The sequence below is a fragment of the Burkholderia sp. BCC1999 genome (assembly GCF_905339975.1).
GTDB lineage: Bacteria > Pseudomonadota > Gammaproteobacteria > Burkholderiales > Burkholderiaceae > Burkholderia.
In genome coordinates, this window is record NZ_CAJPHP010000001.1 from 1 (window position 1) to 115343 (window position 115343).

Genomic DNA, 115343 nt, shown 5'->3' on the forward strand with positions numbered 1-115343 from the left:
GTCGTGAGCCACGGCATCACCGGGCCGCTCGGAATGCCGGTCGGTATCTCGGTGCGCCCGGAGCGCATCCACGTGTCGCGCGAGAAGCCGGGTTCGAAACACAACTGGGCGCGCGGCGTCGTGACCGACATCGCGTACATGGGCAGCTACTCGCTGTACCACGTGCGCCTGCCGAGCGGCAAGACGGTGGTGTCGAACCTGTCGAGCTCGCACCTGATGAGCGACACCGCGCCGGCGTGGAACGACGACGTGTTCGTGTCGTGGTCGCCGGCCAGCGGCGTCGTGCTGACGCAATGAGGGCGACATGACGAAACCTTCCGTTTCCATCTTGTCGCGCTGGCTGCCGTCGGGCCGTGGCGTCGCGATCGGCGTGCCGTACCTGTGGCTCGTGATCTTCTTCGCGCTGCCGTTCGTGCTGGTGCTGAAGATCAGCTTCGCCGACCAGGTGCTCGGCATCCCGCCGTACACGGCGCTCGCGCGGCTGGAGGCCGGCACGGTGCGGTTGGTGCTGTCGCTGAAGCACTACGCGCTGCTGCTGCAGGACGACCTGTACCTGAACACGTACGTCAGTTCGCTGAAGATGGCCGCCGCGTCGACGCTGATGTGCCTGCTGGCCGGCTACCCGATCGCGTACTGCATCGCACGCGCGGCGCCGGCGCGCCGCAACCTGCTGATGATGGCCGTGATGCTGCCGTTCTGGACGTCGTTCCTGATCCGCGTTTATGCATGGGTCGGGATCATGAAGGACGACGGGCTGCTGAATCGCGTGCTGGCGGCGCTCGGCATGATCGCGACACCGCTGCGCCTGTATCACACCGACGCGGGCGTCTACATCGGGATGGTCTATTCGTACCTGCCGTTCATGGTGATGCCGCTGTACGCACACCTCGTGAAGATGGATCTCACGCTGCTCGAGGCCGCGAACGACCTCGGTGCGACGCCGTGGTCCGCGTTCTGGCGCATCACGCTGCCGCTGTCGAAGAACGGCATCGTTGCGGGCAGCCTGCTGGTGTTCATCCCGGCCGTCGGCGAGTACGTGATCCCCGAACTGCTCGGCGGCGCGAACACGCTGATGCTCGGCCGCGTGATGTGGGATGAATTCTTCAACAACATGGACTGGCCGATGGCGTCCGCGGTGACGGTGACGATGGTCCTGGTGCTGCTCGTGCCGATGGCGCTGCTCCATTACAGCCAGACCGAAGCGGAGGCACGACAATGACCCGGGCGAATCGCATCCTGTCCGTGTGCGTGCTGGGCGCGGGCTTCCTGTTCCTGTACGTGCCGATCGTCAGTCTGGTCGTCTATTCGTTCAACGCGTCGAAGCTCGTGACGGTGTGGGCCGGTTTCTCGCTGAAGTGGTACGGCGCGCTGCTGCACGACGACGAGCTGCTGACGGCCGCATGGCTGTCATTGAAGATCGCGCTGCTGACGGCCACCGCGTCGGTCGCGATCGGCACGTGGGCCGGTTTCGTGCTGGCTCGCATGGGGCGCTTTCGCGGCTTCACGCTGTATGCCGCGATGATCAACGCGCCGCTGGTGATTCCCGAAGTGATCCAGGGCATCTCGCTGCTGCTGCTGTTCGTCGCGATGCAGCAGACCTTCGGCTGGCCGGCCGGGCGCGGCTGGCTGACGATCTGGATCGGCCACGTGATGCTGTGCCTGTCGTTCGTCGCGGTGATCGTGCAGTCGCGCGTGAAGGAGCTCGACCGCTCGATCGAGGAAGCCGCGCTCGACCTCGGCGCACGGCCGGTGAAGGTGTTCTTCGTGATCACGTTGCCGCTGATCGCGCAGGCGCTGGTGTCCGGCTGGCTGCTCGCGTTCACGGTGTCGATCGACGACGTGATCCTGTCCGCGTTCCTGTCGGGCCCAGGCTCGACGACGCTGCCGCTCGTCGTGTTCTCGCGCGTGCGGATGGGGCTGAATCCCGAGATGAATGCGCTCGCGACGGTGTTCATCACGGTCGTGACGATCGGCGTCGTCGTCGTGAACCGCGCGATGCTGACCCGTGAGCGGCGGCAGGCGCGCGATGCGCGAGCGTGGCATGCGGCGTCCTCGCCCGATTCGCCGGCTCCGTCTTCCGCCTTGCCCTTGCCGCCTGCACGCCAGTCGGCCGCGCAGCCTCGGCATGCCCCCGCACCGCATCCCGTGAAGTGAATAACGACCAGGAGACTTTCCGTGAAAAAGAAACTGCTTTGCGCGCTGATCGCCGGCGCGCTGCCGGGGCTCGCCGCCGCGAATTCGAGCGCCGACCAGATCAGGGCGTTGCAACAGCAGCTCGCGGTGCTGCAGCGGCAGATGAGCGCGCTGCAGTCGCAGCTCGCCGCGAAACCGGCGGCCGTGCCGGCTGCGTCGAATGCGGCGTCCGCCGCGGCCGCGGCCGACCCGTCCGCGCCCGGCTACGGGCAGGCGCCGGCCGTGCTGACCAACGACGACGTGACGGAAATCCGCCAGCAGGTCGCGAACCAGCAACTGAAGGTCGATTCGCTGACCGATGCCGCACGCACGGGCCCGATCGCGGGGCTGTCGGTGACCGGCTATCTCGACCCGACCTATGTGTACAACCGCGGCGGCGGCACGTCGTCGTTCCAGTTCGCGAATCATGAGAACGCGTACACCTACTACAACAGCACGTTCGGCGACGTGTTCCTCGACATCAAGAAAACCTTCGGCGTCGGCCCGACCGCGCCGTCCGCGGAAATCACGCTGATGCCGAACCGCGGCGCAGGCCTGTCGATGATGACGGGCAGCGGCGCGAGCGGGCTCGACATCGTGAACACGGCGGTCATCACGGTGCCGCTGTCGGGCACGACGTCGCTCGTCGGCGGGCTCGTGCTGGGCTTCGGCGGCTACGAGTACCAGCAGTCGAACCAGATGCTCACGCTCACGCACAACCTGCTGTACGACTTCTCCGACCCGGGCTCGTCGATCGGCGCGGGCGTCAACTACCAGAGCGCGGACGGCCACTGGGCGTGGAAGTTCTTCGTTGGCAACGAGCAGTTCCGCAGCGCGGGCGCGGTCACGCAGACGGGCGTCAACGCGCTCGGCGACCCGATCACGACCAGCAACAAGGTGCCGACCTTCACCGCGCGCGTCGACTACATGCACGGCAGCGCGCTCGACCTCGGCGGCTCGATCAACATCGGCCGCCAGACGCTGGTGAGCGCGGTCGATCCGGCGACCGGCAACGTGCGTTACGGTGTCGGCGGCAATGCTCCGAGCGCGTACGGCGCGTTCTTCTTCGGCGAGGCCGATGCGACTTACACGGTGGCCGATGCGCAGTACAACGCGGAACTCGACTACGGCCAGCAGCAGCACGGCGCGTTCAACGGCGGGCTCGCGCAGTGGTTCGGGCTATCACTGCTCGCGCACCGCAAGTTCAATGCGCCGGTGGTCGGGCGCATGGGTGCGACGTTGCGCTACGATCTGCTCGTGAACCGGAAGAACGGCGGAGGCGGTTCGTCGATCGGCCTGAACGGCAACGGGATGGATCCATACAACGGCTTCGGCATCGACGCGGATTGCCTCGCGCAGTCGAAGGCGAACGGCGGCGTTGGTTTCGAGTGCAAGGGCGCGACACGGCAGGCGGCGGCGTTCGACCTGCTGTTCTACCCGACCCAGCAGGTGACGGTGAAGGTCGAATACCGGCACGACTGGGCGAGCAACAAGGTTTTCCTGCGTCACGACGGGTCGTATGCGAAGTCGAACGACTTGCTCGCGACCCAACTCATCTACGCGTTCTGACGCGACACCGTTCGCGAGTCTTACCTATGCTCAAGTTCAAGAACCAGCAACATGTTCAGTCCTACTATGCAGCGACAGTCAACAACCGGATGCGTCATCCGGCGCTCGACGGGGCCGTGAACGCCGACGTGTGCGTGATCGGCGGCGGGCTGACGGGCCTGTCCGCGGCGCTCGATCTTGCCGAGCGCGGCCATTCGGTCGTGCTCGTCGAAGCGTCGAAGATCGGCTGGGGCGCAAGCGGGCGCAACGGCGGCCAGCTGATCGCCGGGTACTCGTGCGACATCGATACGTTTTCGGCCCATCTGCCGGAGGACGACGTGCGGCGTATATGGGCAATGGGGCTGGAGTCGGTCGACATCGTCCGGCAGCGGGTCGAACGGCACGGTATCGATTGCGACCTGACCTTCGGCTACCTGACCGCCGCGAACAAGCCGCGCCATCTCGACGCGCTGCGCGCATGGCGCGATGCGGCGGCGAGCCGCTTCGGCTATCGCGGCTACGAGATCGTCGAGCGGGCCGACATGCAGCACTTCGTCGCATCCGATCGTTATGTCGGCGGCCTGCGTCACGAAGGCAGCGGCCACCTGCATCCGCTGAACTACACGCTCGGCCTCGCACGCGCGGCACGTGAAGCCGGCGTGACGATCCACGAGGACACGCCCGCGCTCGCGCTCGATCGCGCCGCGCCGTACCACCGCGTCCGGTGTGCGCGCGGGCACGTGGATGCCCGCTATGTCGTGCTGGCATGCAATGCGTATCTCGGGCAGCTGGCGCCGTCGGTCGCGCGCAAGATCATCCCCGTCGCGACTTACCTGGTTGCCACGGAGCCGCTTGGCGACGCACGCGCGGCGCGGACGATGCCGGCCGATGCGGCGATCAGCGACTGCAATTCGGCGCTCGATTATTTCCGGCTGACGCGCGACCGCCGACTGCTGTGGGGCGGCAAGGCCAGCAGCTCGACGAACACGCCGCGCGACCTTGCGGCCGCGATGCGGCGCGACATGCTGAAGACGTTTCCGCAGCTTGCCGACGTGCGGATCGACTACGCATGGGGCGGCCTGATCGACGCGACGATGAACCGCGCGCCGCATTTCGGCCGGCTCGAGCCGACCGTGTATTTCGCGCAGGGCTTTTCCGGGCACGGCGTCAACGTGACGGGCCTGGCGGGGCGGCTGATCGCGGAAGCGATCGATGCGCAGGCCGCGCGCTTCGACCTGTTCGGCCGGATTCGTCATCGCGACTTCCCGGGCGGACGCGCGCTGCGCGCGCCGATGCTGGCGCTCGCAATGGCGTGGCACCGGATGACGGACCTGCTGTGACCCGCGCGGGCCGGCTCACCCGGCCGCGCGGCGCCGAATCGTTTCGAACCCCTGATGCCCTGGAGGCAACCATGACCAACATCACGAATATCGTCGACCTGATGCGGGCGCCGGCAAAGCTCACGCAGAGCCGCGTGCCGAGCGGGCTGCTGCTCGACGGCAACCCGATGCAGACGCTGTCGCATCACTACATCAGCCCGTGCGGGCAGTTCAGTTGCGGGATCTGGGAATGCACGCCCGGCCGCTGGACGATCGAGTACGACGAGTCGGAGTATTGCGAGATGCTGAGCGGCGTCGCGATCGTGCGCGACGCGGACGGTCGCGAACGCGTGCTGCGCGCCGGCGACCGTTTCGTGATTCCGCTGGGCTTTCGCGGCACGTGGGAAGTCGTCGAAACGTGCCGCAAGATCTACGCGTCGCATGCACCGCAAGCGGCGCGAGCGGGCGTCTGACGCCGCCGAGTCAATCCAACCATCGAGATCAACGAGGAGCAACCCATGACCCAGGAATTGTGGCGTCTCAGCGCGGCGGAGATGGCCGCGCATGTCGCACGGCGAGACGTGTCGGCAACGGAACTCACGCGCAGCTGCCTGCAGCGGCTCGAGCAGGTGAACCCCGTCATCAACGCGATCGTCGACGTGATGGCCGACAGCGCGCTGCAGGCGGCGTCGGACGCCGATGCCGCGATCGCGCGCGGCGCGCCGGTCGGCCCGCTACACGGTGTGCCGGTGACCGTGAAGATCAACGTCGACACGGCCGGACACGCGACGACCAACGGTGTGCGCGCGTTCGCCGAGCTGATCGCGCAGGAAGACAGCCCGGTGACCGCGAACCTGCGCAAGGCCGGCGCGATCGTGATCGGGCGCAGCAACGCGCCGGCGTTTTCGTACCGCTGGTTCACCGACAACGAACTGCACGGCCGCACGTTGAATCCGTGGGATGCATCGCTGACGCCGGGCGGTTCCAGCGGCGGCGCGGCGGCGGCGGTGGCCGCCGGCATCGGCGCGATCGCGCACGGCAACGACCTCGGCGGCTCGATCCGCTACCCGGCCTATGCCTGCGGGGTCGCGGGGCTGCGGCCGAGCACCGGGCGCGTGCCGGCGTACAACCCCACGCAATCGAAGGACCGCACGCTCGCGGTGCAGCTCGCGTCGGTGCAGGGCCCGCTCGCGCGGACGGTGGGCGACTTGCGTCTTGCACTCGGCGCGATGTCGGCCGGCGATGCACGCGACGCGTGGTGGATGCCGGTTGAGCCGGCTGCGCGCGAGGCCGCATTCCCCGCGCGCGTGGCGGTGTGTGCCGAGCTGCCCGGCGTGCCGACCGATCCGGTGGTCGCCGACGCGATCCGGCAGGCTGCGCGCTGGCTCGAAGACGCCGGCTGCATTGCCGAGGAAGCGACACCGCCGCGGTTCGCCGAAGCGTGCGAACTTTGGCTCGACCTCGTGACCAACGAGGCGCGCAGCGGGCTCGGCGACGTGATCATGCAGCACGGCGACGCGGCAATTCGCACCGCGTTCGCGAGCCAGCGTACGCTCGCGGCGCCGCTGGATCTGGCCGGCTACATGAACGGCCTCGCGCGGCGCACGGCGCTGCTGCGAGACTGGCAGCAGTTCTTCGCACGCTATCCGCTGGTGCTGATGCCCGTGTCGTGCGCGCGGCCGTTCGCGATCGACGCGGATTTGCAGGGCGACGCGGCGATGCGCGAGATCGTCGACCGGCAGGGGCCGCTGCTTGCAACCGCGCTGCTCGGGCTGCCGGGTTTGTCGGTGCCGACCGGCATCCGCGACGGCGTGCCGACCGGCGTGCAACTCGTCGCCGGACGCTTCCAGGAAGCGCTGTGTCTCGCCGCGGGCGAAGCGATCGAGGCGCGCGCGGGCCTTTTCACGCCGATCGATCCGGTGCGCGGATCGTGATGCGCGACATGTCACGAGGAAACCCATGAACCAAACGACATTCGAAGACTGGCAGGCCCGCGCGGCCATGCTGCAGGTCGAAGGGCGCGCCTTCATCGATGGCGAGGCGCGCCACGCGCATGCCGGCGCGACCTTTGCCTGTGTGAGCCCGATCGACGGGTGCGTGCTCGCGCACGTGGCCGATTGCGGCACCGATGACGTCGACCGCGCAGTCGCCGCCGCGCGCCGGGCGTTCGATGCGCAGGCGTGGGCCGGTATGAATCCGCGTGCCCGCAAGGCCGTGCTGCAGCGTTGGGCCGCATTGATGCGCGAGCACGCGGACGAGCTCGCGTTGCTCGAGACGCTCGACACCGGCAAGCCGATCGCCGACACCACGGCGATCGACATCCCGGCCGCCGCGCATTGCGTCGACTGGTACGCGGAAGCGGTCGACAAGATCGGCGGCGAGGTCGCGCCGGCCGACCATCATCTCGTCGGCCTGGTGACACGCGAGCCGATCGGCGTCGTCGCGGCCGTCGTACCGTGGAATTTTCCACTGCTGATGGCCGCGTGGAAGTTCGCGCCGGCACTCGCCGCCGGCAACAGCGTGGTGCTCAAGCCGTCGGAGAAATCGCCGCTGACCGCGATCCGCGTCGCGCAGCTCGCGTGCGACGCCGGCATTCCGGCTGGCGTGTTCAACGTCGTGCCGGGCGGCGCGGAGCCGGGCAGGGCGCTGGCGCTGCATCGCGACGTCGACTGCATCGCGTTCACGGGGTCGACACGCACCGGGCAGCAGATCATGGCGTGCGCCGCGCAATCGAACCTGAAACGCGTGTGGCTCGAACTCGGCGGCAAGTCGCCGAATATCGTGCTGCCCGATTGCCCCGATCTCGACCGGGCCGCGCAGGCGGCCGCCGATGCGATCTTCTTCAACATGGGCGAAGTGTGCACGGCCGGCTCGCGCCTGCTCGTGCACCGCGACATCAAGGACGCATTCGTCGCGAAGCTGGTCGATGCGTCGCGGCGCTTCGCGCCCGGGCATCCGCTCGATCCCGCGGTGACGATGGGCGCGATCGTCGATCGCATGCAGCTCGATCGCGTGATGGGCTACATCGATCTCGGGCGTGACGAAGGCCGCCTCGTGACGGGTGGTTCGCGCGTGCGCGAGGAGACGGGCGGGTTCTATGTCGAGCCGACGGTGTTCGAGGTGAAGCCCGATGCGACGATCGCGCGGGAGGAGATCTTCGGGCCCGTGCTGTCGGTAATCGCGTTCGACGATGTCGACGAAGCCGTGCGCATTGCCAACGATACCGAGTACGGGCTCGCGGCGGCCGTCTGGTCGGCCGATCTGTCGACCGCGCATGCCGTCGCGCGGCGCTTGCGCGCGGGCACCGTATGGGTCAATTGCTACGGCGACGGCAGCGACGACATGAACTTTCCGTTTGGCGGCTACCGGCAGTCGGGCAATGGCCGCGACAAGTCGCTGCATGCGCTCGACAAATACACCGAGCTGAAAGCGACGATCGTGCGGCTGTAACGTCGGGTCGCGCGGCACGCCTGCAAGAACGTGCCGCGCGAAACGGCGCACGGGTCAGTGGCGATCGTCGCCCGGCACGAACAGGCGCGGTTGCGCGGCGTTCAGCGCATCGTCGGCTTCCGGCTGCCACGGGAAAACCCCGTCGCGATCGGGCCACAGCAGCTGGACGCACGGGAAGTCGTCGTTGCCGTAGAACCAGCGGTTCCAGCCGAGATGGGCTTCGTAGTGTGCTTTCGCGACCGGCATCAGCAGCGCGTTCGCATTGCTGTAGACGGAATCCGTGACCTCGCCGATCAGTGGTGGCGTGCCGGCCGCGACCATGCGATACACGTCCCACAGTACGTCGTGGACGATGCGCGCCGGCAACGAGAACACGATGATTTCCGGGAAGCCGTAGTTGACCCACAACCCGGTCGTGAACGAGAAGCCCGGTTCGCCGCCTTCCGCAAACACTTCCGTGCGGAACCATCCGTGCTGGCGAATCTGATGCACGAAGCGTTGCTCGTCTTCCTCGAGCGCCGAATCGGGCGCGTTCAGCGCAGTGGCGATATCCGGTCGCGTGGTCATGCGGGCTCCTTGGGTGGGCGTCGGTCAAATCCGCCGACAACCGATGTGCCGCCATGTTGCCATGGCCGCCGTGCTTACTGAACCGCTTCCTCCGTTTCGCCGAGGAATCCGCCGCTCTGGTGCGCCCACAGCGCCGCATAGATGCCGCCCGCGTTCAGCAGCTGCTGGTGCGTGCCTTCCTCGACGATACGCCCTTCGTCGAGCACGATCAGCCGGTCCATTGCCGCGATCGTCGATAGCCGGTGCGCGATCGCGATCACCGTCTTGCCGCTCATCAGCGTGTCGAGGCTGCGCTGGATCGCGACTTCGACCTCGGAATCGAGCGCGCTGGTCGCCTCGTCGAGCACGAGGATCGGCGCGTCCTTGAGCATCACGCGCGCGATCGCGACGCGCTGCCGCTGGCCACCGGACAGCTTCACGCCACGCTCGCCGACCTCGACGTCGTAGCCGCTGCGCCCGTGGCGGTCGCGCAGCCGGTCGATGAACTCGGTCGCTTCGGCCCGCACGGCCGCCTCCTGCATCTCGCGCTCGGTCGCATCGGGCCGCCCGTACAGCAGGTTCTCGCGCATCGTGCGGTGCAGCAGCGACGTATCCTGCGTGACCATCCCGATCGCGCTGCGCAGGCTGTCCTGCGTCACGTGCGCGATGTCTTGCCCGTCGATCCGGATCGCGCCGCCGCCGACGTCGTAGAAGCGCAGCAGCAGGTTCACGAGCGTCGACTTGCCGGCGCCCGAGCGGCCGATCAGGCCGATCCGCTCGCCCGGCCGGATCGTCAGGTTCAGCCCGTCGAACACCGTGCGGTCGTTGTCCTCGTGCGCGAACTGCACGTTGTCGAACACGATCCCGCCGCGCTGCACCGCGAGCGGCTTCGCATCGGGCGCGTCGACCACGCTGCGCACCTTCGTCAGCGTGTTGATGCCGTCCTGGATCGTGCCGACGTTCTCGAACAGCTCGGTCATTTCCCACATGATCCAGTGCGAATAGCTCGACAGGCGCAACGCCATCGCGATCACGGCCGCGACGACGCCCGCGCTCGCCTCGCCGCGCATCCACAGATAGAGCGCGAGGCCGGCCGAGCCGACCAGCAGCAGCGTCGACAGCAGGTGGTTGACGATCTCGAACGCGCTGACGAGCCGCATCTGCGCGTCGCCGGTCGCCTTGAACGCTTCCATCGCGCGCCGGGCATGGTCGGCTTCCCGCCGCGTGTGCGAGAACAGCTTCACGGTCGTGATGTTCGAGTACGCGTCGGTGATGCGGCCCGTCATCAGCGCGCGTGCGTCGGCCTGCCGGCTGCCGACGGCGCCCAGGCGCGGCACGAAATACGCGCACGCGGCGCCGTAGCCGAGCGCCCACAGCAAGAGCGGAATCATCAGCCGCCAGTCGAAGCTGGCCGCCAGCACGAGGATGCCGATCAGGTACGCGGTGACGCCGATCACGACGTCGACCGACATGAACAGCGCGTCGCGCACCGCGAGCGCGGTCTGCATGATCTTGGTCGTCACGCGGCCCGCGAACTCGTTCGCGTAGAACGACAGGCTCTGGTCGAGCATCAGCCGGTGAAACAGCCAGCGCAGCCGCATCGGGAAGTTGATCGCGAGCACCTGGTGCTTGACCATCGTGTGCAGCGCGATCAGGAGCGCGCTGCCGGCGAGGATCGCCGCGAAACCGACGAGCGTGCCGAAGTGGCGGCCGCCGAAATCCGTCGGCGTCGACGTCGACAGCCAGTCGACCACGTGCCCCATCATCGCGAACAGCGCCGCTTCATAGGCGGCCAGCGCGGCCGACGTCAGCGCGATCAGCAGGATCCAGCTGCGCGCGCCTTTCGTGCACGCCCAGACGAACGAGAAGAATCCCTTCGGCGGCGTGACGGGATCTTCGAGCGGGAAAGTCGGCAGGCGACGTTCGAACCACGAATACATTGAGACTTCTCCTTGGTGCGGCCACGCGGGCGGCGCGACCGGTATTGCCTGATGCCTGTTTCATCCACGGCGCCCTCCGTGGCGGCGTCGTGTCGCACACGTGTTCACTGCGACCGGATCCATGCCTCGATCGGGACGAGCGTGCCCGGCGCATACGCGCGGCGCCCGAGCGCCATGTACAGCCAGGTCTTCCATGCCGGCCAGTCGGACTCGAGCTGATAGTCGAACCAGCCGGCACGCAGTAACGCATGCGTGGCGCCGGGCACGACCACGATGCGACGGTCGGGCCGGTTTGCGAACGCACGCGCATAGGTGCCCGCTTCGTCGACCGGATCGACGTTGCGATCCAGCGCGCCCCACACGGCCAGCACGGGCCCCTGCATCGTCGCGAGCGCCTGCGACGAATCTTCCAGGTAGTTGCGCGCGATGAAGCCGAAACGGCGCGGCTCGATGTCGGGGCGCAGGCGCGGATCGGCCGGCGCGCCTGCCTGACCGAAGATGGCATCGTTGCTGCGTCGCTCGGCGGCCAGTGTCGCATCGATTCGATCCGGCTGCAGGCCGGTTGCCTGGAGCTGCTGTCGCGTCAGATAGGTGCCTTGCCGGCGCCAGCTGACCGCACCGCCGACGATCACCGAGAACGCGGGCCGGACCGCATTGGCCACGCGCGGGATGACCCAGCCGCCCTGGGAAAAGCCCAGCAGGCCGACCTTGTGCGCGGGGCCGGCGACGGCGCGCACGCGCGCCATCGCGGCGATCGTTTCGTTGGCGCGATCCTGCATCGATTGTGCGAGCCAGTCGCCGCCGCTGCGGCCGGTGCCCTGCTTGTCCCACGCGAATACGCCGATGCCGGCGTCGAGCAGGCTGTTGACGAGCGGCAGCATGGCATCGTCGGAGAAGCGCGTGCGCGGGCCGTCGCCGTGCACGAGCAGCACGATCGGCGCGTCGGCCGCATGCGCCGGCAGCGCGAGTGTGCCGACGAGGTCGGCGCCGCCCGCGTGGAATGCGAGCGTGGACACGTTCGCGCCCTTCAGCTCGAAGTCGGACAGGCCACGCAGCACGAGCGCACCGGCCGCGACGAGCACGAACAGGACGAGCGCGATGCCGGCAATGACGATGCGTTTCAAGGATTCCTCGTGGTGGTCGTGTGAAGCGAATGCCGCAGGCGGCGCGTGACAGGCCCGGTGCCTTGACGCCCGTGGTGCATCGCAACGATAATAGATCGACTAATCAGTCTAATAAATATTCGAGCCATCGTCGAGCCCGGAGTTCCTGTTGAGAAAGATCGATCCTGAAAGAGTGGAAGCGAAGCGGCGCCAGATCCTGGATGCCGCGATCGACTGTTTTGCACGCGACGGCTTCCATGCGACGTCCACGGCCGCGATCTGCAAGGCGGCCGGGATGAGCCCCGGCAACCTGTTTCATTATTTCCCGACGAAGGCGGCGATCATCGAGGCGATCGCGCAGGACGACCAGCGCGAGATGGCCGAATTGTTCGCGCGGCACGCGGACGCCGACGATGCGCTGGCCGCGATCGAGGAAATCGCATTGGCGTTGATGGAACTGTCGAGCGATCCCGTCTATGCGCGCATCAGCATCGAGACCGCGACCGAGGCGACGCGCAATTCCGATGTCGCCGCGCTGTTCGCGGCGAACGAGGCGCAGGTGAAAGGGCGGATGGTTGCGCTGATCAAGCGCGGGGTTGCTCAGGGGAAGATCGACGGGAGCCTGAAACCGGATCTCGTCGCGACGTGGGTGCTCGCGCTGGCGGAAGGGGCGGTCTGTCGCGTCGTGTTCGAGCCGGGGTTCAAGCCGCGCGCGCATCGCGCGATGCTGCGGACGATCATTCAGCGGATGTTGCGGCCGCAGTGACGATCGCTGCCCCGGTACCGCGCGACACCCTCGTCGTCGCGCGTTTCGGTCTTCGTCTCATTTGCCCTTCGGCGTACCCAGGCAGCGCACGATTGCCGAGCGCAGCTTGTCGCTCGGCACCGGCTTGTGCAGCAGCATGAAGCCGCCGTGCTGCGACCGGCCGGGCCGGCGCGCGGTGGTGTCGCCGGTGATCAGCATCGCGGGAATGGCCGCGTTGAATTCTTCGCGAATCCGTGCGATCGCGCCGATCCCGTTCTCGTCGCCGCGCAGGTGCAAATCGCAGATCAACAACGTCGGGCGTACGTCACACGTCGCCAAAAGCGCGATCGCGTCGTCGACCGACGACGCCACGACGACGCGGTATCCCCAGCGGGTGAGCAGGATCGACATGCCCGCGCGGATGGCCGCTTCGTCGTCGATCACCACGACGAGGTGCGCCGCCGCCGCGGCCTCGTCGAACGCGAACTCGTCGACGGCGGCCGCGGGCGGTTTCACGACCGCGTCCAGTCGCGCCAGGCGCAGTTCGAAGCACGAGCCCTGCCCGGGCGCCGAGCGCAGCGCCAGCGGGCACTCGAGCAGCTCCGCGAGGCGCCGCACGATCGCCAGGCCGAGGCCCACGCCCTGTTCGTGGCCGCGGTTGCGGTGGGGCAACTGGTAGTAGTCGTCGAACACACGGCTTTGCTGATCGGCGGGAATGCCGCGCCCGGTATCGATCACTTGCAGGCGGACATGCGTATGCGTGCGCCGGCAGCCCACCACGATCCGTCCCGCGTCGGTGTAGCGCACCGCGTTCGACAGCAGGTTGCGCGCGATCCGCTCGATCAGCACCGGATCGGAGTCGACGACCACGGTGCTGGGCACGTACGACAGGTGCAGCCCCTTCGCGCGCGCGTCGACGGCCACGTCCCGGCACACCCGCTCCAGCACTGAATCGATCGCGAACGGCCTGCGATGCACGGGCACGACCCCTGCATCGAGCCGCGAGATGTCCAGGATCGCGGTGAACAGCCCGTCCATCGCATTGACGGACTGGTCGATGCGTTCGACGAGCAGCGCGCCATCGTCGGGCATTGGCACGTGCCGCAACGCGCCGACGAACAGGCTCAATGCGTGGACGGGCTGGCGCAGGTCATGGCTCGCCGCCGCGAGAAAGCTCGATTTGACACGCACGGCTTCCGCGGCGAGATCCTTCTGCTGTCGGAAGTTTTCGGCCAGTTGAGCGGCCTGCTGGCGCGCGTGTTCGGCGGTCCGTTGTGCATGGATGAGCTGCAACTGCATCTCGATCTGGTCGCGCAGCTCCTCGACCAGCCGGATGTACCGCTCCGAATAGGCGTTCTCCTTGCAGTCGAGCAAGCAGATCGTGCCGAGCGTCGTCGTGTCCGGCCAGCGGATCGGCAGGCCGAGATACGAGACCATGTTCACGCGCAGGTCCGGATTGTTTCGCCAGCGTTCCGATCGTCGCGCGTTCGGCACGACCAGCGAGCGGCCGCTCTCGATCACCGCTTCGCAATAGAGCCCCGATCCGTGCAGCTCGGCCGATTCGCCCGGATAGAACGGATTGCCTTCGGATCGGCTCGCCACCAGCACGCGGATGTCTTTTCCGACGTTGCGCATGATCAGCGCGGCCGGCACGCCGACGATTTCCGCGATCAGATCGACGAGACGCTGCCAGCGCGCGATCACGTCGGCGGCCAGGTCGAACGGGACGTCGGGGGCTGCCGGCACAACCGGTGGCAGGGCTTCGGGTGGTTCGTCGGTGCGCGTCATGCACGGGCTCCCCGGGCATCACGCGCCGGACCCGGGGCCCGCATGCGGTATCGCGACCCGGCCCGGCGGCCGGCGCCGGTGCCGCGCCCGCCGGTTGCCATTTGAATACGCATGAATATCTGCCTGGTGTCGTTCATTGCGTGCGAAGCGAGTGGCAATCGCGCGCCTCGCACGCGGGTGCACCGGGGAGTCGGCGAGTTGAGGAACGCGCCACGGTTCGCGTATCGGGGCAGGGTTGTCATCAACACCCCCCGTTTGCATCGAGGATGCAGAAAAATTTAGGCGATCCACGCGGGCAACGCAATTCGCGCGTCAGGTCAGATGAGTCCGGCCTTCCTGCCGGCGACTGCCGCCTGCGTGCGGTTGATCACGTTCAACGCCTTGAAGATCGCGGTGATGTGCGCCTTGACGGTCTTTTCCGACAGGCCGAGCTTGTCGGCGATGACCTTGTTCGGCACGCCCTCCGCAAGATAGCGCAGCACCTCGATCTGGCGGGGCGTCAGCAACGCGTCGCGCGAAATCGTCGTCGCCCCGGCACTGTCCGGCTGCGGTGTCCCGTGTTCGTCGAGTACGAGCGGTGGCACGTAACGCTCGCCGCTGAGCGCGATCCGGATGGCAGACAGCAGCGTATGCGGGCTGGCCGATTTCGGCACGTAGCCCATCGCGCCTTGCGTGAACGCGGTGCGCACGGCGCCCGGATCTTCCGACGCCGACAGCACGATGACGGGAAGCGCCGGGCGCATCTTCGCGAATGCGACGAGCGCGTCGATCCCGTCCATGCCCCGCAGCTTCAGGTCGAGCACGACGGCGTCGAGGTCGACGTGCAGGTCGAGCAGGTGCAGCGCGTCATCGGCGCTGCTCGCCTGAACGACGACGGTGTCGGCGTCTTCCTGACGCAGCAGCATCTCGACGCCGTCACGCAGGATCGCGTGATCGTCGACGATCAGTATTTTCATGAGCGCGATCGGCGGTGGGAAAGCCGACGCCTATCCGATATATGAAAGAACTGGATTGTACAAGACGTAAGTCGTAATACTAAGGTCCTGTTTATCCGGTGTTTTCCTTGCGTCGAACGTCGCGTTTACATTCGATTGAAAAAGGCCGAGACTCCATCGCGGTAGTGGGTAATGGCAGGTGATTCGGGAGGTGCGGCACAGGAATCGTCGGCGTACGACTGCCGTTGAATGCCGACTGAAACCCGCATGTATCGCAGTGCGAAGAAAGCGTGTGGCGGAAGGCCGTGGAGAGTCGGTGCACAGGAGCAGTCGAATCGAATATTTCACATGAAATAAAAATGGTGAAACGGCATATTTTTATTTTCCGTGTGTAATTCGATGGCGAGACCATTGATTTCGATTGCGCGTCAATCGATGTGGACGATGAGTGTTGTCAACGGCAATGACGTAATTCAGGAATCGAACATGATGTCTCCATGTCCCGCGCGCGTTGCCGCACCGGTTGTGTCCCGTGGCCGAAGCGGACGGGCGCCATGAGCTTCGACGGCCTCTCGATCCAGCAGCGGATGGGCATCGGCTTTGTACTCGTCGTGATGCTGACGATCGTGGCGTGTGGAACGATCGTCCTGGAAAGCTACCGGCAATACCGCCAGGGCAGCCTCGATTTGCGCGATTTCGGGCGAGTCGAGCGCGTGATGGTCGCGGCGAACCTGATTTCGGCCGAACGCTGGCCGGCCAACAATCTGCTTGCGTTGCAGCGACGCGACCCGGCGGCAGAGGTGCAGGCCGTCAGCGATGCGCGGATGCGTTCGAACCTGGCACTCGACGCGCTTCGAACGGACATCGCGCAGGCGGTGCCCCTCGAGGCACCCGAGCGGCGGACCACGTTGCGTGCGCTCGAGTCGATCCGCGCCGAACTGGACGGCGCCCGCGGCGAAGTCGACGCGCTCGCGGCGCGGCCGCTGGCGGCGCGCGCGGTGTGGCAGGTACAGTCTGCGCAAGACCGGATGTTCGCGGTCGCCGACGATCTCGCGTCACTGGCCAGCGGCGTCATGGCCGGCACGGCAATGCGCAATCCGGAGACGTCGGGTTCGTTGATGCTCGCGCATCTGCTTGGCGACCTGCGCGAATACACCGGCCGGCTCGGCTCGCTGTTCGTCGCGTCGCTGATCAAGCGCGAGCCGATCGGCGAAGAACGGCTCGCGAGCATCATCCAGATGCGCGGACGCATCGTGCAACTGCGCGCGTTGATCGCCGGCGCGATCGCGCCGCTGCTCGCCGACGTGACGCTCGCAAACGACTTCGCACGGCTGAACGACACGCTGGACGGCAGCTTCATGCCGCTCGTCGCGGCGACGATCCGCGCGAGCCGGACGGGCGCGTATACGATGAGCGCCGAGGACTTCGCGCGGCGGATCATGCGCGATCTCGGATCGTCGGAGCAACTGCGCGACCGCGTGATCGAAATGACGAGCACGCGCACCGTCGAGTTGCGCGATGCCGCCCGCGTCAAGATGGCCCTGTCCGTCGCGCAAGCGGCGATGTGCACGTTGATCCTGTTCCTGCTCGTGCGCGGCACGCAGCGGACGCTGTCGAAGCCGCTCGCCGAGCTGAGCCGGCGCATCGTGGCGCTTAGCCAGGGCGATGTGTCGCCGATCGTCCGGGTGCCGGGCGCGAGCCCGGAGATCGGGCGGGTGAACGACGCACTGGACATGCTGCGCGGCGCCCACGTTCGCCGTGCGGTGCTCGAGCGGCAGCGCAGCGACATGCTGACGCTGTTCTCGCATGACATGCGCGCGCCGCTCACGTCGGTCGTCGTGCTCGTGAATGCGCCCGCCGAATGCTCGCCCGGCTGCACGCTGCGCGAGCGCCTGCATGAAATCGGCAGGCTGGCGCGCCATACGCTGGCGATGGCCGACGGTTTCGCGCAGGTCTCGAGGGCGGAGGCGGGCGAGTGCATGTCGGAGCTCGTCAACGTCGCTGACCTGATGAATCAGGCACGGGACGAAATCTGGCCGCGCGCGCAGGAAAAGCGGATTACCGTCGAGGACGTGCCGCGTTGCGACGAAGCGCTCGTGCGCGGCGACCCGGCACTGCTGTCGCGCGCGCTGGCCAACCTGCTCGGCAACGCCGTCGAATACAGTGCACCCGATACCCGCATCGAATGTACGGTCGGGCTGACCACGGATCGCGCGTCGGTGCGCTGCGTGATCCGCGACTACGGCTACGGGATCGCCGCCAGCGAGCAGGCGCATCTGTTCGAGCGTTATCGGCGCTTTCGCCTGCCAGGGCAGCCCGACACGAAGGGCGTCGGGCTCGGAATGGCGTTTGCCAAGGTGGTCGTCGATCGGCATCGCGGCGAGATTCGCGTGGACAGCGCCGCCTGGCAGGGCACGACGGTGGTGCTGAGCCTGCCCGTGGCCGGGGCGGGCGACGCGGCGGAAAGCTTGACCCGCGAGACGCTGGCCGATCTCGTGCCGGGCTGAGGTCCGGCAGCGACGAGCCGGCCGGTGCGTTCGCCGGGCGCCGGGACTCTTCATCATGCCCCCAAAAAAACTTCTTGACTGTCTATCTATGAGTAGATAAAGTTCGATCCATGGAAACGAAACCGACCGTCCGCGAACAGATTCTCGACCACGCGATCACGCTGATGATGCTGCGCGGTTACAACGGCTTCAGCTATCGAGACCTGTCCGACCTGGTGGGCGTGAAGACGTCGAGCATCCACTACTACTTCCCGTCGAAGGACGATCTCGTGCTGGAAGCGGTGGCGGTTTATAGCGACGAGGTTCTTTCGGCCATGCGGGCGATCGATCCGGCGTTGCCGGCCGACGTGAAACTGAGCCTGTACACGAAGATGTTCGGTCGCACGTTGGGCGACGGCAACCTGATCTGCCTGTGCGGGATGCTGGCCTCCGATATCGAAACGCTGCCGGAGACCGTGCGGCAGGCCGTCCAGGCGTTCTTCAAGGCCAACGAGAGCTGGCTGGCGGAATTGCTGACGCAGGGCGCGCAGGAAGGCACGCTGCAGTTCAGCGGCGAGCCCGACACGGCGGCGCGTACGTTGTACGCGGCGTTCCAGGGCAGTGTGCTGGCCAGCCGGCTGTTTCACACACGGGCACGTCTCGAGGATGTCGAGGCCGTCTGGAAAGCGCGGTCCTGACGGACGGCGCAAGCAGAGAGAGGCGGTTCGCCGCCTTTAATTGTGGTTTATTGTCTATCTGTTGATAGATAGATTATTGGCGCAGATGGGGTGACCCTCTGCATTTTTTGGGAGCGTTTATCTATCTATGAGTAGATAAACGAACGTGATGCAGTCAGCAAGGCTGTCGGCACGCGGTCCCCGGTTCGAAGGTTGTTTCTTTCATTTGCTGAAAAGGAGTCTGTCATGTCGATCGAAAAAGTGCTGTACCGCGCCCATGCAAAAGCCACCGGCGGCCGTGACGGCCGTGCGACGGTGCCCGAAAGCGGTCTCGACCTGAAGCTGACCACGCCGCGCGAACTCGGCGGCGCAGGCGGTGCAGGCGCGAACCCTGAGCAACTGTTCGCCGCCGGCTACAGCGCGTGCTTCATCGGCGCGATGAAGTTCGTCGCGGCACGCGACAAGATCGCGATGCCCGCGGACGCTTCCATCGAAGGCAGCGTCGGCATCGGTGCGATCCCGAACGGCTTCGGCATCGAAGTCGAGCTGAAGATCTCGCTGCCGGGCCTCGATCGCGACGTCGCGCAAACGCTGATCGACCGCGCGCACCTCGTGTGCCCGTACTCGAATGCGACGCGCGGCAACATCGACGTCACGCTCACGCTTGCCTGATTCATCGCACTACGAATCATCCATCGCCATTCACTTGCGCACACCAAGGAACACCATCATGAAGATCGTCAAGCCGCTGCTGATCGCCGCCGCCGTTGCAGCCGCGCTGTCCACCGCACCCGCCGCCTTTGCGGCCGGCGCCGACACCGTCCGTCCCGATGCGAAGACGAGCGCGTTTCTTGCCGCGCTGAACGGCCAGAAGGGCCCGGGCCTCGAAACGCTGAGCCCCGCGAAGGCGCGTCAGGTGCTGGTCGACGCGCAGAACGGCGCGAAGGTCGATCTGTCCGGCATCGACGTGTCGAACCGCACGATCGAGCAGGACGGCCTGTCCGTGCCGGTCACGATCGTGCGTCCGCAAGGCGCGACGGGCACGCTTCCGGTCTTCGTGTTCATCCACGGTGGCGGCTGGGTGCTAGGCGACTTCCCGACGCATGAGCGCCTCGTGCGCGATCTCGTCGTGCAGTCGGGCGCCGTCGCGGTGTTCGTGAACTACACGCCGTCGCCGGAAGCGCATTACCCGGTCGCAATCAACCAGGCCTATGCGGCGACGAAGTGGGTGGCCGCGCATGGCGCCGAGATCGGTGTCGACGGCAGCCGCCTCGCGGTGGTCGGCAACAGCGTCGGCGGGAACATGACGGCCGTCGTGGCGCTGATGGCGAAGGACAAGGGCGGCCCCGCGATTCGCTTCCAGGGCCTGATGTGGCCGGTCACGGACCACAACTTCAACACGGGTTCGTACAACGCGTACCAACAGGGCCACTTCCTGACGCGGCCGATGATGAAGTGGTTCTGGGACGCCTATACGAAGGACGACGCGCAACGCAACGAGATCTACGCGTCGCCGCTGCGCGCGAGCATCGCGCAGTTGAAGGGCCTGCCGCCCGCACTGATCCAGGTCGCGCAGTTCGACGTGCTGCGTGACGAGGGCGAAGCATACGGCCGCAAGCTCGACGCGGCCGGTGTCGACGCGACGACCACGCGCTACGACGGCACGATTCACGATTTCGGCCTGCTGAACGTGCTGGCCGACGACGCGCCGACGAAGGCCGCGACGAAGGCGATGGCGAATGAAATCGCGACGCGGTTGAAGTAACGCGGCGGGCTCGCACGCGCGCCGAAAGCGGAGCGGGGCGCGTGCGAACGATGACGAGGCGGGCGCATGCCCGCCTTTTTCGCATGCAGCCGGCGGGCGGGATCGATCATTTCGGCCCGTACGCCGGCGGCTTCGGATCGTCCGCTACTTCCCGTCCCGGTTCAGCGACATGATCCATTTCGCGAACCGCGCCGCATCGTCGGCCGAGATTGCGTTGGGCGGCATCGTTGCGCTGCCCCATTTGCCGGTACTGCCTTCGAGCATGCTTTTCCGGAGCTTCGCGAGCGCATCGGAATCGTCGCGGTAGTGTGCGGCGATCGCGCGGAACGGCGGGCCGACTTTCGTCGTATCGAGCGTGTGGCATGCGCGGCAGGTCTGCTCGCTGGCCGACGTCGCGGCGCGGCCGGGCGTTGCCGCCGTTGCGAGTGCGAGCGCGCACAGCAGCGGTGCGGCGATGGGTTTGAAGATCATCGGGGAAGCGTCCTTGAACGTGAACCCGCCGGTCGCCCGGCGGGGATCGATACGATGCGATGCAACGCGCGCCGGACGGTCATCAGCCCGGCAATTGCATGGCGCGACTCAACGCGGCGGCCATGGCTTCGCCGGCTTGCCGAGCACAGGTTCGCCGAGCAGCGGCGTCGACAGCGCATACGCACCGTTCTCCGTGAAGGCCCAGATGATGTTGCGGTCGTACTCGGTGTAGATCGCGAACACGCCCTTGCCAAGCGTATAGGACGGCAGTTCCTTCTCGTCCGCGAGCGCCGGCACGAAGTAGCCGGCAATCGTCGGCTTCGCCGGGTTCTTCACGTCGTAGATCTGCACGCCCGCGTTGTAGAACGAATACGGGACGATGCCCTGACGCCATGTGCCGGGCTGGCCGATTGCGTTCGCACGCTTCGGCCCGAAGTTGCCGCCGCGCTGGCAGAAGCTCGTGAACGGCGCGCCGGCCGGTACTTCCGGCACCGGCAGCTTGGCCGCGACCTTCAGGTGCGACGGGTCGCGCGCGTCGACGACGAAGATGTCCTTGTACGGCTCGTAGCAGTCGCGGTTCATCGGATAGCCGTTCGTGAGCACGTAGCCGGTACGTGCGTACTGGCTCACGTCCGCGTTGTCGAATTCGGTGCCCGCGAAGCTCGGCGGTGTGTTTACGTTGCCGAGGATCTTCGGCTTCTCCGGGTCGCTCAGGTCGAACGAATAGAAGCCGAGGCCGCCCATTGCGCCGAAGCCGATCTTGCCGCCGTTCTCGAGCGGCTTCGGCAGAAAGATCGGGTTGCGCGACCCCATCCACGACGTCCGGTTGCCGGCGCGCGGATTCATCAGGTACGCCTGCTCGTGTTTCTCGTCGCCGAGGATCTGGCCCGGCACCGCGATCTGCGACACGAACACGGGGTTCGCCGGATCCGACATGTCCCATACCTGGTAACCCGGCGAGTACAGGTAGTTCGGATACTCGGTCAGCGCATAACTGTCGTCCGGCGCGGCCGCCACGATCATGTACTTGCCGCCGTAGTACTCGGGCGCGTCGAGCGAGCCGGAGCCCTGCTGCTGGCCGATCGGCGCGTCGGGGTGACGGTAGTCGGTCGTGCGCGTCGCGATCAGCTTCCACTGGCTCGGCAGCGGGCCGTCCATCTCGTACACGCGGAAGCCTTTCAGCGAGTTGTAGTGACGTTGCGCGGCGACCTTGTCGGGCTGGTCGATCTTCTCGGTCATCAGCCCGTAGCGGCCGATCTCGAACGATGCGACGAGCACCGGCTTGCCGAGCTTGCGGCTCCACGCGACCGTCGCGCCGCCGAGGTAGTCGTGCACGTTGTTCGGATCGAAATGCTCGCTCGAGCCCTTCGGCCCCCATACGCCGCCCTTCGAGAACACGACCTTGCCGTGCGCGGGATCGGTCACGTCCATGATGCGCAGGTAGTCGCGATCGTGGATGTACAGGTAGCGCTTGCCGTCGAAGTCGACGATGTTGTTCCATGCGTGGAAGGGCGAATCGACGCCCGGGTAGAACGCGAGCACCTTCACGTTCTTCGCGTAACTTTTGTTGTCCCACGTCGAAAGCTCACCGGGGAAGCGCTGCCCCTGGTGGACTTCGGGTGCCGCTTTCGGCCATACGAATTGACCGGTGGCCGGGTCCATCCCGTAGTCGACGCCGGGCTTCAGCGGCACGGGCCGGCGCTCGGGCGTGAGGCGCAGCCAGCCGGCGAGATACGGGTCGGCGACGTTTGGCGTACCGGGCGTACCGGATGCGGCAACGCTTGCGCTCGCGGCGGCGGGGGCTTCCGTCGCCGGTTGCGCGGCGCTGGCCAGTGCCGACGCCGCGATCAGGATCGATGCGGCAGCCGGGCCGACGATCCGGGCCTGCGGAGTGCGTCTGTTGCGTGATCGAAGCATGAATGTCTCCTTGTCATGACTGTGTCGTGGCGTCGCGACCGGCAGGCTGGCAGGTGGCGGCGCGCGAATTCGGAAAATCAGAACGCGTGGCGGATCCCGATCTGGAACCCGGACGGGTTCTGGCCGCCGTCCGGATATACCTGGAACGTGACCGGATACGCGACGGGCACGCGATGCTGGCTCTTCACGTGCGCGGCGGTCACATACAGGTCGGTGCGCTTCGACAGCCCGTAGATGTAGCCGATCACGCCGCCGGTCGCGCTCGAGATGCTCGTGTTGTTGTCGTCGTGGCGATGGACGACGCTCAGGTACACGCGGTTGATGCCGTCGATGTTCCAGCGCGCGCCGATCTGCGCGTCCCAGCCCTGCGAGTTGAACGCGACGTACGGCGGATACGCGTAATAGCCGTTGTACGTGTGATAGATCACGGTCGGCTCGAAGCCGCCGAAGCGGTACACGGCCGAGAAGTAGTTGTCGCGCGACGAGTGGATCTGCGACGAACGGAAGATGTCGCGCGTGTACTGCAGCTCGCTGACGGCACCGAGGAACAGCGGCCCGTTGCGGTACTCGATGCCGGTGCTGAAGAAGCGCCCGGCGCGCGTGCCGTCGCCGAGCCCGGTCGTGATCATCACGCGCCCGGTGAAGCCGTGGAAGCTCGGTGTCTTGTACTGCAGCGCGTTGTCGACGCGATAGGTCGCGTAGAAGAACTGCATGTCGTTGACCATGCTGAAGTCGGCCGCCCACGTCGGGTCCGCGTAGCCGGCCAGCCAGTACGACGGCGTGAACTGGCGGCCCATCGTCAACTCGCCCCAGTTGCCCTTGAGGCCGACGAACGACTGCCGGAACTGCGTCGACTGGACGCCCGTGTTCGCGGCAAACATCGGCTCGATCGTGAAGACGGCCTTGTTGCCGCCGCCGAGTTCCTCGACGCCGCTCAGGTTGAAGCGCGAATTGTTCAGACCGCCGCTCGACATCCGCGTGATGTTGCCGCCCGGGCCCGACGAAATCAGGTGCTCGATGTTCAGGTCCATGTAACCCGACAGCCAGATGCGTGACTGCGCATGCGCACCGGCGCAGGCGAGCAGCATGACACTGGACGCGATCAGCTTCTTTTTCATTCGGTCTCCAAATAGTCGTCGTTGTTTTCCGGGGCGCGGCGGCTTGCGCCGGACAGGCATCGTGCGAGGCGATCCCGCGGGCGACGGCCGGTTCGCATGACGCGAGCGGGACGCGGACCGTGCCGGTTCATGAATCGCGTACGTGTATACATGAACTGATAAAAATTATACGCACGGACGTTGTTGAATCCGAAGCACTTCTTTTTTATACAAAACAGCGGTTTGGTTATAGCGGGTAGACCCGGATACGCGGCGCGGCGCCCGTCAGAACAGGTGCCGGATGCCGAGCGCCCAGGTCGCCGCGACGCCACTGCCGCCGAGCCGGTCGTACACGGCGAGCGCATAGACGTCGGTGCGCCGCGACAGCGTGTAGTCGAGCCCGGCCGCGCCGGTGTTGCGCGACACGGCCGTCCGTAATGCGGTGCGGCGCGTGTACGCCCATTCGGCGAGTGCGGCCAGCCGCGATGTGACGGGTACCGACATGCCGGCCTCGAACGTGTGCGAACCCGTGTCGGTCGCGGAAGTCCGCGTGCCCTGTATCGCGCCGTACAGCGTGACGCGTGAAAATGCGTACGCGAAGCCGGCGAGGTACGCGCTCTGCGTCGGCGCGGCCGTACCTGCGACGATCCGGGTTCGTTGTGCGGTAGCGACCGCCGTGAGCGGACCGCTCGCGTAGCGCAGCGACAGGCCCGCGTTGGCCGCGCCGCTGGCACCCGCCAGACCGCCCGGCGCGTAGACGGCGCTCGCGGTCAGCCCGCCGACGGTCGGGCTCGTGTACTGGATCGCGTTGTTCCAGACCGTGTCGCCGGCGGTCGTGCCGCCATACGACGCGACGAAGGTCTGCATCACCAGCGGCGAGAACAGGATCGAGGCGCGAAACGGATTGACGGCCTGTTCGGCGAGATAGAGCAGGTTGGTCTGCCGGCCCAGCGTCACGGTGCCGAACGGGCCTTCGATGCCCGCGTACGCGTTGCGCCCCCAGTATGGGTCGGCCGACGTGCGGCCAATACCGCCGTTGACGGGCTGGAAGAAGCTTTCGAGCACGGCGAGCGCGCGGTAGCCGTCACCGAGATCCTCGGCTACCCGCAGCCCCCAGTACGGCGCGGTGAGCCCGGGGCTCTGCATCGCGATCGCGGCCGGCGGGCCGCCGCTGCGCTTCGAGCTGGCGACGTCGAGCCCGATCAGGCCGTACAGCGTCGCGGACGATTGTGCGTGGGAGGAGCGGCCGGCCAGCAGGCCGGCGGCCGCGCAGGACAGCGCGGCGATGCACAACGATCGGACCTTCATGATGGCGATCTCCGGGGCGGCGCGCAGCCGCGCGGCGAACGAAGCGGCGCGGGGATGCGCCGCTCGCGCCTACGCGGCGCGTACCGCGAATTCGACGGGCAGACGGGAGAAGTGCTGCGCGAGGCTGGCGAGCAGCGCGTCGCGCTGGGCGAGCCAGGCGGCGGGCGAGCGGCCGGCGACATGCGGCGTGACGAGCACGTCGGGATGGTCGAACAGTGCGGCCGGCACGTCGGGTTCGTGCTCGATGACATCGAGCCCGGCCCCCGCGAGCTCGCCCGCGTCGAGTGCATTGAGCAGCGCGGCCGTGTCGAGCACCGAGCCGCGCGCGACGTTGACGACGTAGCCGTGCGGTCCGAGCGCGCGCAATGCCGCGCGGTCGACCAGATGCCGTGTGGCCGGGCCGCCGTGGCACGCGATCACGAGAAAGTCGCTGTCGGCCGCAAGCTGCACGAGATCGGCGTAGTAGCGGCCGGGCGCGTCGTCGTGGGCGGCGCGTGCGTGATAACCGAGTGTCATGTCGAAGGCCTGCGCGCGCGCGGCGATCAGCCGGCCGATGCGGCCCATGCCGATCACGCCGAGTGCGGCGCCGGTCAGCGTCGGTCGCGCCGCACGCGACGCGTGCCAGCGGCCGGCCCGTACCGCGCCGGTGAGGGGCGCGTAGCCGCGCGCGAGCGCGAGCAGCATGCCGATCGCGTGGTCGGCGACGGTTGCCGCATTGGTACCCGGCGCATGCGTGACGACGATGCCGCGCCGCGCGGCGGCCGCGAGGTCGACGTTCTCGTAGCCCGCGCCGAATGCGCAGACGATTTCAAGTGCGGGCAGGCGCGCCATGCGCGCGTCGTCGAGCCCGCAGGTGCCGTTGGTCACGACCGCCCGGATCGTGCCGGCTTCGGCCAGTTCGACCGGCATCCCGTTCGGGTGATAGTGCAGCACGTAGTCGCGCCGCAGCGCGTCGAGCGTCGTGTCCGGCAACGGCACCAGCGCGAGCACCGCCAGCCTCGCGGTCACCGCGGTCACGATTGCGTGCCCGCTGCGCCGGCCGGCACGACCTCCTTGACCGCGCCTTTCCAGCCGTTCGACGTGATGTCGAACACGGTGCCGTCGGGCATCCGGTATTTCACTTCATAGAACACGTTCGGATCCTGCTCGTGCCGGCCGGTCAGATAGGTGCCGCCGGCCGCGACGACGCGCTCCGCCGTCGCGTCGACGTCGTCCACCCACATCCCGAAATGAATCAGGCCGCGCACGTCCTTCAGGCCCGCATAGCCGGGCACCGTCTCGTCGTTGAAGTTCAGCAGCGCGACGTTGATCGTGCCGTCCGTCATGTAGATCCCGCGCATCGCGTTGCCCGCGCGGCGCATGCCGAACGCGCGCTCGAAGAATTGCGCGGCCGCTTCCGGATCGTCGACCGAAAGCGCGATGTGGCGAAGCTTGTCCATGGGTGTCCTTGAGGAATGTCGGCGTGCGACGGATGAGTGCATGGGCGTGACTGTCGCGCAAAAATGCCTGAATGCTCATTGGGTATACTACGTAGTGATTGTGTATACACAAAATGGAATTTATATACCAGAATGGTTCCCGTCGCCGTTCGAACGGCGGAACACCGGCACGTGCCGGCCGCTAGCCGTCATGCAGGGAGGCAGGGATGCACGCTTGGCAGGAACCGCTGGGAAATCTGCCGGAAGCGCTGAGGGCGCGCTTCGCGGAGATCGGCGCCGTCTGGGGGCAGGACATCGACGCGCACCGCGACTGGGTGATCGACACGTACACGCCGCTCGTCGCCGCGCGTGCGGCGACGGATCTCGGTTGCGCGATCGAGCGCGACGTTCCGTACGGGCCCGATGCGCGTCAGCGTCTCGACGTGTTCGTGCAGCATGCGACCCGCCAGGGCGCACCGGCCGACGTCGTGCTGTTCGTGCATGGCGGCGCGTTCGTGCGCGGCCGCAAAAGCGTCAACGGGCTGATCTACGACAACGTGCCGCGCTGGTTCGCGCGTCACGGCTACGTCGCGATCAACGTCGAATATCGGCTGGCGCCCGACGCGCCGTATCCGGCCGGCGCGCAGGACATTGCGGCCGCACTCGACTGGACGCGCGCGCACATTGCGTCGTATGGCGGCCATCCGGGGCGGATCTTCATCGTCGGGCATTCGGCGGGCGGCGCGCATGTCGCGACGTATCTCGGCGATCCGCTGCTCGATGCACGGCGCGGCGAACGCGTCGCGGGCGCCGTGCTGATCAGCGCGCGGCTCGCGGCCGATACGCTGCCCGACAATCCGAACGCGGCTGGCGTGCTTGCGTACTTCGGCAGCGACCCGTCGCGCTATGCCGCGCGCTCGCCGCTCGCCTACGCGGAGCGCATCGACGCGCCGCTGATGATCGTCGTCGCCGAATACGAGAACCCGTATCTCGACGCGTACGGCGCGGCATTCTTCGAGCGCGTCGCGCGCGCGCGGCAACGCGAACGCCGCCCGGGGCGCGCACCGCGCTTCATGCAGATGCCGCGCCACAACCATACGTCGGTGGTCGCCCATTTCGATTCGGGCGAAACGCTGCTGGGCGACGCGATGCTGGATTTCTTCAGCGCATGCGCATGACTGCCCGCCGATCGACTCATCCAACCGGAGACTCCCGCATGTCCGTCTTTGCCGCGCCGCGCGTGTTCGCGCCCGTCCTCACGCCGTTCCGCGCCGACCTGTCGATCGATGCGCCGCGCTTCGTCGCGTTCTGCCGCTGGCTCGTCGGGCAGGGTGCCGGGCTCGCGCCGTTCGGCACCAACAGCGAGGCGAACTCGCTGAGTGTCGCGGAGCGCTGCATGCTGCTCGACGAGATCGCGGCTGCCGACATCGATCCCGCGCAGGTGCTGCCGGGCACCGGCGCGTGCGCGCTGCCGGATGCGATTGCGCTGACGCGCCATGCGGTGGCGACCGGGTGCGCAGGCGTGCTGATGCTGCCGCCGTTCTTCTACCAGGGCGTGAGCGATGAAGGATTGTTCGCGTACTACGCGGGCGTGATCGACGCGCTTGGCTCGGAGCGGCTGCGCGTGCTGCTGTATCACATCCCGCAACTGACGGGCGTGCCGATCACGCACACGCTGATCGAGCGGCTGGTGGCCGCGTATCCGCGCACGGTGGTCGGCATCAAGGACAGTTCGGGCGACTGGGCGAACACGGCGATGCTGCTCGAACGCTTTCCGGGCTTCGCGGTGTTCCCGGCGTCGGAGGCGCTGCTCGGTCGTGCGCTGCCGCTCGGTGCGGCCGGCTGTATTTCGGCGACCGCGAACCTGCAGCCGCACGCGATCGTGCAGTTGCTCGCGGCGCCGACGGTCGTCGAACGCGCGACATGGGAAGGGCGCGTGTCGACCGTGCGCACCGCGCTGCAATCGCCGTCGATGATCCCCGCGTTGAAAGCCGTGGTCGCGCATTTCACGCGGCACGGCGACTGGGCGCGCGTGCGCGCGCCGCTTGCATCGTACGCAGCGGCCGACACGCGTGCGCTGCTCGCGCAACTCGACGCGCTCGGCTTCACGATGCCGTCGATCGACGAGGCGCGCGCATGACGCGGCTCAACGCACCGCGCGACCGCGCCGGTTTGCCGTCAGATCGATTCGCGCTCGTTGCGCTGGCGCTTGAGCCGGCCGAGCACGACGATCGACAGGCGCGCGGTGTGGTCGCGCATCGCGTTGTACGCGCGTTCGGGCTCGGCGGCAAGGATCGCATCGACGATCTCGCGGTGCTCGTCGGTGGCTGCCTCGAAGCGCTTCGGCGACGCGGGCTGCGCCGCGCGAAAGCCCGCGAGGCGCTGCCGCTGCACCGCGATGATCGAAGCGAGCGACTTGCTTTGCGCACCCTTGCAGATCAGTTCGTGGAATTCGCGGTTGAGCTGGAAGTAGTCGGCCTCGTCGCCGCGTGCGATCGCTTCGTTCATCTCGATCTGCAACTCCTCGAGCTGCTTCTTCTCGACGACGCTCATCCGCTGCGCGCTGAGCCGGCAGCACAGCGCCTCGAGTTCGCACATCGCTTCGAGCATGTCGGCGAGTTCGTCGAGGCTGAACTGCGCGACGACCACGCCCTTGCGCGGCGTCAGCTCGACCATGCCGCGCGCGGCGAGTTCGCGCAGCGCTTCGCGGATCGGCGTGCGCGACGCGTTGAACCGCTCGGCAAGCGCGATTTCCTCGAGCTTCTGGCCCGGTTCGAGCGTGCCGTCGATGATCTCGTCGAACAGCAGGCGATAGATCTTGGAAGAGAGCGTGGTCATCGTGTCGTGTGTGGTGTGGACATCGCCGGCGGCAACCCCTGCCGGCCGGAAACCGCGCGGGACGTCCCGGCCGACGGGCCGGCCCATTATGCGCCCGCCGCCGGAGCCGCTCAATTTGCGACGCGCGACGCCGGACCGGACCCGCCGCGCAGTGTACGCGGAATTCGTTTCCGACCCGATAGGAGTATACGAGAAATATCAAATGAATACACGAGTGATCTATTGTATACGCGTCACTCGTCCCCTCCTGACGACGACAAAAGAGGACAACCGTGATCTGGTTCGGTATCGCAACGTATGAACTGAATGGCCGCGTCGCGGCGGGGCTCGCGACGGAAGGCGCGCTGTACGACGCGCAGGCCGTGCTGCAACGGGTGGGCGGCGACGACGACGCGTCGCTCGATGTCGACACGCTGGTTGCGGACTGGCCGTTGCGAGGCGCGCGGACCGTCGCGCGCCTCGAGGCGGCCGCGCGCGAGATCGCCGCCGGCCGGCTCGACGTGCAGCCGCTGGCAGGTTACCGGCTGCACGTGCCGTATGCGCCGCGGCGGATTTTCGCGGCCGCGTCGAACTACTACGAGCATGCGCGCGAGATGGGCACCGAGCTCGCGCCGCGCGAGGAAAGCTCGCCGTACATGTTCATGAAGGCCGAGACGAGCGTGGTGCCGACGCTCGCCGATGTCGTGATGCCGCCGCAGGCCGAGCGCGTCGACTGGGAGGTCGAGCTGGCCGTCGTGATCGGCCGGCCGGGACGCCACATCGCGGTGGAAGACGCGTTCGACTACGTCGCGGGCTACACGATCCTGAACGACGTGAGCGCCCGCGACCTGAATCGCCGCACCGACTATCCGTTCAAGCACGACTGGTTTCGCGGCAAGAGTTTCGATACCTTCGGTCCGCTCGGGCCCTGGCTCGTGCCGCGCGCGTGCATCGCCGAACCGCAGAACCTGCGGATGCGGCTGGCCGTAAACGGCGAAACGATGCAGGACGGCAATACCGGCGAGATGATCTTCAGTATTGCGGAGCAGATTCATTACCTGTCGTCGATCCTGACGCTGCAGCCCGGCGACCTGATCGCGACCGGCACGCCGACGGGCGTCGGCATGGGGCGTGGCATCTATCTGCAGCCGGGCGACGTGATGGTCGCATCGATCGACGGCATCGGCTCGATCGAGAACCCGCTGGTGCGCGGGTAGGCCGCGCGTGCCGCGGCGGCCCGAACCCGAACCCGACAAGACAGGAGGAGGACATGTTTGAGCGCATCCAAGCGCTGGCGCGCGGCGCGGTGCTGGCCGCGGGCCTGTGGGCCGCGACCCCGGCTGCCCACGCGGCCGACGCGATACGCGTCAATCTAGCGTGGCTGCCGCAGGGCAGCACCGGTGGGATCCTGGTCGCGCAGGCGAAGGGCTTCTACAAGGATGCCGGCCTCGACGTGACGGTGCAGCGCGGCTACGGCGGCCAGCGGACCGTCAACGAAGTCGACGAAGGGCTGTTTGAGTTCGGCTACGGCGACCCGGTCAGCGTGATCCTGAATCGCGCGCACGGCGGCCACACGGTGCTGGTCGGCGCGATCAACACGCGCTGGCCGGGCGCGATGTGCTATCTCGAGCGGCCCGGCTTCAAGCCGAAGTCGCTGAAGGATCTCGCGGGGCTGTCGCTCGGCGGCGGCAACGCATCGGCGGTGCAGAACATCGTGCCGGCGTGGCTGAAGCAGAACGGGATGGCGCCCGGCGCGATCCGCCTCGTGCGGCTCGATCCGGCCGTGATCAATACCGCGCTGCTGCAGAAACGCATCGACCTGTCGGAATGCTGGGAGGGCGCGAGCCTGCCGGTGCAGGCCGCGTTTGCGCGGCGCGCGGGGCAGACCCTCGGCAAGGTCACGTACCGCGATCTCGGGCTCGACATGCTCGGCAGCGGGATCGTGACCACCGATGCGTACGCTGCACGGCATCCGGACGTCGTGAAGCGCTTCGTCGACGCGACGTATCGCGGTTATGCGCTGATGCGCGACCGGCCGCAGGACGCGGTCGATGCAATCGTGTCGCGCAATCCGCTGCTCGACCGCACGATCCTGCGCGAGCAGATCGACGAGACCAATGCGTTGATTGCCGACGACGCGTCCGGCCACCGGCTGGGCTGGCTGCGGCCCGAACGCATCGACGCGACGCTCGGCTTCGTGTCGCACGCGTTTGCGCTCGGCGCGACGGTCAAGGCCGGCAGTCTGTACACCAATCGCTTCGTCGAGTAACCCGATCGGGATCGCGGCGGCGGCAGCGAGCCGCCGCCGGCGATCCAACCAGGCCCGCGCGGCGCGCGGGCACACAGGAGAACGGTAATGAACAGCTTGCGTCCCAGGCGGCTCGGACACATGGTGCTGATGGTGCGGGATATCCATCGGTCCGCGAAGTTCTATACGGAAGTGATGGGCTTGAAGGTGTCCGACTGGATCGGCGACCAGATGGTGTTCCTGCGCGCGGGTACCGATCACCACGATCTCGCGCTCGCGCAGCTGCCGAAGGATTCGCCCGATTTCGACGATCTGCCGCGCTATTCGCGCCCGGGTCTCGAGCACTTCTCGTACCTGGTCGACAGTGTCGAGGAGATGGAACGCTCGGTGAACGTGCTGCAGTCGCACGGTGTCGAGATCGTGCGAGGGATCGGGCGGCACGGGCCCGGCAACAACCTGTTCCTGGTGTTCAAGGACCCGGACGGCAACAACGTCGAGGTCTACTGCGAGATGGAGCAGATCGGCGAACGCGATCCACGCGAGCCGCAGGTGTGGGAGCGCACGATCGAATCGTTCGACCAGTACCGCTTCGCGCGCTTCGTCGTGCCGCCGCCGCCGCATCTCGTCGCGGAGAAGTCGCGTGGCAATACGCCGGCCGCACCGGCCGTGGCGGCCGGCGACGATGCGCAAGCATCGCGCCGCGCGCCGGAAGGAGACCCGGCATGAAGCGGCTGATCGAAGCGGTCGCGTTCTGGGCGGTCGTCGGCCTCGCATGGGAATTCGGCGTGCGCTGGACCGGTACGCGCGAATACGTCCTGCCGTCGCTGTCGTCGGTGCTCGCGGCCGGCTGGGAGATGCGTGCGCAGTTGCTGGCCGATACGCTGACGACCGCATGGGAAGTGTTCGCGGGCTTCGCGCTGGCGGTGGCCGGCGGCCTCGCGATCGGGCTGCTCGCGAGCACGTCGAACCTCGTGCGGCGCACGGTGCTGCCGTTCGTGACCGCGCTGCAGAGCATGCCGAAGATCGCGCTCGCACCGTTGCTGATCGTCTGGTTCGGCTACGGCTTCGCGTCGAAGCTCGCGGCGGCCGTGCTGTTCGCGTTCTTCCCGATCGTCGTCGCGACGATGGGCGGCCTCGCGGGCGTGCCGCGTCATCTCGACGAGCATTTCCGCGCGCTCGGTGCGTCGGCCGCGCGATCGTTCTGGCATCTGCGCCTGCCCGCGGCGCTGCCGGCGCTGATGGACGGCCTGAAGATCGCGATGCCGCTCGCGGTGATCGGCGCGATCGTCGGCGAATTCATCGGCGCGGAAGCGGGACTCGGGCATCTGATCGTGTTCGCGACGTCGAATGCGCAAACGCCGCTGTGTTTCGCGGCGATCCTGATGGTGACCGCGCTTGCGATGCTGTTCTATGGTGTGGTCGATCTGGTTTCGCGTGCAGTCTGGTGGAGAGGAGTCACGGCCTGATGACGATCGTCAATCTCGCGCGCCCGGTGCGGAGCGCTTCCGTTTCCGACGGCGCGTCAGCGGCGCCCGTCCAGGACGGCGCCCGCGCGGATGCGCTGATCGCAGTCGACCAGGCCGGCAAGCGCTTCGCGGCGCGCGGCGGCGCCGATGCGTTCTGCGCGCTGGAACAGGTCTCGATGCGCGTGCAACCACGCGAGTTCGTGTCGATCCTCGGGCCGAGCGGCTGTGGCAAGAGCACGCTGCTGCGGATGGTCGCGGGGCTCGTGCCGTGCGATGCCGGGTCGATCCGCGTCGGCGGCACGCCGGTGGCCGGCCCGCATCCCGACATCGGTGTCGTGTTCCAGACCAGCAACATGCTGCCGTGGCTGACCGTCGGCGCGAACATCCGGCTCGGCGCGAAGCTGCGCAACCTGCCGCGGGCGCACGTCGACGCACGGCTGCCCGCGCTGCTCGACACGCTCGGCCTCGCGCAGTTCGTCGACCGCTATCCACATGAGCTGTCGGGCGGGATGCGGCAGCGCGCGGCGATCGGCCAGATCCTGCTGCTGGAGCCGCGCGTGATGCTGATGGACGAGCCGTTCGGCGCGCTCGACGCACTGACGCGCGACCGGCTCAACGTCGAGCTGCTGCGCATCTGGCAGCAGAGCACGCTGACGGTGCTGCTCGTCACGCACAGCATTCACGAGGCCGTGTTCCTGTCGGATCGCGTGCTGGTGATGTCCGCGCGCCCGGGCCGCGTGCTGCACGACGTGAAGATCGACCTGCCGCGGCCGCGCCAGCCGGACGAGATCAAGCGCGATCCGCGTTATGGCGAGTATGTGGCGGAGCTGTCCGCGATGATGGGCGTCTACTGATACAGGGGAGAGGCACGGGCCGTGCATCTCCCGATGCACGCCGGGCGTAAAGTTGATAGGGTCCGTCATTCCCCCTTTCGACGACGAAACAGACATGGACGCGAATCCGCTCAGCGAGATCTCCCTGATCCGCCGGCTCAAGCTGAACCAGTTGATGATTTTCGAGCGCGTACTGGAAACGCGCTCGGTCGTGCGCGCGGCCAACGAGATGCGGCTCACGCAGCCGGCCGTGACGAAGGTGATCCACGAACTCGAATCGTGCTTCGACGGCGCACTGTTCTCGCGCTCGAACCGCGGCGTGGTGCCGACCGAGCTCGGCCTGCTGCTCGGGCGGCGCGTGAAGTCGTTGATGGCCGAGCTGCGCTACATGACCGACGAGCTGAACGATTTCCGGCTCGGCACGAGCGGCCACGTGATCGTCGGCACGCTGATCTCGGCGTCCGCGCGGCTGTTGCCGCGCGCGATTGCGATGCTGAAGTCTCGCACGCCGCACGTGCTGGTAACCGTGCGCGAAGGCACGACCGCGCACCTGTTCCCGGCACTCGCCACCGGCGATCTCGACATCGTCGTCGGCCGGCTGCCGGAGCGCGAGCTGCCGATCGCGAGTGCGTTCCCGCTCACGCACGAAGCGCTGTTCGACGAATCGATGTGCGCGGTGGTCGGCAACGGCTACGGCCCCGTGCCCGATCCGGCGCCGTCGCTGCGCGAGCTGGTCGATGCGCCGTGGATCCTGCCGACGCCCGATTCGCCGTCACGGCTCGCGGCCGAGCAGCTGTTTCGCGCGGCGGGGCTGCCGCTGCCGACCGACATCGTCGAATCGCTGTCGCTGCTCACCAACATCGGGCTGCTGCTCGACACGCCGCGCATCGCGCTGATGCCGCGCGTCGCCGCGCGGCAGTTTGCGCAGGCCGGGCTGCTGCGCGTGCTCGACCTGCCCGAAACCGGCGCGTTCGGCACGGTCGGATTCTCGGTACGCTCGAACAAGGAGCAGAGCGCCGCGTGCCGCGCATTCATCGAATGCCTGAAGGAAGCGGTGCAGGAGTGCCCGGAGGGAACCTGAGCGTCGGTCTGAAACCATTGCGGCGCAAGGATCGCACGGGTATTCCCGTTTAGCATAGCCAGCGCCGAATGTTTGATTGTCGCTTCTCGCGCGGCTTCCCTAGACTCCTGCTGACAGTCCATACGAGCAGGAGACGCTGTGAACCGGGAAATGACTGAAGCCGCGCGCCCGCCGCGGCTGTTACGACACTACATCGACGGTGCGTTCGTCGAGACCGCGCAGACCTTTGCGGATACGAGCCCCGTCGACGGCCGCGAAATCGCCCGCGTATGCGAGGCCGACGCGGCGACCGTCGACGCTGCCGTGCACGCGGCGCGTGCCGCGCAGGCGGCCGGTTGGCGCGAGACGACGCCCGCGCAGCGGGCCGACTGGCTGCACCGGATTGCCGACGGCATCCAGGCGCGCTTCGACGATTTCGTCGAGGCCGAAGTGGCCGACACCGGCCGCCCGTTCGCGCAGGCCCGTTCGCTGGACATCGCGCGCGGCATCGCGAACTTCCGTACGTTCGCCGACCTCGTCCGCACGGCCGGCGACGACTGCTTCGAATCGCAGACGGCCGACGGCGCGCAGTATCTCAACTACGTGACGCGCAAGCCGCTCGGCGTGGTCGGGATCATCTCGCCGTGGAACCTGCCGCTGTTGCTGTTCACGTGGAAGGTTGCGCCGGCGCTTGCGTTGGGCAACTGCGTCGTGGCGAAGCCGTCGGAAGAGACGCCCGGTTCCGCGACGCTGCTGGCCGAAGTGATCGACGCAGTCGGCCTGCCGCGCGGCGTGTTCAACCTCGTGCATGGCCACGGGCCGGCCGCCGCTGGCGAATTCCTCACGCGCCACACTGGCATCGACGCGATCACGTTCACCGGCGAATCGCGCACCGGCAGCGCGATCATGAAGGCCGTCGCCGACGGCGTGAAGGACATCTCGTTCGAACTCGGCGGCAAGAACGCAGCCGTCGTGTTTGCCGACGCCGATTTCGACGCGGCGGTGGACGGCATCGTCAAGTCGAGCTTCACCAACGCCGGGCAGGTATGCCTGTGCAGCGAGCGCGTGTACGTCGAGCGGCCGATCTTCGAGCGCTTCGTCGCCGCGCTGAAAGCGCGCACCGAAGCGCTGCGCGTCGGCGCGCCCGACGATCCCGCAACGACGATGGGGCCGCTGATCTCGCGCGGCCATCGCGACAAGGTGCTGTCGTATTTCCGGCTGGCCGTCGACGAAGGCGCGACGGTCGTGACGGGCGGCGGCGTGCCGGCGTTCGGCGATGCGCGCGAAGACGGCGCGTTCGTGCAGCCGACCATCTGGACCGGGTTGCCCGACACCGCGCGCTGCGTGACCGAGGAGATCTTCGGGCCCGTGTGTCACGTCGCGCCGTTCGACAGCGAGGACGAAGTGATCCGTCGCGTGAACGACAGCGCGTACGGCCTGGCGGCGAGCGTGTGGACGACGCACCTCGCGCGCGGCCATCGCGTCGCGAAGCGGATCGAGACGGGCATCGTGTGGCTGAACGCATGGTTCGTGCGCGACCTGCGCACGCCGTTCGGCGGCACCAAGCTGTCGGGCATCGGCCGCGAGGGCGGGCGTCACTCGCTCGATTTCTATTCCGAGACCACCAACGTCTGCGTGAGGGTCGCATGAGCGAATTCGACCGGAATGCGGTGCAGGCGATCGCCGACACGCTGTGGGCGGCCGAGCGCGACGGCATGCCGTGCGCGCCGGTGCGCGACGCGATCGCGGCGCTCGGCGGCGATGCGCTCGACGCCGCGTACGCGGTGCAGCGTGCGAACACGGCACGCAAGCGCGCGGCGGGGCGGCGCCTCGTCGGCCGCAAGATCGGCCTGACGTCGGCGGCCGTGCAGAAGCAGCTCGGCGTCGACCAGCCCGACTTCGGGATGCTGTTCGACGACATGGCGGTGGCAGACGGCGAGGAAATCGCGCTGGCGCGTACGCGGCAGCCGAAAGTCGAGGCCGAGATCGCGCTGGTGCTCGAACGCGACCTGCCGCACGAACGGCACACGATGGCCGACCTGATCGGCGCGACTGCGTATGCGCTGCCCGCGATCGAGATCGTCGGCAGCCGGATCGCGAACTGGGACATCCGGCTGACCGACACGGTTGCGGACAACGCGTCGAGCGGCCTGTTCGTGCTCGGCAGTCGGCCGGTCACGCTCGGCGCGTTCGACGCGATCCAGTGCGGGATGGCGATGGAGCGGCGCGGCGAACCGGTGAGCGTCGGTGCGGGCGCCGCGTGCCTCGGCAATCCGCTGCACGCGGCGCTGTGGCTCGCGAACACGATGGCGCGCGTCGGCGCGCCGCTGCGCGCGGGCGACATCGTGCTGACGGGCGCGCTCGGGCCGATGGTCGGCGTGCAGCCGGGCGACGTGTTCACGGCACGGATCGAAGGGCTTGGCAGCGTGAGCGCGTATTTCTCCACCCAACCGGAGCGTGAATGATGAAAGACCTCGACAAGCTCGCCGTGGCCGTCATCGGCTCCGGCAACATCGGCACCGACCTGATGATCAAGGTGCTGCGCCAGGCGAAGCATCTGGAAGTGGCCGCGATGGTCGGCATCGATCCGGCCTCCGACGGGCTCGCGCGCGCCGCGCGGCTCGGCGTGCCGACCACCGCGGGCGGGATCGACGGTCTCGTCGCGATGCCCGAATTCGCGAACGTGCGGATCGCGTTCGACGCGACGTCGGCCGGCGCGCATGCGCGCCACGCGGAGGTGCTCGGCCGTCACGGCGTGCAGGTGATCGACCTGACGCCGGCCGCGATCGGCCCGTTCGTCGTGCCGGTGGTCAACCTGTTCGCCCATCTCGACGCGCCGAACCTGAACATGGTGACCTGCGGCGGCCAGGCGACGATCCCGATCGTGCATGCGGTGTCGCGCGTCGCGCCCGTGCATTACGCGGAGATCGTCGCGTCGATCTCGAGCCGCTCGGCCGGCCCCGGCACGCGCGCGAACATCGACGAATTCACCGAAACGACGTCGAAGGCGATCGAGACGGTCGGCGGCGCCGCGCGCGGCAAGGCGATCATCGTGCTGAACCCGGCCGAGCCGCCGCTGATGATGCGCGACACCGTGTACTGCCTGACCGACGAAGATGCCGACACCGCCGCGATCGAGCATTCGATCCGCATGATGGTCGATGCGGTCGCGAGCTACGTACCCGGCTACCGGCTCAAGCAGGCCGTCCAGTTCGACCGCTATACGGCCGCGCAACCGCTCGCATTCGATGCGGGCGAGCGCCGCACGGGGCTGAAGGTCGGCGTGTTCCTCGAAGTCGAAGGCGCCGCGCATTACCTGCCGTCGTATGCGGGGAACCTGGACATCATGACGTCGGCCGCGCTCGCGGCCGCCGAACAGATCGCGGCCAGCCGCGTGGCAGCCTGACGGGAGATCGGCGATGACCGACCACACGAAGAAAATCTATCTGTCGGACGTGACGCTGCGCGACGGCATGCACGCGATCCGTCACCAGTATTCTCTCGACGCCGCCGTCGCGATCGCACGCGCGCTCGACGACGCGGGCGTCGACAGCATCGAGGTCGCGCACGGCGACGGGCTGTCGGGGTCGAGCTTCAACTACGGCTTCGGCGCCCACACCGACCTGCAGTGGATCGAGGCGGTGGCCGGCACGGTGAAGCGCGCGCGCGTCGCGACGCTGCTGTTGCCGGGCATCGGCACCGTGCACGACCTGCGTGCCGCGTACGACGCCGGCGCGCGCATCGTGCGGATCGCGACGCACTGCACGGAGGCCGACATCTCGAAGCAGCACATCGCGTATGCGCGCGCACTCGGGATGGATACCGTCGGCTTCCTGATGATGTCGCACATGACGTCGCCGGAAGCGCTCGCGCAACAGGCGAAGCTGATGGAAAGCTATGGCGCGCAGTGCGTGTACGTGGTCGATTCGGGCGGCGCGCTCGGCATGCGCGACGTGGCCGCGCGCTTCGATGCGCTGAAGGCCGTGCTCGACCCGGCCACGCAGACGGGCATGCACGCGCACCACAACCTGTCGCTCGGCGTCGCGAACTCGATCGTCGCGCTGGAGCACGGATGCGACCGCATCGATGCATCGCTGACGGGCATGGGCGCGGGCGCAGGCAATGCGCCGCTTGAAGTGTTCGTCGCGGCGGTCGACCGCCTCGGGCTGCATCACGGCTGCGACGTCAAGCAGCTGATCGACGCGGCGGAAGACATCGTGCGCCCGTTGCAGGAGCGCCCGGTGCGCGTGGACCGTGAAACGCTCGCACTCGGCTATGCGGGCGTGTATTCGAGCTTCCTGCGCCACACCGAAGCGGCGGCCGCGAAATACGGGCTGTCGGCGTTCGACATCATGGTCGAGCTCGGCCGGCGGCGCATGGTCGGCGGGCAGGAGGACATGATCGTCGATGTCGCACTCGACATGCTGAAGGCGCGGGAGGCCGCATGACCGATCTCGACAGGCTCGCCGCTCGCGTCGACGACGCCGCGCGTCACGCGGAGGCGATCGCGCAACTGACGACCGGCGCCGCATTCTCGCTCGACGAAGCGTACGTGATCCAGCGCGCGTCGATCGAGCGCCGCATCGATCGCGGCGAGACGACGGTCGGCGTGAAGCTCGGCTTCACGAGCCGCGCGAAGATGGTCCAGATGGGCGTCGACAGCCTGATCTGGGGCTGGCTCACCGACACGATGCTGGAAGAGGACGGCGGGCACGTCGCGCTCGACCGCTTCATCCATCCGCGCGTCGAGCCGGAAGTGTGCTTCCTCACGCGCCGCGATATCGATCGGCCGCTGACGCTGCTCGAAGCATCCGGCTACCTGGCGGCCGTCGCGCCGGCGATGGAGATCATCGATTCGCGCTACCGCGACTTCCGTTTCACGCTGGAAGACGTGGTGGCCGACAACTGCTCGTCGGCCGGCCTCACGATCGGCCCGTGGAGCACGCGGTTCGACGGGCTGCGCAACGCGGGCGTCGTGATGCGGATCAACGGCCGCGTGGTCCAGACCGGCTCGACCGCCGCGATCCTCGGCGATCCGCTGCGCTCGGTCGTGCAGGCGTCCCGGCTGATCGCGGCGAGCGGGCTCGTGCTGCCGGCTGGCTCGCTGATCATGGCCGGCGCCGCGACGGCCGCCGATGCGTTACCTGCCGGCGCGCACGTGCATTGCACGGTGCACGGGCTCGGCAGCACCGAATTCACCACCACTCGACCATCATGAGCCAAGACCATTCGATTCAGGGCCGTGTCGTGCCCGGCAAGGCCACGCCACGCGGCCGCTTCCCGCACATCACGCGAGCGGGCGATTTCCTGTTCGTGTCGGGCACCAGTTCGCGGCGGCCCGACAACACGATCGCGGGCGCGTCGGCCGACGCGCTCGGCACCGTGCAGCTCGACATCCGCGAGCAGACGCGCACGGTGATCGAGAACATCCGCGACATCCTACGCAGCGAAGGTGCCGACCTGTCGTCGCTCGTCGAGATCTCGTCGTTCCTCGTGAACATGAACGACTTCGGCGGCTACAACGCGGTGTACGGCGAGTATTTCGACGAAACCGGCCCGACGCGCACGACGGTCGCGGTGCACCAGCTGCCGCATCCGCATCTGCTGATCGAGATGAAGGCGATCGCGTACGCGCCGAAGAAATGACATGAGCGGCGAGGTGGCATCCGATGCCGCCCGCCCGGAGGAGACGACCATGCTGAAGTACGGAACCCCGTTCAATTTCTCGCGCTGGATCGACGAGCATGCGCACCTGCTGAAACCGCCGGTCGGCAACCAGCAGGTGTGGCAGGACAGCGATTTCATCGTGACCGTCGTCGGTGGCCCGAACCATCGCACCGACTATCACGACGATCCGCTCGAGGAATTCTTTTATCAATTGCGCGGCAACGCGTACCTGCACCTGTGGATCGACGGCAAGCGCGGACGCGTGGATCTGAAGGAGGGCGACGTGTTCCTGCTGCCGCCGCACGTGCGCCATTCGCCGCAGCGCCCCGAAGCCGGCAGCGCGTGCCTCGTGATCGAGCGCCAGCGTCCGGCGGGTGTCGTCGACGGGTTCGAGTGGTATTGCGACGCGTGCGGGCATCTCGTCCATCGCGTCGAGGTGCAGCTCAAGAGCATCGTCGACGATCTGCCGCCGCTGTTCGACGCGTTCTACGCATCGGACACGCTGCGCCGCTGCGCGCATTGCGGCCACGTGCATCCCGGCAAGGCGGCCTGAGCCGCCGCGCCCCTTCACCGACAGAACGACGATGACACTTCGAATCGACATGCATTCGCACTTCTTTCCGCCGATCTCGCGGGAAGAGGCCGCGCGCCTCGACGCGCAGCGCGCGCCGTGGCTGCGCATCGACGCGGACGGCCAGAACGGGATGATCATGACGGGCGAACGCGCGTTTCGCCCGGTGTACCGCGCGCTGTGGGATCCGGCCGCGCGCGTCGCCGAGATGGACGCGCGCGGCATCGACATCCAGCTGATGTGCGCGACGCCCGTGATGTTCGGCTACGACAGCGCGCCGCACGATGCGCACGACTGGGCGATGCGGATGAACGACCGCGCGCTCGAACTGTGCGCGAGTGCGCCCGACCGGATGTTCGCACTCGCGCAGGTGCCGCTGCAGGACGTCGAGCTCGCGTGTCGCGAAGCGACGCGCGCGCATCGCGCCGGCCATCGCGGCGTGCAGATCGGCAACCATCTCGGGCCGCTCGACCTCGACGACGCACACCTCGTCACGTTCCTCGTGCATTGCGCGAACGACGGCATTCCGGTGCTCGTGCATCCGTGGGACATGATGACCGACGGCCGGATGAAGAAATGGATGCTGCCATGGCTCGTCGCGATGCCGGCCGAGACGCAGCTCGGCATGGTGTCGCTGATCCTTTCCGGCGCGTTCGAGCGGATTCCACGCACGCTGAAGCTATGTTTCGCGCACGGCGGCGGCAGCTTCGCATTCCTGCTCGGCCGCGTGCAGAACGCGTGGGAACAGCGTGACATCGTGCGCGAGGACTGCCCGCATCCGCCCGTCAGCTATCTCGACCGCTTCCACGTGGACAGCGCGGTATTCGATCGCGGCGCACTGCGTCTGCTGGTCGACACGATGGGCGAGGACCGCGTGATGCTCGGCTCCGACTATCCGTTCCCGCTCGGCGAGCAGCGGATCGGCTCGCTCGTCGAGCAGCATCCCGATCTGTCCGACACCGCGAAAGCGAAGATCCTCGGCGGCAACGCGTTGCGCTTCTTCGACCTGCCGCCAGCGGCGGCGTCACGTGCAGCCTGACACCTTCAACGACATACGTCATTCCATAAGGAACACTGATTTCATGACCACACGCGAACACTGCGCCGCGCTCGATGCGATCGACCCGCTCGCCCACTGCCGCGCGCGCTTCGACCTGCCGGCGGACACGATCTATCTCGACGGAAACTCGCTCGGCGCGATGCCGGCGAACGTGCCGGCGCGCATGCAGCGCGCGCTCGAACAGGAGTGGGCGCACGGCCTGATCCGCTCGTGGAACGACGCCGACTGGTATCCGGCGCCGCAGCGCACCGGCGACAAGATCGCGAAGCTGATCGGTGCGGGCGACGGTGAGGTGATCGTCGCCGATTCGACGTCGGTGAACCTCTTCAAGGTGTTGGTAGCAGCCACGCGGATGCGACCGGGGCGCCGCGTGATCGTCGCGGAGCGCACCAACTTCCCGACCGACGTCTATATCGCGGCGAGCGTCGCCGAGATGACGGGTTGCGAGCTGCGCTGCGTCGATCCGGACGACATCGTCGCGGCGATCGACGACAGCGTCGCGGTCGTGTCGCTCACGCACGTGAACTACAAGAGCGGCAAGCGCTACGACATGGCGGCCGTCACGCGCCACGCGCACGAGGCTGGCGCGCTGAGCGTGTGGGACCTGTGCCACTCGGCCGGCGCGATGCCGATCGAGCTGAACGCATGCGAGGCGGACTTTGCGGTGGGCTGCGGCTACAAGTACCTGAACGGCGGGCCCGGCGCACCGGCCTATGTGTTCGTCGCGTCGCGGCATCACGCCGACGTGCGGCAGCCGCTGACGGGTTGGCACGGCCATGCGAAGCCGTTCGACTTCGCGCACGACTACGCGCCGCATCCGGCGATCGACCGGATGCTGACGGGCACCGCGCCGCAACTCGGCGTGATTGCGCTCGAAGCGGCGCTCGACGCGTTCGACGGCGTCGATCTGCATGTGCTGCGGGACAAGAGCGTCGCGCTCGGCGACCTCTTCATTGCGCTCGTCGACCAGGAGCTTGCGGGCCTCGGCTTCACGCTCGCGTCGCCGCGCGACGCCGCGCAGCGCGGCAGCCAGGTGTCGCTCGCGCACGAGCAGGGCTACGCGATCGTGCAGGCGCTGATCGCACGCAACATGATCGGCGACTTCCGCGCGCCCCACATCCTGCGCTTCGGCTTCGCGCCGCTGTACGTACGCTACGTCGACGTGTGGGACACGATCGCCGCATTGAAGGACGTCGTGACGACCGGTGCGTGGAACACCGATGCATTCCTCGCGCGCAAGTCGGTGACCTGACGGCCGGCGCGGTGCGCAACACGACACAACAGATCGAGATCGGACGACGTCCCGCACGACGCGGGGCGCGTTCGACGAAGGAGACAGGGCATGAACCAGCGGCAGGGATTCGACGCGATCGTCGAACGTGAGAAGGGGTTGCATCGCGGTCTGTCGACCGCTCAGTTGTCGATGATCGCGATCGGCGGCGCGATCGGGACGGGGCTGTTCCTCGGCAGCGGTTTCGCGATCGGCTTCGCGGGGCCGAGCGTGCTCGTCAGTTATGCGATCGGTGCGCTGATCGCGCTGCTGCTGATGGGCTGTCTCGCCGAGATGACGGTCGCTCACCCGACGTCGGGCTCGTTCGGCGCGTATGCCGAGCATTACGTGAGCCCGTGGGCCGGCTTCCTGGTGCGCTACGCGTACTGGGCGTCGATCGTGTTCGCCGTCGGCACCGAAGTGACGGCTATCGCCGTGTACATGAAGTACTGGTTTCCGGCCGTGCCGGGCTGGTACTGGATCATCGGCTTCTCGGCCGCACTGATCGGGATCAACCTGGTCAGCGTGAAAGTGTTTGGTGCGGTCGAGTATGTGTTCTCGATGCTGAAGATCGCCGCGATCGTCGCGTTCATCGCGCTCGGTGCGGTGGTCGTGTTCGGTGCGCCGGCCGGTTCCGGCATCGGCTTCGCGAACTATACGGCGCACGGCGGGTTCTTCCCGAAAGGCGTGTGGGGGATGTGGGTCGCGGTGATCGTGTCAATCTTCAGCTACCTGAGCATCGAGATGATCGCCGTGGCGGCCGGCGAGGCACGCGATCCGCACAAGGCGATCACGCGCGCATTCCGCGCGACGATGCTGCGGCTGGTGTTCTTCTACCTGATGACGCTCGCGCTGATGCTCGCGATCGTGCCATGGACGGCAGCCGGTTCCGACGAAAGCCCGTTCGTCAAGGTGATGGCGGCGACGCACGTGCCGGGCGCGGCTGGCGTGATCAATTTCGTGATCCTGGTGGCTGCGCTGTCCGCGATGAACAGTCAGCTCTACATCACGACGCGGATGATGTTCAGCCTGTCGCGCGCGGGCTACGCGCCGAAGGCGCTCGGCCGGCTGACGGGGCACGGCGTGCCGGCTGCCGCGCTCGGGTTGTCGGCGATCGGGATTGCGCTCGCGACCGTGCTGAACGTGTGGTATCCGGACACGTCGTTCGTGATGATGATGTCGGTGTCGATGTTCGGCGCGATGTTCACGTGGTTGATGATCTTCGTCACGCACCTGTTCTTCCGCCGCCACCATCGCGGCCAGGCGCTCGCGTTCCGGATGTGGGGCTTTCCGGTCACGTCGCTCCTCGGCGCGACACTGATGCTCGCGGCGCTGGTCACGACGTACTTCACGCGTGAATTCCGGATGACGCTGTTTTGCGGCGTGCCGTTCATGATCGTGCTGTCGGTCGTCTACGTAGTGTGGTATCGCGGCAAGGGCGATGCGCCGGCGGGCGAACGCGAGGGCGTTCACGCGCCCGGGCAGTGACGGCGCGCGTCAATAGATCGCGTAAACCTTCCGCACCGGCTCGATGATGTCCCATCGGCCGGTCCAGCCTGGCGGCAGGATCACGAGATCTCCTGCGCCGATTTCGACGACTTCGCCGCTCGCATCGTCGGTCAGGTTCGCGCGGCCCGAGAGGATGTACGTGAATTCGGTGTCGGGCCGGTCGACGACCGGCCAGCCGCCCGGCTGGCACTCCCAGATGCCGAGATGACCGACTGCATGATGATAGTGGCTGCGGGCGGGCAACGGCGACCGCGCGGCTCCGCGCCACGGACATTGTTGGTACGATCGCGCGTATGTCCACGCCGGCGCCGCAAGCCGGCGGCTCATCGGCCGCGCGGCTGCACGCAGGCTCGGCCACGTTCGGGAGAAGCGGTTCATGTTGCAGGCGTTCGCGGTCTTGCTGACCTTCCAGTGTCTCGGGGAAGGCGTGTCCTATCTGTTCGGCCTGCCGGTGCCGGGCCCCGTGATCGGCATGCTGCTGCTGTTCGGTTTCGTGATGCTGCGCCCGCAAGTGGCCGATGCGATCGAGCCGACTGCGCTCGAGCTGCTGCGTCACCTGTCGCTGCTGTTCGTGCCGGCCGGCGTCGGCATCATGGTGTCGGCCGACCGCGTGCGCGGCGATGCGGTCGCGGTCGTCGTCGCGCTGGCCGTCAGCACCACGCTGGCGATCGCGGTGACGGCGCTCGTCACGCGCGCGCTGCTGCGGCGCCAGCGCCGCGCGGGCAACAACGCGGAGGGCGTGCAATGACGGCCTTCCCGAAACTCGGCGCGATCTGGGTCTATCTCGCCGCGAGCCCGTTGCTCGGCCTGACCATCACGCTGGTCGCATATCTGTTCGCGCAGGCCGTCTATGCGCGGGCGCGCTTCAACCCGCTCGCGAATCCGGTGCTGATCGCGGTCGCGCTGATCGTCGTGCTGCTGACGATCACGCACACGCCGTATCCGACGTATTTCGAAGGCGCGCAGTTTGTCCACTTCCTGCTCGGCCCCGCGACCGTCGCGCTCGCGCTGCCGCTGTATCGCCAGTGGTCGAAGCTGCGGCGCACCGCGCTGCCGCTGCTCGTCGGCCTGCTGGCGGGCTCGCTGACCGCGATCGTGTCGGCGGTCGGCATCGCCGCGCTGTTTGGTGCGTCGCACCAGACGATCGCGTCGCTCGCGCCGAAATCGGCGACGACGCCGATCGCGATGGCCGTCGCGGCGGAGATCGGCGGCATTCCGTCGCTCACGGCCGTGCTCGTGATCTCGACCGGGATCTTCGGCGCGGTGTGCGCACGCGGGATCCTCAATCTGCTGCGGGTCGACGAGCCGGCCGTGCGCGGTTTCGCGCTCGGCGTCGCGTCGCACGGGATCGGCACCGCGCGCGCCTTCCAGGTCAGCGAGGAGGCCGGTGCGTTCGCGGGGCTCGGGATGGGGCTGAACGGCGTGCTGACGGCATTCGTCGTGCCGATCCTGCTGCCGATGCTGTCGCGCTGGATCTGAGCGGGCGCCGGCCGACGCGGGGTATCGGTTTCCCTGATGGCGCGGAAGATTTGCCGAAAAGACGGTGCACACGGCGCGCATGTATCGTGGCCGTTATCGGGAGAATTCAGGAACGCACACGGACATTTGTGCAGTGATCGGCTAACGTTGCATCGGCCCCGTTGTCGCAAGCCGTTGCGTGCGCGCAGGTGTCCGACCCACAATCAACAATCGACAAGGAGATTCGGCCATGAAGCAGTCTCGCGTGGTTTCGGTGGCAGTAGCAGTAACGGCGTCGTTCGGTCTGTTGTTGACCGCCGTGCCGGCGGCATACGCACAGGATCAGGCGTCCGCGCCGACACAGAAGCAGCTCGACAAGGCGCAGAAGAAGGCGGCGCGCAAGGCGGCCCGCGCGCGCCACGCGTCGGACCTGAAGGCGATCGGCACCGGCAGCGGCTACCGGTTGACCAACGACCAGAGCAACTATCCGCAGAACGCCGCGCAGAAGGCGCCCGCGACGAAGGCGGCGCCGGCCGCGCCGGCTTCGGGCCAGTAACGCCCGCAAGCCTTGCACAGGACGAACGGCGCCGGTTGAACCGGCGCCGTTCGTTCGTGTGCGCGACTGCGGGAGCAGCGAAGCTGCCGCGTTACGACGCGAGCTTGCTCGCGATTTCCGCGACGTGCTTGCCCTGGTAGCGCGCGATGTCGAGCTCGTTCGCGCTCGGCTGACGGCTGCCGTCCGCGCCCGCGAGCGTCGTCGCGCCGTACGGCGTGCCACCGGTGATTTCGCTCATGTTGACGAGCCCGCTGCACGCGTACGGTACGCCCACGATCACCATCCCGTGGTGCAGCAGCGTCGTGTGGAACGAGGTGATCGTCGTTTCCTGGCCGCCGTGCTGCGTGCCGGTCGACGCGAACACGCTGCCGATCTTGCCGACGAGCGCGCCCTTCATCCACAGGCCGCCGGTCTGGTCGAGGAACGTGCGCATCTGGCCGGCCATGTTGCCGAAGCGGGTCGGCGTGCCGAAGATGATCGCATCGTAGTCGGCGAGTTCGTCCACCGTGGCGACCGGCGCTGCCTGGTCGACCTTCACGCCGATCGCACGGGCCTGATCGACGGGAATCGTTTCCGGCACGCGCTTGAGCGCGACCTCGACGCCAGGCACCGATTTCGCGCCTTCCGCGATGTGCTGCGCCATCGTTTCGACGTGCCCGTAGGACGAGTAGTAAAGAACGAGTACCTTGGCCATGTTGCGAATCTCCGATTAAAAGAGCCCCGCGTTCAGCGGGGCCCGGTTTCCCGAACGGGCGTTATGCCCATTCAGCCGTTACTTCGACCGGACGCAGGTCGAACACTAGCACTTCGGCGTCCTTGCCGTCGGCGATCTTCAGCGCCTGTTCGCCGCGGATGCGCGCGCCGTCGCCTTCGCCGAGCGTCACACCGTTGACCGTTACGCTGCCGCGTGCCACATGCACGTAAGCGAAGCGGCTCGGGTCAAGTTCCAGCGTAGTGCTTTCATCGCCGTCGAACAGGCCCGCGTAAATCCGGGTGTCCTGCCGGATCTTCAGCGAACCGGCATCGCCGTTCGGCGACACGACGAGTGCGAGCTTGCCGCGCTTGTCGCCGTCCGCGACATTCGTCTGCTGATAACGCGGCTCGGCACCCTTTTCAGCCGGCCCGACCCAGATCTGCAGGAAGTGCACCGGCGTTTCCGGCGAGTGGTTGAACTCGCTGTGGCGCACGCCCGTGCCCGCGCTCATCAGCTGCACGTCGCCCGGCACGATCACCGAACCGGTGCCCATCGAGTCCTTGTGTTCCAGCGCGCCCTCGAGCACGTACGACAGGATTTCCATGTCGCGGTGCGGGTGCGTACCGAAGCCGCGGGCCGGGGCGACGCGGTCGTCGTTGATCACCAGCAGGTCGGAGAAGCCGACTTGCTTCGGATCGTAGTAATTCGCGAACGAAAACGTATGACGGGAGCTGAGCCAGCCATGCTCCGCACGGCCACGTTGGTTTGCTGCACGGATTTCGATCATGATTTTTTCCTTGAAGTCGCCGGACCTCGGAAGTGGGACCGGCCGTTCGTTGAGATGAATCTTAGGTCAATCGATTTGACAAATAAATGGCTGTAGAGATAATGACTGTCGCTATGGAGTGGACAATATGGAACTCAACGACCTGAGAATCTTCGTCGCGACCGTCGATGCGGGCAGCTTCACGGCGGCGGCCGATCAGCTGATGCTGTCCAAGCAGTTCGTCAGCCGGCGCACGATGGCGCTGGAGGCGTCGCTCGGCGTGCGGCTTCTGCACCGCAATACGCGCAATCTCGCGGTGACCGAATCGGGGCAGGAGTTTTATGCGCGCGCGCAGCGCATCCTCGCGGAGATCGCCGACGCCGAGCAGGCAATGTCGGTGCGTAGCACCGAGCTGCACGGCTCGCTGAAGATCAGCGCGCCGCTGTCGTTCGGGATCACGCACGTGTCGCCGCTGATCGCCGAATTCCTGTCCGCGCACCCGGCCGTGCGGCTGAACCTCGATCTGACCGACCGGCGCGTCGACCTGATCGGCGAAGGCTTCGACCTCGTGCTGCGGATCGGCTCGCTCGAGGATTCGACGCTGATCGCGCGCCCGCTCGGCGCGTGGCGGATGATCGCGTGTGCGAGCCCCGCGTACCTGAAGCGGCAGGGCACGCCGCAGACGCCGGCCGACCTCGCCGGCCACACGTGCTTGCTGTACGGGCGCGAGCGGCGCGTCGGCTGGGAATTCCGCGTCGACGGCGCGTCGCGTACGTTCGACGTGCAGGGGCCGCTCGTCGCGAACAACGGCGAAGTGGTGCGCGACGCGGCGATCGCGGGGCTCGGCATCGCGCTGCTGCCGCACTTTATCGTCGGCGCGGCGCTCGACAGCGGCGCGCTCGTGCCGGTGCTCGACGCGTTCGTGCCGCCGCCGATCACGCTCAATGCGGTGTTTCCGCAGCATCGGGAAGGGTTCGTCACGCTGCGCACGTTCATCGGATTTCTTGCCGAGCGGCTCGGCGACGCGCCGCCAGCCGGTAAACGCGACGCGGGCCGGACGCGGTAGCGGGCCGGCGTGCGGCGAATAGGGTGATTATTCTCCGCAGAATTTGCGGAGAATATTGAGCCATGCGGTGAATCGGTGAGATAATCTCCGCATCATGAGCGGAGATTACACTTTCATCTGGGAGTCGGCCGACTGGCCGACGTGGCGCTTCGACCTCCCGGCACTCGCCACACCACTGGCCGACGTCAGCCGTGCGCAAGGCATGCTGGCCGGGCGGCTGGCGGATCTCGGCCTGGCGCTGCGCGACGAGGCCAGCCTCGCCGCATTGACGGAGGACGTCGTCAAGACCAGCGCCATCGAAGGCGAAACCCTGAACGTCGCATCGGTCCGCTCGTCGATCGCGCGCCGGCTCGGGGTCGACATCGGTGCGCTGGCGCCGGTCGACCGCCACGTCGAGGGCGTCGTCGACATGGTGCTGGACGCCACGACCCATGCGGCGGCGCCGGTCACCGAAGCCCGCCTGTTCGGTTGGCATGCGGCGCTGTTCCCCACCGGCTATTCGGGATTGTCGCGAATCACGGTCGGCGGATGGCGTACGGATGCGAGCGGGCCGATGCAGGTGGTGTCCGGGCCGATCGGCCGGCAGCGCGTGCATTTCGAGGCGCCGCCGGCCGCACGCCTGACGCACGAGATCGCGCGCTTTCTCGCGTGGCTCAATGCCGAGCCGGCCGAGCCGTTGCTGATCCGGGCCGGCCTGGCCCATCTGTGGTTCGTCACGCTCCACCCGTTCGACGACGGCAACGGCCGTATCGCGCGTGCGCTCGGCGATCTGGTGCTGGCGCGCGCCGACCGGAGTCCGCAGCGCTTCTACAGCCTGTCGGCGCAGATCCAGCGCGAGCGCAACGCGTACTACGACGTGCTGGAGCGCACGCAGCGCGGTTCGCTCGACGTCACGGAATGGCTCGCGTGGTTTCTGGATACGCTGGGCAGGGCCATCGATCACGCGCACACGACGCTCGACGCGGTGTTGATCAAGGCGCGCTTCTGGCAGCGATGTGCCGGCTTCGCGATGAACGCTCGCCAGGTGAAGGTGATGAACCGGCTGCTCGACGGCTTCGAAGGGAAGCTGACGACGACCAAGTGGGCGGCCCTCGCGAAGTGTTCGCCGGACACCGCGCTGCGCGACATCACGGAGCTTGTCGAACACGGCGTGCTGCGCCGTTCGTCATCCGGCGGCCGGAGCACGAGTTACGAGCTGGCGCCGTTCGACGGCTGATATCCGTTCGCGCGATCGCCGGCGCGTGCGGCCCGTCGCTGGCCCAAGCGATTGCCTGCGTCTGGCACTATCCCGTGCCTTTTTGTCTTCGAATACTGGATTCGCTGCCGGATGTCGCGCAGGCGCCGCCTGCCGCATCCGTGCGCGCTCATTCCGTACGAACCCGCTTTCGAGGAGACACGCATGCTCAGGTACCTGATCGGCATCGGTATTCCGTATCTCGGCGTGCTGGGCGTGCTGCCCTGGGTGGCCGCGCAGGACCGCTACGTGCTGGGCGTGCCGTTCGTCTTCATGTGGATCTTCGCGTGGTTCGTGCTGACGTCCGGCTGCCTGTTCGCGTGCTGGATGCTGTTCGATCGCCGCGCGGGCGGCACCGCGTAGCGCGCCGTCGCTTCGTTGCGGCGCGCCGGCCGCAAGCGCTTTCCGGCGAATCCCACGCTTTCCGTCCCTTCGCAGAGGTGCGCATGTCAACGGTCGTCTTCGCCGCGCTGATCGCGCTGTCGCTCTATCTTGCCGTTCGATCCGGCCGCGGCCGCGGCAAGCAGAGCGTGCATGACTTCTTCGTCGCGTCGCGCCAGTTCGGCACGGCGCTCGTGTTCTTCCTGACCGCCGGCGAGATCTACAGCATCGGCACGATGGTCGGCTTCCCCGGCGGCATCTACGCGAAAGGGCCGACCTACGGCGTGTGGTTCCTCGGCTATATCCTGCTGGCTTACCCGATCGGCTATTTCGTCGGCCCGAAGATCTGGGAGGCCGGCAAGCGCCACAACGCGATCACGCTGCCCGACCTGTTCAAGGGCCACTACCGCAGCCGCGGGCTCGAACTCGTCGTTGCGTGCGCATCGATCCTGTTCCTGATCCCGTGGGGGCAGCTGCAGTTCACGGGGCTCGTCGCGGCGCTCAAGGGGCTCGGCTGGCATGTCGAGCCGCTGTACCTGATCCTCGTGTGTGCGGCGCTCGCGTTCACCTACATCGCGATCTCCGGCGTGCGTGCTTCGGCGTACATCGCGATCCTGAAGGACATCCTGATGCTGCTCGCGATCGTCGTGACGGGCATCGCCGTCGCCTGGCAGGTCGGCGGCGTGCATCCGGTGTTCGACGCCGCGAGCCGGCAGGTCAGCAACACGATGAGCGGATCGCAATTGCGCTTCTCGATGAGCACGATGCTGTTCCAGTCGCTCGGCTTCTACCTGATGCCGTTCGCCGCGCAGAATTTCTTCACCGCGCGCGGACCGAACGCGATCCGGCGCACGCAGGTCGTGATGCCGCTGTACATGCTGATGTATCCGTTCCTCGTGATCGCGTCGTATTACGCAATCACCGCGAACCTGAAGCTCGCGTCGCCGAACGACGCGTTCTTCGCCGCGGTCACGCACCTGCTGCCCGACTGGCTGATCGGGCTCGTCGCGGCCGGCGCCGCGCTGTCGGGGCTGCTCGTGCTGGCCGGCATCTGCCTCGCGATCGGGCCGATCGTCACGCGCAACCTGATGCCGAACCTGCCGGAGTCGCGCCAGAAGCGTGCGGCCAAATACGTGATCGTCGGCTACCTGCTGTTGTCGATCGCGACCACGCTGCTTACGCCGAACCTGATGCTCACGCTGATCAACACCACCTACTACGGCGTCACGCAGTTCCTGCCGGGCGTGCTGATCCTGCTCGCGCGGCGCCAGGTGCGGCCCGTCGCGGTGGGCGCCGGGATGATCTGCGGCCAGGTGCTCGCGATGATCTTCTACGTGTTCCACGTCGATTTCGGCGGCATCAATCTCGGCCTCGTGTGCCTTGTCGTCAACGTACTCGTCGTCGCGGCCGTGCATGCGATGCTGCACGGCCGTCCCGTCAAGCAATACGCCGTATCCTGACGCAAAGGAGAACCGCCCCTCATGCAAGCATCCGCCACTCCGGCCGCACCCGTGACGGTCTTCACCGCGCGACGCATCCTGACGATGAACCCGGCGCAGCCGTCGGCCACGCACGTTGCCGTGCGCGACGGCCGCATCCTCGCGGTCGGCGACGCCACCGACGCGGCTGCGTGGCAAGCGCGGTTCGGCGCGTGTACGGCCGACGACACGCTGCGCGACAAGGTGTTGATGCCGGGGCTCGTCGAAGGGCATTGTCATCTGATGGAAGGCGCGATGTGGGACGCCGTGTATGTCGGCTACTACGACCGCCGCGGCCCCGACGGCACGCTGTGGCCGGGCCTGCGCTCGCTCGACGCGGTGCTCGATCGGCTCGCCGCCGCCGAGCGCGCGATGACCGACGACGGGCCGTTGCTCGCGTGGGGCTTCGATCCGATCTTCTTCGGCACCGCGCGGCTGACCGTACGCGAGCTCGATCGCGTGTCGGCGCGGCGGCCGATCGCGATCCTGCATGCGAGCGTGCACCTGATGAACGTGAACGGCGCGATGCTCGCGCGTGCGGGCATCGACGAGGACACCGATATCGACGGCGTGTCGCGCGACACCGACGGCCGCCCGACCGGCGAGCTGCAGGAGTTTGCGGCGATGCTGCCCGTGTATCAGACGATCGGCGGCAAGCTGGCGATTTCCGCGAGCGAGAAGCCGCACGCGGTCTGGAATTTCGGGCGCGTCGCGCAGCTCGCGGGCGTGACGACGGCCACCGATCTCGTCAACGACCTGTCGGCCGACGGCAACCGCACGCTGCACGAGGTGACCGCCGATCCGGACTACCCGGTGCGGATCGTACCGGCGTTCGCGCCGCAGCGTAATCCGGCGCGCTCGGCCGACAGCGTGCTCGCGGAGATCGAACGCAACACCGACAAGCTGCATTTCGGCCCCGTGAAGTTCATCGTCGACGGCTCGATCCAGGGCTTCACCGCGCGCGTGCGCTGGCCCGGTTACGCGGGCGGCCAGCCGAACGGGCTGTGGCTGATTCCGCCCGCGCAGATCGTCGACGTGTTCGAGCCGTTCCATCGCGCGGGGCTGCAACTGCACGTGCATACCAACGGCGACGAAGCGACCGACGTCGTGCTCGATGCAATGACGACGCTGCTCGCGCGCCATCCGCGCCCCGATCATCGCCATACGCTGCAGCATTGCCAGATGGCGGACGCCGCGCAGCTCGCGCGCGTTCGTGCGCTCGGGATGTGCGTGAACTTCTTCGCGAATCATCTGTACTACTGGGGCGATGCGCACTACAGCCAGACGATCGGCCCCGATCGCGCGAACCGGATGGACGCGGCCGGCTCCGCGCGGCGGCTCGGCATTCCGTTCGCGCTGCATTCGGATGCGCCGATCACGCCGCTGAATCCGTTGTTTACCGCATGGTGCGCGGTGCAGCGCGAGACGGCGTCCGGGCGTGTGCTGGGCGTTGGCGAGCGGTTGCCGGTGGACGATGCGCTGCACGCGATCACGCTCGGCGCGGCATATACGTTGCGGATGGATCATCTCGTCGGCAGCATCGAGATCGGCAAGTACGCGGATTTCGCGGTGCTCGACGACGATCCGTCGGTCTGCGCACCCGCGCGTTTGAAAGAACTCGCTGTATGGGGCACCGTGCTCGGTGGGCGCGTATTCCGGTCGCCGCGATGAGCGCGCCCGCTGCGGTTGACTCGACCGCGCTTGCACCGATCGACCTCGCGGTGATCGGCGGCTATCTCGGCGCGGGCAAGACGACACTCGTCAACGCGCTCCTGAAGGCGCCGCACGGCCGGCGCATCGCGGTGCTCGTCAACGACTTCGGCGCGGTGAACATCGACGCGCGGCTCGTCCGCACGCGCGGCGACGACGTGATCGAACTCGACAACGGCTGCATCTGCTGCACGATCGGCGGCGCGCTCGTCGATGCGCTGACGCGCGTCGCGACGCGCGACGTGCGGCCCGAACTGCTGCTCGTCGAGGCAAGCGGCGTGGCCGATCCCGCGAAGATCGCGCAGATCGGACTACTGAACGGAGCGTTCCGGTTGACGTCGGTGCTCGTCGTTGCCGACGCGCTCGCGTGGCGCGACACACTGGCCGATCCGCTCGTCGGCGCGATGGCGCAGCGCCAGCTCGACGGTGCGGGCGCGATCGTCGTGACCAAGCTCGATCTCGTCGCGCCGGAGCGGCGCGATGCAGTGCTCGACGATGTGCGCGCGTGTGCGCCGACCGATATCGTCGTCGCGGCACGGGAGGGCGAGATTCCGCTCGCGTTGCTGTTCGACACGGCCGTGCCCGATCGCCGCGCGATGCTGGCTGACATCGCGCGGTTGCACCGGCCGATCGGGCATGACGCGATGCCGGCGTTCACGAGCGTCACTGTCGCCGTGCCGGACGTGCTCGACAAGGCGCGGTTGCGCACGTGGCTGAAGGCGTTGCCGCGCACGATCCTGCGTGCGAAAGGGATCGTGCGCGTGGCCGACGCGGACGGTGCGGTCGCCACGCGCGTTTGCCAGGTTGCCGCGCGGCGCCTCCGGTTCTCGTCGATGGAAGGCGACGGGCGGGCACCGTACGAGGGGGACGGCGTGATGGTGTTCATCGGGATTTTCGATCATGCGACGGAAGCCGTATTGCGTGACGGAATCATGCAATGCAGCGTGGCTGCCGAAGCGGTTGCAATGACATCGAACGTCGATTGATCGGCGTCGCGCATTCGGGTTACGCTTCGGCGGGCGGCGGCATGCGTGGCATGCCGGGCCGGGCGTTTTTACCTCGAATGCCGCGTGCAGGTAGCTTCTACAGGCGCGCGACCCAGCGACGATCAAGCCGATGACCATCCTGAACCGATCGAATGCGCGCGGACACGCCGCGCTTTCCGCATCTGCCAAGCGGCGCACGCACCTGCCATCTGTCGCGGCGGCCGCCCTGCTGACGCTGCTGCCGGTTGCCGCGCATGCGGCCGGCTTCGACTGCGCGAAGGCCGCTTCGCCGACCGAGAAGGCGATCTGCGCGGATACCGCACTGTCGAAGCTCGACGGCGACCTGTCGGCCGCGTGGAAGAAGGCGCTTGCAAAGGGCGGCGATACGGCCGCGCTGAAGGCCGCGCAACTGAAATGGCTCAAGCAGCGCGACCAGTGCGGCAGCGACGCGCCGTGCCTCGGCGACCGCTATCGCGAACGGCTCGCGAGCCTGAACGGCACGCCGCTCGCCGCCGACCGCTGGCAGCAGACGTGGTACATGACGAGCGACAACCCGTCGTTCGGCGGCGTGCTGACGTTGACCGGCACGCCGCCGCGCCTGCATTTCGAGCTGGGCGCCAACAACGGCGCGAATACCGGCGGGCTCGACGGCGACATCGTGCTGCACGGCGACAGCGGCACTTACCGCAAGGACAAATGCCGGCTCGATTTCGACCGGAAGGGCGGACGCATTCGCATCACGCAACAGGGCGCCGATTTCGATTGCGGCGCGGGCTCGGGTGTCGTTTATGCGGGCGACTATGTGACTGCGTCGCAGTTTCAGGCCAAACCACCGGCCGACCTGCTGAGTCTCAAGGTCGTGACCGACGCGACGCAGAACGCGACCGCGCACAAGCTGCTCGGCGCCGATTATCAGACGCTCGTCGACATGGTCAACTACAGCGCCGACGAAAAGGATCTCGACGGTCTCAATGCACACGTGACGTCGTACTGGGTGCGCGGCATCGCGACGACGAACGCGGCGATCGTGATGCGTCGCGGCACCGACCTGTGGATCGGGCTGCTCGTGTTCGATGCAAGGAACAACGTGCGGATGCGCTATTACTCGAACGTGCCGGCGTGGAAGAAAACCGTGCCGAAGACGATCAACGCGTGGCGCGACAATCTCGACAAGACGCTGCCGGTCGACGTGATGCAGTAAGCGGGCGCCGCCGCCCGGCGTTGCTTCATGTCTTGCGCGCGGCACGCACCTGCGCCGGCGGCGCGGCGGATTCCCGCGCGCGCAACTCGGGCAGCACGGCATTGCCTGGCCCCGTGGCGCCGTTCTCGAGCGCGTCGAGCAACGCATGCGCGGCCTGGCGCCCGATCGCGTCGGTGTCGACCCACATCGTCGTCAGCGGCGGCTGGATCTCGCGTGCGAGCGCGATATCGTCGAACCCCGTGATCGACAGTTGGGCGGGCACGTCGATGCCGAGCGCCTGCGCTTCGAGCAATGCACCGAGCGCGAGCGCGTCGTTGCCGCAGATCACGGCTGTCGGCCGCGTCGCCGCGTCGCTGCCGGCGATCGCGCGCAGGCTTGCTCGCCCGAACGCGATCGTTGCCGCGCCTTCGTGCTGGTGCATGGGGCGCACCGCGAGGCCATGCGTGGCCAGCGTGTCGTGAATGCCGCGCAGGCGGGCTTGGACGCGGTCGTTGTCCGCCGACGGCTGCATGATGATCGCGAAATCGCGATGGCCAAGGTCGAGCAGGTGCGTGGTGAGCCGCGCGAACGCCGCGCGGTTGTCGAAGCCGATGCAGCAGTGCGGGCTGTCGTCGCGATACGCATAGGTGACGACATACGGCACGCGATGCATCGCCAGGAGTTCGAACAATTCCGGCGGATACGCTTCGCCGACCAGCGACACGGCTTCCACGCCGCGCGACAGCATCGCGCGCACCTGCGCCAGCGCCTGCGCGGGATCGTAGTTCGAGCAGCCAAGGAACAGCGTAATGCCGTGTTCGGCCATGACCGTCTGCATGCCCGCGACCTGCGACGCGAACACCTGGTCGTCGAGCGTCGGAATGATCGCGCCGGTGATGTGCGTGCGCGTCGACGCGAGTGCGCGACCGGCCGCATTCGGAATCCAGTTCAATGCGCGCGCCGCTTCGCGCACGCGCTGCTGTACGTCGGCCGACACCTTGCCGGGATCGTTGTACACGCGCGAGACGGTCGCGGTCGACACGCCGGCCAGTTTCGCGACATCGCCAAGCACCGAACGGCCGCTGCCGCGGCGCGCCCGCGATGCGCCACCGCGGGACGGGGGCGTGCTCATTGGCTGTCTCCCGACGCGGTGGGCCTGCCTGCGCCGTGCGTTGCCAGTCGCGTCATTGTTTACCCTCGATTCATGATGGTCCCGCTTGCATCCTCATTCGATCCTGTGAGAATGTAAGCGCTATCTTCCTGCTGCTTCGTATTATGTCAGACATGGATCTCACCCGCATTGCGAAATTTTCAGAGACGACGGCCGTTCCGGCCATTTTGTCGGCCTCAAATGTAAGCGATTACATTCGAGCATGAGCAAGACCACTTCACCGCGTATCGCCGTCGTCGGCAGCGTCAACATCGACCTCGTCACGCGCGCGCCGCGCCTGCCGGTGCCGGGCGAAACGCTGCTCGGCACGGCATTCCAGACCGTTCATGGCGGCAAGGGGGCGAACCAGGCGGTTGCGGCCGCACGCCTGGGCGCATCGGTCGCGATGATCGGCTGCGTGGGCGACGACGCATTCGGGGTGCGCCTGCACGGCGCGCTGGCGGCGGAGCGCATCGACGTGACGCATCTGCACCGGATCGGCGGCACGGCAACCGGCGTGGCGACGATCACGGTCGACGACGGCGGCGCGAACAGCATCGTCGTCGTGCCTGGTGCGAATACGTGCCTCGATGCCGACCGGATCGACGCGGCGAGAGAAGCGATCGCGGGGGCGGCGCTGCTCGTGTGCCAGCTCGAAGTGCCGGTTGCCACCGTCGTGCGCGCGATTGCCTGTGCCGGTGCGCGCCACACACCGGTGCTGCTCAATCCGGCGCCCGCGCAGCCGCTGTTCGACGCATTGCTGGCACGGGTCGACTACCTCGTCGTCAACGAGACGGAAGCCGAGTCGCTGACCGGTATCGCCGTTGGCGACGACGCGTCGGCCGTGCGCGCCGCCGACGCGCTGTGCGCGAAGGGCGTCGCCAACGTGCTGGTCACACTCGGCGCGCGCGGCGTCTGCTGGCGCGGCAGCGCAGGGAACGGCCGTCGTCGGGCGATGAAGGTGGTGGCCGTCGATACGACCGCGGCCGGCGACACGTTCGTCGGCGGGTTCGCGGCGGCCCGCGCAGGCGGCGCGTCGATGGACGACGCAATCGGCTTCGGCCAGCGTGCGGCCGCCATCAGCGTCACGCGCTACGGCGCACAGACCTCGATCCCGACGCGTGACGAAGTCATACGTATGGATACCTGAATTCCGCACACGACGGAACGGCCGGAACCGGCCGATACCAGTGACATGGAGACAACCGACATGAACGAAAACCAACCTGTTCCGCCCGCGCCGCCACGCATCCGGCGCGGCCAACGCGTCGCGCTCGCGCTGTTGATGGCGAGCGGGATCGTCAACTACCTCGATCGCGGCACGCTGGCCGTCGCGAGCTCCGCGATCCGCGGCGATCTCGGCCTGTCGCTCGCGCAGATGGGGTTGCTGCTGTCCGCGTTCTCGTGGAGCTATGCGCTGTGCCAGTTCCCGGTTGGCGGGCTGGTCGACCGCATCGGCCCGCGCCGGCTGCTCGGCATCGGGCTGATCGTCTGGTCGTTCGCGCAGGCGGCGGGCGGCATCGTGTCGACCTTCGGCTGGTTCATCGTCGCGCGCATCGTGCTCGGCATCGGCGAGGCGCCACAGTTCCCGTCGGCCGCGCGCGTGGTCAGCAACTGGTTTCCGCTGCGTGCGCGCGGCACGCCGACCGGCATTTTCAACGCAGCATCACCGCTTGGCACCGCGCTGGCGCCGCTGCTGCTGTCGATTCTCGTGGCGTCGTTCGACTGGCGCTGGGCGTTTATCGCGACGGGGGCACTCGGCCTCGTCGTCGCGGTCGTCTGGTTCGCGCTGTACCGCGATCCGGTGCGTGCGCAACTGTCCGCCGCCGAGCGCAGCTATCTCGATGCCGACGCGCAAAGCGTGGCTGCGGCGCCGAAACTGACGTTCGCCGAATGGCGCAGCCTGTTCTCGCACGGCACGACCTGGGGGATGCTGATCGGCTTCTTCGGCTCCGTGTACCTGAACTGGGTCTACCTGACCTGGCTACCGGGCTACCTGACGATGGAGCGGCACATGAGCCTGATCCGCACCGGATTCGCCGCGTCGGTGCCGTTCCTGTGCGGGTTCGTCGGTTCGCTGGTCGCCGGCTGGCTGTCGGACCTGGTCACACGCCGCAGCCGTTCGCCTGTCGTGAGCCGGCGCAACGCGGTGGTGGTCGCGATGCTCGGGATGGTCGCCTTCACGATCCCGGCCGCGCTCGTGCAGAGCAACACGGTTGCGCTCGCGTGCATTTCGGTCGTGATCTTTCTCGCGAACGCGGCGTCGGCCTGTTCGTGGGCGCTCGCGACGGCAGCCGCGCCGCCGAGCCGTGTCGCGTCCCTCGGCGCGATCCAGAATTTCGGCGGCTTCATCGGCGGCGCGCTTGCGCCGATCCTGACGGGCATCATTGCGCAGAAGTGGTCGTTCGTGCCGGCGCTGCTGACGGCCGCGGCGATCGCGTTCGCCGGTGCAATGGCCTATCTGCTGCTGGTGCGCAAGCCGATTCCCGAGCAGGCCGCGAACGCCGCGCCCGGACCGTTGCCGGCGTGAGCCGCGGTCTGCTCCCCGCATTCACTGAAGCAAGGAGAAACAGATGCAACACCCGCAGCAATCGAACGTGGCCATCGAGGGGATCGTGCCGGTGATGCTGACGCCGTTCGACGACGCCGGCGCGATCGACTACGCCGGGCTCGAGCGGCTCATCGAATGGTATCTGGCGCACGGCTCGGACGCGTTGTTCGCGGTCGCGCAATCGAGCGAGATGCAGTTCCTGAGCCTCGCCGAACGCGCGGCACTCGCGCGCTTCGTGGTCGATCGGGTGGCCGGACGCGTGCCCGTCGTCGCGTCCGGGCACATCAGCGACGATCTCGATGCGCAGGTCGCCGAGCTGTGCGCGGCAGCCGAATCGGGCGCGCAGGGCGTCGTGCTCGTGACCAACCGCCTCGATCCGCAGCGCAAGGGCAGCGCCGCATTGCTCGACCATCTGCACCGGCTGCTCGCGCGACTGCCGACGGATCTTCCGCTCGGCCTGTATGAATGTCCGGCCCCTTACCGGCGGCTTCTTTCGGATGACGAACTGCGTGCATGCATCGACACGGGCCGGTTCGTGATGCTCAAGGACGTGAGCTGCGATCTCGACACGGTGAAACGGCGTGTTGCGCTCGCCGCGGGATCGCCGCTGAAGATCCTGAACGCGAACGCCGCGATTGCGTGGGATGCGATGAAGGCCGGATCCGCCGGCTTCAACGGCGTGTTCACCAACTTCCACCCGGATCTCTACCGGTGGTTGCGTACGCAAGGCGACACGAATCCGGCGCTGGCCGATGAACTGTCGACGTTCCTGGTCGTATCGGCGGTGTCGGAGGCGCTCGGCTATCCGGCACTCGCGAAGATCTACCATCAGCGGATCGGAACGTTCGGGTCGATCAGGTGCCGTGCGATCGACTACGACGTGCGTGAGCGATTCTGGGCGCTCGACGCTGTGCTCGACAAGATCGTCGCGGGGACTGAGCATTTTCGCCGGCGAATCGCGGCGTAATGGGCGGTGTGGCGCGCCGGGCGGTGTTGACGGCGCGCCGGCATCGTCGTGGAGAACATGTAGCGTGCGCGGCGTCCGGGCCGCGTGCGTAGCCCGGCCTCACAGCCTGTCGTGCCGTTATGCGCGCTGTGAGGCGTTACAAAGCCCTTGTTTCGCTCAATTGTCCACTAAATAGAGACAGCGAATCATATTTAGACGGATTGATGATTTCCGGTGAGACAGTAGACTGCACTCGTGCTTCGCCAGAACCGATTCGAAGCGCGCCGCGAGCGGCGCGACCGGACGGATTCTTCGGCAACTGGTCGTGGTATCGGCCAGCGATCCGATCGAGCGAGGAGTGGCCCGTCGCCGGCCACGCACGCCGCTCCGGCGTGCATCGGCAACGGCCGCATCAAACCGTCAATTCAAGGGTGATTGCTATGCGTTACGTTTCGCTGGAGTCGAAGAAGGACGAGCTGCTGCTGGCGGCTCGCGTGCTGATGATGATCCTGTTCGTGCTGTTCGGCTGGCAGAAGCTGAACGGCTTCTCGGGCACGGTCGCTTACATGGCGTCGACGGGGAACCCGGCGCCCGAACTGGCGGCCACGATCGCGGTGGCGGTCGAGCTGGCCGGCGGCGCGCTGATCGCGATCGGTTTCTATACGCGCCCGCTTGCCCTGGTGTTTGCCGTCTATACACTCGCGACCGCGTTGATCGGCCATCGTTACTGGGCGCTGCAGGGGATGGAGCAGTACATGGCGATGATCAACTTCTACAAGAACGTGAGCATCATCGGCGGGTTGCTGTTGCTCGCGCTGACCGGGCCGGGGCGGTATTCGGTGGATCGGAAGTAACGCAGGGCGAAGTTTCTGCCCGGTGTCAGGGGCCCGGCGCACGAAAGTGCGCCGGGTTTTGCTTTTTGCGGGCGAAGGCGCACCGGGTGCGCGTTGCTTAAACAACCGGCGTGGTGCCGAAGCGCGGCGGGCAACGTGCCCGTTCCTGGCCGGAATCCGCATCGCGGATCACGCATTGCACGAAGCCATTGGCTGGCGCGAAATGGGCAAAGAACGGGTCGAGCATGCGACTGAATGCGTACAGGCTCGTCGTATTGAACGCGGACGGCTCGACGTTCACCGCAATTTCGATGCCGCGCAGAAACGTCGACATGGGCTTGACGGCCATCCATTGCATGACGGGCCGGTGCGAGACACGGACGATCGCGTCGATGATCGGTGTCGGTCCCGGCGCGTCGGCCGCCAGCAAGCGCAGCAATGCCCGCAGCGTGTCGACGCCGGCCGGGTTCAGGGTCAGCACATGCGGCGCCAGACCGGCGACGAGCTGCCAGAGGGCACGCTGTCGAGGTGGCACGGCGCGGCAGCGCGATGCCGCGCGCAACAGCGTCACGCGGCCCGCGAGGTTGTCGTTCTCGTTGAACAGATCGCCGTCCGGGGCACCGAATGGCAGCGTCGAAGGATGGTTGCCGTTCGTGCAGGTCAGGCCGAGCATCAGCTGACCGTCCGATCGTGCAATGGCATGCCCGGTCAGGTCGACGAGCGTGATCTCCGGGTATCGCGACGCCTTGCTGTCGCCGTCGTATTCCCGGCTGGATGCAAGCCAGTAGGTCGGCGCATCGCGCGACGATCGTTCATGCACGAAGCCGCGGTAGCACGGAACGGGTGTGCCGCCCGATGCGTCCGGAGCGCCTTCGGCGGCCAGTCGAACCGTATCGATCGAGCGGACGGTGAGGCCGCGCATGCTCAGTACGTGCGGCGTGACCGTGTAGGTCGCGGCGCCAGGTCCGAGCGTGATCGGCATCGCGTCGCGGCTGAACAGGTTCACGATCGGCGTACAGTACAGCCGCAGGTGTTCGGTCGTGATGGTGTCGAGTTGCATGCGTGCGGCAGACGATTCCGGAACGTCGACGATCGGCACGTGCAGCGTTAGCTCGCGGCACGGGCCGGCCGCACGCGCAAGCATTCCGAAATCGATGTCGATGAACGCGAACTTGTCGGGAAACGCGAAATATTCGCGCAGCAGCCGCCACGGTGCATGTTCCGTTGTCGCGGTCGGCACGAGCGCATCGCGTTCATCGTACCCGGCCGGCTTCAGCGGAAATTGCGGCAGACGTTTCCAGTGACCGCCGGGATCGCTTTCCACGAATGCGATCGGCGCTTGCAGCAGCAGCGCGTCGGCCAGCGTGGCGGTGAACGCTGGCGTGCCATGGAAGTGGACGCGGATCTGCTCTGGCGTTGCGGCGCGAAACGCCGCTTCATCCGTCAGCGATGCGAACGTAATCGACAGAACGATCGACGTGTTCGGCGGCAGCTTGCTGCGTGGCGATGACGCGGCAGCTGGCGCCACGCCGACCCGCTCGATCGCGATCGGAGCAATCGAGACGTCGTAACAGGTCCGGAACCGGCAGGTGCCGGCCCGGTCTTCGAGTTCGGTGCCGCGTAGCACCGTCATGGGTTCGGTCAACTGGCCGAGCGCGGCGCCTGCGTCGATTTGCGCGATCGCGCACGACGGAATCGGGCGTAGCTGCTCGGGGTAAAGCGTGTCGATGACCGCCTGCGCGAACACCGGGTAGTCGTCGTCGAGTTTCCTGCTGATCCGGGCACTTAGCAGTGCGAACGATTGCAACAGCCTGCCAAGATGCGGATCGTCGTTTTCGCCGTCGGTCATTCCGAGGCGTGCGGCGATCTTCGGAAAGCGCGCGGCGAACTCGTGCGTCGAGCGGCGCAGCAGCGCCAGCTCGCGCTCGTAGTGGGGCAGGAGCTCATCCATCGTCGGTTGGATCAGCGCCGGATGTAGGGCGGCTCCCATTCATGGGGCAGCGAGTCGGGGTCGAGCCAGCGGACTGTCCGGATTGCGCGGTAAAGGATGAACAGGGGCGGCAGCTTGACGACCGCGCTCACGAACATCACGATGGCCTGTCCGGGATCGATTGGTGCGGGACCAGCATGCAGGTAGAACGCCAGGCCAAGCAGCGGCAGATAAAGTGCCATGGCGCCGAAGGACAGCCAGCGGAACAGCCGGACAGCCCAGAGCTTGCCGGCGCCCATGCCGACGCCGACCGGCATCATGATGACGCTGATCAGGACCCATCCCGGCAAGAGGACGTCGCCGTGATCGATGCCGAATGCCGACGCCATGCCCAAGATGAGTTCAGTTATCGAGAAACCCACGCCCAGGAAAAAGCCGACCGCAGCGACGATGACCGGTCTGGGGCCACCGCGAGGACGATCGCCGGGGCGTTCCGTGCCAAGGTACGCTTTGTCGTAAGTCGTCGACTCGTTCGGATCCTGAGTCGTCATCGAGCGTGCTCCGGGAAGTGGCTGACGCCTACCTGAAATTGCAAGACGGTGGACGGATTACCGGCCATCCTAGCAGCCGTCGTTTCCGGCACAAGCAATTGCGCGGGATGTGATGCATCGTTATCCTGATGACGGGTGATCCACCCGGTTACCTCTTTCGTCAGATCGGGCGGACTGATGCCATAAACGCCCGTACCGTAAAACGACGTCACGTATGCGGGAGCCTCGATTGTCCTGAGCAGCATCAGCTCCGTGCGTGCCTTGTCCAGCTTCTGCTGCGCTTCACGGACCTTGGCTGCGAGACTGCTCGTCTGCTGCTGCATCTGGCCGGCTTGTTCGCGCATGAGTGCCTGATTGGGGCTGTCGAGCTTGCCGTGTGTCAACGAATCCAGTGCCTTGCGTTGATCCACGAGGCGTTTGGTTGCCTGGACGGCTTCCTCTGCCGCTTCACCGGCTTCACGGGCCACTCGGGGCAGGGACGCGAGCGTGCGGCCGCCGCTGACGAGGAGGTCAGGCATGACCATGAGCGGACCGACGGCTTCGATGATCCGGTAATGCAATGAGTGTTCGAGCTGACTGGCGCGGACTTCGTCGCCCTGGATCTGATACGCCAGCATTCTGCCGTCCTCGGACAACAGCATTAAAGAGCCGAACCCGGCCAGCAGACCGAGCGCCGGGAGCAGCGTGATTCCGCCGGCGACTATCGCCGCCATCGCTACGGCGCCGGCGAGCAAGCCGAACATGTCGCCGGCAACGGCTGCCGCCCCGAATGCGACCTTGTGCTGATCCATGTAATTCCGTGCTGTCGCGATCCCCCTGTCGAGCGCGGTGGGCCCCGACGCTGCCGCGACCCGGTGCGACCACGTCTGTGCGAGCTGCTGGATCGTCTGCGGACTGGCATTGCTCAACGGATCGGGCACCGCGACCGGCATGCGCGTCACCGAAACAACGAGATCCAGCGCGTGGCCGTCCGCATCGGGAATGGCTGGCTTGAGCCGCGCCGCGGCCTGCCCGTCGAAGAAGATCACGCCCGCCTTGGGACCGAGTACCCGCCCAGCGAATTTCGACAGGTGAAATTCGGCATCGGCCCGGTGGCAATAGGGCTCCCATAATGCGGGTGATTTCGGCATGGCGTCTTATTAATAATGCAGTGTTGATTATCGATGCGGCCAGTGGATGTGCCAGCGCTTCCGGCGATCAGCCGAGAATATAATCCGGCTGCATGACTAAAACCAGTCGGTCGCGCGAAAGGAAGCCTTTGTATATAAAGAGAAGGCAAGCGGAAAGGTAATAATTTCCGAATATGATTTCAAGTCGTTTTCGTGTCGGTATTTATTTCTATTCGATTATTAGGGTTCGTTCGTTGAACTGTCAAATAACGGTTCCGGGGTCCCCTTTTTCGTCAGTCGTGGATTATGATTTTGCGGCTTGAGACCCGCAAAAAGGGCAAAAGCAAACTGAGGGGGCCATTATGCAATTGTCCGATCTCGCAGGTTTTCTGAACCTGCAGAACAGCCGTCTGTTGACGATCAAAACACCCTTGTCGGGCGCGTCGGAACTCGTGCTGGGTGACTTCCAGTGCAGCGAGGGGCTGTCGGTGCTGTACGACATGCAACTCGGGCTGGCGTCGAGAAACCCGAATATCGAGTTGAAGCAGATGATCGGGCAGCCCGTGACGGTATCGCTGCAATTGAGCAATGCCCTGGCGAGCAGCGACGAACGGTATTTCCACGGTTACGTCACGCAGTTCGCCCATACCGGGGCCGACGGCGGGTTGGCGAGTTACACGGCCACCGTGCGGCCGTGGCTGTGGATGCTGTCGCGTCGAGTCGACTCGCGCATTTTCCAGGACAAGAATGTCCAGGACATTCTCGGCGACGTCTTTTCGAAGTACGCGAAGCTGGCCTCCTACGAGTTTCGCGTCGCACGGACGCTGAAGCCGTACAGTTATTGCACCCAATATCGGGAAACCGATCTGAATTTCGTGCTGCGCCTGCTGGAGCAGGACGGGCTGTTTTTCTATTTCGAACATGCGAAGGACGGGCACAAGCTGATCGTCACGGATGCGTCGACCAATGCAAAGCCGATCGACGGCACGGTTGCATTGCGCTATGCGACCAGCGGCGAAACCTTCGACGACGAAAGCGTGGTCACGCAGTGGGTCGCGCAGCGTCACCTGTCTTCCGATAGCGTCAGCATGAAGACGTTCGACTACAAGGTGCCGAATGCGCGCCGCTATGTGTCTGGCGACGCGCCGATCAAACAGGGCGATGTCGGCCATTACGAGATCTACGACTATGTCGGCGGGTACGGCTTCGATTCGACCGATCACGGCGAAGAACTCGCGCGTTTCCGGCTGGAGGCGCTTGCCGCGAACGGCAAGGCATTCTCCGGCGCCACCAACTGCCGCACGCTGTCGCCCGATCGCTATTTCGAAATGACGGATCATTACGATCCCGGCAGCGGCAACGAGACCGACCGGCAATTCCTGGTGACGGCCGTGCGGCACCACGGCATGAACAACTACCAGTCGAACGAAGGTGCGGGCCGGTATTCGGCGAGCTTCCAGTGCATCCGCAAGAAGATTCCGTGGCGGCCGTCGCTGTCGGTCGTCAAGCCGGTCATCGCCGGTCCGCAGACGGCAATCGTGGTCGGGCCGAAGGGCGAGGAGATCCACACGGATTCGCTCGGGCGCGTCAAAGTGCAATTCCACTGGGATCGTCTGGGCAAGCGCGATCAGAGCAGTTCGTGCTGGGTGCGCGTCGGCCAGCCGTGGGCCGGCGGCGGTTTCGGCGGCATGCAGATTCCGCGCATCGGCGACGAGGTGGTCGTGTCGTTCCTCGACGGCGATCCCGACCGGCCGATCATCATTTCTCGCGTGTACAACGCGCAGAACATGCCGCCGTGGAAGCTGCCGGAAAATGCGACCCAAAGCGGCATCCTGTCGCGCTCCACCAAAGGCCACTCCGGTACTGCGAACGCAATCCGCTTCGAGGACAAGCAGGGCGAGGAAGAACTCTGGCTGCAGGCCGAGCGCGATATGCGCACCGAGGTCGAGCACGACGAGTTGCGTGTCGTCGGCAACGATCATCGCTGGGCCGTCGGCCGAAATCATACGCTCAACGTCAAGGTCGATCACGCGTCGAATACGGGCAACAACCAGACGGTCGGTGTCGGCAGCGGCTTTGCGATGACGGTCGGCGCGCTGCCGGCCGACAATGCGCCGCCGCCCGATGCCGGTACCTACACGCTCAACGTCACCGAACAGATCGTGATCCAGTGCGGCAAGGCGCGTATCACGCTGAGCAAGGACGGCACGATCCGGCTCGAAGGCGTGCAGATCCTGGAGAACGCGTCGGACTACTTCCTGATGCAAGGCAAGAAGATCGACCTGAATCCCTGACCGGCGAATCATCAAAAGACCTCGGCGAACATGAAATACCTCATTCAGGAATGCAGTTTCGACATCCCGTCGCTGAACGACGATCGTACCGTCAACGTGCTGACGCTCGCGCATCCGCAAACGAGCGGGACTTACCAGATTGTCGTCAGCCGCGACCAGTTGATCGGCGGTGAGGATCTCGAGCGTTGCATGCGCAGACAGATCGGCCTGATGACACGGCACGTGACGGGCTTCAAGGAGATCGCGCGGCAGCAGGTCGAGATCGGCGCGCAGCGCGTGCCGGCGCTGGAGCTCGAGAGCACGTTCAAGCAGTCGGGTTCCACGTTCCATCAGATTCAGGCGATGACTGTCGTCGATGCACCGCGCCTGCTCGTCATCACGCTGTCGAGCCAGACGCCGCTGTCGGATGCGCACCGTACGGCGTGGAAGCAGCTGCTCGACAGCTACCAACAGCATGGATAAGCCTCGCGCGCTTCGTCGAACGCCGGGCGCCCGCGCTCGCGTTCCCGACGCGGCCATTCTGTAACCAATCAGGATCGATCCCGCCATGTCCCTGCTCGCAGCCGCCCGACTCGGCGATACCTTTACCCATACTTCGTTACTGGCACAGATGCTCAAGGTCGCATCGACGATCGGGGCAGGGTTGCTGGTCGGGGCCGCAATCGGGGCGGCGGCGGTGTTCATCGTCGGGACGGGCGGGCTCGGTGCGGTCGTCGTCGGCGCGATCGTGGGCGCCGTGCTGTCGCAGGTCGTCAACGCCGCGACGTCGAAATTCCTCGGAAGCGATTCATTGGAGGGATATTTATCCGAAAAGGCAGGAGAACTGATAGATAGCTTCATCCCCGGCGAAGTGAAAGGCGCGATCGTGACCGGTTCCGCCGACGTGTTCGTGAACAGCCGGAGCTCGGCACGCGCGGCCGGCATGCCGAAGCCGCCGTTGCCGCCGGGCGTCGAGCCGCAGTCGGTGGCCGATCTGTTTACGCCGGTCGACCAGGATTTCGTCGCGTGCTCGAATCACCCGACGCCGAAAGGCGAGCATCTGGCCGAAGGCTCGTCGAGCGTGTTCATCAACGGCCGGCCGGCGTCGCGCATCAAGGATGCGACGACCTGCGACGGCAAGATCAATACGGGGTCGACCAACGTCAGCATCGGTGGCGAGCGGATGCGGGTGCGGGAAGTCACGAGCGAGATGCCGCCGTGGCTTGCGACGATCGCGAAATACGCAGGGCTCGCCATTGCGATTTGCCAGGCGTTGCGTGGGCGTGGCTCGCTTGCCAGCAAGCTCGCCTGTTTTGCGATGAACTTCGCGATCAACGTCGCCGCGGACAAGCTTGTCAGCACGGCTATGTCCGGCCGCCTGGGCCATCCTGTTCATCTACCGACCGGCGCGAAGATTCTGGACGGCGACGAGGACCTGGATTTCGTACTGGACGCGCCGGTGCCGATCGTTTGGCAGCGCTTCTACAGCAGCCTCGACCCACGCACGGATCGGCCGATCGGCCGCGGCTGGAACCTTCCGTATGCGGTCGAGCTTAGGCTCGGCGTGGGCGGCGAGAATCCGCACCTCTGGATCGATTCGCAGGGACGGCGTACACCCGTTCCCGACCTCCAGCCGGGACAGAAATACTTCAATCGCAGCGAGGCGCTGACTTTCGCCTGTACGCCGGGCGGCCACTGGATGATCGAGCAGGACGACGGCACCTGCTTCGACTTCGGCTTGCCGGTCCACGGCCTGGCGCCCCAGACGCTGCGCCCGCGCGTGATCGAGGATCGCAATGCCAACTGGCTCAATTTCCACTACGACCCGCAAGGGCGGCTCGTTGAGCTTGTGACGATGGCCGGCCATCGCTTGACGATCGAGTACGACGCCACGCTGGCGCAGCGGATGTCGCGTGTGCTGCTGCATACGGATGCCGGCACGACCTGCATGGTGAATTACGCGTATACCGGCGATGGGCTGCTCGAACGCGTCTCCGATGGCGAGGGTGTCGAGCGGCGCCGGTTTGCCTACGACCCGGCCGGACGCATGACGATGCATCGCCTGCCTGGCGGCCAATCCGCGTTCTATGCGTGGGAGGAGTTCGAGCGCGACGCGCTGGCGGAGGAGAGCGGCCTCGACGGTCGGGAGGCGCGGGTCGTCGAGCACTGGACCGATGATGGCGAGCGCTATCGGCTGACCTATGACTTCGCGCGGCAGGCCACCCGCGTGACCGACCATCTCGGTCGCATGCAGCTGTGCGAATGGAATGCCGACTACCTGGTGACTGCGCATACCGACGCGCTCGGGCAGACCTGGCGTTTCGACTGGGGGCCGGCTCGCGAACTGCTCCGTATCGTGGAGCCGGACGACGCGACGACGCAGCTTCGTTACGACGACGAGCGTGGCTTGCCCACCGAACTGACGAATGCACTGGGGCAGACTACGCGATTCGAATGGCACTCGATGTGGATGACACTCGAACGGCAGACGCTCGCGGACGGCCGGCAGTGGGCGTACGAATTCGACATGCGCGGCAATCGCGTCGCCGAGCTCGATCCGCTCGGACAGCGCACCGAGTTCCGGCTCAATCGCCAGGGGCGGCCGGCGGCGATCGTCGATAAGCGCGGCGGGATCACGGAGTTCGGTTGGGACCGGCACCACCGGCTGATTGCCCGAACCGATTGTTCGGGCATCACGACGCGGTTCGAGTACGACGTGCGCGGCCGCTTAACGGCGCTTATCGACGCGCTCGGGCAGGCGACGCGTTACCGTCATGATGACCGCGATCGTACCGTCGAGGTGCAGTTGCCGGACGGTAGCGATCAACGTTATCGCTGGTCGTCGAACGACGAGCTCGTGGCGGCCGTCGACGGCAATGGCCATACAACTTCGTTCACCTACGACACCGCGGGGCGCGTGGCGTCGAGAACCGATCCGAACGGGCACCAGGTTGACCTCGAATACGACGCCGCAGGCAACCTGTGCACGCTCTACAACGAAGTACGCGACAGCTACCGGTTTGCTTACGACGATGCGGACCGATTGACCGGGCAGGTTGGTCCGGATGGCTTGCGCGTCGAATACGAACGCGACGCGCGGGGCGCGCCGATCTTGGTCAGGCAAGGGGCCGGTACGCCGCAGCAGATCACGGTTGAATTGGGGCGCGACGCGCTCGGGCGTCTGGTTCGCAAGCGCACGCCCGAGACGGTGACGACGTACAGCTATGACGAGACGGGGCGACTCGAACGCGTGGCGCGGACCGACCGCGACAATCGCACGATCGATGCCGTGGCGTTTTCGTACGACGCGCTGGACCGGCTGGTCGAGGAGGTTGCCGAAGCGGCTGGCGACGATGGCCGGATGCGGGTAACCAGGCTCGCGCACGAGTACGACGCGCTCGGCAATCGAACGCAAACGATGCTGCCGGGCAATCGGACCTTGAACTGGCTGTATTACGGCAGCGGTCATTTGCATCAGATCGCATCGAACGACGAAGTCGTGTGCGATTTCGAGCGGGACCGGCTGCATCGCGAGGTGAGCCGCACGCAGGGCGCGCTGACGCTGGCGACCGGCTACGACAGCCTGTCACGGAAAGTGGCGCAATGGATCGGTGACGCGCAGCATGCACCGGGCGCGTGGACGGCGTTTGGTACGCGGCAAGGGCAGGACGTGCTGCGCAAGGCATTCGCATATGACAGTGCGGGCGAGCTGACCGCTCGAATCGATCCGTTCGGCGGGGAACTGAAATACAGCTACGATCCGGCGGGTCGATTGCTGGGCAGCGCGGCGGCGGGCCTGAGCGGGCGTGCGGATGCGGTGGGCGTGCTGACGGAGCAGTTCGCGTACGACGCGGCATCGAATCTGCGTCCGCTCGGGCAACCCGGGCGCATAGAGGGCAATCGGCTGCTGATGAGCGGCGATCGACGCTACCGCTACGACTCGCTCGGCAGAATGGTCGAGAAGCTGACGGGCGGTCACACGATCCAGCGTCTGAAGTACAACGTGGAGCATCAGCTGGTCGAGGTGAGCACGAACCGGCGCGGGGTCGAGCAGACGGTGCGATTCAGTTATGACGCGCTCGGGCGCCGGACGGTGAAGCTCGACGCATTCGGTGCGACGCGCTTCGTGTGGGACGGGATGCGTCTCGCACAGGAGCAGCGCGGCCATCAGGCGGTGACTTATCTGTATGAGGATGGCGGTTATGTGCCGCTGGCGCGGATCGATGCGATTCACGAAGACAGTCACTGGCTGTGGCGGCTGTATCACGAAGGGGAACGGAACCGGCCGCCGGCGGATGCGAAGCCGAGCGCGAAGATCTATTACTTCCACTCGAACGCGAGCGGTGCGCCGGAGGAACTGACAGACCGCGACGGCAAGGTGGTGTGGCGGACGCGGTACCGGGCGTGGGGCAATACGGTGCTGCAGGAATATGCGCCGGAGTTCCAGGCGAACCCGGTTGGCGACGTGATGCAACCGCTGCCTCAGACATTGCGGTTCCAGGGGCAATATGAGGACCTGGAGACGGGGCTTTGCTACAACACGTTCCGGTACTATGACCCGGATGTCGGACGATTCATCACGCCGGATCCGATCGGGTTGGCGGGTGGGCTGAATCAGTATCAGTACGCGCCGAATCCGCTGATGTGGATCGATCCGTGGGGCCTAAGTTGCTCGGCGCTTGATAAGGCTAGACGCAGCGGTGTGGCCAAGGCGTGGCGACAGGAGCGGCGATTGGTGAAGTTGACTGGGCAGGGGACGCGGACCTGGACTCGAGCGGAGAAAGCGGAGCTTTTGTCCCGGGGCAAAGTCACTGGATATGAGGGGCACCACATCAATAGTGCAGAGGCTCATCCGCAATTGGCAGCGGAGCCGGACAACATAAAATTTGTAAAGGGTCGAGATGAACACCTGTTGGAACATAATGGGAATTTCCAGAACGTAACAACTGGACCTATGCTCGATCGGCGGGCACAGTTACAGCAGGCGATAGACGTCGCCCGTACGAAATAGTGAAATTTGGAGGTGATATGCCGAAGGTTGAGTTGATTTCTCCGATCCGTGATCGAATGGTGGGTTTCTCATCATTGGGCGAAGATGTCGCAAAGAATGGAACAGTTTTGTATGGAAAATGCCCTCATATTGGAAAAGATGCCTATCTTCACACGCTCTATCCAGCACTAACTGATGCGGAAATAAAAATTCTGGAGGAGCAGATAGAAAGAAAGTTGCCGCAACAGCTTGTTGATTTTTATGGTGAATGCAATGGATTTCATTATTTTGTCGATACGCTGATTGTGTATGGCTTGAGGAGTATAGCTGGGCGAGGAGCTGATGCCTTCTATCAGCCGTATGATATGAGAACTCCAAACGTTGACGAACGAATTCGTGACGCGGACGAAGACGCTATTTTTTTTGCATGGTACGACTGGGACGGCAGCTTGGTTTACACGCGAAAAAATGAATCGGCAATCTATATGTGCGGTAATGACTCAATGAAGCCGGTAGGAAAATGGAGTTCTCTCAAAGAGTTCCTGTCCGAAGAGTCGGAGAGAGTGTTGGGTTTATTTGATTCAAAGGGTATTTTGCTTGACGAAAGTGCTTCAACTCTTCCTGTTCGTTAATCGAATGGCCGGGAAGCTGAAGGGGAGAGAATATTGGTGGCGACTGAGACGACAACAATCTACGAATATAACGATAGGTACTGGATTGTTGAGGAAAGTTCTCAGCGATGGCCAGATAGAGACGGTCCGATTGAGAAGGTGGATCTAGTTGTCAAGGAATTCATCTGGAAATCAAGTAAGGATCATTCCTGTTGATAACTGTGTGGCTGGACACAGTGAGTCGGCTGTAATGGATCGGATTGTTGAGTTGAGAGGGATTGTCGATTCCGAAAAACTCGGTGCCTCGATCGTTGAGGCATTCAAGTATGCAGCGACACACCCTGAAAGGAAGGGTGACGCTTGAAACTATAGGGTGCGCTGGCTATGTGTGGTGTCGCGCAAGGTGAGAAGGCACAGAGTTATTGGATGCCAGTCGCGATGCGCGCTCTAGGAGGGTTCTCAATTCATGCGCAATGCGGTGATGTGGTTTGAAAATTCGCGATGAATTCCATTGATATCGAGACTCTGGTGCTGGCATGGGGCAGGAAATTCATCGATTTCCGTGTGGCGAAGATCCAATTTTTCAGGCCAAAAGAAGAAAAATGGGATTTCCTCGAGGTTGATGCGCCAATGCATCGAAGGGAATATTCAAATGACGGATGCTCGCGCGATTTTTGAGCAGAATGCAGGTGTTTTTGGTGATATTTATGAATTTGTATCCCAGGATGATGTCGGCGGGCTTGCGAAAATATTCGACGAACATCCGGATTTTTTAAATGTTCCGGTGTACGGGGGCGCTGGTGGTGGCCTGAACCTTATGCACCGTGCCGCCGCGCAAGGTCGGCTGAATGCATGTCGATATTTGCTCGATATGGGCGTCAGCGTCGACGTTTGCGACGACAATTTTCTGACGCCGCTGGTTGGGGCGGCTTCGGCTGGCCATTTGTCGACCGTGCAGTTCCTCCTCAAGCACGGCGCGAGCGTGAATGGTCACGGATGTGGTGTCACTACGCCGTTGATCGAAGCGTCCATGAACGGGCATCGGGATGTCGTTGTCTTCCTGGTCGAGCACGATGCCAATCTCGACAGATTGCAAAGGAAGTTCAACCAGACCGCGCTTGATGCCGCGTTGGTCTACAAACAGGAAGCAGTGGTGCAAGCTTTGCAACGCGTCGGTGCGAGGCGATCGATTGAGGCGATTGATCTTGCAGAGGAGCGTGGGAGTGGAATTCTGGAGCACATTTATCACAAGGTCGGCCCGATCCTGATCGACAGGAAAACCGTTGCGGTGGGACAGGCGCCGGTTGAAAGTCGTGCCGCGTTGATAAAGGAAGATAAATCAAGCAAGCTGCTTTTTACGATCGGACTTTTTGAATTTTCTCCCCGTCTGGAATTGATGTTTTGTGTCGAGTCGGATTGGCCCCTGGCCCCGGAATGTGCGGAGTGCGAGCCCCGTTATCAATTTCCTGGCGCAATTTTTGAATGGATCTGCGCGCGGATGGGTGCGGGTACGGTATTCGCGGAGGGAGATATTTTAACGCCGGAGGGTATCGAGGGATCGAAGATCGTCTGGCCTGAAGAAATTGACGCCCTTCTGTTTTCTGATTACAGTTTTGATCATGATTATCAGGAGAGCGAGGGCGGCGACGAGGATAGCGTGAAATTGCTCTTGCTGACTGCAATAAAATTGCCGAAGAGTAAAAAATCGAGTGCAGATAAAGTCGGTGATCTCGTCCGGAAAACCCGGAATCTTCCCTGGAAAAAAGTGAGGCTTCCGCTCAGCTGAAGGGAGTCGGATCGCGCTGGAGGCATCCGTCGTATCAGTCTGTATAGATCGACCCGATATCGCGTCGCGTTCGATTGTGCGCGCGGTGCGTTGGAACGATGACGTAAACTCTTTCGGTCAGCCCCGGTCGTTTGTCGCACCGCTTGCCTCATTTTCCGATCCGCCACGCCATGTCACGTACACCGTCACCGACCGACCTCCCCACCATCCTCCTCATCGGCGCCGCCGGCCTGCTCGGCCGCGCGGTTGCCGCATCGCTGGCCAGCGAGTCGTCGCTGACGCTGCTTGCGACGATCCGGAACCCGCAAAGCGCAGGCGCAAAACTTCTGGCATTGCCGCCGGAAAACCTCGCGCAACTGGACGTCCTCGACCAACCGGCTCTCGAACACCTCTTCGAAACCCGCCAACCGGCCGCCGTCATCCTCTGCGCCGCCGAACGCCGCCCGGACGTCTGCGAGCGTGATCCGGCCGCTGCCCGCGCGATCAACGTCGACGCACCGGCCCGTGTCGGCGCGCTGGCCGCCCGATACGGTGCATGGACGCTCGGCATTTCCACGGACTACGTCTTCGACGGCAAGGCCGCTCCGTACACGGAAGACGCCACGCCGAATCCGTTGAACATCTACGGCCGCACCAAGCTGGAAGGCGACGCGGCACTCCTCGCGGCATCTTCGCTTTCCTGCGTGCTGCGCCTGCCGTTGCTCTTCGGCCCGATCGCCGACTGGAGCGAATCGGCGGTCACGAGCCTCGCCCCGGCGACCGTGGCATCCGCCCGTCCGGGCGCGCAAGCGGTCGGCATGGACGCCTGGGCGATCCGCTACCCGACCTACACGCCGGACGTTGCGAAGGTGATCCGCGACCTGACGCTGCGCCATCTCGCGGGTGAATCCGTCACGGGCATCCGTCACTGGTCGGGCGAGGAGCCGATGACGAAGCACGACATCGCGCAGCGCATCGCTGCCGCGCTCGGCGTCGACGCATCGCTCACGCCGATCGACCAGCCGACCGACGCAACGCCGCGCCCGTACGATTACCATCTCGACGCGTCGCGCCTGCGCGCGCTCGGCATCGACCATGCGACGCCGTTCGACGTGGCATTGCGCACGGTCCTGCGCGGCGCGCCACCGCTACCGTAACGCCGCCACGACGACGAACGGGCCGCCCCGAAGAATTGTGCGAACGCGGCCCGTATGCGATGCTTGCTCCGCGGTGCGCGGGGCATCTGCGATGCGCTTCGCGTGACGCATGGCCGACGCGATCCCGTTCCCCCGGCGCACGAACCCGACAACAACCATGACCACCTCAGCTTCCCGCCCGCCGGCCCGCACGCTGACCCGCCTGCGCGCCACGTTTCGCCAGTACTTCAGCCTGCGCGAGGGCCAGGCCGACCGCGAAACGATCGACCAGGACATCCGCAGCGGCGTTGGGCTGCGCGGCACGAACCTGTGGATCCTGATCTCCGCGATCTTCGTCGCGTCGATCGGCCTCGATGTGAACTCCACCGCGGTCATCATCGGCGCGATGCTGATTTCCCCGCTGATGGGGCCGATCATGGGGCTCGGCTACGGGATCGGCATCTACGATTTCGCGCTGATCCGCCGGTCGCTGAAGACACTGGCCATCGCGACGCTGATCAGCCTCGCGACGTCGGCGTTGTATTTCTCGTTGAGCCCGCTGACGGGCGAACACTCCGAACTGCTCGCGCGCACGTCGCCGAGTATCTGGGACGTGCTGATCGCGCTGTTCGGCGGCCTCGTCGGGATGATCGGCGCGACGCGCAGCGAAAAGACCAACGTGATCCCCGGCGTCGCGATCGCGACCGCGCTGATGCCGCCGCTGTGTACGGCCGGCTACGGGCTCGCGCACGGCAGCCTCGCGTATTTCGCTGGCGCGTTCTACCTGTTCTCGATCAACTCGGTGTTCATCGCGTTCGCGACGCTGGTGGTGACGTGGGTGATCCGCGCGAAGCCGGTCGCGCCGGTCGACGAAACGCTGCAGCGCCGCGTGCGGCGCGTCGTGCTCGCGGCGGTCGTGCTGACGGCCGTGCCGAGCGTGATCCTCGCGTACCGGCTCGTCACGCAGGAAGTGTTCAACGCGCGCGCCGAGCAGTTCATCAAGACCGAGCTGTCGCTGCCGCTGTCGGTGGTCGCGAGCAAGCGCGTCGATCCGCGCGGCCGCGTGATCGAGGCGACGCTGGTCGGCCAGCGGGTCGACCAGGCGAAACTCGACCGGCTGGCGGACAAGCTGCCGGCCTACGGCCTGCAGAACAGCCGGCTTGTCGTGCAGCAGGCTGGCGACGAACGGATCGACACGGGCTCGCTCGCGTCGTCGCTGAAGGCGAGCATCGCGCAGGACCTGATCGCCGCGAACGACGCGACGCGCACTGAAATGGACGCGAAAGACCGGACGATCGCACGCCTGCAGCACGAAATCGACGGCCGTGCGACGCAGCAGGCCGAGCTGTCGCGCGTCGCGCGCGAGCTGCGCACGCAGTATCCGCAGATCCGCGAGATCCTGTACGGTGCGACCGACGGATGGGACGCCGGCGCGAGCACGCCGGACGCGGAACCGTTCGTGACCTTCGTCGTGTCGACCGCGAAGCCGCTGCCGCGCGCGGACCGCCAGCGAATCGAACGCTGGTTGAGCGTGCGGCTCGATTCGCCGCGCGTGCGTGTCGTGACGGCGGGGTGATGCCGACCCCGTGCACATGACTTGTCGCCGTCGATCGGACCGGGAGAGCCGGCCGGAGCGTCGCGCTCGCGCGGCGCTGCCCGGCATCCCGCCGCATACCTGCCCCGGAGCCACGCCATGCAACTGAAATGGCTCGAAGACTTCGTCGAACTGGCCCGCACGCGCAGCTTCACGCGCGCAGCGGAAAACCGCTTCGTCACGCATCCGGCGTTCGGCCGCCGCATCCGTTCGCTCGAGGAATGGGTCGGCACGCGGCTGATCGCACGCACGAAACCGCTCGAACTGACGGCGGCGGGCACCGTCTTCCTCGATGCGGCATCGAATGCGCTCGACATCCTGCACGGCGTGCGTACGCAACTGCAGGAAGCGTCGCCGGTGCTGGAGAACAACCTGCGGATCGCGACCGGCCGCACGTTGTCGGCCACCTTCTTCTCCGACTGGTACGACGAGACGGTTGCGCGTGCGGGCTTTTTCACGGCGACCGTGTCGACCGGCAGCGCGGAGGAAGCGATCCTGCAGCTCACGGCCGGCGAAGCCGACATGCTGATCGTCTATTCGAGCCCGCACACGCGGCTGCTGATCGATCGCGACCGCTTCGACTGGCTGTCCGTGGCGCGCGAGGTGCTGGTGCCCGTCAGTGCACTCGATGCGCGCGGCAGCGCGCGCTACCGGCTGCCGGCCGGGCAGGCGCCGGTGCCGTGGCTCGCGTTCGCGCGCACGCTGACGCTGCGCGCGGTGCTTGCGCGGCATCTCGCCGAAATGCCGAACCGGCCGACACTGCGGCCCGTGTACCAGGCCGACTCGTACGAAGCGATCCTCGCGATGGCGCGGCGCGGGCTCGGCCTCGCATGGCTGCCACAGCGGCTCGTCGCGGACGACGTCCGGCGCGGTGAGCTCGCGATCGTCGGCGGCGCCGACTGGCAGATCGGCTTCGACATCGCTCTGTACCGCCGCCGGAACGAACCGCACCCGGTGCTCGACGCGATCTGGCGCACCGGGCCATCACGGGACGACGACGGCGCCCCGGCCGCCTGAGCCGGTTGCCCGAACCGGCCGGCGCATGTGTTGCGCCGATCAGCACGCTTGCGTGCCGAAACGGCACGAACGCGCGCACCGTGTTGCCTACACTCCGCGCTTGACTGGCCCGAACGGCCGCCGGCAACCGCCGCGCGCCGTCTTTCAAAATCCTGACGGCCAGCATTCCCGGAGGAGCACAGGCATGACCCGCAATACGCAAGCCGCGGCGCCGGCGCCGCACAATCCGTGGCGCGAGATCTGCGCCGCGAGCATCGGCAACGCGCTGGAGTTCTACGATCTGCTGATCTACGGTTATTTCGCGATCGTCATCGGCCAGCTGTTTTTCCCGACCCACGACGCGGCGACTTCGCTGCTGCTGTCGGTCGGCACGTTCGGCATCTCGTTCATCACGCGTCCGCTCGGCTCGATCGTGCTCGGCAGCTACGCGGACCGCGCGGGCCGCAAGGCATCGCTCACGGTGTCGATCGGGCTGATGATGGTCGGCACCGCGATGATCGCGTTCGCGCCGACGTATGCGCAGATCGGCATCGCCTCGCCGCTCGTGATCATCGTCGCGCGGATGCTGCAGGGCTTTTCGACCGGCGGCGAATTCGGCGCGGCGACCGCGTTCATGGTCGAGCAGGCCGACGCGAAGCGGCGCGGCTTCTTCGCGAGCTGGCAGATGTCGACACAGGGGCTCGCGACCGTGCTCGCGGCCGGTGTGTCCGCGCTGCTGAGCCTGCTGCTGACGGCCGATCAGCTGCACGCGTGGGGCTGGCGCGTCGCGTTTTCGGTCGGGCTGCTGATCGGCCCGGTCGGCCTGTACATCCGCCGCAACATCGACGAACCGGCCGATTTCCGCCGGCTCGGCGAGCAAGGTCGCGCGAAGTCGCCGCTGCGCGACGTGTTCGTCCGCGATCGCGCGAACATGCTGCTCGGCGCGGGCGTCGTCGCGACGGCCACGGCCTTCAACTATGTGCACAAGCTGTACATGCCGACATATGCGGTCAAGCAGCTGCATATCCCGGCCACGTCGTCGTATCTCGGCGCGGTCGTCACGGGCGCGATGCTGATGGTCGCGGCGCCGGTCGTCGGGCACCTGTCGGATCGCTTCGGCCGCATCCGCGTGATGCTGGTCGCGCTTATCCTGGTCGGCGTGACGACGTGGCCGCTGTTCGTCGCGCTGAACCGTTATCCGACCGTCGAAATGCTGCTCGCGGTACAGGCGCTCGTCGGGCTGCTGATTGCGGTGAGCCTCGCACCGTTGCCGGCGCTGCTCGCCGACATCTTCCCGACCAGCACGCGCGGCACGGGCCTCGCGCTGTCGTACAACTTCTCGGTGACGCTGTTCGGCGGCTTCGCGCCGCTGATCGTCACCTGGCTGATCGATGCGACGCACAACAAGCTGGCGCCGAGCTTCTACGTGATGGCGACGGCCGTGCTCGGCATCACGTCGGTGATCTCGCTCGGCCGCCGGATGCGCGGTGCAGCGGCCGGTTCCGCACCGTCGACGCGCGCGACCGAGGCGTGACGGACCCGACACGAACCCGATTCGGGCGTAGCCGGCACGCGCCGGCCGCGCCTTTCCCGAACCCTGACGAATCCTTCCGACATGACTACGCTTGAAGCCATCCGCGCCGCGTTGCCGGCCTATCCGATCGAAGTGGCGTTCCCCGACATCTCGCGCTGGCGTGCCGGCAACGCGGGTGTCGACTACCTGCATACGTTCGACAGCGGCAAGCCCGGCAAGCACGTGATGATCCTCGCGCTCACGCACGGCAACGAAGTCAGCGGCGCGATCGCGGTGGATGCGCTGCTGGCCGCCGGCCTGCGGCCGGTCGCGGGCCGGCTGTCGCTCGGTTTCGGCAACGTCGGCGCATACGAGCATTTCAGCGCGGAGAATGCCGACGCGACGCGCTATCTCGACGAGGACATGAATCGCGTATGGACGCCGGCCACGCTCGACGGCACACGCGCCAGCCGCGAGCTGGCCCGTGCGCGCGCGATGCGGCCGCTGCTCGATACGGTCGACCTGCTGCTCGACATTCACTCGATGCACGAAGCATCGGCGCCGCTGATGATGACGGGGCCGCTCGACAAGGCGATCGCGCTGGCAGCGGCGATCGGCACGCCCGAGCACGTGATCGTCGATCGCGGCCATGCGAACGGCACGCGGCTGCGCGACTACGGCGGCTTCGGCGATCCGGCGAGCACGAAGAATGCGCTGCTGATCGAGACGGGCCAGCACTTCGCCGCGAGCGCGCGCGACGTCGCGCTCGACAGCGCCGCGCGCTTCCTGCTGCATGCAGGCGTCGTTGCACGCGACGACGTCGCGGCGTTCCTCACGCAAGCCGCGCCGGTGCGGCAGAAGTTCATCGAGATCACGGAGCCGGTCGTCGCGCGCTCGATGGATTTCCGGTTCTCGCAGCCGTTCACGGGGCTCGAGGTGATCGAGAAAGCCGGTACCGAGATCGCGCGCGACGGCGATGACGTGATCGTCACGCCGTACGACAACTGCGTGATCGTGCAGCCGTCGATGCGCCATCTCGGCGTGAACGTCACGATGATGCGGCTGGGGCGTTTGCTTGACCGCTGATTGAGCCGGCCGCAAGCATTCGAAGTCACGCCCGGCGCAATCGCCGGGCAACCGACACCGCTTCACGCGGGCAGGTCCTTCTGAACGAACGTCGCCCGTCGGGCCCGTGCCTCGTAGTCGGGGCGGGCCGATCGTAGAGGTCGCAGCGCGGGGTGCCTTCACGATCCGCAGGGTTTTGATGCGCTGCGGCGGGCGGTGCCCGCGACGCTGAAAAGCCCGGTCGAAGCGGGTTTCCGTTTGGCATGGCGGACGATCCTTGCCCACCGGGAGTGGGCAGCATGCCCTGTCGTTCCGTCATCGAAAGGCGATACACTGCGCGGGTTCCCGATCCGGTCGGGAGCGTCGGGGGAGCCGGGCGAACCGGCGGCGATGGCGCGGATCGCGTCACGCACCCTGACTCATTCGAACAAATCGAGAGAGAAAGAGAGGGCCCATGCTGACACGTCTTCGTAACGGACTCGACCGCGCCCGCGACCTGCGCGAGTCCGGACCTGCTTCAACCCTCTCGCTCCGGCCGACGGCATGCGAACTGGTCGACCTGAGCGCGAAGCGCGCGATCTGGAGGGTGCCCGTACCCGGCCAGGTCGACTGCTATCTGGCGGCCGAGCCGGGCGGGGTGGAGCGTTTCGTCGTCCATCTCGACGCCGAGGCGTTCTATCGCCGCTGGCTCGAAACGAGCCCGGCATTCCCGAAACAGGATTCGCAGGACTGCGTACCGCGCCGGGCCATGCCGCTCGACAGCAAGTTCGCGATCGCCGCCACCGCGTTCAGGGGCGGCCGCGAGGCACCGGTGGCGCTGCCGCCGGTCGGCTACTGGCCGGCGGGAAGCGGCTACGAAGTCGCGATGAGCGACGGCATGACGCGGACTTTCTGGCTGCTCGCCAATCGCGTGCGGTCGTTTCCGGTCAGCGTGGCCGACGCAACCTGGGCGACGATGCTGAGCGGCATGGCCGGCATCGGCGTGGCGCCGATCGCGTACAGCACGCTGTTCGCGCGGGGCGTTTAAGCGCGGCAGCGGGATGCCGGGCACGGGCCGGCGACCCGCACGGCCCGCCGCGCATCGAACGCGGTTCCGCCTGAATTGACACCTGGCGTACGCGCCCATTACAGTCGGGACGCGGGCCGGTGGGTCAAGCGCACACCCGGAACAGGCAGTCGATGTTCTAGGACCACGGGGCTACCCCGTGGATCAGATCGACACACCGATGCGTCGCAAGGGGCCCGGTTGCGCGTTGCGCAACGTATCCCCTCGCAGCACCAGCCACGTTGACTCATCGTCCCGCCCATTCCTGGCCATGCACGCATCCCTGCGCGATACCACCCGCACGATTGCCGAGGCGATGCTCGCGGGCTCGCCCGAGCGTGGCGGCGTCATCGCGCGGATGGCGGCCGTGCTCGGCGACGCGCCGATGTGGGCGCATGAAGTCGCGGATGCATCGCTCGCGCGCTTCGGCGCGCACTGGGCCGACGCCGACATCGATGCGCTTGCGGAGGTCGTGGCCGAGGCGCCCGGATTCGTGCGCGCGTGGTACGGCGACCTTCGGCCGGTCGTGATCCGCGTGGTGCGGCGGCCGCCGGTCCAGCGGCCGTTGCCGGCGCCGCTCGCCGGTTGCGACGCGCCGCAATGGGCGACGCCCGGCGATCTCGCCGGCTGGCTCGGCGTGAGCGCGGCGGAACTCGACTGGCTGTCCGATCACTGGCGCGTCGACGCGCGCAGCAGCGCCACACCACTGCATCACTACACGTACGTCGCGCTCGACAAGCGCAGCGGCGGATCCCGGCTGGTCGAGATCCCGAAGGGAAGGCTGCGCGAAGCGCAGCGCCGCATCCTGCACGGGCTGCTCGACCGCATTGCGCCGCACGGTGCCGTACACGGTTTTCGCAAGGGGCACGGGATCGTGTCGTTCGCGGCGCCGCATGCCGATCGCGATGTCGTCGTCCGCTTCGATCTCGCGGATTTCTTCGTGTCGGTGCGCGCCGCACGCGTCCATGCGCTGTTCGCGACGCTCGGGTATCCGGTCGAAGTCGCCCGCACGCTCACCGGGTTGTGCACGAACCGCGTGCCGTCGGCGCGGCTGCTCGCGCCGGACCTGCGCGACCGGTTCGACTGGATCGGCCGCCAGCGCTATCGCGAGCGGCATCTGCCGCAGGGCGCGCCGACGTCGCCGGCGCTCGCGAACCTGTGCGCGTTCCGGTTCGACATGCGGCTCGCCGCGCTCGCCCGTTCGCTCGATGCGACCTATACGCGCTATGCGGACGATCTCGCATTCTCGGGCGGCGGCGCGCTTGCGCGCAACGTCGAGCGTCTGCAAATCAGGGTGGCCGCGATCGCGCTCGATGAGGGCTTCGCGCTGCAACTGCGCAAGACGCGCGTGATGCGGCGCGGGTCGCGGCAACAACTGGCCGGCGTGGTCGTCAATCGTCCCCCGAACCTGGCGCGCGATGAGTTCGATCTCCTGAAGGCCATCCTGACCAACTGCATCCGGCGCGGCCCGGCGTCGCAGAATCGAGCTGCGCATCCGGATTTCCGCGCGCATCTCGCCGGACGCGTCGCACATGCCGCCGCGCTGAATGCGGCACGCGGCGCCAAGCTGCGCGCGCTGCTCGACCGGATCGTATGGGATACCGACTACGCAGGCCGGTAAGCCGTCCGCTGCGCATCGATTCCGTCGCACGACTTATGCAACACGATGTCGCGCACTGCTATCATTCGCGCCATGCCGCACCCGTGCCAGGGGCGGCGCCCGACTTGCCGCAGCCGTTCGCCATGCCTGTTCGTACGCGACGTGCCGCGCGTCGCCGGTCCGGTCCTGCGCGTCAATGACGCACGACGTCGTTTAGTGCGCATCGCGCAAATCATGCCGGCTGGGGCAAACGATTCACATATTTGACAGCACCGATTGGCGGAACTTCGTGGTAGGTTCGCGCATCGGAGTTTTTTGCAAAAACATGCCCAAAGAGGATGAATACATGACTCAGGCCCTACAGGAACTCGAAGCACAACTTCGGGACCTGAACATCAAGCTGTCGGATGCGAAGCAGAAGGAGAAGCAGGCCGCGCTCGCGGCATTCAAGGAACAGGTCGAGCTTTTGGGCATTTCGCAGCAGGAAGTGCTGAGCGCGCTCGGCTACATCGTCCAGCGAAAACGCAAGGCGCCCGCCAAATACTACGATCCGACGACCGGCCGTTCGTGGTCGGGTCGCGGCCCTCGGCCGAAATGGCTCGAAGGCAAGGATCTCGATTCGCTCGCCGTCGACCGCGAGGCCAAGGCCTGGTGGCCCGGCGACGATCAGGGCTGAAGCAGGCCGCGCCGCAGGGCCACACGGCGCCGTCCGGTTCGCGCCGTCGGGCCCGCCGGTAACACTCCGTCCGTCCGCAGTCTTTCATCCGGTGTCCGGCATGGCCGCGACATCGCCGGCCTCGCCGCCGACACCGGATCGACGTTTTCCCCGTTCATTGCCCGCCATGTCGCGCTTGCCGTTCCGGCAGCGGCGCCGATGCGCGCCCGCGTCCGTCGTTGGCGGGCACAGGCCTTAAAATGTCGCCGGACATTCGTGGCAGGACACCATGGCAGCAAACATGAAATCTTCGGCGCTCGGCGGCTCGTCGGCCCCGCGCGTGGAGCAGGTCGGGTCGTATGCGTGGAAGGCGCTGGCCGGGTCGGCGATCGGCTATGCGATGGACGGCTTCGACCTGCTGATCCTCGGCTTCATGCTGCCGGCGATCACGGCGGCGCTGCATTTGACACCCGGGCAGGGCGGCGCGCTCGTCACGTGGACGCTGATCGGCGCCGTCGCGGGCGGCATCCTGTTCGGTGCGCTGAGCGACCGCTACGGGCGCGTGCGCGTGCTGACCTGGACGATCCTGCTGTTCGCGATCTTCACCGGCCTGTGCGCGTTCGCGCGCGGCTTCTGGGATCTGCTGGCCTACCGCACCATCGCAGGCATCGGGCTGGGCGGCGAGTTCGGGATCGGCATGGCGCTCGCGGCGGAAGCGTGGCCGGCGAGCAAGCGCGCCCGCGTGTCGTGCTACGTCGCGCTCGGCTGGCAGGCCGGCGTGCTGCTGGCCGCGCTGCTGACGCCGCTCTTGCTGCTCCACATCGGCTGGCGCGGCATGTTCCTGGTCGGCGTGCTGCCCGCGCTGCTCGCCTGGGCGATGCGCAACAAGCTGCACGAGCCGGAGGCGTTCGTGCAGCGCGCGACGCAGCCGAAATCCAACGCGTTCCGCATGCTGGTCGCCGACGGCCGCACCGCGCGCACGAGCCTCGGCATCGTGATCCTCTGTTCGGTCCAGAACTTCGGCTACTACGGGATCATGATCTGGCTGCCGACCTTCCTGTCGAAGCAGATGGGCTTTTCGCTGACGAAGTCGGGGCTGTGGACGGCGGCGACCGTCGTCGGGATGATGATCGGCGTGTGGGTGTTCGGGCAACTGGCCGACCGCATCGGGCGCAAGCCGACGTTCCTGCTGTACCAGCTCGGTTCGGTCGTCACGGTCATCGCGTATGCGCGGCTGACGGACCCCACTGCGATGCTGTGGGCCGGCGCGCTGATGGGCATGTTCGTCAACGGGATGGTCGGCGGCTACGGGACGCTGATGTCGGAAGGCTATCCGACGGCCGCGCGCGCCACCGCGCAGAACGTGCTGTGGAATATCGGTCGCGCGGTCGGCGGCTTCGGCCCGGTCGCGGTCGGCGCGCTGGCCGCGCACTACTCGTTCCAGACGGCCATCGCGCTGCTCGCGGGCCTCTACGTGCTCGACATGGTCGCGACGCTGTTCCTGATCCCCGAGCTGAAGGGCGTCGAACTCGAATGAGCGTGGTGCCCGCGCGCACCGCAACGATTTCACCGGAAACCACGATGCAACAGAAGAACAGGACGATCGGCGTGATGGGCTCGGGCAAGGAGCCGTGGCTCGCATTTTCGGACCCGCTCGGCGCATGGCTCGCCCAGGCCGGCTTCAACCTGCTGACGGGCGGCGGGCAGGGCGTGATGCTGGCCGTCGCGCGCGCGTTCGCCGGCGTGCCGGGGCGGGCCGGCCGATCGATCGGCATCCTGCCGACACAGGCCGATCCGGTCGCGGGCTTCGTGCCGCTCGACGGCTATCCGCATCCGTTCGTCGACATCCCGATCCTCACGCCGCTGCCGCGCCGCGAACCGGATGCCGATCCGCACACGATCAACCGCAACCACGTGAACGTGCTGAGCAGCGACCTGATCGTCGCGTTGCCGGGCGGGCACGGCACGGCCCAGGAAATCGCGCTGGCGCAACGCTGGCGCAAGCCGCTCGTCTGCTTCGGGCCGGACGGCGCGTTTCAGGCGCTGGCGGCGGATGCCGTGTGCACGTCGTCGCTCGACGACGTGATCCGGTTCGTGGAGACGGCGTTCGCGGGGGAGTACGCGCAGGCGCCGAGATAACTCACGCGACCGGCTTCGACGGCATCGTGATGTTCTCCAGCGGTTGCCGGCCGTCCAGCATGTCGAGCACCTGCGCCCAGTCGAACGGCAGCAGTGCTTGATAGTCGAGCCCGCGCGCGGCCATCGTGTCGACGAAGCGGTCCTGCACGCGTGCGCAGGCTTCGCTCATGTCCGGTGCGATGTCGCCTTCGCGCAGCGTGTCGGCGGCTTCGCGCATTTCCGCCGCGCGTCGGCGGCCGTGCTCGGCGACGCGACCGATCAGGTAGCCGGGCAGGTCGGGCGACGTCGCGAACCGGTCGAACGTCTGCCGCAACGATGCGAGCACGAGCGCATCGGCTCCGTACGCGCGTGCGGCGGCCAGGCATTCGACGGTCAGCGCCTCGATGCCCTTGATCATCACGCTGCGGCACATCTTGGCCGCCGACGCGACGCCGACCCGGGCCGCCACGGCCCGTGCGTTGAAGCCGAGCGCCGTCAGTTCGTGCGCGACCGCTTCGGCCTGCGGGCCACCGAGCAGCATCGGCACGGCGAGCCCTTCCGGCGGCACGGGCGCCATCACGGCCGCTTCGACATAGCGGCCGCCGGCGGCTTCGATCCGTTGCTGGCCCTGCTGCTTCATCGCGGGCGATACCGAATTGATGTCGACGAAGGTCTGGCCCGGCCGGATGCATGCCGCGACCGCTTCGACGACTTCGGCGTCGGACGATGCCGTGACGGCGGAGACGATCCACCGCGCATCGCGGATCGCGTCGGCGACGGTCGGCGCGGCCGCTACGTTCAGGCGCGCGGCGTTGTCGCGCATCGCACGCGCGGTGCGCGCATCGTCGAGCTGCCGGTCGTACATCGTCACGCGTACGCGGCGCGCGGCCAGTGCACCGCCGAGCAGGCCGCCGGCTTCGCCGAAGCCGATGAAGGCGATCGTTGCTTCGTGCATGCTTTGACTCCCTGGGCGTACGAGTGGGTCGTGCGCGGAACGACGGTATCGCAGTCGCTTATGAGCGCAGGTCGACGCGGTGCCGTGTGGCCCTGCCTGTCCCGGACATTGTGCGGGGGTGTGCACCGCGCGGGCAATGCGAACCGGGCGCGATCGCCATGCATTTTCCTTATCGCGCGACGGTGGCGTGCGGCGAGCGCGCGACTTCGGTCGCCACGATGCGGAGCGCGTCGATCAGCGCGCGCGCCGCCGGCGACGGCGGACTGCCGGTGCGCGTCATCAGGCCGATGTCGCGGGTCGTCTCGCGCATCGGCGGGACGTCGAGAACGGCCAGCAAGCCCGATTCGCACTCGTAATGCAGTTGCTGCGCGGACAGCACCGCGAGCATGTCGGTGTGGAGCAGCAGGCCGCGGATCACGGCGAGGTCGGCCGATTCGACCGTCGGCATCGGCGGCTTGAGCTTCATGCGGCGGAACAGCGTGTCGAACAGGCCGCGCGCGGGCGCATGGCTGCGCGGCAGGATCCATTGCGCGCCGGCGAGGCTCCTGATGCCGAGGTTGCGTACGCCGGCGAGCGGGTGATCGCGCCGCGCGAGCACGACGAGGTTCTCCGACATCAGGCGCTCGTTTTCGAGGTCGCTCATCGGGTCGCCGGCGCGCAGCGCGCCGAGGATGAAGTCGATGTCGCCCGCGCGCACGCCGGCGACGAGCGCTTCGTACGCACTTTCGTCGGTGATCACGCGCACCTTGGGGAAGCGCGTGACGACGCGGGCGACGGCCTCGGGCAGCATCAGCGTGCGGCCGAGCGGCAGCGCGCCGACGGTCACGACGCCCTGGATGCTGCCGTGCAGCGCGGCGACGTCGTCGGCGACATGTCGCAATTCGTTCAGCGCACGCCGCACGTGCAGCAGGAACGTCTCGCCGTCGTTCGTCAGCAGCAGGCCGCGCGGATGGCGATGGAACAGCGCGAACCCGGCGCCGCTCTCGAGAATCCGGATCGCGCTGCTGACGGCCGGCTGCGTGACGCCGAGCGTGCGGGCCGCGCTCGGCATGTGGCGGTGCCGTGCGAGCGTCGAGAACAGCTGCAGCCGCCGCGTGTTGAGCAGGTACGCGGGCAGCCCGCCGTCGGCCGATGCACGCCGGCGCGACTGGCGCAGCGCGCACCAGTTCGCCAGCTCGCCGAGTTCGGCGAACACGCGCTCGCCGCGCTTCAGTACCGCGCGCCCGACCGGCGTCGCGAGCATGCCGGACGGCTTCCGTTCGAACAGTGGCTCGCCGAGCGCCGTTTCGATTTCCTGCACGGCACGCGTGACGGCGGACTGCGCGCGAAACAGCGTTGCGGCCGCGCGGCTCACGCTGCCGGCTTCGGCGACGCGCTGCACTGCATACAGGCAGGCGAGGTTCGGGAGATCGGTCTGGTCCATGGGTCGGTCACGCGCGGACGAGCCGCAGTGGAGGCCGGCCGGCGCGCGGCGCGCTGGGGCGGCAGGTGTCGACCGACTTTACCGGAACGGTGGCGCGGCAGCTTGCGTCGTGCTTATCGACCTATCTGTTTTGTTTATCGGGATTGAATCGACAGGATCGGCGTTCGCACCGACGGAGCGCAACGTGGCCAGCCGTGGACGCCATATCCGGCGGGCTTTCCGGCTATCCGTCAGCGGAATGGCTTCGTTCGAGAATGCATGACGTTCATGCCGTTTCGATCATGTGCAAGGGTTTACCCCGACTATTTGCCCCTGCCACCGAATGCGTAATTTCGACTCCGGCAACCGCATCGGTGCAGTTGCAGGCGTGTCGGGCCGCCATCTGATTCATTGTTTGTCCGATCACCCCGGGGGTCCCGCCGTGCGCGACACCCATCTGACGAGCGAGGCAGGGCAATGGGACAGCAGCACACGTTGGGCGCCGGCAAACCGGCGGGCGGCAGGCAGGCCGACGCAGCGCCGGGACGTGTCGCGTGGGTCGACACGGTGCGGGCAGGCATGCGCGGCGGGCTGACCGGCGCGGTACTGATCTGGGTCTACGAGGCGCTCGTGTGGGTCGGCGCGCAGCATCTGATGCCGCTTGCCGGCATCCCGCGCAACGCGACGGGGCTCGTGTTCGGCAAGGCCGTGCAGGATGCGCTCGGCTTCGGGTCGTACTTCATCGGTACCGCGATTCATTTCGCGTTCGCGCTGTCGTGGGGCATCGTGTTCGCGGCGATCTGGCCGTGGTTCCGCCGGCGCGGCTACGAGGCGACGTTCGTCGCGCTGTTCTTCGCGATCGTCGCGTGGATCGTGATGCACGTGCTGATCATGATCGCATCTAGCAATCACCCGAACTACCTGGACCCGAACGTGATCATCGGCGGGTTCATGTCGCATTTCGTCTTTGCGGTTCCGCTCGCGCTGGTCGTCAAGCGCAGCCTCGCGCCGCAGCAATCGGCCCGCGTGTAGGCGGCGGGCAGGGCACGCATTCATTCTGTCGCGGACGGCCGGGCCGGACCGCATTCGAGCATCACGAAGGAGCACTGGCATGGCACGGATTATCGGGGGCATCGCGGCCTCCCACACGCCCACGATCGGGTTCGCGTTCGACAAGAACAAGCGCGACGATCCCGTGTGGGCACCGATCTTCGAGAACTTCGCGCCGCTGGCTGCGTGGCTCGCCGACAAGCGTCCGGACGTGCTGCTGTTCATCTACAACGACCACGTCACGTCGTTTTTCTTCGACCACTACTCGGCATTCGCCCTCGGTGTCGGGCCGCAGTGGCATCCGGCCGACGAAGGCGGCGGCGCGCGCGACCTGCCGCCGATCGCCGGCCATCCGGCGTTTGCCGCGCATGTCGGCCAGTCGCTGATGGCCGACGAGTTCGACATGTCGTTCTTCCAGAACAAGCCGCTCGACCATGGCTGCTTCTCGCCGCTGTCGGTGCTGTGCCCGCACCGGCCCGACTGGCCGGTGCGGCTCGTGCCGCTGCAGATGGGCGTGCTGCAGCTGCCGGTGCCGTCCGCGCGCCGCTTCTACCGGCTCGGGCAGGCGCTGCGGCGCGCGATCGAAAGCTACCCGGAGGATCTGCGCGTCGCGATTGTCGCGACCGGCGGGCTGTCGCACCAGGTGCACGGCGAGCGCTCGGGTTTCAACCACCCCGAATGGGACGAACGCTTTCTCGACCTGCTCGAACGCGATCCCGAACGTCTGGCCGGCATGCCGCTCGCCGAATACGCGACGCTCGGCGGTTACGAAGGCGCCGAGGTCGTGATGTGGCTCACGATGCGCGGCGCGTTGCCGGCAGGCGTCGTGTGTCGTCATCGCAGCTACTACCTGCCGTCGATGACGGGGATCGCGACGGCTGTCTACGAGCCGGCCGATACCGACGTCGATGCGGCGGCGGCCGAACGGCACCGGCATAGGATCGCGGCCGAACTGGCTGGCGTCGAGCAGTTGCCGGGCACCTACCCGTTCACGATTGCGAGGGCCGTCGACGCGTACCGGATCAACGACTATCTGCACCGGATGATCGAACCCGCGCATCGCGCACAGTTCATCGGCGATCCCGAAGCGAGCTTCGACGCGGCCGGCCTCAGCGCGCAGGAGCGCGACCTGATCCGCCGGCGCGACTGGCTGGGGTTGCTGCGCTACGGCGTGATTTTCTTCCTGCTGGAGAAGCTCGGTGCGGTGACGGGCGTATCGAACCTGCACATCTACGCGGCGATGCGCGGCGAATCGCTGGAAGAATTCCAGCGCACGCGAAACGCACCGGGCGCGCTGTATTCCGTCGCGGGCAAGAGTGCGGGGCCGCTCGGCTGGGATAGTGCGGAGAAGCCGGAAAGCACCTGACGGACAACGAAGGCGCGCGTGACGTCGCGCGCCTTCATCCCTGCCGATTCGGGCGGAGTACCAATCCATATAAATAGGATGACGAATCAAAATGAATGATCGTCACCAAGGAGACACATGATGGGAAGCGGAAAGACAATCGACATCAAGTCGTTCATCGACGACCGGCCGGTGACACGCTACCAGTGGCTGCTGGTCGTGCTGTGCTGCCTCGTCGTGATCGCCGACGGGATGGACGTCGCGATCATGGGGTTCGTCGCGCCGTCGATCATCCACGACTGGGCGATCTCGCGCCCCGAGTTCGGGCTCGTGATGAGCGCGGCGCCGATCGGGCTCGTGATCGGAGCGCTGGTGGCCGGCCCGAGCGCGGACCGGTTCGGGCGCAAGCGCGTGCTGATCGCGTCGGTGTTCCTGTTCGGCGTGTTCACGATCGTGACCGCGCACGCGCACTCGCCGTTCGAGATGGCGGTGCTGCGGTTGCTGACGGGAATCGGGCTCGGCGCGGCGATGCCGAACACGACGACGCTGCTGTCGGAATACGCGCCGAAACGGATGCGCGCGCGGATGATCACCGTGATGTTCACGGGCTTCAATCTCGGCTCCGCGCTGATCGGCTTCGTCGCCGGCTGGCTGATTCCGTTGCACGGCTGGCGCACGGTGCTGCTGTTCGGCGGCACGCTGCCGCTGCTGCTGATTCCGCTGCAACTGTGGCTGCTGCCCGAATCGGCCCGTTTGCTGGCCGTGCGCGGGGCGCCGTCGCAGCGGATCGCCGCCTTGCTGAACCGCGTGTGCGGCGGGCAGTTCAGCGGCGACGAGACGTTCGTGTCGAACGAGCCGCCGCTGCCGACGCGCAAGCCGATCGGCGTGCTGTTCTCGCAAGGCTACGGGTTCGTCACCGTGTCGCTGTGGATCACGTATTTCATGGGGCTGCTCGTGATCTACCTGTTGACGGGCTGGCTGCCGACGCTGATCAAGGACGCGGGCCTGTCCGTCAGCACGGCCGCGAACGTGACCGCGATGTTCCAGATCGGCGGCACGATCGGTGCGATCGGTGTCGGCTGGCTGATGGACAAGGTGCGGCCGGCACCGGTGATCGGTGCCGCGTACCTGGGCGGCGGGCTGTGCGTGGCCGTGCTCGCCTGGGCCGGCGCGCTGTCGTCGTCGCTCGCGCTGCTGGTGTTCGCGGCCGGCTTCTGCATGAGCGGCGCGCAGACGGGACTGAACGCGTATGCGCCGGGACGCTATCCGACCGTCGCGCGGGCGACCGGCGTGAGCTGGATGCTCGGGATGGGGCGCTTCGGCAGCATCTTCGGCTCGGCGATCGGCGGTGCGCTGCTCGGGCTCGGCTGGAAGTTCGACGCGATTCTGTCGATGCTCGCGGTGCCGGCCACGCTGGCCGCGATCGCGATCATGACGTCGCAGCGCGCACCCGCGCCCGAACCGCAGGAACTGGAAAACCCGGCGCACTGACCGCGCCGCGCCGAACCGGCGCGGAGCTCGGCACGCGCCGGATACGTCATTACACGCAGGAGCATGCATGATCATCGATATTCACGGCCACTACACCACCGCGCCGAAGGCGCTGGAAGCGTGGCGCAATCGCCAGGTCGCGGCGATCAACAGCCCGTCGGAGCGGCCGAAAGTGTCCGAGCTGCGCATCGGCGACGACGAGCTGCGCGAATCGATCGAGTCGAACCAGCTCCGGCTGATGCGCGAGCGCGGCCTCGACCTGACGATCTTCAGCCCGCGCGCGAGCTTCATGGCGCATCACATCGGCGATTTCGCGGTATCGAGCACGTGGGCGGCCGTCTGCAACGAACTGTGCCATCGCGTGCACCGGCTGTTTCCCGATCGTTTCGTGCCGGCCGCGATGCTGCCGCAGAGCCCGGGCGTCGACGTCGCGACCTGCATTCCGGAGCTCGTGCGGTGTGTCGAGGAATACGGCAACGTCGCGATCAACCTGAATCCCGATCCGTCCGGCGGCCACTGGACGAGCCCGCCGCTGTCGGACCGCTACTGGTATCCGGTCTACGAGAAGATGGTCGAGTACGACCTTCCCGCGATGATCCATGTGAGTACGAGCTGCAACGCGTGCTTCCATACGACGGGCGCCCACTACCTGAATGCCGATACGACGGCGTTCATGCAGTGCCTGACCTCCGATCTGTTCCGCGATTTCCCGACGCTGCGCTTCGTGATTCCGCACGGCGGCGGCGCGGTGCCGTATCACTGGGGGCGTTTTCGCGGGCTCGCGCAGGAGCTGAAAAAGCCGCTGCTGAAAGACCATCTGCTGAACAACGTGTTTTTCGACACCTGTGTGTATCACCAGCCCGGCATCGACCTGCTGACCGGTGTGATTCCGGTCGACAACATCCTGTTCGCGAGCGAGATGATCGGCGCGGTGCGCGGGATCGATCCGGAGACCGGCCACTACTACGACGACACGAAGCGCTATATCGAAGCGTCCGCGCTCGATGCGAGCGCGCGGCACAAGATCTACGAAGGCAATGCGCGACGCGTATATCCGCGCCTGGATGCGCAACTGAAAGCGAAGGGGCTGTGATGATGAATGAACTTGGCGTGGTGTACCGCACGATCCGCCGCGCGGATCAGGACGTCGCGGCGCGGCTCGGCGCGCTCGGCTCGGCGACCGTTCACGAGGCGATGGGCCGCACGGGGCTGATGAAGCCGTACATGCGGCCGATCTATCCGCGCGCGCTGGCGTCCGGCACGGCCGTCACGGTGCTGCTGCATCCGGGCGACAACTGGATGATGCACGTGGCGGCCGAGCAGATCCGGCCGGGCGACGTGGTGGTGGCCGCGATCACCGCGGACTGCACGGACGGCTATTTCGGCGACCTGCTCGCGACGAGCTTCAAGGCGCGCGGCGCCCAGGCGCTGATCATCGATGCGGGCGTGCGCGACGTCGCGGTGCTCGACGCGATGCGGTTCCCGGTCTGGAGCAAGGCGATTTCCGCGAAAGGCACGATCAAGGCGACGCTCGGCTCGGTGAACGTGCCGGTCGTCTGCGCGGGTGCGCTGGTCGAGCCCGGCGATGTGATCGTCGCGGACGACGACGGCGTGGTCGCGGTGCCGGCCGCGCGCGCGGCCGACGTGCTCGACAAGGCGATTGCACGCGAGACGAACGAAGCCGCGAAGCGCGCGAAACTCGCATCGGGCGTGCTGGGCCTCGACATGTACGACATGCGCGAGCCGCTGCGCCAGGCCGGCCTGCGCTACATCGACTGATGCGGGTGACGAAGATGGAACAGACCGCATGGGCCGAGGTCGCCGTTTCGGGCCTGTCGTCGATGGCCTCGCGTGAGGTGCTGGCGAGACTGGCTGCCGCGTACGAGGCAGAAACCGGGTGCCGCGTGTCGGTCGCCTCCGTCGGCGGCGTCGACGCGGCCCGGCGCGTGCAGGCCGGCGAGCCGTTCGACTTCGTCGTGCTCGCGTCGGATGCGCTCGCGATGCTCGCGGCCGACGGCCATGTCGATGCGCGCAGCCGTGTGGAGGTCGCCCGTTCACGCATCGCCGTCGCGGTGAAGGCGGGTGCGGTGCGACCGGAGATCGGCACGGAGGCGGATATTCGCGACACGATCCTGCGGGCCGGGTGGATCGGTTATTCGACGGGACCGAGCGGCACGCACCTGAATCGTCTGTTCGCGCGCTGGGGCATCGCGGCGGCGATTGCGCCGCGTATCGTCCAGGCGCCGCCGGGCGTGCCGGTCGGCGCGTTGATCGCCTCCGGCGAGGTCGACCTCGGTTTCCAGCAGTTGAGCGAGCTGCTGCATGTACAGGGTATCGATGTCGTCGGCGTGCTGCCGGAGGCGGTCCAGGCCGTTACCGTATTCGCCGCGGCGGTGTGCCGTACGGCGCACGATCGCGCGGCTACCGAGGCGTTCCTCGCATATCTGGCTTCGCCGCGGGCCGATCGCATCAAGCGTGAATGCGGGATGGAGCCGGCGTAGTGCCGGCGGGCGACATAACCGCCACGCGTACCGGAATCGATAAACGAATCAGATGGGATTCGGCTGTCTTTGCAAAGCGTGCAGGTAATGAGATTAGTTATGCTGAGTAATAGTTAAAAGGCGATTCGAGCCGTTTCGCCCGATGTATCGCAAGACTCTCGCAACGGTGCCACATCGTCCGTTCACGGCGGTCGGCATCCCCATCAGAACGACAGGAGACAGAAATGCAGACGAACTGCAGGGCAGGATGGATGTGGCGCGCGTGGCATCGCGCGGCGGGCGTGCGGCGCGATGCGCTGGTCCGGATGCTGGCGATCGGCATGATATGGGTGTGCGCGGCAATGGCCGGCTGGCCGGGCGCCGCGCGTGCCGCGACTGCAGCGGGCGGTCTCGCGAGTCTGCCGGCCGTGATGCCCGTGATGTCGTGCCCGTCCGTCGCGGCGCTCGACCTGAGCGGCGTAACCGACGGCACGGTCACGATCACGTCGGCCGTGCTGCTGCCCGCCGGCACGGTCGTCGGCAACAACACGCTGCCGGCGCCCGTGTGCGACGTGAAAGGCACGATCGGCCCGGGCGCGTCGCTGTTCGAACTGCAACTGCCGACGCAGGGCTGGACGCAACGCTATCTGCAGACCGGGTGCGGCGGATTGTGCGGCAACCTGTCGGTCAATGCACCGATGGCGTCGACCTGCGTACCGGTGACCAATGGGACGATCGCGATGGCCGCGACCGACATGGGCCACGAAGGCGGCAACGACGGCGCATGGGCGCTCGACCCGAAGGCGAAACTCGACTTCGCGTATCGCGCCGAGCACGCGACCGCGCAGGTGGCGAAGGCGATCATCGGCAAGTTCTATGCAAGGCCCGCGCGCTACGCCTACTTCGACGGCTGCTCGGACGGCGGTCGTGAAGCGCTGATGGAGGCGCAGCGTTTCCCCGACGATTTCGACGGCATTGCGGCCGGTGCGCCCGCGAACGACCTGATCGTGCAGAACACGTTCCATCACGCATGGCCGGCCGCGGTCAATACGGACCCGAAGACGGGCAACGCGATCCTGCTCGCGGGCAAGCTGCCGATGCTGCATGCGGCGGTGCTGAAGGCGTGCGACGGGCTCGACGGCGTGGTGGACGGCGTGATCGACAACCCGCGCGCTTGCCGGTTCGATCCCGCGACGCTGGTGTGCGCGGCCGGCCAGTCGACCGCGACGTGTCTGACGCCGCAGGAAGCCGACGTCGTGCGCAGGATTCACGACGGCGCGACCGCCGCGAACGGCGTGCGGCTCGAACCGCTCGTGTCGCGCGAGTGGGGTTCGGAGCTGAACTGGAGCCTGTTCGTCCCGGCCACCGCGACGGCGCCGAGCGGCACGATCAGCTTCGTGCTGCCGTTCCTGCGCTATCTCGACTACTACAACGCGTCGTATCCGTCCGCAACGATCGGCGACCTGAAGTTTACGCTCGACGCGTTCATGAAGACGGTGCCGGTGTCGAACTACCTGGCCGCGACCGACCCGGACCTCGGCCGCTTCGCGGGCCGTGGCGGCAAGCTGCTGTTGTGGCACGGCCTGGAGGATCAGCATATCTCACCGCGTTCCAGCATCGCGTACTACGAAGCAATGAAGAAGACCATGGGCGATTCGCAGGTCGACCGCTTCGCGCGCTTCTACCTGTTCCCGGGCGTCGCGCACTGCGGCGGCGGGCAAGGGCCGGACGTGTTCGACGTGCTCACGCCGCTGATGGCCTGGACCGAGACGGGTGCGGCGCCGGGCAGGATCGTCGCGTCGATCGTCGACGCGAACGGCAACACGACGCGTACGCGCCCGGTGTTTCCGTACCCGGCCACCGCGCGCTATACGGGCAGCGGCAGTACCGACGATGCCGCGAATTTCGTGGCCGATACGCCGAGGGCCGATCCGTATGTCGACCTGCACTGGGCCGGGGAATGGCTGTATTCGCCGGGCTACGAGGCGCAGTGCCAGGCCAAGGGCTCGCAACTCGTCTGCACGGGCGGCAACGGCTGGCGCGCGTATCGCCCCTGAGCGAGCGGCAGGCGACGATCACAACAATTCACTTACTCAAACAGGCAAGGAAGGAGACAGTTCGATGAAGAAGCAGGCAATGCGGGCGGCACTGGCGTCCGGCGTCGCGATGACGGTCGTCGCGCCGGCGTTCGCGCAAAGCAGCGTCACGTTGTACGGGATCGTTGACAACGGCATCGGTTACCAGAGCAACGCGACGACGGTCGGGTCGACGAGCGGCGGGAAGTCGGTCGTCAGGATGAACCAGGGCGTGTGGGCCGGCAGTCGTTTCGGGCTGAAGGGTAGCGAGGATCTCGGCGGGGGCACGAAAGCGATCTTCACGCTCGAATCGGGCTTCAATTCGGCCACGGGCGCCGCGCAGTACACCGACGCGATGTTCGGGCGCCAGGCGTGGGTCGGGTTGACGAACGCGACGTACGGCACGCTGACCGCGGGCCGGCAATATGCGTCGTACTACCAGACGATGTCGACGTTCAGCCCGACCACGTGGATCACCGGTTACTACGGCGCACACCCGGGCGACGTCGACGGGCTCGACACGATCTACCGCGCGAACAACACGATCGAGTACACGTCGCCGAAATGGTATGGCGTGACGCTGAGCGGGTCCTACTCGCTCGGCGGCGTGGCCGGCAGCACGAACGCCGGTTCGACGTGGGCGACCGGCATCCAGTATGCGGCCGGCCCGCTCGGCGTCGGTGTCGCGTTCGAGCGCGTGAACAACGCGAACACGGCTGGCGGCACGTGGGGCGCGAATTCGACGACATCGAACGGCGGTGCGCAGATCGGCGTCTCGGCGGTCACGAACGGCTACCAGACCGCGAAGGCGCAGCAACGGTTCGCGGTCGGGCTCGCTTACCGGTTCAGCGATGCGTGGGACGCGACGGCCACGTACACCAACACCGAGTACATCCCCGGTGCGGCGTCGAAGTTCTTCAATACGGCGATCTTCAACACGGCCGGCGCGGTACTGCACTGGAAGCCGTCGGCGGTCTGGGATTTCGGCGCGGGCTATGCGTACACGCGTGCGACGGAGTCGAACGGTATCACCGACAGCGCGCAGTATCACCAGTTCAACCTGTCGCAGTACTACTCGCTGTCGAAGCGCACGGGGCTGTACCTGCTCGAAGCGTACCAGCATGCGAAGGGCAAGACGCTCGGCACGAGCGGTGCCGGCAGCATCGTCGACGCGACCGCGACGCTGGGCGACGGGTTCAATACGGCGCCGTCGTCGACCGGCAACCAGTTCGCGTTCGGCGCGGGGATCATTCACCGGTTCTGATGCGCGCGTGCCTGCGGCGCGAGCCGCCGCAGGCACGGTTCGGTCACACGCCGTTCAACGCCCCGTTTTCAGCTGCGCCCACAGCCGGTTCTGCAGCCGGCGGATCTCGGGCGGCATCGGCTTGAGCAGCGTCATTTTGCTCAACACCTCGTCGGCCGGATACACGGACGGGTCGCGTGCGATGGCAGGTTTCACGTATTGGCGCGCGGCCTTGTTCGCGGTCGGGTAGAACACCGCGTTGGTGATGCCCGCGTTGACCTTCGGGTCCTGCAGGTAGTTGATCCACTTCAGTGCGGCATCGCGGTTCGGCGCGTCCTTCGGGATCACCATCATGTCGAACCACAGCAGGCCGCCTTCCTTCGGATTCGCGAAGCGGATCTCGTACGGCCGTTTCGCCTCGGCTGCGCGGCGGTGCGCGATGCCGACGTCGCCCGAATAGCCGAACGACACGCACAGGTCGTTGTTCGCGAGATCGTTGATATAGCCCGACGAATTGAATTGCGTGATGTACGGGCGCACCTTCTTCAGCACCTCGTACGCGGCGCGGTAGTCGGCCGGGTTCGTGCTGTTCGGATCCTTGCCCATGTATTGCAGCGTCGCGGCGAACACGTCGACGGCCTGGTCGAGGAACGACACGCCGCAACTCTTCAACTTCGCCATGTTGGCCGGATCGAACACGAGCGCCCAGCTGTCGACCGGCGCCTTGTCGCCGAGCGCCTTCTTCACGGCCTGCACGTTGTAGCCGATGCCGTCGGTGCCGTAGGCCCACGGTACACCGTACTGGTTGCCCGGATCGGCGTCGGCGACCATCTTCATCAGCAGCGGATCGAGGTTCGACAGGTTCGGCAGCTTCGACTTGTCGAGCGTCTGGTAGACGTTCGCCTGGATCTGCTTGGCCATGTAGTTCGACGTCGGCACGACGATGTCGTAGCCGGAATTCCCCGACAGCAGCTTGGCCTGCAGCGTGTCGTCGCTGTCGTAGTTGTCGTAGCGGACGTGCAGGCCCGTCTGCTTCTGGAAGTTCGGGATCGTGTCCGGCGCGATGTAGTCGGACCAGTTGTAGATGTTCAGTTCGCCGGCTGCACGGGCGGTCGTGACGGTGACGGCGGCCAGCGACAGGATGGCGGCGGTTGAAATGGCGCGGCGAAGCGTGCGGATTCGCATGACGTAGTTTTCCCTGGCGGTGCACGTGTCGAGCCGCGATGAGCGGATCGTCACGCGACGGTTCATCGGATGGAACAGGCGTGCATGACCGGTGCCGACAGCACGCACAGGCGATGCAGAAAATAAGGAGTCCGTTTGAAGCTGCGCGTGGATGGCAGGCGGTTGCAGCGCGAGCCGATCCCTTCACCGGTCAGGCGATACGACGCGCAGGACGAACGGACACGGGGAAAGAGAGTGGAGCGCTAAGGCAGCAGCGACGCCACGTCGTCGGTACGGATCGCGACGGGCGCGCGGGCGGCGACGGCGTTGTGACGGCGAACGGAACGGCGCGACAGGATGGTGTAGATCGACAGAGGCAGGCGAGGGCTTCGCCAGCCGTCACTGTCGTCGGGGGACGCGATCGCGGCGCGCAAATTACGCGTATCGCCTCGTCTCCACCGCACCAGCGGGCCACGGATTCTCACGATTACTCTCGACCGGGTTGTTGAAAGTATTGAACACCTGACGATTCGCCAACGGCTTCCGTTCCGGGGCGCGATCATCGCCTTTGCCGCCTGGCGGCATCGACTGCCTCACTCGGACTGAAAGCATGACATTCGGCGAAATCGTCGAAACATGACGCTCCCGTGAATCATCAGGTAAATCGCTGTAAGGATGTCTCCGGATTTTCCCTAGTGATTTGCACGCCGATGAGAGGGTTCGGTATGGGAAACGGCCCGCCGCGCATGGCATGAGAATAAGGGTTTTCGCTGATCAGAACGCATCGAAGGTGATGAGAATATTCGACGGTCTGCCGCTTGCGCCGCGACGCGCCAATGCACCGGGAGGGAATGTGTCAGCCTTTGAAATCCGATCCGCGAACGAATCCGACACACAGCGGATCTTCGAAGTCCATCTGGATTCCGTCACGCGACTGTGCGCGGCGGATTACTCGCACGAGCAGATCGCAAGCTGGCTGGACGGGCGCACGCCGGCCATGTATCTCGATGCGATCGGGCGCCACGCACTGTGGGTTGCCGACGACGGCGACGTACTCGGGTTTGCGGAAACGGCCGGCGAAGAACTGACCAAGCTGTTCGTTCGCGGCGACCGCGCGCGCAGTGGCGCGGGCCAGGCGCTGCTGGAGACGGCCATGTCCGGCATCGCACGCGACGGATGCGCTCGCGTCTATCTCGAGGCGACAACGAATGCGGTGCCGTTTTACGAACGCCACGGCTTCGCCGTGATCGGCACCGGCCATTTTTCCCACGGAAACAGCCCGATTCAACTTGAAATCGTGAAGATGGAGAAACGGCTGTCGCGAGAATAGCCGTGCCCTCAGGCGACCCGGATCCCGAAGTTCTCGATCATCATGGCCGCCTGATCGTAGGAGACGGTCGCGCCGCGCAGCACGCCGGATGCGAGCAGTTTGGGCATCGCGCCCAGATCGACGTCGCGCAGGTCGGCGCCCTCGAAACGGGCGTCGTTCAGGTGTGCGTTGCGCAGGCTGCCGCCTTCGAACACGGCATCGCGGAAGTCCGCGCCGGCGAGGTCGGCGTCCGAGAAATCGAGTGCGACGAGCCGCGTCTTCCGGAACGAGAAGCGACGGAGGCTCGCGCCGACCAGCAGCGTGTTCGCGAATTCGAGGCCAAGCGATTTGCATTCCTCAAAATCCGCCCCGGTCAGTCGGCATTCGTCGTACCGGACCGAACCGAGCTTGCTGCGCCGCCAGCTCGTATTGTTGAGATCGCATGACTGGAACACGGCGTCCTCGAGGTCGCACGACGCAAAGTCGGCCTGGCGGGCGCGGCAGCGGATCCACGATGTGTGCGCGAGCGTGGCGCCGACGAACGACGCTTCCGCGAGCGCGCATCGTTCGAAGCGCGCGCCGCGCAAATCCAGGCGCGACAGGTTCGCGCCTTCGAGGTCGCAGTCCTCCAGATGAAGGGGCGCCGTCGAGCCTTCGACGAGTTGCATCAATTCGGCGCGATCCAGCGTGCGGCCGGTCACGGAGACACCAGGGGTCATGAGGCGATCCATAGTCATGTGAATGGGCGGGGCAAACATTGTCTGGATTTCGGTCGCATCGTGCGACCGGCATCGCCTACTGCGCTGCCTTCCTTTTGAGCGCAACCGGCTTGCCGGCCGGTTCGGCGCGCGTCGGCCACAGAATCCGCATCTGCGCGCGCATCGCCAGGTCGTCTGCAGGAACCAGGCAGTATGCGAGACCGATGCGGCTGACCAGCGCGATGATGTCGTCGAGCGCGGGCGCCGACGCGCCGCGCACGGCGACGTACGCGCGGTAGGGCTCGTCCAGCACGCGCCGCCACATCGGCGCGATGTTCTCGACGATGAAGCCGAACACGTCGGTCGACAGGCTCGTGGCCAGGTAGTTGTGGTGAAAGCCGCCGTGATGGCGATCGCGGTAGCGTACCGCGAAGCACACGCTCTCCTCGCAGTAGGCCTCGAAATCGTGTTCGAAGCCGACGAGCGCGCGTTGCATCTCGTCGAAGAATTCGGCGTTCTGGACGCTGATCACACCCTGGATCAGTTCCTTCTTCGTGCCGAAATACCGGTACAGCGTGCGCCGCGAAATGTTGGCGCGCCGCGCGACATCGTCGATCGACAGGCTGTCGATCCCGTGCTCGATCATCGCGTCGAGCGCCGCGCGCAGGATCGCGTTTCGCCCGTCATTGACGCTGTCCATCCTGCTGGCGTCGCCCCAGCGCAGTTGCCGATCCATACCTTTCCTCGATGCCGCATGCCGCGCGGCGTGTGTCGATCCGCCGACCGGTTCCGGCGGTGCGGAATTTTCGCACACATTGTCACAGAAATCGAATTTGTGCCATTATGCGGCACAAATGAGATGTTTTGTGACATAGCGTTCCGGCCGGGTTATCCGGTCGGCGCATTCGCGGGCAAGGTCCGGCCACGCAGGTGTCGGTCGGCGCCCACCTTTGACTGGAGGAGACGATCCATGACCGATTCCACCGTGCTGGCGACCCAGCGCCCCATTCACCGGATTCACGCCGCACCCATCGACGCGCGCTACGCACGCGGTTGGCATTGCCTGGGGCTGGCGGACGATTACCGCGACGGCCGCGCGCATGGCCTGTCGATCTTCGGCACCCGCGTGGCGGTGTTCCAGGGCGAGGACGGGCAATTGCGCATCCTCGACGGCTACTGCCCGCACATGGGCGCCGACCTCGGGCGCGGGCATGTCGAAGGCGACACGCTCGTGTGCCCGTTTCACGGCTGGTCGTGGGCGGGCGACGGGTCTTGCGCGGCGATCCCGTATTCGTCGCGCATTCCGCCGAAGGCGCGCATCAAGTCGTGGCCGGTGATGGAGCAGAACCATCTGCTGTTCGTGTGGAACGATCCGGAGGGCAACGCACCCGATCCGTCGGTCGCGATTCCGCGGATCGACGCGTGCTTCTCCGATGCATGGAGCGACTGGGCCATCGTCAAGTGGGTGATCAACACGAACTGCCGCGAACTGATCGACAACCAGTCGGACATGGTGCACTTCGGCCCCGTGCACGGCGCGCCGCTCGACTATTTCTGCAATACGTTCGCGGGCCCGGTCGCCTACCAGAAGTTGCGCGGCGCAAGCTCGCGGCTGGCGGGAAGCGGGCGGCTGACCGCCGATTCCGCGTACTTCGGCCCCGCGTACCACGTGACGTTGATGACGGGCGAGGCGCAAGGGCAGGCGGTCAACTCGATCCTGCTCAACAGCCACGTGCCGATCGACACGAACAGCTTCGAGCTGCGCTTCGGCGTGATGGTCCAGAAGGATCCCGCACTGTCGGACGAGCAGAGCCGCGCGATGGTCGACGGCTACGTGCTGGCCGCGCAGTCGGCGTTCCGCGAGGATGTCGCGATCTGGGATCACAAGACGCGCGTCGACAATCCGCTGCTGTGCGAAGGCGACGGGCCCATCTACCGGTTGCGCGAGTGGTACCGGCAGTTCTACACCGACGTCGCCGCGCTGCCGGCGCTGCATGCGCGCGTCGAGGTGCACGAGTACCGCGGCGAGAACGCGTGCTGGCGCCAGCTGGCCGATGTACCGGCCGACGCGGCGAGCCGCCTGTCCACGATCTGACACGGGGGCGGCCATCATGCACGACGATCGATACGATTCCGCCGGCGACGCCACGTACGACGTGGTGGTGGTCGGCTCAGGCGCGGGCGCGATGACGGCGGCGCTGCGCGCGCACGATCAGGGCCTGTCGGTCCTGGTCGTCGAGAAAAGCCCCGTGTATGGCGGGACGACGGCTGTCTCGGGGGGCGGTATCTGGATTCCATGCAACGACCAGATCGCGGCGCTCGGCGGAAACGATTCGTATGACGAAGCGATTGCGTACCTGCGCGAAGTCGTTCGCGAGGACTTCGACCGGCCGCGCATCGATGCGTATCTCGAGAACGGTCCGAAGATGGTCGCGTATCTCGCGCAGCACGCACAAACGCGTTTTCACGCGGTGCCGCGTTATCCCGACTACTACCCCGACCGCGTCGGCGGCAAGCCCGGCTTCCGGACGATGGAACCGGCGGCGTTCGATGCCGCCCGCCTCGGCACGCATTTCGACACGTTGCGCGCGCCGTCGCCTGCCACGCTGATCGCCGGCCGCATCGCGATGACGCAGATCGAAGCGCACACGATCGTCACGAAGGAGCGCGGCTGGTTGCGGCTCACTGCGCGCCTGATGCTGCGCTATGCCACCGATTTCCGCTGGCGCCGCCGCACCGCGCGCGACCGGCGCCTCACGCTCGGCAATGCGCTGGTCGCCAGCCTGCGCGCGGCGCTGGCGCAACGCGGCATCGCACTGTGGCTCGACACGCCGATGCGCTCGCTGCAGTCCGACGGCGCGCGCGTGAACGGCGTGGTCGTCGAGCGGAACGGGCGCACGGTCGGCATCCGCGCGACGCACGGCGTGGTGCTCGCATGCGGCGGGTTCGAGGCGAACCAGGCGATGCGCGAGCAGTACCTGCCGGCGCCGACGCGCGCCGAGTGGAGCGCGGCGCCGCCGATCAATACTGGCGACGGCATTCGCGCGGGGCTCGCGCTGGGCGCCGGTGTCGCGCTGATGGACTTCGTCTGGGGCGTGCCGACGGTGCGCGTGCCAGGCGAGGAGAAGCAGCGCGGGCTGTTCGTCGAGCGCTCGGCGCCGCGCTGCGTGATGGTCAACGGGCTCGGACGGCGCTTCGTCAACGAATCCGCGCCGTATCCGGACGTGATTCACGCGATGGTCGCGGATCATGCGCAAACGCAGGCCTGCGTGCCCGCGTGGCTGATCTTCGATGCCGAATACCGCAAGCGCTACCCGTGCGGCGTGCTGCTGCCCGGCAGCGTGCAGCCGGACAGCCGGATCCCGGCCGGCTGGCTGGACTCGGTCATCTATCGCGCGGACACGCTGGCCGAACTGGCCGCGAAGATCGGCGTGAACGCCGACGGCCTGGCGCAGACCGTCGCGCGGATGAACGGCTATGCGGCCACGGGCGTCGATACGGAATTCGGCAAGGGCGGCAACGTGTTCGACCGCTACTACGGCGATCCGTCGTCGAAGCCGAACCCGTGCCTCGGGCCGATCGAGCGCGCGCCGTTCTACGCGCTGCGGCTCGATCCGGGCGAGATCGGCACGAAGGGCGGGCTGCGCACCGATGCGGATGCGCGCGTGCTGCGACCCGACGGCTCGGTGATCGACGGGCTGTACGCGCTTGGCAACACGTCGGCGGCGGTGATGGGCAAGACCTATCCGGGGCCCGGCTCGACGATCGGGCCGGCGATGACGTTCGGCTACGTGGCGGCCAACCACATTGCGGCCGTGCGGCAGCATGCGGGCGAGGCGTCGGCGGCTGGCGCGTGATCGGGCGAACGCGCGCGGGTGGTGCGTCACGGGCCACCCGGCCTGACTTCGCATCCCGAACGATCCGTGGAAAGGCCCCCGAAAGATCCGGATGACAGATTTCGTAAAGTCGGACAGAATGCCCCGGCCTGTCGTGTGTTGGTGAGCGTCGCACCGAACAACAACCATCCGATCATCCCGACTGGGAGCCCACGATATGTCCCATCCCGTGTTTCTGGAGAGCCCGCCGTGGCCGCGCATGCCCGAGGGCCGCAAAGGGGAATTGAAGACCTACTTCGCGGCCGGTGGCCCGTCGCTCGAATCGAACGCGTTCATCCCGCTGTTCTGGCGTGTGCTGTTCGGGTCCGACGATGTCCGCTTCGCGTATTGCATCGACGATTTCGATCCGGATGACGAAGCCGCCGAGCTCGAAGAGTATCTGGAGTCCGCGACACCGGAAGAGCGCGATGCGCGTTATCCGTATCTGGTCACGACGAAAGCGAGTGCGCTCGCGCGCGCGGCGGCCCGCCGCGAGCCGCTCGTTGCGCTGCTCGGCGAGCGCTATCGCGCGATCTACGATGCGTTCGTCGACTACGTTGCCACCGCGTACGGAGAATTCGTGCTGGTGCGAACGAGCGGTTTGCCGGACGTGAGCGACCAAACGGACGCGTTCGCGACCGAACTTGCGCAGGTTGCGTCGCTGGAGCAGCAACGGGAGCCCGACGCGGGCCTCGCGCGCGAGATTCTGGAACTGCGTCGCGCGCAGGATGCCGACGCCGTGTGGCGCACGACGGGCGTGGGCGACGCGCATGCGGATGTCGATCCGTGGCCGAGCCGTGTGCTGGTCGATGCGTTTCCGGCGTGCGCGCCGCGCGCGCGAGACGCGGCATCCGCGGTTCGCGATGTGACGGACAAGCCGCGCTATCGCGAGGGCCGGCTCGACAAGGCGCTCGAATGGGTGGCGGTCGGTGTATTCGCGTTGGCGTTTCTCGGCACGTGGATCAAGACCCGTTCGATCTGGCTGTCGATCCTGGTGACGCTCGTCGTGACCGGCGTGTTCATCTGGGGGATCGTGCGGATGCAGCGCGTCAAATGAGCGGCGGCTGCGCGCCGCCGCCTCAGTCGGCGCCGATCTTGTCTTCGGCGTACACGAGCTGCTGCAGGCGCGCGGCGGCTTCATCGCGCATCTCGATCGAGACCTGCGGCGGCACGCCGGACGCACCCGCTGGCGCGTAAAGCGCGCCGATCAGCGGCGGCTGGGCCGCGACGAACGCGCGCCATTTCTGTGACGACGCACGCATCGCTTCGCGCGATGCAGGCGGCAGGCGGCGTTCGATCGCCGCCGTCACGTCGTCGATATCCCGCAGGTAAAACGGCGTGGCTTGCGCCGCGCAGCGGCCCTTTGCGTCGAGATCGGCGAGCGCCGTGCAGTGCGCACGTTCGAAGCGCGCACCGCGTCGCGGAACGGCAGCGACGCGCTCGGGCTTGTCGTCCGTCGCGGGCGGCAGGCGCGTGGCCAGGCTGAAGCCGCGTGCCGTGCGATCGGCGTCGAACCGCTGCAGCGACAGCGCGCGTTGTCGCGTCAGTTCCATCACGTCGTTCGCGTTCATCGGTGCGTAGACCGTGCCGCGTGTCGTCGCATAGACGGCGCCGATCAGCTTCAGGTCGGCGTCACGGCGCGCGAGCCACGCGCGCTGGGCGCGCAGCAGCGCGGGCCGGTCCGCCGCCGGCAGCGATGCCTGCAGCGCGCGATAGCTGGCGTTGAGCCGTGCGTCCCATGCGTGGTTCGCGTCGACGATGCATTCGTCCTGGCCGCCTGTCGACGCATGTGCGGGATCGTTCAGGCACTGCGTCATCGTCTGGTCGATCGGGTCGAGGCCGGTTGCGGCATCGGGTTGCGCGGCAACGGCGGCAGGCGCGGTGACGACCGCGCAAAGCGCGAGGGCCGCGAGACGTTCGAGCATGGACGGCGTCCTTTTTTGTGGTGCGCGTTGGTGCGCGCTTTGGATCGAAGCGGGACCGTTGAATATCAGCTGCCGGCGGGCCCCGGCCGGCTGAAACGCTGCTCGACCACCTCGGTTCCCCAGTGCGTGCCTGCGGATTCGTCGGTCAGCGTAAAGCCGAACGACTCGTACAGGTGGCGCGCCGAATCCAGTCCCTTGAACGTCCACAGGTAGGTCTCGCGAAACCGGTGCTCATCGACGAAGCGCATCGCCAGCGTCATCATCTGGCGCCCGACGCCGGACCCGCGCAACGCGTCGTTCACGATGAACCAGCGCAGGTGCGCGACGCCGGCGGCCGGGTCGCCGTCGATCGCGAGCGACGCGAGCGTCCGCCCGTCTTCCCGGCAGAGCCACAGTGCCTTGCCGTCGGCCGGCAACGCACCCGCGAACTCGGCCAGCTCGGTCGCCACCCGCTTTTCGAAAAACGCGCCGAACCCCCAGTGCTCCGAATAGAAGCGTGCATGCAGGCTCGCGATATCGCCGATACAGCCCGGTTGGTAGCCTTCGAGAATCGGCGGCGTGTCGGCTGTCGCCGCGGGCGCCTTGGCGGCGTTGTCCTGCGCGAGTGCATCGGCGTACAGCGCGAGCGAACGCAGCAGCGCCTGCTGGTCGGCGGGGATCATGCGACGCAGCGCGTTCGACACCTGATCGGTCGCGAACGTGTCGATTCGTTTCTGGAGCTTTTTTCCTTCGGTGGTCAGGTACAGCTCGATCGCGCGTGCATCTTCGTTCGACACGCGACGCTCCACGACACCGGCTGCCTCGAGCCGTGCGAGTTGCCGGCTCGTATTCGATTTGTCGAGCCGCAGGATGTTGCCGAGATCCTTCGCGTTGATGCCGGGCGCCATCCCGATCTCGATGATCGCGTGAACGGCCGATGGCGCCCAGTCGCTGTCGGCGAGCGTCGCGCGCATGAAGCCGAGCTCGCGCACCAGTTTGCGGGAGAAGTCGCGCAATTCGAGGATGGTCGCGTCGCGAGGCTTGGCAGGCGGGTCGATGAGGTCCATGGGGTGCCCCAAATGGTTGCGTATCGCAATCGATAATAGTTGCGATACGCAACTTGTCAAGGCGATTTTGCCGGCGAGCGGGAGTGGTATTGGCGCGGATGGCGGCGTGCCGCCGGGTGGACGCATACTGCGCATATCGGGCGACCGGCAACTGGCAACCGGCGACCGGCGACCGGCGACCGGCAACCGGCAACCGGCAACCGGCAACCGGCAACCGGCAACCGGCAACCGGCGACCGGCGACCGGCGAGCGGCGGCGTTGCCCGATCATCGATCCAGGTCCGCGGACCACGGAGGCCACCATGAACAAGCTGTTGCCGATGTCGATTGCGTTGCTTGCCGGATGCGGCATCAGTGCCGGATCGCTCCACGCGGCCGGCGACATGGATGCGCCGCCCTGCAGCGCCGCGCATGCGGCGGACCAGGGCGGGAATGCGGCAATGTCGGGTACGTCGGTCCGCAGCTTTTCGACCGCCGGGTGTTCCGGCGCGGTGCTGCAGGGTGACCGCGCCACCGCGACGGTCAACGGCGACCGGATCGAACTGCGCAACGGCATCGTCTATGTGAACGGGCGGTCGTACGGCCCCGTCACGCCCGCGCAGACGGTCGAATACGAGGCCGCGCGCGACAGGCGCACGTTGAAGGTCGACGGAAAAGTCCGCACGCCGCTGCGCTGATGGCCCGCCGCGTCGGCCACGCGGCAGTCGCGGCGCGTGACGTCACGTCGTCTTCGGGTAGCTGACTTCCATGCCCGCGCGCACGTCCTGCTGGATGCCGTACTGCGCGAACGGATAGCGCAGCCCGTTGCGCGACAGCGCCTCCATTCCGGTAATGGCCAGTTCGAGCGCGTCGGGCGCCAGCGCCATCAGCATTTCGTCGTCGAGCACGCCGCCGTAGCGGCGCTCCGCGTAGCACGGAATCGACAGGCTCGGCTGCCCGGTCGACAGCGCGCGGCCCCACGAATCCGCGCAGGCCGATTCGCCGACCACGCTCCAGTCGAAGCGCTTGTATCCCGACCATTGCAGCCCGTTGATGAAATACATCATCGCGCCGGGCGTCGCGTAGAACAGCGCAATGTCGGGCTCGATGCGGCCGGCCGCGAGCGGCGACACGACGAGCGCGTCGTACTTGCCGTCGGCCACGCAGTGCATCGCGGCCTGGTGGGCGCGCGAATCTTCCTGCGTCGCATACCAGACGCCCGCCATCTGCTGGCCGGACGCCCACTCGGCATCCTTCGCTTGACCGAGCCCGACGACCGACCGGCATTGCGCGCCGACGAGGTCGTCGGCCGTGATGCCGACCGTGAAGCCGAGCCGCGCCGTTTGCCCGACGATCTGGTCCAGCGAATGGATCGCCTTCGGGCGGCGAATGCGCGGGACGGCTTCCATGTCCTCGCGCCGTTCGAACAGCTTCATCCCGAACGGGATGCTGCGCAGCTTGAGCAGCCGCTCGAGGTCCGCCGACAGTCCGGCAAGCGTGTCTTTCATGTGGGGTCTCCGGGATTCGCCGGACCAGTGTAGCGATCCGCGCCAGCCCCTTCAACACGCCGCCGGGCACTTATTCGACCAGTGTCAGCCGGCCGTCGCTGAGCCGCACTTCGCGTCCGATCCATGCCGGATCGACGCGCGGCAGCACGGCCGACGGCTTGCGCAGTTCGCGCAGCAGCGTCGCGCCGTGCGACAGCCGGCCGCCCATGCGGGCGATGACGGCGCGCGCGGTCTGGTACTGCGCGTGCCGGCCCGGGTCGAGCGAATCTTCGAGCAGGATGTCGTGGCCGAGCACGCCTTGCGTGTGGCCCGGATAGATCATGAAACCGGTGGCCTCGTCGGTGCCTTCGCTGCCGTCCTGCCAGAAGCTGCCGTTGCGTTCGCGGCGCTCGGGGTGGGGCGCGAACCAGGTGTCGCGGTCGGCGGCCGGCATCGCGTGATGCAGGCGGAAGAACACGCGCATCAGGTTGTCGCGATACCACTCGCGTACCTGCAGATACCAGCCGCGCATGCCGGGCGCGCCGAGCGTGTGCAGCACGCGGACCGGCAGCGGCCAGTCGGGAAAGGGCTGCAGCGGCAGGTCGATGGCCGCGGGCCGCGCGGTGCCCGGATCGGTTTCCCACGGCAGGCGGTGCGGGCTGTCGTCGAGCTGGCCATAGGCGGTCGGCGGCCGCCCCCACAGTGCGCCGCCGCTGCTGGCGAGCGATGACGCGATGCACAGGTTGCCCTGTACGACGAACACGTAGAAGCGCGTGAACCAGTCGGCCAGTTGCTGGCCGTCGGCGCGCTGTTCGACGAGCGTCGCGAGTTCCCGGTCGAAGCGCTGCAGGCCGCGCGCGAGCGTCGGCAGGTGCCCGCGCGCGACCCGCAGCATGCGCCAGAACACCGGCAGCGAGCGCAGCAGGCGCAGCGGACGCCAGCGCAGCGGCGGCGTCGCGCCGCCGATCTCGCCGCTGTAGTTCGCGGCCGATACACCCCAGTCCGCGAGACGGGCGAGGAACAGGTCGTTGTTGATGTACGACGCGCCGCCATACAGCGCGGTGAACGGCTCGTTGTCGCACAGCACGCGTGCGTCCCAACGCGCCATGATGGCCGGGATGCTGCCGGCAGCGCGCCGTTGCGCGTACTCGACCAGCCGGCTCGGCTGCGGCGGCAGGATCTCGGCGATGTTGGCCGAGGTCAGGTGCCGGTGCCAGCCGTAGCTGCTGATCGGGCGGTACTGCAAGAGCCACAGCTGCGTGCCGTCCCACGCCCATTCGACATCGCCGGGCACGTAATGGAACGCGCGCAGCACGCGTTGCAGGAACGCCCACAGCTGCTGCGCGGTCAGCCCGTGAGCGGTTGCGAACGTGCCGTGTTGCCACGGTTCGCCAAGCCGCGACAGGATCGCGCGCTGCGGGCTTGCCTGCCCGTCGGCGAGCGATTCGAGGTGGCCTTCCACCCATTCGACTTCGGCGGCGAGATGGCGCACGAACGCGATACCGGACAGCACGGGCGTGACGACGCGCTGCACGACCGCTTCCTCCAGGCCGCCGTCGAGCAGCTCGGCCACGCGGCCGGCCGCGTGCGATGCCGGCACGCGCAGGAACGTCGTGTGCAGGCCGGCATTCGCCGCGTCGGCCTGGTCTTCGCCGTGGCTCGACGAGCGGATCGCCCATTCGGCGTCGGGCTGGCTCGCGAGAAAACCGGGCAGGCGCGGATCGTCGGCGCGGGTCAGCGACAAGGCGGGCGGCACGGGGAGGCCGGCCAGCGTGGCCAATGCCAGGCGTCCCCCCTTCGTGTGCGCGACGAAGCCCGGGGCGCCGGCTTCGAGCCAATGCGCGAACGCGGCCGGCGCGTCGATCCACGGATAGTGTCCCCAGCCGGGTTGCAGCGTGACGGTGAGGTTGGCGCGCGCGAGGATCGCCGACCACGCGGCGGCCTGCCGCACGCCGAGCACGGCGTCCTGGTCGCCCCATACGAGCTCGATGCGGTCGGTGACCCACTCGAGCAGCGGCAGCGCGGTATCGGCGCGCACGAGATCCCAGTGCGGCAGGAATGCGCGGCAGCGCGCATAGCCGGCGCCCATACGGCGGTACTGCGCGGGCGTCCAGGTCTGGTTCGAGAACTTGCGGGCGAACAGCGCCGGATAGTGCGCAAGCAGCCAGTGGATCGTCTTGCGCAGCGGCTTCGGCGCCATCAGTTTCGGCAGGCGCCGTTCCCACAGGAACGCGCCGACGGGCGCGAGCAGCACGCTGCGCTCGAAGTGGCCGGGGCGCCGCTGCAACGCGTGCAGGACCAGCAGCGCGTTCACGCCGACCGCCATGATCGCGTGGCCCGGTTCGGTGGCGTCCAGCAGCGCTTGCGCATACGCGGCGAGATCCTCGCACGGCGGCGCGGGGTGATCGCCGAAGCCCGGCAGTTCCAGCGGCACCGGCCGGTAGTGCCGGAAGTGGGGCAGTGCATCGTCCCACCAGTCGGCCGCGCTGCCGTTGCCGGCGAGGAGGTACAGGATCGGTTTGCTCATGAATGCTTCGTCGGTCGACGATCGTCGCGGTCGCGCGCGCCCGATCGGGGCGGCGACGCCGGCGGATGCCACGGCTCTCGTTGGTGTTATGCCGATGCGAGTGGAATGGAAGGACGGCCCGCTCGGGTGGATGGTTGCGGGCATTCTACGCGAGTCGATTCCATTCGATTCGCGATGCATTCCGCGTGCGGCTTTTTTCGACGCGCGTCCGTCGCGCAAGCGCGGCACGTAGAATCACGCCACCGGAATTCACCGGACGGGATTCAAGGAAAGACAATGAAAAGAAGCTGGATCGCGGGGGGATTGATTGCACTCGCCACCCACGGCGCATGGGCCGGGAACTGGGTCACGCTGGGTCCCGGTCCGGCTGTCGGGCTTGATGTCGATCCCGCGTCCGTCCAGCGTGGCCCGCTCAATTCGTGGGTGACGGTCAGGATCGCCTATGCCGAACCGCGCCGGTACTCGGCGCCGTTTCCAGTGCGAAGCATCGTGTCCGACTGGTCGTTCGACTGTGCGAACAAGACGTGGGCGATGGGCAAGACGATCATGACCGGAACACAGCCGGGCCAGACCCATGTTTCGCGCGAAGACCCGGACGATTACCGCTATGTCGAGCGCGATTCCATTCAGACGCTGGTCATGAATTATGTGTGCAAGCAATCCTGACGACGGCAATGCAGCTCGCGTTTCAGGCCGTTCGAGCGCCGTTTGGCTGTCAAAGGGAATCGTACGTTTTCGCGATGGCGCACGGTATCGATTCGTTTCCAGGGGCCGGTGCGATGGCGCACCGGCCCGACTCAGGGCGACGAATCAGTGCGTCGCGGCGGCCGCGACCGCATCGGCAGGGCTGCCCGGCGGCTGTCCCGTTTGCCGGCGCGACCGGCCTGAGCTCAGGTACGCGGCGATCGAATCCTGCGTGACCTCGCCGATCCACACGCCGTCGGGGTCGAGCACGGGCATCCACGACGCGCTGTACTGGTACATCTTCGACAGCACGATGCGCAGGTTGTCGTCTGCCGAGACACCGGCCGGGAACGGCGTCACGCGTTCGCCGCATACGCCGCCGCCGGCGCGTGCCGCGCGGCGCGTCACGTAGCCGAGCGCGCGGCCCGCGTCGTCGAGCACGGTCAGGTAACGGCAGTCGGTCTCGTCCATCACCGTGAGTGCGTGCGCGAGTGGCGTATCGACGCGCGCCGTTTCGGGCTGCGTGGCGGCGTCGCCGGCCTTCACGAGCAGCAGGCGCTTGAGCGTGCTGTCCTGACCCACGAACTGCGCGACGAACTCGTCGCGCGGGCGCGCGAGCAGCGTGTCGGGGTGATCGTACTGAACGAGCTGGCCGCGCCGGAACACCGCGATACGGTCGCCCAGCTTGATCGCTTCGTCGATATCGTGGCTCACCATGATCACCGTCTTGTTCAGTTGCCGCTGCATCTGGAAGAACTCGTTCTGGATCGATTCGCGATTGATCGGATCGACCGCGCCGAACGGCTCGTCCATCAGCAGCACGGGCGGATCGGCGGCCAGCGCGCGAATCACGCCGACACGCTGCTGCTGCCCGCCCGACAGCTCGCGCGGATAGCGTTTCAGGTACAGCTTCGGATCGAGCGCGACCATCGACATCAGATCGCGTGCGCGCTCGGCGCAGCGCTTCTTGTCCCAGCCCAGCAGGCGCGGCACGACGGTGATGTTCTCCTCGATCGTCATGTTCGGGAACAGCCCGATCTGCTGGATCACGTAGCCGATGTGGCGCCGCAGGTCGACTTCGTCGAGTTGCGCCGTATCCTCGCCGTTGATGAGCACGCGGCCCGACGTGGCGGCGATCAACCGGTTGATCATCTTGAGCGTGGTGGTCTTGCCGCAGCCCGATGGGCCGAGGAACACGCAGATTTCCCCTTCGGGCACCGACAGGCTCACGGAGTCGACCGCGCGTACGGCCTGGCCGTCCTTGCGCGTGAAGGTCTTGGTCAGTTGGTCGAGTTCGATCATGTCTTCTGCACTCCCTTCGGTGTCAATGCGCGCTGCAGCATCTGCAGCAGCCGGTCGGCGACGATCGCGAGCAGGCTCACGAGCACCGCGCCCACCAGTAGTTTCATCATGCTGCTTTGCCCGATCGCGCGCAGGATCAGCGTGCCGAGCCCGCCCGCACCGACCACGGCGGCAATCGTCA

The 115343-nt window shown here is 66.8% G+C and carries 106 protein-coding genes (1 of these 106 running past the window's edge); 75 read left to right on the forward strand and 31 right to left on the reverse strand.

Features of this window, described 5'->3' with window-relative positions; translation table 11 throughout:
- From U5809_RS00005 to U5809_RS00040, 8 genes are all read left to right on the forward strand, one after another.
- Positions 1-297 (forward strand): TOBE domain-containing protein (locus tag U5809_RS00005; RefSeq protein ID WP_322084938.1); only part of this gene is annotated, 297 nt, incomplete at its 5' end.
- Between the two features lie 7 nt (positions 298-304).
- On the forward strand, positions 305-1219 hold the full coding sequence (locus tag U5809_RS00010; protein ID WP_322084939.1) for an ABC transporter permease subunit: 915 nt from the start codon (positions 305-307) through the stop codon (positions 1217-1219).
- The gene (locus U5809_RS00015; protein ID WP_322084940.1) at positions 1216-2154 is read left to right on the forward strand and encodes an ABC transporter permease subunit; all 939 of its coding nucleotides are present in this window, start codon (positions 1216-1218) and stop codon (positions 2152-2154) included. Before U5809_RS00010 ends, U5809_RS00015 begins: the two co-directional genes overlap by 4 nt.
- Before the next feature lie 21 nt (positions 2155-2175).
- Complete coding sequence (locus tag U5809_RS00020; protein WP_322084941.1) at positions 2176-3741, forward strand: DUF3138 family protein; 1566 nt, start codon at positions 2176-2178, stop codon at positions 3739-3741.
- A 26-nt stretch (positions 3742-3767) separates the two neighbouring features.
- On the forward strand, positions 3768-5060 hold the full coding sequence (locus tag U5809_RS00025) for an FAD-binding oxidoreductase (RefSeq protein WP_322084942.1): 1293 nt from the start codon (positions 3768-3770) through the stop codon (positions 5058-5060).
- Positions 5061-5131: 71 nt separating this feature from the next.
- Positions 5132-5512: a cupin domain-containing protein gene (locus U5809_RS00030; protein WP_322084943.1), complete on the forward strand. Its 381-nt coding sequence runs from the start codon at positions 5132-5134 to the stop codon at positions 5510-5512.
- A gap of 45 nt (positions 5513-5557) precedes the next feature.
- Positions 5558-6973, forward strand: a complete 1416-nt coding sequence (locus U5809_RS00035; protein ID WP_322084944.1) for an amidase family protein — start codon at positions 5558-5560, stop codon at positions 6971-6973.
- Between the two features lie 25 nt (positions 6974-6998).
- Positions 6999-8489 (forward strand): aldehyde dehydrogenase, encoded by a 1491-nt coding sequence (locus tag U5809_RS00040; RefSeq protein ID WP_322084945.1) that lies wholly within the window; start codon positions 6999-7001, stop codon positions 8487-8489.
- Between the two features lie 54 nt (positions 8490-8543).
- Here U5809_RS00040 and U5809_RS00045 read toward each other — a convergent pair whose 3' ends face one another.
- The 3 genes from U5809_RS00045 to U5809_RS00055 form a co-directional block, all read right to left on the reverse strand.
- On the reverse strand, positions 8544-9056 hold the full coding sequence (locus U5809_RS00045; protein ID WP_322084946.1) for a DUF4262 domain-containing protein: 513 nt from the start codon (positions 9054-9056) through the stop codon (positions 8544-8546).
- 74 nt (positions 9057-9130) lie between these two features.
- On the reverse strand, positions 9131-10975 hold the full coding sequence (locus tag U5809_RS00050) for an ABC transporter ATP-binding protein (protein WP_322084947.1): 1845 nt from the start codon (positions 10973-10975) through the stop codon (positions 9131-9133).
- A gap of 104 nt (positions 10976-11079) precedes the next feature.
- Complete coding sequence (locus U5809_RS00055) at positions 11080-12099, reverse strand: alpha/beta hydrolase (protein ID WP_322084948.1); 1020 nt, start codon at positions 12097-12099, stop codon at positions 11080-11082.
- 148 nt (positions 12100-12247) lie between these two features.
- Here U5809_RS00055 and U5809_RS00060 point away from each other — a divergent pair, with 148 nt between their 5' ends.
- Positions 12248-12844 (forward strand): TetR/AcrR family transcriptional regulator, encoded by a 597-nt coding sequence (locus U5809_RS00060; RefSeq protein ID WP_322084949.1) that lies wholly within the window; start codon positions 12248-12250, stop codon positions 12842-12844.
- A 57-nt stretch (positions 12845-12901) separates the two neighbouring features.
- Here the strand turns inward: U5809_RS00060 and U5809_RS00065 are convergent, their stop codons facing one another.
- Together U5809_RS00065 and U5809_RS00070 are read right to left on the reverse strand one after the other, a co-directional pair.
- The gene (locus U5809_RS00065) at positions 12902-14611 is read right to left on the reverse strand and encodes an ATP-binding protein (protein ID WP_322084950.1); all 1710 of its coding nucleotides are present in this window, start codon (positions 14609-14611) and stop codon (positions 12902-12904) included.
- A 317-nt stretch (positions 14612-14928) separates the two neighbouring features.
- A complete protein-coding gene (locus tag U5809_RS00070) occupies positions 14929-15567 on the reverse strand; it encodes a response regulator transcription factor (RefSeq protein ID WP_322084951.1) in 639 nt (212 codons plus the stop codon).
- A gap of 533 nt (positions 15568-16100) precedes the next feature.
- Here U5809_RS00070 and U5809_RS00075 point away from each other — a divergent pair.
- The 4 genes from U5809_RS00075 (at position 16101) to U5809_RS00090 (ending at position 20474) form a co-directional block, all read left to right on the forward strand.
- Entirely contained in the window at positions 16101-18053 is a 1953-nt protein-coding gene (locus U5809_RS00075; RefSeq protein ID WP_322084952.1) for a HAMP domain-containing sensor histidine kinase, read from the forward strand.
- A 110-nt stretch (positions 18054-18163) separates the two neighbouring features.
- On the forward strand, positions 18164-18730 hold the full coding sequence (locus U5809_RS00080; RefSeq protein ID WP_322084953.1) for a TetR/AcrR family transcriptional regulator: 567 nt from the start codon (positions 18164-18166) through the stop codon (positions 18728-18730).
- Between the two features lie 225 nt (positions 18731-18955).
- Positions 18956-19381, forward strand: coding sequence for an organic hydroperoxide resistance protein (locus tag U5809_RS00085; RefSeq protein ID WP_124448805.1), 426 nt, complete (start codon positions 18956-18958; stop codon positions 19379-19381).
- Positions 19382-19439: 58 nt separating this feature from the next.
- Complete coding sequence (locus tag U5809_RS00090; protein WP_322084954.1) at positions 19440-20474, forward strand: alpha/beta hydrolase; 1035 nt, start codon at positions 19440-19442, stop codon at positions 20472-20474.
- Positions 20475-20618: 144 nt separating this feature from the next.
- On the opposite strand, the gene U5809_RS00095 is transcribed toward U5809_RS00090, so the two are convergent.
- From U5809_RS00095 to U5809_RS00120, 6 genes are all read right to left on the reverse strand, one after another.
- Positions 20619-20945, reverse strand: a complete 327-nt coding sequence (locus tag U5809_RS00095) for a c-type cytochrome (protein WP_322084955.1) — start codon at positions 20943-20945, stop codon at positions 20619-20621.
- Positions 20946-21053: 108 nt separating this feature from the next.
- Positions 21054-22862, reverse strand: coding sequence for a hypothetical protein (locus tag U5809_RS00100; RefSeq protein WP_322084956.1), 1809 nt, complete (start codon positions 22860-22862; stop codon positions 21054-21056).
- Positions 22863-22939: 77 nt separating this feature from the next.
- The gene (locus U5809_RS00105) at positions 22940-23980 is read right to left on the reverse strand and encodes a porin (RefSeq protein ID WP_322084957.1); all 1041 of its coding nucleotides are present in this window, start codon (positions 23978-23980) and stop codon (positions 22940-22942) included.
- A 264-nt stretch (positions 23981-24244) separates the two neighbouring features.
- Entirely contained in the window at positions 24245-25267 is a 1023-nt protein-coding gene (locus U5809_RS00110) for a porin (protein WP_322084958.1), read from the reverse strand.
- A gap of 69 nt (positions 25268-25336) precedes the next feature.
- Positions 25337-26275, reverse strand: coding sequence for a 2-hydroxyacid dehydrogenase (locus U5809_RS00115; RefSeq protein ID WP_322084959.1), 939 nt, complete (start codon positions 26273-26275; stop codon positions 25337-25339).
- Positions 26276-26280: 5 nt separating this feature from the next.
- Complete coding sequence (locus U5809_RS00120) at positions 26281-26706, reverse strand: VOC family protein (RefSeq protein WP_322084960.1); 426 nt, start codon at positions 26704-26706, stop codon at positions 26281-26283.
- Positions 26707-26912: 206 nt separating this feature from the next.
- On the opposite strand from U5809_RS00120, the gene U5809_RS00125 reads away from it, so the two are divergent.
- Positions 26913-27863: an alpha/beta hydrolase gene (locus U5809_RS00125; RefSeq protein ID WP_322084961.1), complete on the forward strand. Its 951-nt coding sequence runs from the start codon at positions 26913-26915 to the stop codon at positions 27861-27863.
- A gap of 38 nt (positions 27864-27901) precedes the next feature.
- Positions 27902-28825: a dihydrodipicolinate synthase family protein gene (locus U5809_RS00130; protein ID WP_322084962.1), complete on the forward strand. Its 924-nt coding sequence runs from the start codon at positions 27902-27904 to the stop codon at positions 28823-28825.
- Between the two features lie 38 nt (positions 28826-28863).
- On the opposite strand, the gene U5809_RS00135 is transcribed toward U5809_RS00130, so the two are convergent.
- The gene (locus U5809_RS00135; protein ID WP_059242390.1) at positions 28864-29523 is read right to left on the reverse strand and encodes a GntR family transcriptional regulator; all 660 of its coding nucleotides are present in this window, start codon (positions 29521-29523) and stop codon (positions 28864-28866) included.
- Positions 29524-29795: 272 nt separating this feature from the next.
- Here U5809_RS00135 and U5809_RS00140 point away from each other — a divergent pair, with 272 nt between their 5' ends.
- From U5809_RS00140 to U5809_RS00215, 16 genes are all read left to right on the forward strand, one after another.
- On the forward strand, positions 29796-30719 hold the full coding sequence (locus tag U5809_RS00140) for a fumarylacetoacetate hydrolase family protein (RefSeq protein ID WP_322084963.1): 924 nt from the start codon (positions 29796-29798) through the stop codon (positions 30717-30719).
- Positions 30720-30772: 53 nt separating this feature from the next.
- Entirely contained in the window at positions 30773-31771 is a 999-nt protein-coding gene (locus tag U5809_RS00145; RefSeq protein ID WP_322084964.1) for an ABC transporter substrate-binding protein, read from the forward strand.
- Between the two features lie 87 nt (positions 31772-31858).
- The gene (locus U5809_RS00150; protein ID WP_322084965.1) at positions 31859-32476 is read left to right on the forward strand and encodes a VOC family protein; all 618 of its coding nucleotides are present in this window, start codon (positions 31859-31861) and stop codon (positions 32474-32476) included.
- Positions 32473-33216: an ABC transporter permease gene (locus U5809_RS00155; RefSeq protein ID WP_322084966.1), complete on the forward strand. Its 744-nt coding sequence runs from the start codon at positions 32473-32475 to the stop codon at positions 33214-33216. Before U5809_RS00150 ends, U5809_RS00155 begins: the two co-directional genes overlap by 4 nt.
- Positions 33216-34070, forward strand: coding sequence for an ABC transporter ATP-binding protein (locus tag U5809_RS00160; protein WP_322084967.1), 855 nt, complete (start codon positions 33216-33218; stop codon positions 34068-34070). The genes U5809_RS00155 and U5809_RS00160 overlap by 1 nt, the downstream gene beginning before the upstream one ends.
- A 94-nt stretch (positions 34071-34164) precedes the next feature.
- Complete coding sequence (locus U5809_RS00165; RefSeq protein ID WP_322084968.1) at positions 34165-35130, forward strand: LysR substrate-binding domain-containing protein; 966 nt, start codon at positions 34165-34167, stop codon at positions 35128-35130.
- A gap of 150 nt (positions 35131-35280) precedes the next feature.
- Positions 35281-36759 carry a 2-hydroxymuconic semialdehyde dehydrogenase gene (locus U5809_RS00170; protein WP_322084969.1) on the forward strand — a complete coding sequence of 493 codons (1479 nt, stop codon included), beginning with the start codon at positions 35281-35283 and terminating at the stop codon, positions 36757-36759.
- Entirely contained in the window at positions 36756-37574 is an 819-nt protein-coding gene (locus U5809_RS00175) for a 2-keto-4-pentenoate hydratase (protein WP_322084970.1), read from the forward strand. Before U5809_RS00170 ends, U5809_RS00175 begins: the two co-directional genes overlap by 4 nt.
- Positions 37571-38515 carry an acetaldehyde dehydrogenase (acetylating) gene (locus U5809_RS00180; protein ID WP_322084971.1) on the forward strand — a complete coding sequence of 315 codons (945 nt, stop codon included), beginning with the start codon at positions 37571-37573 and terminating at the stop codon, positions 38513-38515. Before U5809_RS00175 ends, U5809_RS00180 begins: the two co-directional genes overlap by 4 nt.
- Positions 38516-38528: 13 nt before the next feature.
- Positions 38529-39557, forward strand: a complete 1029-nt coding sequence (dmpG, locus tag U5809_RS00185; protein WP_322084972.1) for a 4-hydroxy-2-oxovalerate aldolase — start codon at positions 38529-38531, stop codon at positions 39555-39557.
- Positions 39554-40327 carry a 2-keto-4-pentenoate hydratase gene (locus tag U5809_RS00190; RefSeq protein ID WP_322084973.1) on the forward strand — a complete coding sequence of 258 codons (774 nt, stop codon included), beginning with the start codon at positions 39554-39556 and terminating at the stop codon, positions 40325-40327. The genes dmpG and U5809_RS00190 overlap by 4 nt, the downstream gene beginning before the upstream one ends.
- Positions 40324-40755: a RidA family protein gene (locus U5809_RS00195; protein WP_174939076.1), complete on the forward strand. Its 432-nt coding sequence runs from the start codon at positions 40324-40326 to the stop codon at positions 40753-40755. The genes U5809_RS00190 and U5809_RS00195 overlap by 4 nt, the downstream gene beginning before the upstream one ends.
- Positions 40756-40804: 49 nt before the next feature.
- The gene (locus U5809_RS00200; protein ID WP_322084974.1) at positions 40805-41329 is read left to right on the forward strand and encodes a 3-hydroxyanthranilate 3,4-dioxygenase; all 525 of its coding nucleotides are present in this window, start codon (positions 40805-40807) and stop codon (positions 41327-41329) included.
- A gap of 31 nt (positions 41330-41360) precedes the next feature.
- Complete coding sequence (locus U5809_RS00205) at positions 41361-42386, forward strand: amidohydrolase family protein (RefSeq protein ID WP_322084975.1); 1026 nt, start codon at positions 41361-41363, stop codon at positions 42384-42386.
- A 43-nt stretch (positions 42387-42429) separates the two neighbouring features.
- Positions 42430-43659, forward strand: a complete 1230-nt coding sequence (gene kynU / locus U5809_RS00210) for a kynureninase (RefSeq protein ID WP_322084976.1) — start codon at positions 42430-42432, stop codon at positions 43657-43659.
- Between the two features lie 90 nt (positions 43660-43749).
- Positions 43750-45165, forward strand: a complete 1416-nt coding sequence (locus U5809_RS00215; protein ID WP_322084977.1) for an amino acid permease — start codon at positions 43750-43752, stop codon at positions 45163-45165.
- Positions 45166-45174: 9 nt separating this feature from the next.
- Here U5809_RS00215 and U5809_RS00220 read toward each other — a convergent pair whose 3' ends face one another.
- The gene (locus U5809_RS00220; RefSeq protein ID WP_322084978.1) at positions 45175-45429 is read right to left on the reverse strand and encodes a cupin domain-containing protein; all 255 of its coding nucleotides are present in this window, start codon (positions 45427-45429) and stop codon (positions 45175-45177) included.
- A 133-nt stretch (positions 45430-45562) separates the two neighbouring features.
- Here U5809_RS00220 and U5809_RS00225 point away from each other — a divergent pair, with 133 nt between their 5' ends.
- The 3 genes from U5809_RS00225 (at position 45563) to U5809_RS00235 (ending at position 47200) form a co-directional block, all read left to right on the forward strand.
- Positions 45563-45934, forward strand: a complete 372-nt coding sequence (locus U5809_RS00225) for a CidA/LrgA family protein (protein ID WP_322084979.1) — start codon at positions 45563-45565, stop codon at positions 45932-45934.
- Positions 45931-46665, forward strand: a complete 735-nt coding sequence (locus tag U5809_RS00230) for an LrgB family protein (RefSeq protein ID WP_176046661.1) — start codon at positions 45931-45933, stop codon at positions 46663-46665. Before U5809_RS00225 ends, U5809_RS00230 begins: the two co-directional genes overlap by 4 nt.
- Positions 46666-46894: 229 nt before the next feature.
- Complete coding sequence (locus U5809_RS00235; RefSeq protein WP_282512277.1) at positions 46895-47200, forward strand: hypothetical protein; 306 nt, start codon at positions 46895-46897, stop codon at positions 47198-47200.
- Positions 47201-47291: 91 nt separating this feature from the next.
- Here the strand turns inward: U5809_RS00235 and wrbA are convergent, their stop codons facing one another.
- A complete protein-coding gene (gene wrbA / locus U5809_RS00240; protein ID WP_176046660.1) occupies positions 47292-47894 on the reverse strand; it encodes an NAD(P)H:quinone oxidoreductase in 603 nt (200 codons plus the stop codon).
- Positions 47895-47955: 61 nt separating this feature from the next.
- On the reverse strand, positions 47956-48681 hold the full coding sequence (locus U5809_RS00245; RefSeq protein ID WP_322084980.1) for a pirin family protein: 726 nt from the start codon (positions 48679-48681) through the stop codon (positions 47956-47958).
- A gap of 127 nt (positions 48682-48808) precedes the next feature.
- Here U5809_RS00245 and U5809_RS00250 point away from each other — a divergent pair, with 127 nt between their 5' ends.
- The 7 genes from U5809_RS00250 to U5809_RS00280 all read left to right on the forward strand — a co-directional run bounded on the left by U5809_RS00250 (position 48809) and on the right by U5809_RS00280 (position 56716).
- Positions 48809-49726 (forward strand): LysR family transcriptional regulator, encoded by a 918-nt coding sequence (locus U5809_RS00250; protein WP_322084981.1) that lies wholly within the window; start codon positions 48809-48811, stop codon positions 49724-49726.
- Between the two features lie 94 nt (positions 49727-49820).
- The gene (locus tag U5809_RS00255) at positions 49821-50942 is read left to right on the forward strand and encodes a Fic family protein (protein ID WP_322084982.1); all 1122 of its coding nucleotides are present in this window, start codon (positions 49821-49823) and stop codon (positions 50940-50942) included.
- Between the two features lie 183 nt (positions 50943-51125).
- On the forward strand, positions 51126-51323 hold the full coding sequence (locus tag U5809_RS00260) for a DUF3311 domain-containing protein (RefSeq protein ID WP_176046657.1): 198 nt from the start codon (positions 51126-51128) through the stop codon (positions 51321-51323).
- 83 nt (positions 51324-51406) lie between these two features.
- Entirely contained in the window at positions 51407-52801 is a 1395-nt protein-coding gene (locus U5809_RS00265; RefSeq protein ID WP_176046656.1) for a sodium:solute symporter family protein, read from the forward strand.
- A 21-nt stretch (positions 52802-52822) separates the two neighbouring features.
- A complete protein-coding gene (locus U5809_RS00270) occupies positions 52823-54490 on the forward strand; it encodes an amidohydrolase (protein WP_322084983.1) in 1668 nt (555 codons plus the stop codon).
- The gene (locus U5809_RS00275; RefSeq protein ID WP_322084984.1) at positions 54487-55515 is read left to right on the forward strand and encodes a CobW family GTP-binding protein; all 1029 of its coding nucleotides are present in this window, start codon (positions 54487-54489) and stop codon (positions 55513-55515) included. Before U5809_RS00270 ends, U5809_RS00275 begins: the two co-directional genes overlap by 4 nt.
- Before the next feature lie 130 nt (positions 55516-55645).
- Entirely contained in the window at positions 55646-56716 is a 1071-nt protein-coding gene (locus U5809_RS00280) for a lysozyme inhibitor LprI family protein (protein WP_322084985.1), read from the forward strand.
- A 25-nt stretch (positions 56717-56741) separates the two neighbouring features.
- On the opposite strand, the gene U5809_RS00285 is transcribed toward U5809_RS00280, so the two are convergent.
- Positions 56742-57827, reverse strand: a complete 1086-nt coding sequence (locus U5809_RS00285; RefSeq protein WP_282512260.1) for a LacI family DNA-binding transcriptional regulator — start codon at positions 57825-57827, stop codon at positions 56742-56744.
- Positions 57828-58068: 241 nt separating this feature from the next.
- Between U5809_RS00285 and rbsK the strand changes: the two genes are divergently transcribed.
- The 4 genes from rbsK to U5809_RS00305 all read left to right on the forward strand — a co-directional run bounded on the left by rbsK (position 58069) and on the right by U5809_RS00305 (position 62196).
- Entirely contained in the window at positions 58069-58995 is a 927-nt protein-coding gene (rbsK, locus tag U5809_RS00290) for a ribokinase (RefSeq protein ID WP_322084986.1), read from the forward strand.
- Between the two features lie 60 nt (positions 58996-59055).
- Positions 59056-60375: an MFS transporter gene (locus tag U5809_RS00295; protein ID WP_282512256.1), complete on the forward strand. Its 1320-nt coding sequence runs from the start codon at positions 59056-59058 to the stop codon at positions 60373-60375.
- A gap of 43 nt (positions 60376-60418) precedes the next feature.
- Positions 60419-61363, forward strand: coding sequence for a dihydrodipicolinate synthase family protein (locus U5809_RS00300; protein ID WP_322084987.1), 945 nt, complete (start codon positions 60419-60421; stop codon positions 61361-61363).
- 419 nt (positions 61364-61782) lie between these two features.
- A complete protein-coding gene (locus tag U5809_RS00305; protein ID WP_282512252.1) occupies positions 61783-62196 on the forward strand; it encodes a DoxX family protein in 414 nt (137 codons plus the stop codon).
- 97 nt (positions 62197-62293) lie between these two features.
- Here U5809_RS00305 and tssF read toward each other — a convergent pair whose 3' ends face one another.
- The 3 genes from tssF to U5809_RS00320 are packed head-to-tail and all read right to left on the reverse strand — an operon-like array spanning position 62294 to position 65786.
- Positions 62294-64126: a type VI secretion system baseplate subunit TssF gene (tssF, locus tag U5809_RS00310; protein ID WP_322084988.1), complete on the reverse strand. Its 1833-nt coding sequence runs from the start codon at positions 64124-64126 to the stop codon at positions 62294-62296.
- Between the two features lie 11 nt (positions 64127-64137).
- Positions 64138-64656: a hypothetical protein gene (locus tag U5809_RS00315; RefSeq protein ID WP_322084989.1), complete on the reverse strand. Its 519-nt coding sequence runs from the start codon at positions 64654-64656 to the stop codon at positions 64138-64140.
- Positions 64653-65786, reverse strand: coding sequence for a hypothetical protein (locus U5809_RS00320; RefSeq protein WP_322084990.1), 1134 nt, complete (start codon positions 65784-65786; stop codon positions 64653-64655). The genes U5809_RS00315 and U5809_RS00320 overlap by 4 nt, the downstream gene beginning before the upstream one ends.
- 341 nt (positions 65787-66127) lie before the next feature.
- Between U5809_RS00320 and U5809_RS00325 the strand changes: the two genes are divergently transcribed.
- The 16 genes from U5809_RS00325 (at position 66128) to U5809_RS00400 (ending at position 87147) form a co-directional block, all read left to right on the forward strand.
- A complete protein-coding gene (locus U5809_RS00325) occupies positions 66128-68059 on the forward strand; it encodes a type VI secretion system tip protein VgrG (protein ID WP_322084991.1) in 1932 nt (643 codons plus the stop codon).
- A 30-nt stretch (positions 68060-68089) separates the two neighbouring features.
- On the forward strand, positions 68090-68521 hold the full coding sequence (locus U5809_RS00330; RefSeq protein WP_322084992.1) for a DcrB-related protein: 432 nt from the start codon (positions 68090-68092) through the stop codon (positions 68519-68521).
- A gap of 85 nt (positions 68522-68606) precedes the next feature.
- Positions 68607-73049 carry an RHS repeat-associated core domain-containing protein gene (locus tag U5809_RS00335; RefSeq protein WP_322084993.1) on the forward strand — a complete coding sequence of 1481 codons (4443 nt, stop codon included), beginning with the start codon at positions 68607-68609 and terminating at the stop codon, positions 73047-73049.
- A gap of 17 nt (positions 73050-73066) precedes the next feature.
- On the forward strand, positions 73067-73660 hold the full coding sequence (locus tag U5809_RS00340; protein WP_322084994.1) for an SMI1/KNR4 family protein: 594 nt from the start codon (positions 73067-73069) through the stop codon (positions 73658-73660).
- A 480-nt stretch (positions 73661-74140) separates the two neighbouring features.
- Positions 74141-74317, forward strand: coding sequence for a hypothetical protein (locus U5809_RS00345; RefSeq protein ID WP_322084995.1), 177 nt, complete (start codon positions 74141-74143; stop codon positions 74315-74317).
- Positions 74292-75425 (forward strand): ankyrin repeat domain-containing protein, encoded by a 1134-nt coding sequence (locus tag U5809_RS00350; RefSeq protein WP_322084996.1) that lies wholly within the window; start codon positions 74292-74294, stop codon positions 75423-75425. Before U5809_RS00345 ends, U5809_RS00350 begins: the two co-directional genes overlap by 26 nt.
- A gap of 170 nt (positions 75426-75595) precedes the next feature.
- On the forward strand, positions 75596-76561 hold the full coding sequence (locus U5809_RS00355; protein ID WP_322084997.1) for an SDR family oxidoreductase: 966 nt from the start codon (positions 75596-75598) through the stop codon (positions 76559-76561).
- Positions 76562-76718: 157 nt separating this feature from the next.
- On the forward strand, positions 76719-78116 hold the full coding sequence (locus U5809_RS00360) for a DUF389 domain-containing protein (RefSeq protein WP_322084998.1): 1398 nt from the start codon (positions 76719-76721) through the stop codon (positions 78114-78116).
- Positions 78117-78233: 117 nt separating this feature from the next.
- Positions 78234-79151 (forward strand): LysR family transcriptional regulator, encoded by a 918-nt coding sequence (locus U5809_RS00365; protein ID WP_322084999.1) that lies wholly within the window; start codon positions 78234-78236, stop codon positions 79149-79151.
- 184 nt (positions 79152-79335) lie between these two features.
- Positions 79336-80664: an MFS transporter gene (locus U5809_RS00370; protein ID WP_322085000.1), complete on the forward strand. Its 1329-nt coding sequence runs from the start codon at positions 79336-79338 to the stop codon at positions 80662-80664.
- 81 nt (positions 80665-80745) lie between these two features.
- Positions 80746-81729 (forward strand): succinylglutamate desuccinylase/aspartoacylase domain-containing protein, encoded by a 984-nt coding sequence (locus U5809_RS00375; RefSeq protein WP_322085001.1) that lies wholly within the window; start codon positions 80746-80748, stop codon positions 81727-81729.
- Between the two features lie 433 nt (positions 81730-82162).
- The gene (locus U5809_RS00380) at positions 82163-82735 is read left to right on the forward strand and encodes a plasmid fertility inhibition factor family protein (RefSeq protein ID WP_322085002.1); all 573 of its coding nucleotides are present in this window, start codon (positions 82163-82165) and stop codon (positions 82733-82735) included.
- Between the two features lie 289 nt (positions 82736-83024).
- Positions 83025-84374, forward strand: a complete 1350-nt coding sequence (locus U5809_RS00385; RefSeq protein WP_322085003.1) for a reverse transcriptase family protein — start codon at positions 83025-83027, stop codon at positions 84372-84374.
- 325 nt (positions 84375-84699) lie between these two features.
- Positions 84700-85029, forward strand: a complete 330-nt coding sequence (locus U5809_RS00390) for an H-NS family nucleoid-associated regulatory protein (RefSeq protein WP_176046642.1) — start codon at positions 84700-84702, stop codon at positions 85027-85029.
- A gap of 268 nt (positions 85030-85297) precedes the next feature.
- Positions 85298-86545: an MFS transporter gene (locus U5809_RS00395; RefSeq protein WP_322085004.1), complete on the forward strand. Its 1248-nt coding sequence runs from the start codon at positions 85298-85300 to the stop codon at positions 86543-86545.
- Between the two features lie 44 nt (positions 86546-86589).
- A complete protein-coding gene (locus U5809_RS00400) occupies positions 86590-87147 on the forward strand; it encodes a DNA-binding protein (protein ID WP_322085005.1) in 558 nt (185 codons plus the stop codon).
- 1 nt (position 87148) lies between these two features.
- Here the strand turns inward: U5809_RS00400 and U5809_RS00405 are convergent, their stop codons facing one another.
- Positions 87149-88081, reverse strand: coding sequence for an NAD(P)-dependent oxidoreductase (locus U5809_RS00405; protein ID WP_322085006.1), 933 nt, complete (start codon positions 88079-88081; stop codon positions 87149-87151).
- 169 nt (positions 88082-88250) lie between these two features.
- Positions 88251-89504: a LysR family transcriptional regulator gene (locus U5809_RS00410; RefSeq protein ID WP_322085007.1), complete on the reverse strand. Its 1254-nt coding sequence runs from the start codon at positions 89502-89504 to the stop codon at positions 88251-88253.
- A gap of 456 nt (positions 89505-89960) precedes the next feature.
- On the opposite strand from U5809_RS00410, the gene U5809_RS00415 reads away from it, so the two are divergent.
- The 8 genes from U5809_RS00415 to U5809_RS00450 all read left to right on the forward strand — a co-directional run bounded on the left by U5809_RS00415 (position 89961) and on the right by U5809_RS00450 (position 99188).
- Positions 89961-90515 (forward strand): hypothetical protein, encoded by a 555-nt coding sequence (locus tag U5809_RS00415; RefSeq protein ID WP_322085008.1) that lies wholly within the window; start codon positions 89961-89963, stop codon positions 90513-90515.
- Positions 90516-90594: 79 nt separating this feature from the next.
- Positions 90595-91899 (forward strand): gallate dioxygenase, encoded by a 1305-nt coding sequence (locus U5809_RS00420; RefSeq protein ID WP_322085009.1) that lies wholly within the window; start codon positions 90595-90597, stop codon positions 91897-91899.
- Between the two features lie 120 nt (positions 91900-92019).
- The gene (locus tag U5809_RS00425; RefSeq protein WP_322085423.1) at positions 92020-93369 is read left to right on the forward strand and encodes an aromatic acid/H+ symport family MFS transporter; all 1350 of its coding nucleotides are present in this window, start codon (positions 92020-92022) and stop codon (positions 93367-93369) included.
- A 67-nt stretch (positions 93370-93436) separates the two neighbouring features.
- A complete protein-coding gene (locus tag U5809_RS00430; protein ID WP_322085010.1) occupies positions 93437-94462 on the forward strand; it encodes an amidohydrolase family protein in 1026 nt (341 codons plus the stop codon).
- Between the two features lie 2 nt (positions 94463-94464).
- Positions 94465-95148: a 4-carboxy-4-hydroxy-2-oxoadipate aldolase/oxaloacetate decarboxylase gene (gene ligK, locus U5809_RS00435; protein WP_322085424.1), complete on the forward strand. Its 684-nt coding sequence runs from the start codon at positions 94465-94467 to the stop codon at positions 95146-95148.
- A gap of 14 nt (positions 95149-95162) precedes the next feature.
- The gene (locus U5809_RS00440; RefSeq protein WP_322085011.1) at positions 95163-95870 is read left to right on the forward strand and encodes a substrate-binding domain-containing protein; all 708 of its coding nucleotides are present in this window, start codon (positions 95163-95165) and stop codon (positions 95868-95870) included.
- A gap of 224 nt (positions 95871-96094) precedes the next feature.
- Positions 96095-97906 (forward strand): tannase/feruloyl esterase family alpha/beta hydrolase, encoded by a 1812-nt coding sequence (locus U5809_RS00445; protein ID WP_322085012.1) that lies wholly within the window; start codon positions 96095-96097, stop codon positions 97904-97906.
- Between the two features lie 64 nt (positions 97907-97970).
- Positions 97971-99188, forward strand: coding sequence for a porin (locus U5809_RS00450; protein ID WP_282512201.1), 1218 nt, complete (start codon positions 97971-97973; stop codon positions 99186-99188).
- A gap of 54 nt (positions 99189-99242) precedes the next feature.
- Here the strand turns inward: U5809_RS00450 and U5809_RS00455 are convergent, their stop codons facing one another.
- Together U5809_RS00455 and U5809_RS00460 are read right to left on the reverse strand one after the other, a co-directional pair.
- Positions 99243-100352, reverse strand: a complete 1110-nt coding sequence (locus U5809_RS00455) for a polyamine ABC transporter substrate-binding protein (protein ID WP_322085013.1) — start codon at positions 100350-100352, stop codon at positions 99243-99245.
- 242 nt (positions 100353-100594) lie between these two features.
- Entirely contained in the window at positions 100595-100816 is a 222-nt protein-coding gene (locus tag U5809_RS00460; RefSeq protein WP_322085014.1) for a hypothetical protein, read from the reverse strand.
- 215 nt (positions 100817-101031) lie between these two features.
- Here U5809_RS00460 and U5809_RS00465 point away from each other — a divergent pair, with 215 nt between their 5' ends.
- On the forward strand, positions 101032-101661 hold the full coding sequence (locus U5809_RS00465; RefSeq protein WP_322085015.1) for a GNAT family N-acetyltransferase: 630 nt from the start codon (positions 101032-101034) through the stop codon (positions 101659-101661).
- A gap of 8 nt (positions 101662-101669) precedes the next feature.
- Here the strand turns inward: U5809_RS00465 and U5809_RS00470 are convergent, their stop codons facing one another.
- Together U5809_RS00470 and U5809_RS00475 are read right to left on the reverse strand one after the other, a co-directional pair.
- Positions 101670-102371: a pentapeptide repeat-containing protein gene (locus U5809_RS00470; protein ID WP_322085425.1), complete on the reverse strand. Its 702-nt coding sequence runs from the start codon at positions 102369-102371 to the stop codon at positions 101670-101672.
- A 64-nt stretch (positions 102372-102435) separates the two neighbouring features.
- Positions 102436-103074, reverse strand: a complete 639-nt coding sequence (locus U5809_RS00475) for a helix-turn-helix domain-containing protein (RefSeq protein ID WP_322085016.1) — start codon at positions 103072-103074, stop codon at positions 102436-102438.
- Between the two features lie 234 nt (positions 103075-103308).
- Here U5809_RS00475 and U5809_RS00480 point away from each other — a divergent pair, with 234 nt between their 5' ends.
- From U5809_RS00480 to U5809_RS00490, 3 genes are all read left to right on the forward strand, one after another.
- On the forward strand, positions 103309-104433 hold the full coding sequence (locus tag U5809_RS00480) for a Rieske 2Fe-2S domain-containing protein (protein WP_322085017.1): 1125 nt from the start codon (positions 103309-103311) through the stop codon (positions 104431-104433).
- 16 nt (positions 104434-104449) lie between these two features.
- The gene (locus U5809_RS00485) at positions 104450-106195 is read left to right on the forward strand and encodes an FAD-dependent oxidoreductase (RefSeq protein ID WP_322085018.1); all 1746 of its coding nucleotides are present in this window, start codon (positions 104450-104452) and stop codon (positions 106193-106195) included.
- Between the two features lie 196 nt (positions 106196-106391).
- A complete protein-coding gene (locus U5809_RS00490; RefSeq protein ID WP_322085019.1) occupies positions 106392-107270 on the forward strand; it encodes a hypothetical protein in 879 nt (292 codons plus the stop codon).
- 22 nt (positions 107271-107292) lie between these two features.
- Here U5809_RS00490 and U5809_RS00495 read toward each other — a convergent pair whose 3' ends face one another.
- Entirely contained in the window at positions 107293-108138 is an 846-nt protein-coding gene (locus tag U5809_RS00495; protein ID WP_322085020.1) for a lysozyme inhibitor LprI family protein, read from the reverse strand.
- A gap of 65 nt (positions 108139-108203) precedes the next feature.
- On the reverse strand, positions 108204-109184 hold the full coding sequence (locus tag U5809_RS00500) for a helix-turn-helix domain-containing GNAT family N-acetyltransferase (RefSeq protein ID WP_322085021.1): 981 nt from the start codon (positions 109182-109184) through the stop codon (positions 108204-108206).
- Between the two features lie 301 nt (positions 109185-109485).
- Between U5809_RS00500 and U5809_RS00505 the strand changes: the two genes are divergently transcribed.
- A complete protein-coding gene (locus tag U5809_RS00505; RefSeq protein WP_322085022.1) occupies positions 109486-109860 on the forward strand; it encodes a sugar ABC transporter ATPase in 375 nt (124 codons plus the stop codon).
- A gap of 42 nt (positions 109861-109902) precedes the next feature.
- Here the strand turns inward: U5809_RS00505 and U5809_RS00510 are convergent, their stop codons facing one another.
- Together U5809_RS00510 and U5809_RS00515 are read right to left on the reverse strand one after the other, a co-directional pair.
- The gene (locus tag U5809_RS00510) at positions 109903-110670 is read right to left on the reverse strand and encodes a DUF169 domain-containing protein (RefSeq protein ID WP_322085023.1); all 768 of its coding nucleotides are present in this window, start codon (positions 110668-110670) and stop codon (positions 109903-109905) included.
- 70 nt (positions 110671-110740) lie between these two features.
- A complete protein-coding gene (locus U5809_RS00515) occupies positions 110741-113176 on the reverse strand; it encodes a PEP-utilizing enzyme (protein ID WP_322085024.1) in 2436 nt (811 codons plus the stop codon).
- 276 nt (positions 113177-113452) lie between these two features.
- Between U5809_RS00515 and U5809_RS00520 the strand changes: the two genes are divergently transcribed.
- Entirely contained in the window at positions 113453-113842 is a 390-nt protein-coding gene (locus tag U5809_RS00520) for a surface-adhesin E family protein (protein WP_322085025.1), read from the forward strand.
- Positions 113843-113986: 144 nt separating this feature from the next.
- Here U5809_RS00520 and U5809_RS00525 read toward each other — a convergent pair whose 3' ends face one another.
- On the reverse strand, positions 113987-115162 hold the full coding sequence (locus U5809_RS00525; protein WP_322085026.1) for an ABC transporter ATP-binding protein: 1176 nt from the start codon (positions 115160-115162) through the stop codon (positions 113987-113989).
- On the reverse strand, positions 115159-115343 hold the final stretch of the coding sequence (locus U5809_RS00530) for an ABC transporter permease (protein WP_282512172.1). The gene runs 469 nt beyond the window's last position; the window shows 185 of its 654 coding nt (coding positions 470-654); the start codon falls outside the window, past its right edge — the gene reads right to left on this strand; the stop codon is at positions 115159-115161. The genes U5809_RS00525 and U5809_RS00530 overlap by 4 nt, the downstream gene beginning before the upstream one ends.

Bases quoted from the DNA above. Each gene is read 5' to 3' on its own strand.
- U5809_RS00285 (WP_282512260.1), bottom strand. From the start codon at position 57,827: ATGAGCACGCCCCCGTCCCGCGGTGGCGCATCGCGGGCGCGCCGCGGC.
- U5809_RS00250 (WP_322084981.1), top strand. From the start codon at position 48,809: ATGGAACTCAACGACCTGAGAATCTTCGTCGCGACCGTCGATGCGGGC.
- U5809_RS00125 (WP_322084961.1), top strand. From the start codon at position 26,913: ATGCACGCTTGGCAGGAACCGCTGGGAAATCTGCCGGAAGCGCTGAGG.
- wrbA (WP_176046660.1), bottom strand. From the start codon at position 47,894: ATGGCCAAGGTACTCGTTCTTTACTACTCGTCCTACGGGCACGTCGAA.
- U5809_RS00170 (WP_322084969.1), top strand. From the start codon at position 35,281: ATGACTGAAGCCGCGCGCCCGCCGCGGCTGTTACGACACTACATCGAC.
- U5809_RS00470 (WP_322085425.1), bottom strand. From the start codon at position 102,371: ATGGATCGCCTCATGACCCCTGGTGTCTCCGTGACCGGCCGCACGCTG.
- U5809_RS00500 (WP_322085021.1), bottom strand. From the start codon at position 109,184: ATGGACCTCATCGACCCGCCTGCCAAGCCTCGCGACGCGACCATCCTC.
- U5809_RS00335 (WP_322084993.1), top strand. From the start codon at position 68,607: ATGTCCCTGCTCGCAGCCGCCCGACTCGGCGATACCTTTACCCATACT.
- U5809_RS00345 (WP_322084995.1), top strand. From the start codon at position 74,141: ATGAATTCCATTGATATCGAGACTCTGGTGCTGGCATGGGGCAGGAAA.
- U5809_RS00215 (WP_322084977.1), top strand. From the start codon at position 43,750: ATGAACCAGCGGCAGGGATTCGACGCGATCGTCGAACGTGAGAAGGGG.
- U5809_RS00265 (WP_176046656.1), top strand. From the start codon at position 51,407: ATGTCAACGGTCGTCTTCGCCGCGCTGATCGCGCTGTCGCTCTATCTT.
- U5809_RS00130 (WP_322084962.1), top strand. From the start codon at position 27,902: ATGTCCGTCTTTGCCGCGCCGCGCGTGTTCGCGCCCGTCCTCACGCCG.
- U5809_RS00175 (WP_322084970.1), top strand. From the start codon at position 36,756: ATGAGCGAATTCGACCGGAATGCGGTGCAGGCGATCGCCGACACGCTG.
- U5809_RS00270 (WP_322084983.1), top strand. From the start codon at position 52,823: ATGCAAGCATCCGCCACTCCGGCCGCACCCGTGACGGTCTTCACCGCG.
- U5809_RS00065 (WP_322084950.1), bottom strand. From the start codon at position 14,611: ATGACGCGCACCGACGAACCACCCGAAGCCCTGCCACCGGTTGTGCCG.
- U5809_RS00400 (WP_322085005.1), top strand. From the start codon at position 86,590: ATGCAACAGAAGAACAGGACGATCGGCGTGATGGGCTCGGGCAAGGAG.
- U5809_RS00375 (WP_322085001.1), top strand. From the start codon at position 80,746: ATGACTACGCTTGAAGCCATCCGCGCCGCGTTGCCGGCCTATCCGATC.
- U5809_RS00365 (WP_322084999.1), top strand. From the start codon at position 78,234: ATGCAACTGAAATGGCTCGAAGACTTCGTCGAACTGGCCCGCACGCGC.
- U5809_RS00195 (WP_174939076.1), top strand. From the start codon at position 40,324: ATGAGCCAAGACCATTCGATTCAGGGCCGTGTCGTGCCCGGCAAGGCC.
- U5809_RS00100 (WP_322084956.1), bottom strand. From the start codon at position 22,862: ATGCTTCGATCACGCAACAGACGCACTCCGCAGGCCCGGATCGTCGGC.
- U5809_RS00105 (WP_322084957.1), bottom strand. From the start codon at position 23,980: ATGAAAAAGAAGCTGATCGCGTCCAGTGTCATGCTGCTCGCCTGCGCC.
- U5809_RS00390 (WP_176046642.1), top strand. From the start codon at position 84,700: ATGACTCAGGCCCTACAGGAACTCGAAGCACAACTTCGGGACCTGAAC.
- U5809_RS00205 (WP_322084975.1), top strand. From the start codon at position 41,361: ATGACACTTCGAATCGACATGCATTCGCACTTCTTTCCGCCGATCTCG.
- U5809_RS00225 (WP_322084979.1), top strand. From the start codon at position 45,563: ATGTTGCAGGCGTTCGCGGTCTTGCTGACCTTCCAGTGTCTCGGGGAA.
- U5809_RS00450 (WP_282512201.1), top strand. From the start codon at position 97,971: ATGAAGAAGCAGGCAATGCGGGCGGCACTGGCGTCCGGCGTCGCGATG.
- rbsK (WP_322084986.1), top strand. From the start codon at position 58,069: ATGAGCAAGACCACTTCACCGCGTATCGCCGTCGTCGGCAGCGTCAAC.
- U5809_RS00475 (WP_322085016.1), bottom strand. From the start codon at position 103,074: ATGGATCGGCAACTGCGCTGGGGCGACGCCAGCAGGATGGACAGCGTC.
- U5809_RS00235 (WP_282512277.1), top strand. From the start codon at position 46,895: ATGAAGCAGTCTCGCGTGGTTTCGGTGGCAGTAGCAGTAACGGCGTCG.
- U5809_RS00340 (WP_322084994.1), top strand. From the start codon at position 73,067: ATGCCGAAGGTTGAGTTGATTTCTCCGATCCGTGATCGAATGGTGGGT.
- U5809_RS00355 (WP_322084997.1), top strand. From the start codon at position 75,596: ATGTCACGTACACCGTCACCGACCGACCTCCCCACCATCCTCCTCATC.
- U5809_RS00440 (WP_322085011.1), top strand. From the start codon at position 95,163: ATGGAACAGACCGCATGGGCCGAGGTCGCCGTTTCGGGCCTGTCGTCG.
- U5809_RS00230 (WP_176046661.1), top strand. From the start codon at position 45,931: ATGACGGCCTTCCCGAAACTCGGCGCGATCTGGGTCTATCTCGCCGCG.
- U5809_RS00485 (WP_322085018.1), top strand. From the start codon at position 104,450: ATGCACGACGATCGATACGATTCCGCCGGCGACGCCACGTACGACGTG.
- U5809_RS00515 (WP_322085024.1), bottom strand. From the start codon at position 113,176: ATGAGCAAACCGATCCTGTACCTCCTCGCCGGCAACGGCAGCGCGGCC.
- U5809_RS00145 (WP_322084964.1), top strand. From the start codon at position 30,773: ATGTTTGAGCGCATCCAAGCGCTGGCGCGCGGCGCGGTGCTGGCCGCG.
- U5809_RS00275 (WP_322084984.1), top strand. From the start codon at position 54,487: ATGAGCGCGCCCGCTGCGGTTGACTCGACCGCGCTTGCACCGATCGAC.
- U5809_RS00110 (WP_322084958.1), bottom strand. From the start codon at position 25,267: ATGAAGGTCCGATCGTTGTGCATCGCCGCGCTGTCCTGCGCGGCCGCC.
- U5809_RS00330 (WP_322084992.1), top strand. From the start codon at position 68,090: ATGAAATACCTCATTCAGGAATGCAGTTTCGACATCCCGTCGCTGAAC.
- ligK (WP_322085424.1), top strand. From the start codon at position 94,465: ATGAATGAACTTGGCGTGGTGTACCGCACGATCCGCCGCGCGGATCAG.
- U5809_RS00025 (WP_322084942.1), top strand. From the start codon at position 3,768: ATGCTCAAGTTCAAGAACCAGCAACATGTTCAGTCCTACTATGCAGCG.
- U5809_RS00085 (WP_124448805.1), top strand. From the start codon at position 18,956: ATGTCGATCGAAAAAGTGCTGTACCGCGCCCATGCAAAAGCCACCGGC.
- U5809_RS00120 (WP_322084960.1), bottom strand. From the start codon at position 26,706: ATGGACAAGCTTCGCCACATCGCGCTTTCGGTCGACGATCCGGAAGCG.
- U5809_RS00490 (WP_322085019.1), top strand. From the start codon at position 106,392: ATGTCCCATCCCGTGTTTCTGGAGAGCCCGCCGTGGCCGCGCATGCCC.
- U5809_RS00190 (WP_322084973.1), top strand. From the start codon at position 39,554: ATGACCGATCTCGACAGGCTCGCCGCTCGCGTCGACGACGCCGCGCGT.
- U5809_RS00385 (WP_322085003.1), top strand. From the start codon at position 83,025: ATGCACGCATCCCTGCGCGATACCACCCGCACGATTGCCGAGGCGATG.
- U5809_RS00080 (WP_322084953.1), top strand. From the start codon at position 18,164: ATGGAAACGAAACCGACCGTCCGCGAACAGATTCTCGACCACGCGATC.
- U5809_RS00150 (WP_322084965.1), top strand. From the start codon at position 31,859: ATGAACAGCTTGCGTCCCAGGCGGCTCGGACACATGGTGCTGATGGTG.
- U5809_RS00050 (WP_322084947.1), bottom strand. From the start codon at position 10,975: ATGTATTCGTGGTTCGAACGTCGCCTGCCGACTTTCCCGCTCGAAGAT.
- U5809_RS00480 (WP_322085017.1), top strand. From the start codon at position 103,309: ATGACCGATTCCACCGTGCTGGCGACCCAGCGCCCCATTCACCGGATT.
- U5809_RS00045 (WP_322084946.1), bottom strand. From the start codon at position 9,056: ATGACCACGCGACCGGATATCGCCACTGCGCTGAACGCGCCCGATTCG.
- U5809_RS00155 (WP_322084966.1), top strand. From the start codon at position 32,473: ATGAAGCGGCTGATCGAAGCGGTCGCGTTCTGGGCGGTCGTCGGCCTC.
- U5809_RS00320 (WP_322084990.1), bottom strand. From the start codon at position 65,786: ATGCCGAAATCACCCGCATTATGGGAGCCCTATTGCCACCGGGCCGAT.
- dmpG (WP_322084972.1), top strand. From the start codon at position 38,529: ATGACCGACCACACGAAGAAAATCTATCTGTCGGACGTGACGCTGCGC.
- U5809_RS00280 (WP_322084985.1), top strand. From the start codon at position 55,646: ATGACCATCCTGAACCGATCGAATGCGCGCGGACACGCCGCGCTTTCC.
- U5809_RS00260 (WP_176046657.1), top strand. From the start codon at position 51,126: ATGCTCAGGTACCTGATCGGCATCGGTATTCCGTATCTCGGCGTGCTG.
- U5809_RS00305 (WP_282512252.1), top strand. From the start codon at position 61,783: ATGCGTTACGTTTCGCTGGAGTCGAAGAAGGACGAGCTGCTGCTGGCG.
- U5809_RS00415 (WP_322085008.1), top strand. From the start codon at position 89,961: ATGGGACAGCAGCACACGTTGGGCGCCGGCAAACCGGCGGGCGGCAGG.
- U5809_RS00370 (WP_322085000.1), top strand. From the start codon at position 79,336: ATGACCCGCAATACGCAAGCCGCGGCGCCGGCGCCGCACAATCCGTGG.
- U5809_RS00520 (WP_322085025.1), top strand. From the start codon at position 113,453: ATGAAAAGAAGCTGGATCGCGGGGGGATTGATTGCACTCGCCACCCAC.
- tssF (WP_322084988.1), bottom strand. From the start codon at position 64,126: ATGGATGAGCTCCTGCCCCACTACGAGCGCGAGCTGGCGCTGCTGCGC.
- U5809_RS00010 (WP_322084939.1), top strand. From the start codon at position 305: ATGACGAAACCTTCCGTTTCCATCTTGTCGCGCTGGCTGCCGTCGGGC.
- U5809_RS00315 (WP_322084989.1), bottom strand. From the start codon at position 64,656: ATGACGACTCAGGATCCGAACGAGTCGACGACTTACGACAAAGCGTAC.
- U5809_RS00030 (WP_322084943.1), top strand. From the start codon at position 5,132: ATGACCAACATCACGAATATCGTCGACCTGATGCGGGCGCCGGCAAAG.
- U5809_RS00410 (WP_322085007.1), bottom strand. From the start codon at position 89,504: ATGGACCAGACCGATCTCCCGAACCTCGCCTGCCTGTATGCAGTGCAG.
- U5809_RS00300 (WP_322084987.1), top strand. From the start codon at position 60,419: ATGCAACACCCGCAGCAATCGAACGTGGCCATCGAGGGGATCGTGCCG.
- U5809_RS00350 (WP_322084996.1), top strand. From the start codon at position 74,292: ATGACGGATGCTCGCGCGATTTTTGAGCAGAATGCAGGTGTTTTTGGT.
- U5809_RS00245 (WP_322084980.1), bottom strand. From the start codon at position 48,681: ATGATCGAAATCCGTGCAGCAAACCAACGTGGCCGTGCGGAGCATGGC.
- U5809_RS00295 (WP_282512256.1), top strand. From the start codon at position 59,056: ATGAACGAAAACCAACCTGTTCCGCCCGCGCCGCCACGCATCCGGCGC.
- U5809_RS00430 (WP_322085010.1), top strand. From the start codon at position 93,437: ATGATCATCGATATTCACGGCCACTACACCACCGCGCCGAAGGCGCTG.
- U5809_RS00075 (WP_322084952.1), top strand. From the start codon at position 16,101: ATGAGCTTCGACGGCCTCTCGATCCAGCAGCGGATGGGCATCGGCTTT.
- kynU (WP_322084976.1), top strand. From the start codon at position 42,430: ATGACCACACGCGAACACTGCGCCGCGCTCGATGCGATCGACCCGCTC.
- U5809_RS00380 (WP_322085002.1), top strand. From the start codon at position 82,163: ATGCTGACACGTCTTCGTAACGGACTCGACCGCGCCCGCGACCTGCGC.
- U5809_RS00200 (WP_322084974.1), top strand. From the start codon at position 40,805: ATGCTGAAGTACGGAACCCCGTTCAATTTCTCGCGCTGGATCGACGAG.
- U5809_RS00040 (WP_322084945.1), top strand. From the start codon at position 6,999: ATGAACCAAACGACATTCGAAGACTGGCAGGCCCGCGCGGCCATGCTG.
- U5809_RS00505 (WP_322085022.1), top strand. From the start codon at position 109,486: ATGAACAAGCTGTTGCCGATGTCGATTGCGTTGCTTGCCGGATGCGGC.
- U5809_RS00395 (WP_322085004.1), top strand. From the start codon at position 85,298: ATGGCAGCAAACATGAAATCTTCGGCGCTCGGCGGCTCGTCGGCCCCG.
- U5809_RS00405 (WP_322085006.1), bottom strand. From the start codon at position 88,081: ATGCACGAAGCAACGATCGCCTTCATCGGCTTCGGCGAAGCCGGCGGC.
- U5809_RS00015 (WP_322084940.1), top strand. From the start codon at position 1,216: ATGACCCGGGCGAATCGCATCCTGTCCGTGTGCGTGCTGGGCGCGGGC.
- U5809_RS00035 (WP_322084944.1), top strand. From the start codon at position 5,558: ATGACCCAGGAATTGTGGCGTCTCAGCGCGGCGGAGATGGCCGCGCAT.
- U5809_RS00525 (WP_322085026.1), bottom strand. From the start codon at position 115,162: ATGATCGAACTCGACCAACTGACCAAGACCTTCACGCGCAAGGACGGC.
- U5809_RS00495 (WP_322085020.1), bottom strand. From the start codon at position 108,138: ATGCTCGAACGTCTCGCGGCCCTCGCGCTTTGCGCGGTCGTCACCGCG.
- U5809_RS00445 (WP_322085012.1), top strand. From the start codon at position 96,095: ATGCAGACGAACTGCAGGGCAGGATGGATGTGGCGCGCGTGGCATCGC.
- U5809_RS00165 (WP_322084968.1), top strand. From the start codon at position 34,165: ATGGACGCGAATCCGCTCAGCGAGATCTCCCTGATCCGCCGGCTCAAG.
- U5809_RS00510 (WP_322085023.1), bottom strand. From the start codon at position 110,670: ATGAAAGACACGCTTGCCGGACTGTCGGCGGACCTCGAGCGGCTGCTC.
- U5809_RS00160 (WP_322084967.1), top strand. From the start codon at position 33,216: ATGACGATCGTCAATCTCGCGCGCCCGGTGCGGAGCGCTTCCGTTTCC.
- U5809_RS00420 (WP_322085009.1), top strand. From the start codon at position 90,595: ATGGCACGGATTATCGGGGGCATCGCGGCCTCCCACACGCCCACGATC.
- U5809_RS00360 (WP_322084998.1), top strand. From the start codon at position 76,719: ATGACCACCTCAGCTTCCCGCCCGCCGGCCCGCACGCTGACCCGCCTG.
- U5809_RS00180 (WP_322084971.1), top strand. From the start codon at position 37,571: ATGATGAAAGACCTCGACAAGCTCGCCGTGGCCGTCATCGGCTCCGGC.
- U5809_RS00135 (WP_059242390.1), bottom strand. From the start codon at position 29,523: ATGACCACGCTCTCTTCCAAGATCTATCGCCTGCTGTTCGACGAGATC.
- U5809_RS00255 (WP_322084982.1), top strand. From the start codon at position 49,821: ATGAGCGGAGATTACACTTTCATCTGGGAGTCGGCCGACTGGCCGACG.
- U5809_RS00095 (WP_322084955.1), bottom strand. From the start codon at position 20,945: ATGATCTTCAAACCCATCGCCGCACCGCTGCTGTGCGCGCTCGCACTC.
- U5809_RS00325 (WP_322084991.1), top strand. From the start codon at position 66,128: ATGCAATTGTCCGATCTCGCAGGTTTTCTGAACCTGCAGAACAGCCGT.
- U5809_RS00070 (WP_322084951.1), bottom strand. From the start codon at position 15,567: ATGAAAATACTGATCGTCGACGATCACGCGATCCTGCGTGACGGCGTC.
- U5809_RS00455 (WP_322085013.1), bottom strand. From the start codon at position 100,352: ATGCGAATCCGCACGCTTCGCCGCGCCATTTCAACCGCCGCCATCCTG.
- U5809_RS00090 (WP_322084954.1), top strand. From the start codon at position 19,440: ATGAAGATCGTCAAGCCGCTGCTGATCGCCGCCGCCGTTGCAGCCGCG.
- U5809_RS00425 (WP_322085423.1), top strand. From the start codon at position 92,020: ATGGGAAGCGGAAAGACAATCGACATCAAGTCGTTCATCGACGACCGG.